The sequence below is a fragment of the Serratia grimesii NBRC 13537 genome (assembly GCF_001590905.1).
Lineage (GTDB): Bacteria > Pseudomonadota > Gammaproteobacteria > Enterobacterales > Enterobacteriaceae > Serratia > Serratia grimesii.
This window is the reverse complement of record NZ_BCTT01000005.1, coordinates 230,687-346,029: the sequence shown is the minus strand read 5'-3', so window position 1 is coordinate 346,029 and position 115,343 is coordinate 230,687. Positions and strand designations below refer to the sequence as shown.

The following is a 115,343-nucleotide window of genomic DNA, read 5'->3' as shown; positions in this document are numbered from 1 at the left end:
ATGCCCGTGAGCACAACCTGGGCAAAATCATTATTGGTCGTCGTAGTGAGCAACGCTGGAAACTGCGCGGCAGCTTTGCCGACCGCCTCGGTCGGCTCGGCCCTGATCTCGACTTGGTGATTGTCGCACTGGAAAACGACAGTTTTCCGCCGCCAGGTAAAGAGCATGATAATCGTAACTTTACCGAAAAGTGGCGAATTCAGTTGCGCGGTTGCGCGGTGGCCGTCGCACTCTGCGCCCTGATCACCCTGCTGTCCCAGTGGCTGCTGCCGGGCTTCGACCAAGCCAACTTGGTGATGGTCTACTTACTTGGTGTTGCCATTGTCGCGCTGTTCTTTGGCCGCTGGCCCTCCGTGCTGGCGGCAGTGATCAACGTCGCCAGCTTTGACCTGTTTTTCGTCCAGCCCGAATGGTCGTTTGCCGTCAGTGATATGCAATATCTGCTGACCTTTGCCGTCATGTTGATTGTTGGCATTACCATCGGCAACCTGACTGCCGGCGTTCGTTATCAGGCCCGCGTCGCACGTTATCGTGAACAACGTGCTCGTCATCTGTATGAGATCTCCCGTGGGCTGAGCCAGGCACTGACAACCGAAGACATCGCCAAAACCAGCCGCCATTTCCTCTCCAGTAGCTTCCAGGCAAAAACCGTGCTGTTGCTGCCACAGGAGGACGGTAAGTTGCAGCAAATGGTCGGGGAAACCGGTGGGTTGTTATCGGTGGATGAAGCTATCGCACGCTGGAGCTTTGATAAGGGCATGCCTGCCGGTGCCGGTACCGACACCCTGCCCGGAGTCCCCTATCAGCTGCTGCCATTAGCCACGTCGAAACAAACCTTTGGCTTATTGGCCATCGAACCCAGCAACCTTCGCCAACTGATGGTGCCGGAACAACAGCGGTTGCTCCAGACCTTTGCAGTCTTAATCGCCAGTGCGTTGGAACGCTTACACTTGGCACGCAGTGCCGAGGAAGCCAAACTGGATGCTGAACGCGAGCAACTGCGCAACTCGCTCTTGGCGGCCCTGTCTCACGATTTACGCACCCCGCTGACGGTGTTGTTCGGTCAGGCGGAAATTCTGACGCTCGACCTAGCGGCAGAAGGCTCCAATCATGCGCCACAAGCGAGTCAAATCCGCCAACAGGTGCTGAGCACCACACGGCTGGTGAACAACCTACTGGACATGGCACGTATTCAATCGGGTGGCTTTAACCTGCGTAAAGAGTGGCAGTCACTGGAAGAGATCGTCGGCGCATCACTGCATATGCTGGAACCGTTGATGACTCAGCATCAGATCAAGGTTGAGCTGCCACCAGAGCAGATATTGGTTAACTGCGATGGCAGTTTGTTGGAGAGGGTTTTCACTAACCTGTTGGAAAATGCCAATAAATATGCCGGCTACGATGCTACTATCGGCATTCGTGCCCATACTCTGCCTGAATGGCTGGAAGTCGAAGTCTGGGACAATGGCCCGGGAATTCCCGAAGGGAAAAAGCAGCTTATTTTTGATAAATTTTCCCGTGGCAATAAAGAATCTGCGATCCCCGGTGTGGGTTTGGGGTTAGCGATTTGCCGTGCCATTATTGAAGTACATGGTGGCCGTATCTGGGCAGAAAACGGTGCCAACGGCGGTGCCAGTTTCCGCTTTGTGCTACCGCTGGAAAAACCACCGGAAATAGACAATGAAGCCTTTGATCTTTAATCAAGCCCCGGGAGTCTTGTGAGCAATACGCCAACCAATATTCTGATTGTCGAAGATGAGAAAGAGATCCGGCGTTTCGTCCGCACCGCGCTCGAAAGTGAAGGTCTGCGGGTGTTTGAAAGTGAAACGTTGCAACGCGGGTTGATTGAAGCCGGTACGCGCAAACCGGATCTGATTATTCTTGATTTAGGGTTGCCGGACGGCGACGGGCTTAACTATATCCGCGATTTACGGCAATGGAGCGCTATTCCGGTGATTGTGCTGTCAGCGCGCAATGCCGAAGAAGACAAAATTGCCGCGCTGGACGCTGGAGCAGACGACTATCTCAGCAAACCCTTTGGTATCGGTGAACTGCTTGCTAGGGTACGGGTTGCCTTACGCCGTCATTCCGGCAGCCTACAGGAAAGTCCGCTGGTGAGCTTCTCCGAAATTACCGTCGATCTGATCAACCGTCGGGTATTGCGCAAGGGTGAAGATCTACATCTAACGCCGATTGAGTTTCGTCTGCTGGCCGAACTGCTGGCGAACTCCGGTAAAGTCATCACCCAGCGTCAGCTACTGAGCCACGTCTGGGGGCCGAATTATGTCGAACATAGCCATTATTTGCGGATTTATATGGGCCATCTACGACAAAAACTCGAAGCCGATCCGGCCCGGCCAAAACATTTACTGACCGAAACCGGCGTCGGTTACCGCTTTATGCCTTGAAGTTAATAGGCGTAGTATTCGATTAAACGGGCGCAGCATGTGGCGCCCCTATTGTTGCGGGCCTTTCTTCAACCCCACCATAAACTCTTTGAACGCTTCGCGCAGCGGTGCAAATACCGGGTGCTTGCGGTTTTCGATCATCACTTCAGAAAACAACTTTAGGCCAACGGCAAAAGCCGCACTGTTGTTCTCGCCAAAGTTCAGATCTTCACGCGCTTTGATGCGCTCGACAATGCCAAGGATGTCGTCGTGGTTCTCCACCTCAAAGCTCAGTGGCGCTTTGTCGACAGGCTCGCCTTTGCGATCGCTCAGGGCCTCAACGGTGATGCGGAAACGGTGGCCTGGCATCAGTCATTCTCCTGTACTGTTGGGGCAATATTCATTTCGCTTTCAATCGCTGCTACGGCGGTCAGTAATGCGGCATTAATGCGTTCAACCTGCTGCGGTGAAAGATCGGCACGCATCACATTACCCCGCAGTAAACTGCGCAGGCGGTTCATAGCGTCAGAGATACCTTCAGCAAGATTACCGTGATGATGATGACCGCGACCAGCACCGGCCAAGCGGGCCAGGATCACGTCGACAGCGGCCTGGTGCTTTTGCAGTTCACGTTGGCCCAATTCGGTAATTTGGTAGCTTTTACGACCGTTACCGCTGGTGATCGGCTCGAGAAAATCTTGCTCTTCCAGCAGTGTCAGCGTTGGATAAATCACGCCAGGGCTTGGCACATACAGACCGGAGGATGCCTCATCAATCGCCTTGATAAGCTCATAACCGTGGCTTGGTTTACGTGCCACCAGCGCCAGCAGCACCAACCGCAGATCGCCATGTTCAAACATACGGTGGCGCCCACCACGTCCGCCGCGCCCACCACGCCCTTGTTCTTCGCCGTGATCACCACCAAAGTGATGACGCCCGCCGCGACGACGATGATCGTGCCCTTCTTCGCTGTCATGGTGACAACCATGACGACGGTGTAAATCTAAACGGTGAAACATAGTTATACCTCTCAATAGATAGTTCGTTGACGAGGTGATTTAGATATATCTAACTCACTTCGATATATCTAATCTAGATCGATATATCTAAATGCGCAAGCGGCGTTTGCAAAAAAGATATATCTAAATTGCAGGCATAAAAAAAGCGCTGTAAAAACAGCGCTTTTTATCAGACAAAAGAGAAATTACTTGGCGGAAGCCAGCACCGCACTCACGATATCGACAGCTTCATGCTCAATCTTTTCGCGATGTTCAGCACCCAGGAAGCTCTCACAGTAAATTTTGTAGGCTTCTTCAGTACCGGAAGGTCGTGCCGCGAACCAGCCATTATCAGTCATCACTTTCAGGCCGCCAATCGGTGCACCATTGCCCGGTGCTGCGGTCAGACGGGCGGTGATCGGATCACCCGCCAGAGTATCTGCCTTAACCATGTCCGGCGACAGTTTGGACAACGCGGCTTTTTGCGCTGACGTTGCGGGTGCCTGGATGCGATTGTAGCTCGGCGCACCAAAGCGCTTGGCCAAATCATCGTAGTGATGCTGTGGGTTTTCGCCAGTCACCGCAGTGATTTCAGCGGCCAACAGACACATGATCATGCCGTCTTTGTCAGTCGACCAAGGTGTGCCGTTGAAACGCAGGAACGATGCACCAGCGCTCTCTTCGCCACCAAAGCCCAGGCTACCGTCAAACAGACCATCAACAAACCATTTGAAGCCCACTGGCACTTCAACCAGCTTGCGACCTAAATCAGCCACTACACGGTCAATCATCGCGCTGGAAACCAGCGTCTTACCCACCGCCACATCAGCGCCCCACTGCGGACGATGCTGGAACAGATAGTTGATAGATACCGCCAGATAATGGTTCGGGTTCATCAGGCCCGCCGGTGTCACAATGCCATGACGGTCATAGTCCGGGTCATTAGCAAACGCCAGATCAAACTTGTCACGCAGCGCAAGCAGGCCACCCATCGCCGGAACTGACGAGCAGTCCATGCGGATCACACCGTCGTGGTCCAGATGCATAAAGCGGAAGGTCTGATCGATAGAATCATTTACCAGCGTCAGATCCAGCTTGTAGTGCTCAGCAATACGTTGCCAATAGGCAATGCCTGACCCTCCGAGAGGATCAACACCCAACTTCAGACCAGCACGTTGAATGGCAGGCATATCGACCACATCCACCAAGCCTGCAACATACGGCTGCACCAGATCCTGCGCGTGCACATGGCCGCTGTTCCAGGCTTTATCCAGTGACTGACGCTGCACGCCTTTCAACTGCAATGACAGCAGTTCATTGGCACGCTTTTCAATCACTGAGGTCAGATTGGTGTCAGCCGGGCCGCCGTTGGTCGGGTTATATTTGATGCCGCCGTCTTCAGGTGGATTATGGGATGGGGTAATAACAATACCGTCAGCCAATGCCCCGCCATTGCGGTTGTGACACAAGATAGCGTGAGATACCGCAGGCGTCGGTGTAAAACCGTTATTTTCCTGCACGATCACATCCACACCGTTGGCGGTCAGCACTTCCAATACAGAAATGAAGGCCGGCTCTGACAGCGCATGAGTATCTTTACCCACGTAGCATGGGCCGGTAACCCCTTGCTGATGGCGTACTTCGGCAATCGCCTGCGCGATAGCGAGAATATGGGCTTCATTGAAGCTGTGGCGTTGAGCGCTGCCACGATGGCCTGAGGTCCCGAACTTCACCGCATGTGCGGCGTTGCCCGCTTCCGGTTGCAGTACGTAGTACTGCGACGTCAGCTGGGCTACGTTGATCAAATCGCTTTGCTGAGCCGGCTGCCCGGCACGTGGGTTATTCGCCATCGACATATCTCCCTAATCCCTGTCCAGCGGCCTGGCAATATGTCGCTCACGGCCACCATGACGGGCTGTTCGCTAAATTAGATAGTGCCGCAAACTTTATCTGTCAGTTCCGTCGGGAACTGCATAGCCTGCATGATGTGCTCCACCATGCTGCGTTTGCGACCGGTATTGGTATTGGTGATCACCCAATAAGGCGTGCCTGGAACATGCTTCGGCTTGGTGTGCGTTCCATTCGCCAACAGGGTTTGTTGATCGCCTGCAAAATAAGTACGGGTACGGCCATGCAACGCTTCAGTTGCGGTGGCAAAACCCGCCGCATCGAGGGTATACAGGGTGGAAAGTACCAGCATAAAACGGTTCACCGCTTTGCTCTGCTCGGCATATTCATCCGACAACAGCAGTTCGCGCACGGCACGCACGCGATCGCGCGGGCGCGGTGCAGCAACAATTTTGTCCTGCTCGGCGCTCTGTGCGCTGGCAGCTGGTGCAGCGCGTAACGGCTGACCGGCGGTAAATTTCAACATACGGCGCAAAATATCAGACGCGCTCTCACCAATATGTTGCGTGTGGCTGGCAATATAGCGGTAAAGCTCTTCGTCGACTTCAATAGTTTTCATCTTTATCCAGTACTGTTTTTTTCTACTTAGAACCTGAAGCCAGATCCTGCATTCAAGCCATGGGATTATAAGGTTAAAAGCGCGGGAGCGAACATAACAATGTGCCCCAACACGGCAAAAGCAGACTATTACCTAGAGTCCGCCCAGCATCCGCGTTGCCAAACCCGCACCTTACCATGAAAAATCCGCGTTATACCCTATGGATTTCAAGCGGCAGCACGGCAACGGGTATATTCATCGTGTGTTTTAATCATGATAACCTAATCTGAATCTCTCTCAGTATGAACTTCACCATGAAATTACATTATCAATTGCTGGCTACTGAGTCCGCAGCGCTGCCGGTCATGCTGATCCACGGGCTATTTGGCAATCTGGACAATCTGGGCGTGCTGGCGCGCGACCTTAACCAGCAGCACAGCGTGATTAAAGTCGACTTGCGTAACCACGGCCTGTCGCCACGTTCAGCGGTAATGACCTATTCGGAAATGGCCCAGGATCTGCTGGCACTGCTGGATGATTTGCACCTGGAGAAGGTCATTGTTATCGGCCATTCAATGGGCGGTAAAGCGGCGATGGCACTGACGGCGATCGCACCAGATCGAGTGGACAAACTGATCATTATTGACGTGGCGCCGGTGGATTATCAGGTTCGCCGCCACGACGAAATTTTTGCCGCGTTACAAGCCGTCAGCGCAGCTGGCATCACTCAGCGCCAGCAAGCTGCGGAATTGATGCGCAGCTATCTGGATGAAGAAGGTGTGATCCAATTCTTGCTGAAGTCATTCCATCAGGGCGAATGGCGCTTCAACCTGCTGGCGCTGATCGATCAATATGAAAATATCACCGGCTGGCAAGAAGTGCCCGCCTGGCCACACCCGACACTGTTCATTCGTGGTGGGCTTTCACCTTATGTCCAAGATAGCTACCGCGCAGATATTGCCCGCCAGTTCCCACAGGCACGTGCGCACGTGGTTGCAGGCACTGGGCACTGGGTTCATGCGGAAAAACCAGAAGCCGTGTTACGTGCCATACACCGTTTTCTCGGCGAAGCCTGAGTCGCACGGCGCCTTGTTAGAGCAGGAATCCAACCTAAAACGGCTATCTGGTGAAAAAACGCGCTAAAGATAACGGCTTAGCGCGTTTTCGGCTCAGTTAAACATTGTCGTCGCTCCATCTGCTGGGGTAATATGGCGCGCTATAATTTTGCCGCCGTGCTAAGCGTGTTTAATAGCGCCAAGCTGGGGGTGAATTTGGGTTAGGGTTTATTGGCCCGAAGTGTGTTAACCGAACCATCCAGAAGCGTTTACGCGCTTTTTGATGCAAACTCCCTTGCAGTACCGCTACCTATGGCAAAAGAACAAACGGATCGCACGACGCTGGATCTGTTCGCAGATGAACGCCGTCCGGGGCGCCCGAAAACCAACCCGCTATCCCGAGATGAACAGCTTAGAATCAATAAGCGTAATCAGCTTCGACGCGATAAAGTCCGTGGCTTACGGCGTGTGGAACTGAAGATCAACGCGGATGCGGTGGACGCCCTGAACAAATTGGCGGAACAGCGTAATATCAGTCGCAGCGAACTTATTGAGCAAATGCTGTTGGCGCAACTGGCAGACGACCAGCCAGAACATTGATCATTGCAGCCGCACATGCGGCGCGGCGTTAAGGATGACGCCCGATCAACATCGTTTTATACCTAGTGTATATTCCACCCGGTATCGCATAAACGTGATAAAACCCCGGGGTAAATTTCTGGCATGATACGCAATTACCGGTAAGGGTTTCCCTTGCCATGGCATCATTTTAATCGGTGTTATCGTAGTCAGCGCTAACATCGTGTAATGCAATTTATTGAATTTAAAGGTTATACGCGATATGGCTAATGTAGGCATTTTCTTTGGCAGCGACACTGGCAATACCGAAAACATTGCCAAGATGATCCAGAAAATTCTTAAGCAACAGTTTGGCGATGATGTTTGCGAAATGCACGACATCGCCAAAAGCAGCAAAGAAGACCTGGAAGGTTTCGATATCCTGTTGCTCGGTATCCCGACTTGGTACTACGGTGAAGCCCAGTGCGACTGGGATGACTTCTTCCCAACGCTGGAAGAGATCGACTTTAACGGCAAGTTGGTTGCGCTGTTTGGCTGTGGCGACCAAGAAGACTACGCAGAATATTTCTGTGATGCGATGGGTACTATCCGCGACATCATTGAACCACGTGGCGCCGCCATTGTAGGCCACTGGCCGACTAAAGGTTACCACTTCGAAGCGTCGAAAGGTTTGGCAAGTGACAGCCATTTCATTGGCCTTGCCATTGACGAAGATCGCCAGCCAGAGCTGACCAATGAACGTGTCGAAGGTTGGGTAAAACAAATCGTCGAAGAGTTGAGCCTGGCCGAGATCGTCGGGTAACGCCAAAGGTTGAACAAAAGCCCTGCAAAGTGCATAGTGTTGCCGGCAGGGCCGTCATCGGCAGTACGGATTACTGCAATAGAAGATACACATTTGTAACTTCTCACATCGTCAAGGTAGACTGAGATATCGGTTTATCCCATCCATCAAGACGTTGCGTGTGCAACATGCAATAGTGCAATTATATCTTTGTTAACAACCGGCGGTTTCTATTTAGGCCAACCGGTTCTATAATGAGACGCAATTAACACTTTGTGCCGACCGATGCCACAGGCGAGAACGCCTCAACTTGATTAGCATAGTAACAGGACTGAATCCGCATGACTGACAACAATACCGCATTGAAGAAGGCCGGCTTAAAAGTCACGCTTCCGCGACTCAAAATCCTGGAAGTACTGCAAAATCCGGAATGCCATCACGTCAGTGCGGAAGATCTGTACAAAAAACTGATAGATATGGGCGAAGAAATTGGCCTGGCTACGGTTTACCGCGTACTGAACCAATTTGATGATGCAGGCATTGTGACTCGTCACAACTTCGAAGGCGGCAAGTCCGTGTTCGAACTGACCCAGCAACATCACCACGATCACCTGATTTGCCTGGACTGCGGCAAAGTGATCGAATTCAGCGATGAATCTATCGAAGTGCGTCAGCGTGATATCGCCAAGCAGCACGGCATCAAGCTCAGCAACCACAGCCTGTATCTGTACGGCCACTGTGAAACTGGCGACTGCCGCGAAGACGAAACTCTGCACGACAAAAAATAATGCCCTAAAACGGTATTGAGAACCGCCTTAACGGCGGTTTTTTTATGCCTGTAGCTCTGCGATGAATAGATAAAAAAATCCCCGGACAGGCCCGGGGAAAGATAATAGCTAAATGACAACAATTGCAGCGGCACTTCTCCACGGTACTTCTCGCTTCCCACTTACACTCACTTCAACGTCAACTCACCCGCCGACACGCGGATGGGTAAACTCGTTACAATGCATATTCAAGAAATAACAGCCGATCAAAAAACAGCGCCTTGGCTTGGTCGAACACACCACGAACACGAAACCCCTTGTTCAAATAAATTTGGCAGGCATCACTGCGTTGCCATACGCACAGCACGATGTTTTTCGCCTGTCGCTGATCCGCTTGCAGCTTAATCAGGGCAAACATTTGATTAAAATATCCCAGCCCACGATATTGGCTCTCAATCGCCAAACTACAGACAAAATAGTCGTCAGCAACACAGTGACTTTTCACAAAGCTGTCATAGGCCTCATCAAGCGGTTTCATTTCATCGCGATAAAGGTAATCCGCGTCTATGCCATACAGTTCACTGACAGTCGCCGCATTGAAAAAACCGATAAATTCCCCGCGCCGATCATAAGCCACAGTAATCAGGTCTAGGTAAGGCTCAATATTTTGCGCCTGCTGCAAAGACACCAGATCCAGACCGGCGCGATTGCCAACAGAACAGTATTCCAGATAACTGGTGCTAAAAATCAGCTTTGCCATGCGGGTCTTATCCGCTTCATCCACCCGCCGTCCCGCCAGGAAATGCAACGATCCTTGCGGTTCAGGCAGCATCGCCTCCCCCACCCCCACGGTAGATCGCCAGTAATTCCCTGCCGCTATCTGCCGTCTGTTATCGGCAATCAAATATTCACCAAAAAGCTGGTTTACCCGATCAAGCCGGCGATCATGAGAAAGCACCGAATAGTAGTGGTAATGGTCGATATCGGACCGAATCTGCGCCGGATAAGCCATGCGAGGTACTTCATCGACGGTAAATATTTCCGCATAGCGTGCCAAATCCAGCGGCTGCTCAAGTTGCCAATCCACCCTTTCCAACCGGCTAACGCATTGCCGGTAGCTCTGCTCCTCTTCTTGCGACAGCGGTAGCCTCTCATTGGTGATCACATCTTCCAGCAGGCGCATACCACGAATACCACAGGTCACCGCCTGCGGGGCAGCGTCATAATGGACACCATAATTCTGACAAAAGCGATCATGACTGAGGAAAGTGCGTTCAATGTGGCGGCTCCACAGCTGATAAAAGGGATCAAACAGTTTCCGTTCATAAACCGAATTCTTTTCCGGGACCTCACGGCGTTCTCCCGCGTAAATTTGATCAAGCCCCGCCAACATCCTGCATGACGACATATCTCCTTTACGACTGATGATCATTCCAGTTTCGTCGAGAAACAGATTCAACCAACTGACGTGATTAACCTCACCTCCGGGGCGAAACTGAAGAAAATCCGGCAGCTCGGGCTTAATCAGAAACAGTGTCGCCGAACGGTGGGGAAGCGTGTCGATATCCATATACACGCCGCCCATCTCGATCAAAATCAAAAAGCGGAAGTAGTCGGAAAGTGTGGCGTAGTAGCGTTTATCATGAAGCTGATGAATAAAGCCCAGACTATTACCGACTTTTCTTTGCGCCAGTTCACTCAACGAATGTACCTGTAGGCGATGGTTACCGGCATCGTACTCTCCCAACTGGCCGCCCAGACTCTCGGGAGAAGCAATGAAATAGGCATCCTTTGCCAGCTGCTGTGTGTCCCAAACCCATAACATGCCGACCCAGTCATGAGCCTCACCACGACTCACTGCCTGCTGCGCATCTCCCCACTGAGAAATAACCTCTCTGGCATCGTCAGGAATGGCACCGCCCAGCCAAATGCGATGCAGCAATTGTTCCTGTGCGGCAAGAGGCCGCGTCGGCACGCAAAATAGTGAAGAACAGCGCACGGCATCAAATAAGTGACCCCGTGCAGACAACCAGTCCCGCAGTTGAGCCACCCCGCGTTGATAACGTGCCTTTATCGCTGGCGTAGACTGACGCTGGTACTTCACGAATTCAAACTTCAGCTCGCTTAATCTCGCCTCATACTCGGCCTGAAACAGATCATCCTGCAGGATCCCCAAGTGCCCTTTGTTAAGCTCCATCGGCTACCATCCTTATTGATGACAGCGGTGCCGGAGGACCATAACCCTGCGGATTTTTGCTCTGCCAAGACCACGCATCACACACCATTTTTTCCAGGCTGCGCTTGGCTTGCCAACCCAGTTTTTCCGCCGCCAATGACGGATCGGACCAACACTCGGCTATATCACCCGCACGCCGGGGATTAAATTGATAGGCGATCTTGAACCCACAGGCGCGTTCGAATGCCTGAATAATTTCCAGTACCGAGTAACCTTTTCCGGTACCCAGGTTATAGACGTTAAAACCTGGCTGCAGGTTATCCAGCGCTTTCAAATGCCCCTCGGCCAGATCCATAACATGAATATAATCACGTACCCCAGTACCATCACTGGTAGGGTAGTCGTTGCCATACACTGGCAACACCGCGAGTTTGCCAATAGCCACCTGTGCCAGATACGCCAGAAGATTATTGGGAATGCCGGCGGGATCCTCACCGATCAAGCCTGACTCATGCGCCCCAGCTGGATTAAAGTAACGTAATGCGGTAATCGCCATCTGCGGCGCAGTGGAAGCGAACTCCGCCAGGATCTGCTCAACAATCAGCTTAGAAGTACCGTAAGGATTCGTGGTCTGCCCGACACGACAGTTTTCCGTCAATGGGGTATATTCCGCAGGTCCATAAACAGTGGCTGAAGAGCTAAAAATAAACTGATTAACGCCCGCATGGCGCATTCTGTCCAACACGATCAGCGAGCCTGAGATATTATTTTGATAATATTTCAGCGGTTCTTCGGTAGATTCCCTGACAGATTTCAAACCTGCAAGATGAATAACAGCATGAATATCATGCTGCCGGAAGATATGGTCCAACAGATGATGCTGTTGAATATCTCCTTGATAGAAAATCACTTTTCTACCCGTTAATCGTTCCACTCTAAATAAAGACTCTGGCGAACTGTTAGAGAGATTGTCCAATACGACAACATTCTCCCCCCTTTCTAACAGTGCCAATACAGTATGCGAGCCGATATAACCGGCGCCGCCCGTCACCAATATAGCCATCATGTATCCTTGTTTGTGTTTAAAAATAAACGACTCACTCAGAAACCACCTAAACTTCCCGGACTTTAAAACCGACAGGTAAAGCAATAAAAAGCAGTAACACGGCTAACAGATAAACGGAGGAATGCGGCCCGTATTCGGTCAGAATCCCTTGTAATATTCCGGCCAGGATCACGCCGGTTGAAATGCTGTTGGTGAACAACGTCGTCGCCATACCGGCCCGTTCCGGCATCAAATCCTGGAAATACAGCATGCCGACGGTGGCGATAATGCCAATAAATATCGCGTTAAATACCTGCAAGGCCAATAGTCCACTGGCCGAGGTAAAACACAGCATTCCAGCATAAAACAACACGCCAGCCACCATTGCACCGGCCATCATCAGGCGCTTGCCAACACGGTTCACATAGCGCCCAGCCAAAATCATGATTGGGATTTCAATGGCCGCAGCGACGCCCATAACCCACCCCGTCAGGCTCTGTGGCAAACCCAGTTCGGCGCTGATATACAGTGGGACATCAATCAGATACATGGCGCTGCAGGTCCACATCAATACCGAGGCAAAAAACAGCAAGCCAACGTCTTTATCAAAGACCGTTTTTTGCTGCATTGCGATGTCGCTGTTGATGGTGATACGAGCCACCTCGGGCAATATCCACCACGCCAACAACGTGACTAACAGAAATATCCCCGCGGCAAAAATAAACATGGCTGTGAAGCCATAATTCACCACCAGCATAAAAGCCAATGGCGGACCAAAGACCCAGGCAAGAGAAAGTTGGGCTCGCATTATCGCGCTGAACATCGCGACGTTTTGCGATGACCGCTCTCCATACTCACGGGCAAGAGCAAATAATTGCGGAATGGCGGTATTGGCGATGGCAGTTAACAGCACGCCCGCTGTTATTAACGTCAAATAATTGCGATTAAATGCAAATAACAGACAGTTCCCTGCCGCCAATAAATAACAGATTAAAATCAGATTGCGCCGGTCACGCTGGCGGTCTGATTTTTTTGCCAGCAAAAAGCTGACAATAATGCCGACGCCAGCGTTAACCGCATAAAAAAAACCAACCCATAATGACGTAACCCGCACCTCCGTGGTGAGGAACAGGCTTAGGGTCGGTATTTGCAGCGCCCCGGCAATCCCGGAAAAAAAAGCAACGACCATAAAGGTCAGCCGTATCGAATTCATCTCTGATTACCGTCGGTCGCTGCAATTAAGGATCAATAACGGCCCGCCTGCGAACAGACGGGCCGTGGTTCAGGATTTACACTTTCTCGGCGCGGCTATAACGCTTACCGTCCGGGCTTATTGCACGAATGTGCACGTCACCGCTGACACTAGGCTTAGTTTTGGCATCGTACCGCTGCCATTGCTTGCCACCATCCGTAGAATACTCAATGCCCAGACCCGGCAACGAGATATTCGCCTCCAGTTTGCCACCTACCACGCGAGCGCCCGGCACTGGCAGCCGATAACTCACGCCACCTTTGTCCAGTTTTGCCAGCTCTCGTTGGCCAAGAAGGTTAGCAAAGCGCAGCCAATCACGATCCAGTTTCTTCGTGTCGACAAAGTGAGTTTCCCCGCCTTTATACTCCCGACCCGCCTGGTAATCTTGCTCCCAACTTGCCCGATGCCATGCACGTTCTGCCACCGACAACGAGCGAGGGAATATCATGTATTCCATTTCTGCGTCGGTGCGTTGGGTTTCACTCCACATCTGGGCAGAGATACCGTAAGCGCCCGGCCAAGGTTTGTCGCTCTTGGCGGTAAAATGATTGCCATCACGGTCAACCGAGGTTTCCGCATTTTGCGGCAAGTTGTTCGGGGCAAAGCTGAACATTTTCTGTTCGTCACTGAAACGGGTGCCCCAGTAATAGCCACGCTCGTCCGGGTTCACCTCATACGGGAAATCCATGTAGACATAATCCGGGTTGGACAGGATCACTTCGTAGCCTTTGTTGGCCCAATCATTGGCACTATCAAAACCGCCCCAATACAAGGTATCCCAGAAATTCACCCCGACACGTTCAGTAGCGAAAGCCTTGGCATTCTTCGCATCTTTCAGGCCATCCTGCCAAGCCTGCATTCTGTCGATGCCATGCGCTTTCACCAATTGGCTAACTTCGACACCAAAGTAGCTTGGCAGGTGTTCCATATCCGCGACTTTACCGTCTTTAATCATCGCCTGGCATACCTGGGACTTCGCCCACGGTTTGTCTTCTTTACTCTGATCAATGATGCCCTTACCCGCCTCTGGCTTGGTACGATCGGTATAACCGGCACCTAAACGAATGTTTTTCGCCTCGTCGCCGCCAAAATGCCAGGTACGCAGCGGTTGGCCTGCCTCTTTGTGCATTTGGGCAATCTCACCAATCACCTTATCGACAAAGCGCTTAGATGAGTCCAGGCATGGGTTAAGGTAACTCTGGCGGTTAAAGTACTGAACCGAGGTCGTATTAGAGGTATCGGTAGGATCCACCAAACGGAATTCGTTGGCCTCTTGCTCTTTACCCGCAGCATGCAGCTTTTTATAACGTGCCTCCATTGAGACCACGGCTGCACGGGCATGCGCTGGCATATCGATTTCTGGGATCACTTCAATCTTGCGCGCCTGAGCGTACTTGATAATGTCGATGTAATCCTGACGAGAGAAGAACCCACCGTAGACGTCAGGCCCATGACCGTACTGTGGTAACAAGCAGGTAGTTTCACTCAAATCATGGCAGCGCTGCCCCCCGACTTCCGTCAACTCCGGTAAGCCGGGGATGGCGATACGCCAACCTTCATCATCACTCAGGTGGAAATGGAATTTATTGAGTTTGTAAGCCGCCATCTGATCGAGTAAGCGCAAAACCGCATCTTTTTGATGGAAGTTACGTGCGACGTCCAGGAAGATGCCGCGATACTGGAAGCGCGGTGCATCTTTAACATCCAGCATGGCAATTTTAGCGCTGCCGTCGGAAGGAATCAGCGACAGGATAGACTGCAGGCCGTAGAAAACTCCGGCCTGATCGAAACCGATGACCTGTGCTCCCTTATTGCCAATGTTCAACTCATAGGCACCGGGCACCGCCAACTCGCCGTTGAATTTTCCTGGCTGGATGTCAGTCTTTATCGGATACCCATTCGCGTTATGGGTTATACCCAATAAGGCAAAGCGTTGGGTTGCCGCATCTGCTGCCGGTTTGGACAGTGCACTTAACTCCAGTGCTACGCCATTACGCAGATCCACATCCTGAGGATGTACTTTCACATCCAGCGGCGTGGGTACGATCTGACCGCGTAGTGACGCTGTCGGCAAGGTTTTCAGCTCGGCATTTTTTGTGAAGCGGGAGGCTGGCGTCATCAAGATGTTGTTGTCATCCTTGATGCGCTTCCACTGGTCACCCGTAAAGGGAGCAACAAACTGACTCAGATCTTCGGTGTCGGTATTGATCAGGATTTTTGGCTTGGCATCACCTGAAGTGGCATACCAGCGCGGCACAAAGTCTGTTTTAAACAACTGCCAGTATTCTGCAATAATAGGAATATCAACCGTTTGCCCCGCAGGGAAACCGGTAAACTTATCGGTGGGCTCCAGTTTATACAGATCACCCGTCAGGTGAGATATTTTGAATTGATCGTTGTCCACCCGCATTGTCTGGCGAGCGCTGTGGAAGTAAATCGCCCAGTCGTGGCCTTTAATCTCCTGATTATCATTGGTCAGGCTGATCAAGACCTTATTGCATGCTGCCCAATCGGCACCCAGCTTCCCACAATCCAGGCCACTGTCTGCGGCCCGGTTATCGACCATTTTCAAATTCAGTTTCAACTGGCTAAGTTGATCCACCAATTGCTGATTGGCCATCGCGTTCCCCACGCTGCCAAATAATCCAACGGTTGCCGTCAATGCAGCAAGCGCACTCAATTTGAATTTGTTCATCTTTAGCATCATCCTTAATTATTGTTATCGTGAATCTCTTTCCAAATTTTGCCGCACTTGGCGTCATAAGCCTGGCCGTTGCCGCTATGAACCGCTTGAATGCAGTTCTGATAATCCATCACCCGCACCGTTTCCTCCTCGGCAAACTGCTGATGTTGTTTCTCTTGTTTCAGCACATTCAGTACTGCCTTACATGGCTGCAACCTTTCTGGCGAACCTTCGGCGGTGTTAATACAGGCACTGTAAGCCTGTTTCAATTTGACATCTTCCGGCGGTGCTGCTGGCTGTACACAAGCACTCAGCGTGACAGTTGCGGCCAACATCAACATGATTTTTTTCATCAAAATTTTCCCGTTAAGTGGCGAAAACACTGTCCCCGGCGTTGCCGCCGGGGAACGCATTAGAAAATGGTGAATGGCGCGATAACCATGAATTTGACGTCTTTCTCGTCCTGGAAAATGTTGCCGTAACCGCCGCCCCAGCTTGGGATGTTGGTGTGGTTGTCATACTGGGTGTAGTGCAGTTTCAGTAAGGTGCCTTTGGCGCGGCCTTCCTGAATGGTGTACATCGCGTCCAGGCTCCAGGCGCTCTCTTTCAGTCGCTGGCTCTGGTCATACATTGGGTTGGTACTCGGTTTTGCATCCCAGGCGTAAACGTAAGAACCGCCCACGGCCATACCCGGCAGGTTCCAGTTGCTCAGGTCGTACATCACACCGGCGTAAACCGCTTTTTCGCCGTTGGCGTTAAAGTCGGAACGGTTATCCCACCACACATCGAGACGACCGTTGGAGGAGGCGTAAGTTGGGGTCATACGTTGCAGGAAGTAACCCTGGTTGCCCTCGGCCTTGACCATGGTTCCTTCCAGGCGCCAGTTAAACTGCCCCGTGGTGTAGCCAAAAGTCAGCGCCTGCAACCAAGCTAACCCGTCATAGATGCTGTTAGGATCATTCTTGTCGCTAATACGGTCTTCCGTACCGTAGAACTGATAGCTGGTCGTCAACGGGTTGCCTACCAGATCGAATTTATAAGATGCTTTGGTGAAGTACTGGTTTACATAGCCCTGGGCCTGACCGAATGCCGCTTCCAGTACAAAGTCGTTTTTAAAGTCATACTTCGCACCAAGGGAGTGAAGGTAGGAGACGCCCGTTTTTTTATCGTTCTGGCGGAAGTCATCCATTTCGATATGCCATGGCGCTTTGTACTTATTGGTCCACATGTAGGAGAAGCTCAATGCCCCTGCGTCGCCATAGTCAAACTTGGCGCCAGCCTCAGCCCCTTGATAGGTGCCCGGCATAAAACTCCAGTGCGGAGCCAGCAGAGTTTGGCCGGTTGGCTGGATATAACCGGCACGTGCCCAGACAGGGCCATACTTGAATTTACCTGCAGCTTTATACAGGCTGATGCCGCCTTTATCGCCGCTGTAATCTTCATCATAGGTACGGTTTTTGGAAGAGAACGCAATTTCGTTCGGATGGCCGCTGGCACTGGACTCGGCCAGCTCAATGGCGGTAAAGGCCCCTACGTCCAGACCGAACATGTCCCAGGCGTAACCCGACGCGAAATCCAGGCTCAGGTTGGCCGTCGAATGTGACAGGTTAGTGGTGTATTTATTGTAATCGTCACTGGTCGGATTGAGATCTTTACGGTCGCGCTCACGCTGCCAGTAATAAACACCGCCGGTCATCGTGGAATCATCGACAAACCCTGCGGCTTTCGCCTCAGGGGCCATGGCAAACCCTGTTCCCAACAGCGCACCCGCGACTGCGAGCGCCAGCGTTTTACGCTGAGCACCGTGCGTACCCATAATGAAATTCCTCTTTGACTTAACTTTAAAAGTTGCAGTCGCCCGTGTTCACCACTGCCCTGCACGACTGCTAATAAAAAACCCAACCGGGTAAAAAATAATGCTGACAGAGCTCAAACCCCACAGCACTTATTGCTACAGCTAGACTATTTTTCGCGACGCGAATTATCAAATGAATTATGAGAGAGATTTGTCAAAGTATGACAAAGAGCACATATCGATGAGATTTTGTTACGTGGCTATGCAAAGAGGCTGTCGAATAAAAAATTCAATAAAATCAGAATAAATAATGATACAAGGTCAACCAGAGACGATTAATGGTTTCAGCTTAATCAAAAAGGTCAGTCAGAAGAAAAAATATGAGAGCGCTCTCTAAATGACATTAATTCGCATCGCGAATATATAAGACAATGTTATATTACTAATGATTTATATCAAGAAATTACTGATGCACCGGGCAGATAAAAATTTAAAAATAGATTGAGAAAATAAAACGTTTAGAAGGGAATAAACAGCGAAGGCGGGCATAAAAAAAGCGCAACTCACGTTGCGCTTTTTCGCGTTAACACCATTTCAGTACTCAGGCGTCAATTTTAGCCCAAGTATCTCGCAGGCCAACCGTGCGGTTGAACACCAGGTGTTCAGCCGAGGAATAGCGGCTGTCAGCACAGAAATAACCTTCACGCTCGAACTGGTAGGCTTTTTCAGGTTGTGCGGCCGCCAGGCTTGGCTCCACGAAGCCATGCTTGATAACCAGTGACTCAGGGTTGATGGTGGTGAGGAAGTCCTCTGCCGCCGCCGGGTTTGGCACGTTGAACAGACGGTCATACACACGAATTTCCGCCGGCAGCGCATGCTCAGCAGACACCCAGTGGATTACGCCTTTTACCTTGCGGCCATCGGCAGGATCCTTGCTCAACGTATCTGGATCGTAGCTGCAGAAAATAGTGGTGATCTCGCCTTCAGCGTCTTTCTCAACGCGCACTGCCTTGATCACATATGCATTACGCAGACGTACTTCTTTACCCAATACCAGACGCTTGTACTGCTTGTTGGCTTCTTCACGGAAGTCAGCGCGGTCGATATAGACTTCACGGCTGAACGGCACTTCACGGCTGCCCATTTCCGGTTTGTTCGGGTGGTTAGGCATGGTCACCATTTCCACGCCGGTGGTCATATTTTCGATGACAACCTTCACCGGATCCAGCACGGCCATCGCACGTGGCGCATTCTCATTCAGCTCTTCACGAATACAAGCCTCAAGCGCCATCATTTCGACGTTGTTATCTTGCTTGGTCACGCCGATACGCTGACAGAACTCGCGGATTGACGCAGCGGTATAACCACGGCGACGCAGACCAGAAACGGTCGGCATACGCGGGTCATCCCAGCCTTCAACGATCTGCTCAGTCACCAACTGGTTCAGCTTGCGCTTCGACATGATCGCGTACTCGAGATTCAGACGCGAGAATTCGTACTGACGCGGATGACAAGGGATAGTGATGTTATCCAGCACCCAGTCATACAGACGGCGGTTGTCCTGGAACTCCAGCGTACACAGCGAATGGGTGATCCCTTCCAGCGCATCGGAAATGCAGTGGGTGAAATCGTACATCGGGTAGATGCACCATTTGTTGCCTGTCTGATGATGCTCAGCAAATTTGATACGGTACAGCACCGGATCGCGCATCACGATAAACGAGGACGCCATATCAATTTTGGCACGCAGACAAGCGGCACCTTCGGCGAACTCACCGTTGCGCATTTTCTCAAACAGCGCCAGGTTCTCTTCTACGCTGCGGCCACGGTATGGGCTGTCTTTGCCCGGCTTGGTCAGGCTACCGCGATATTCACGGATCTGCTCAGGCGACAGTTCGTCGACATAGGCCAAGCCTTTACTGATCAGCTCCACCGCATACTGGTGCAGTTGATCGAAGTAATCTGAGGAGTAACGAACGTTACCGCTCCACTCAAAGCCCAACCACTCCACGTCGTGTTTGATCGACTCAACGAACTCGATGTCTTCTTTTACCGGGTTAGTGTCATCGAAACGCAGGTTGCACTGGCCTTGATAATCTTGGGCAATGCCAAAGTTCAGGCAGATGGATTTAGCATGGCCGATATGCAGATAGCCATTTGGCTCTGGCGGGAAACGGGTATGAACAGACGCATGTTTCCCTGACGCCAGATCTTCATCAATGATCTGACGGATAAAATTGGTTGGGCGGGCTTCTGCCTCACTCATTTCACTATTCCTCAATGCAAAGTGCTACACATAACCGCCTATGATCCAACAAGCCACGCCCGGAAACAACCGTTTGTTTCACGAAAAATGCGGAGCATTGCACCACGATGGATCGCAGCCCCCTTTCAGGGCCCCCTTATCTCTTCATCATCCATAAAAAAGCGGGAAGAGATTACTCTCTTCCCGCCAAAGGTAGGGTGCGTTCCGTCATGACTCGTTAAACACCCTGGGTACTACTCAGGTAAAACAGTTTATTTTTGGATCTCAAACAGTTTGGTCTGGCCAGCCACCACAGAGCCGGTCGCCAGCGCCGTCAGACCCGCGTAATCGTCAGAGTTACTGACCACAACCGGGCTGATCATCGAACGAGCATTGGCGTTCAGGAACTCCAGATCCAATTCAAGGATTGGCTGACCGGCTTTCACCTCAGCACCCTCTTCAACCAGACGTTTGAAGCCTTGGCCGTTCAGCGCTACGGTGTCGATACCCATGTGCACCACAATCTCCGCACCCTTGTCCGTTTCCAGACAGAATGCATGATTGGTATTGAAGATTTTCACAATGGTACCATCAGCAGGTGCAACTACGGTTTTATCGGTCGGGCGAATCGCCAGGCCGTCGCCGACGGCTTTACTGGCAAAGGCTTCATCAGGAACCTGATCCAACGCCACCACATCACCCGTTACCGGAGCCACCAGCGACTCAAAGGCCACTTTAGGTGCATTAGGTACGGCCTGTGATTTTGCGACATTCACGCCAGCAGCCGGTGCGACTTCTGCCGCAGGAACCGGGCCGGTAGCAATGACTGCACGCATACCATCAGCAATAGCTTCAGCTTTAGATCCCACGATAACCTGAACAGTTTGCTTGTTCAGTTTCACCACGCCTGAAGCCCCCAGGCGCTTACAGCTTGCATCGAGTACTTTTGAAGAATCTTTAACAGTCAGACGTAAACGCGTGATACAGGCATCAATGCCGGTCAGGTTGTCAGAACCACCGATGGCACCAATGTAGCTGCGAGACAGTGCACGCAGGCCTTCATCCGTATTGCTGTTAGCTTCAGGTGCGACGACATCATCAGACGCATCTTCACGGCCCGGAGTTTTCAAGTTGAACGCACGGATAATGATAGAGAACAGCACGAAGTACACTGCGAAAGCGACCAGGCCCATCACAACCAGCATCCAGACGTTCTTGCTGGCAGCCGGCAAGTTATACATCAACACATAGTCGATGGCGCCTGCAGAGAAGGAGAAGCCAGCGTGGATGCCCAGCAACGTAGCAACAAACAGACTGATACCGGTCAAGATAGCGTGGACCAGATACAGCAGCGGAGCCAGGAACATGAACAGGAATTCAAGTGGCTCGGTTACACCGGTCAGGAAGGCAGTCAACGCAACAGACAGCAGCATCCCGCCCACCATTGGACGACGTTCTTTTGGTGCTGCGAAATACATGGCCAATGCCGCACCCGGCAGACCAAACATCATGATTGGGAAGAAGCCGGACATGAACATCCCGGCAGTACCGTCACCTGCATAGAAGCGGTTGATGTCACCGTGGAAGATGGTGCCGGCAGCATTGGTAAACTCACCAATCTGGAACCAGGCAATGGTGTTCAGTACCTGGTGTAAACCGGTTGGGATCAGCAGACGGTTAACGAAACCGAAGATGCCGGAACCGATCGCGCCCATGGAAACAATCCATTCACCGCCTGCGTGGATAGCATTCTGTACCGGTGGCCAGATATAACCAAAGACAGCAGCAAGGATTAAACAGAAAAAGCCGGTAGCGATTGGGACGAAACGCTTACCGCCGAAGAATGAGAGGAACTCAGGCAGTTTGATGCCGGACCAGCGGTTATAAACCGCACCGCCCACCAGGCCGGTAATGATACCTGCCAACACACCCATATTGATTGCTGGGTTAATAGTGACCATTGCTTTGGTCAGGATGAAGTAACCCACCGCGCCCGCCAATGCAGCGGAACCGGCATTGTCTTTCGACCAGGTTGCCGCCACACCGATAGCAAAGATTAACGCCAGGTTATCGAAGATTGATCCACCGGCCTGTGCGATGAACGAAATATTGAGTAAATCAGGCTGCCCGAAGCGTAGCAAAAGCGCCGCAACGGGCAGTACTGCGATTGGCAGTTGCAACGACCTGCCCAATCTTTGGAAAAAGCCGAGTATGTTCACCTTAATATTCCCCCTAATGCCCTTTTATGGGCTTTATCATATTTTACGCAAGCGCCATCACACACTGCGATTAACTCTGGACGAGCGACAACAAGTGGAGTGTAAAAAAATTATTTCGTATCGCAAATTAAAACCTCATTTTTTGTGATTTATATCACCAAAAAGCAGTCTTTAGCTGCCACATTGCTAGCCATCACACAAAACTTATTTTATCATTAAAAAAATCATCGAACCTGACGCTTCACGCGAGAATCATAAAGCTGGGTTACGCTTAGGACTCTTGCACAGGCTCGAACCAGTATAGCTTTAGTTTACTTACCCTAAGAGGTGTTAGATGAGACTTATCCCACTGAAAGATACTGCACAAGTCGGCAAATGGGCCGCCCGCCATATCGTCCAGCGCATCAACGCATTCAAGCCTACTGCGGAGCGTCCGTTTGTGCTCGGCCTGCCAACCGGTGGTACTCCACTGGAAGCGTACAAACATCTGATTGCGATGCACAAAGCAGGTGAAGTAAGCTTTAAGCATGTGGTGACTTTCAACATGGATGAATACGTTGGCCTGCCGCAGGAACACCCGGAAAGCTATCATACCTTCATGTACCGTAATTTCTTTGATCACGTTGATATCCCAAGTGAAAATATCAACTTGCTGAATGGTAATGCACCGGACGTTGACGCCGAGTGCCGCCAGTACGAAGCAAAAATCAAATCCTACGGCAAAATCAATCTGTTCATGGGTGGCGTCGGCATTGACGGTCATATCGCGTTTAACGAGCCAGCTTCGTCTCTGGCATCGCGTACTCGCATCAAAACGCTGACTGAAGATACCCGTATCGCCAACTCCCGCTTCTTCGGCGGTGATGTCAGCCTGGTACCGAAGTTTGCACTGACCGTGGGTGTAGGTACGCTGCTCGACGCAGAAGAAGTGATGATTCTGGTGACCGGCCACGCCAAAGCACAAGCTCTGGAAGCCGCAGTGGAAGGCAATATCAACCACATGTGGACTATCAGTTGCCTGCAATTGCATGCCAAAGCTGTTGTGGTGTGCGATGAGCCATCCACCATGGAACTGAAAGTCAAAACCGTTAAATATTTCCGCGAATTAGAAGCGGAAAGCGTTAAGAGTCTTTAATTCTTGCAGGGGGCTACGATGTTCGCTTTAACCCACGGCCGTATTTTCACCGGCCACGACGTACTTGACGACCACGCAGTTATTATCGCTGATGGGCTGATTGAACGAGTCTGCCCGCTGGCTGAGCTGCCGGCCGGCATTGAAACGCGCGATCTGGGTGGCGCTATCCTGGCCCCCGGTTTGATTGACGTGCAGCTTAACGGCTGCGGCGGCGTGCAATTTAACGATTCGCTGGACGCCATTTCGGAAGAGACGCTGGAAATCATGCAGCGTGCCAACGAAAAATCCGGCTGTACCAGCTATCTGCCTACGCTGATCACCAGCAGCGACGAATTTATGAAGCACAGCATCGACGTGATGCGCGCTTATCTGAAAAAACATCCGAATCAGGCGCTTGGCCTGCATCTGGAAGGGCCATACCTTAGCCCGCTGAAGAAAGGCACCCACAACCCAGCGTTTATCCGCAAGCCAACCAGCGAGATGATCGACTACCTGTGCGCCAACGCTGATGTGATCACCAAAGTCACGCTGGCACCGGAAATGGTTGAGCCACACTTTATCAAGCAGTTGACCGCAGCAGGCATCGTAGTGTCCGCCGGTCACTCGAATGCGACTTACGATCAGGCCCGCACAGGCTTTGCTGCCGGCATTACCTTCGCCACTCACCTGTATAACGCGATGCCATATATTACCGGGCGTGAACCTGGGCTGATGGGGGCAATTTTCGATACGCCGGAAGTCTATACCGGCATTATCGCTGACGGTCATCATGTGGCCTGGGCGAGTATCCGTAACGCCAAACGCATGAAAGGTGATAAATTGGTGCTGGTCACTGACGCTACCGCTCCGGCGGGTGCCGATATTGACCAATTTATTTTCGCCGGTAAAACAATATACTATCGCGACGGGCTGTGCGTAGACGAAAACGGCACCCTGAGCGGCTCTGCGCTGACCATGATTGACGCGTTGAAGAACAGCGTTGAGCACGTCGGTATCGCGTTGGACGAAGCACTGCGTATGGCAACGCTGTATCCAGCACGCGCCATCGGCGTGGATCACCGTTTAGGCACGATCGAAGCCGGTAAGGTGGCGAACCTGACCGCATTTACCCGTGATTTTAAGGTCACCAAAACGCTCGTTAACGGTAACGAGGTTTAATTTAATGAACAGCGAGTAAAATTATTGATGAGTACTGGCGGACAGGCACAGATAGGGAACGTTGACTTAGTCAAGCAACTCAACGGCGCGGCGGTTTACCGTCTGATCGACCAACAAGGTCCGATCTCGCGCATTCAAATAGCCGAACTGAGCCAGCTAGCGCCCGCCAGCGTCACTAAAATTACTCGCCAGCTGTTGGAGCGCGGGCTGATCAAAGAAGTCGATCAGCAAGCCTCCACCGGCGGTCGCCGCGCCATTTCCATTGTCTCCGAAACCCGGCATTTCCATACCGTGGCTGTGCGCCTTGGTCGTCATGATGCCACCATCACCCTGTACGACATGAGCGGGAAATCGCTTGGTGAAGAACACTACCCGTTGCCGGAGCGTACCCAGGAGACACTGGAAAATGCGTTGTTCATCGCCATTTCACAGTTTATCGAAAGCTACCAACGCAAGCTGCGCGAGTTAATTGCCATTGCAGTGATCCTGCCTGGCTTGGTTGACCCTGCGCTAGGCGTGGTGCGCTATATGCCGCACATCAGCGTCAACAACTGGGCGCTGGTCGACAACCTGCAACAACGGTTTAATGTCACCAGTTTCGTCGGCCATGACATTCGCAGCCTGGCATTAGCTGAGCATTACTTTGGTGCCACCCGCGACTGTGAAGACTCTATTTTGGTGCGTCTGCACCGTGGTACCGGTGCTGGCATTATCGTCAACGGCCAGATTTTCCTGGGCAACAACGGCAATGTCGGTGAAATTGGTCACATTCAGATCGACCCGCTGGGCGAACGCTGCCACTGTGGTAACTTCGGTTGCCTGGAAACCGTTGCCGCGAACGCCGCAATTGAACACCGCGTACGCCAATTGTTGACCCAAGGTTACCCAAGCAAGCTGACGCTCGACGACTGTAGCATCGCCGCCATTTGCAAAGCCGCTAACCGCGGTGATCTGCTGGCCAGCGAAGTGATTGAGCACGTCGGTCGTTATCTCGGCAAAGCCGTCGCTATTGCCATCAATCTGTTTAATCCACAGAAAGTGGTGATCGCCGGTGAAATCACCGAGGCGGAAAAAGTGCTGTTGCCGGCAATCCAAAGCTGCATTAACACTCAGGTGCTGAAGGACTTCCGCAAGAATCTGCCGGTGGTCACCTCCGAACTCAATCATCGCTCGGCGATCGGCGCTTTCGCCCTGGCCAAGCGGGCGATGCTCAACGGCGTGCTATTGCAGCGATTGCTGGAAAGCTGATCCGCCGCTTCAGGCAGGTGTGCTATCTTCGCGTTTTGCCTGCCGCAAATCATGAGAAACAGCAACAATGACAATCAAAAACGTTATATGTGATATCGACGGCGTGCTGCTGCATGACAACACGCCGGTCCCCGGTGCCGATCTTTTCCTGGCGCGTATTCAGGAACAAGGTATGCCACTGGTCGTTCTGACGAACTATCCGTCACAGACCGCGCAAGATCTGGCGAACCGCTTCTCCGCTGCCGGGCTTGACGTCCCAGAGAGCGCTTTTTATACCTCAGCCATGGCTACCGCCGACTTTCTGCGCCGTCAGGAAGGCAAAAAAGCCTACGTGGTCGGTGAAGGTGCACTGATCCACGAACTGTATAAAGCCGGCTTCACCATTACCGATATCAACCCAGACTTTGTGATCGTCGGTGAAACTCGCTCCTATAACTGGGACATGATGCACAAAGCCGCCTACTTCGTGAATAATGGCGCACGCTTCATTGCCACTAACCCGGATACTCATGGGCATGGCTTCGTACCGGCCTGTGGTGCACTCTGTGCGCCGATTGAGAAAATTACCGGGCGTAAACCATTTTACGTCGGCAAACCAAGTCCGTGGATCATCCGTGCCGCACTAAACAAAATGCAGGGGCACTCGGAAGAAACCGTGATTGTTGGCGACAACCTGCGCACCGATATCCTGGCGGGCTTCCAGGCGGGTCTGGAAACCGTCTTGGTCCTGTCTGGCGTTTCGACGTTGAACGATGTAGAAACCATGCCGTTCCGTCCGAGCTACATCTTCCCTTCCGTTGCCGATATCAATATTTTCTAATGCCTGTGGTGGCCATTACGGCCACCCTTATACCCGTCATACTTGAGGCTGCGTTTATGCGCCCAGCCACACAATTATCTATGTCTCCGTGAACTTACAAATTTGTCTTATCAAGGATATTCCTATTTTTAGGCTATATTCCCCCACGTTGAATTTAATTTATTATTGCCCGCTAAAGGTTTCACTCCATCTTCGTTAAAAATCCGCACTATATATTTACGCCCCGCCAATAATCCCTATTGACGGCAAGTGGAAATAATCTTACCTAAAATAACGAGGTTACCATGAGCACCAATAATATTATTAATGCACAAGTCGCAGATGACGCCACAATCATGCCAGACATGTCCAATAAGAAAATCATGATGGGCTTTTGGCATAACTGGGCCGCAGGCGCCAGTGACGGTTACCAGCAAGGTCAGTTCGCCAATATGAACCTGACAGACATCCCGGCTGAATATAACGTGGTTGCTGTGGCATTTATGAAAGGCGAAGGTATCCCAACTTTCAAGCCTTACAACCTGTCTGATGCCGAGTTCCGCCGTCAGGTCGGCGTACTGAACAGCCAGGGCCGTGCGGTGCTGATTTCATTGGGCGGTGCTGACGCTCACATCGACCTGAAAACCGGCGACGAAGACCGGCTTGCTAATGAAATTATCCGTTTGGTGGAAACCTACGGTTTTGATGGTTTGGACATCGATCTGGAACAAGCCGCCATTGGCGCTGCTAATAATAAGACCGTCTTACCAGCAGCATTGAAAAAAGTAAAAACACATTATGCAGCAGAAGGCAAAAACTTCATTGTCAGCATGGCGCCAGAATTCCCTTATTTACGTACCAACGGCACTTACCTGGATTATATTAATGCACTCGAGGGTTATTACGACTTTATCGCGCCACAATATTATAATCAGGGCGGTGATGGGATCTGGGTCGATGAAGCCAATGGTGGTAAAGGTGCCTGGATCACTCAAAATAATGATGCCATGAAAGAAGATTTTCTGTATTACCTGACGGAAAGTCTGGTTACTGGCACCCGTGGTTACACCAAAATCCCTGCGTCCAAGTTTGTTATCGGCTTGCCAACCAACAATGATGCAGCCGCTACCGGGTATGTGGTCGACAAGCAAGCCGTATATAACGCCTTTGCACGCCTTGATGCCAAAGGGCTGTCTATCAAAGGTCTGATGACCTGGTCGGTTAACTGGGACAATGGCAAGAGCAAAGCCGGTGTGGCCTATAACTGGGAATTCAAAACACGTTATGCCGCACTCATCCAGGGAGGTGTAACACCACCGCCGGGAAAGCCTGATGCGCCAACGGCGTTAAACGCCAGCGCGATAACGTCTACATCCCTTACGCTGAACTGGGCGGCGGCCAACAGCGCCAATCCGGTCAGCCAATATACGGTTTATCGTAACGGCACCGCGATCGGCCAAACCGGTGGTTTGTCACTGCAAGACAGCGGTCTCACACCGGCAACGCAATACAGTTATTTTGTCACCACTACCGATAACAAGGGCAACACCTCATTGCCGAGCAGTGCACTCGCCGTGAAAACGGCTGACGGCAGCACGCCTCCGGATCCTGGTGTCACTGAATGGCAAAACAACCACAGCTACAAAACCGGTGATCTAGTGACCTACAAAGGAAAGAAATACACCTGCCTGCAAGCACACACCTCTAACGCCGGATGGACACCGGATGCAGCCTTCACACTCTGGCAGTTGACTGCCTGATAGTCCGCAATGAGTTGCCGGTAAAATTCTCCGGCAACTCATCTATTCATCAAAAAATTGCATTATCGTTAATTTTAACCATCATTAACCGAACATCCGCTAATATTCACCCTACCCCAAACAACTATTTTCTAGCGCAGCGCTAAAACGCTTGCATCCCCTGTTGGTTTTGACGCATTTTCATAAACACAACGCAGCAAAAGCGCGCCATCATTGATGAGCCGACCATGCTGCCTATAACAGCAAAAACAACATCACAGTCTATAAAAGTCGTTAGGAGAGTCGGTATATGTGTTCTATTTTCGGTGTGCTCGATCTGAAGTCTGATCCCGTTGAACTGCGTAAAAAAGCATTGGAGCTGTCCCGTCTCATGCGCCACCGCGGGCCGGATTGGTCCGGTGTTTACGCCAGCGATAAAGCCATTCTGGTGCATGAGCGCCTATCGATTGTCGACGTCAACAATGGCGCACAACCGCTGTACAACGCGGCACATACCCACGTTCTGGCTGTTAACGGTGAGATTTACAACCACCAGGCGCTGCGCCAACAACTGAGCGATCGCTATGCGTTCCAGACCGGCTCCGACTGTGAAGTGATCCTGGCGCTGTACCAAGAGAAAGGCACCGATTTCCTCGACGATCTACAGGGCATGTTCGCCTTCGCACTCTATGATTCAGAAAAAGACGCTTATCTGATTGGCCGTGATCATCTGGGTATTATCCCGCTGTACATGGGCCATGATGAATTCGGCAACCTGTATGTCGCCTCTGAAATGAAAGCGTTGGTGCCAGTTTGCCGCACCATTAAAGAATTCCCGGCAGGCAGCTATCTGTGGAGTCAGGACGGCGAGATCCGCGAATATTACCAGCGTGACTGGTTCGATTACGACAATGTCAAAGACAACGTCACCGACGCCAATGCCCTGCGCAACGCACTGGAAGACTCGGTGAAAAGTCACCTGATGTCCGACGTGCCCTACGGCGTACTGTTGTCTGGCGGCCTGGACTCTTCCGTAATTTCCGCCATTACCAAAAAATACGCCGCACGCCGCGTGGAAGATCAAGAGCGCAGCGAAGCCTGGTGGCCGCAACTGCATTCATTCGCCGTCGGTTTAGATGGCTCCCCAGACCTGCGTGCCGCGCAGGAAGTAGCAAACCACCTGGGCACCGTGCACCATGAAATTCATTTCACCGTGCAAGAAGGCCTGGATGCCATTCGCGACGTGATTTATCACATCGAAACCTATGACGTGACAACCATTCGCGCCTCGACCCCGATGTACCTGATGTCACGCAAGATCAAAGCGATGGGTATCAAGATGGTGCTGTCTGGCGAGGGAGCAGACGAAGTGTTCGGTGGCTACCTGTACTTCCATAAGGCGCCGGATGCACGCGAATTCCATGACGAAACCGTACGTAAGCTGCTGGCACTACATATGTTTGACTGTGCTCGCGCGAATAAAGCAATGTCTGCCTGGGGTGTAGAAGCACGCGTACCCTTCCTGGATAAAAAATTCCTCGACATAGCGATGCGTATCAACCCGAAAGACAAAATGTGCGGCAATGGCAAAATGGAAAAACATATCCTGCGCGAATGTTTTGAGTCCTATCTGCCTGCCAGCGTGGCCTGGCGCCAGAAAGAGCAGTTCTCCGACGGCGTTGGTTACAGCTGGATCGACACGCTGAAAGAAGTCGCTGCCAAGCAAATCAGCGATCAACAGCTCGAAACCGCACGTTTCCGTTTCCCGTACAACACGCCTGCGTCCAAAGAAGGCTACCTGTATCGCGAAATCTTTGAAGAGTTGTTCCCACTGCCAAGCGCGGCCGAATGCGTACCAGGCGGCCCGTCAGTGGCCTGCTCTTCAGCGAAAGCCATCGAATGGGATGAGTCATTCAAAAAGATGGACGATCCTTCTGGTCGTGCAGTCGGCGTTCACCAAGCCGCCTACAAATAATCGTCCGACGTTTTATTCCTTGGGCGGGCCTTCGGGTCCGCCTTTTTGTTGATGTTTTCAACCATTAATCGCCTGAATTGATGATTTTATCGCCATACTGTTCACAACCCAGACAAACAACACATCAGGTCGCTTTTTTGGGAAAAAACTTGTTGACGCAAAACGGCCATATACGCATAATGCGCCCCGCAACGCCGATGAAGGTTGCGCGAAAAAAGATGGCTACGTAGCTCAGCTGGTTAGAGCACATCACTCATAATGATGGGGTCACAGGTTCAAATCCCGTCGTAGCCACCATCTTTTTTGCGGGAGTGGCGAAATTGGTAGACGCACTAGATTTAGGTTCTAGCGCCGCAAGGTGTGCGAGTTCAAGTCTCGCCTCCCGCACCATTTCATTCATCGAGTTGCAGGCATCTAATGGGGTATCGCCAAGCGGTAAGGCACTGGTTTTTGATACCAGCATACCCTGGTTCGAATCCAGGTACCCCAGCCATTTTTTAAATGGTCGATGCTAAAAAAAAAGTTAAACATGTTGATGGGGTATCGCCAAGCGGTAAGGCACTGGTTTTTGATACCAGCATTCCCTGGTTCGAATCCAGGTACCCCAGCCATCATCACTTTTGACTTTGAAAGTAAAATATCGACAAATGGCTACGTAGCTCAGCTGGTTAGAGCACATCACTCATAATGATGGGGTCACAGGTTCAAATCCCGTCGTAGCCACCATATTTTACTGTCACACCATTGGGGTGTCGCCAAGCGGTAAGGCTCTGGTTTCTGATACCAGCATACCCAGGTTCGAATCCTGGCACCCCAGCCACATTTAGAAAAGCCCGCTTCGGCGGGCTTTTTGCTTTTCTGCGCTTGGTGAAATCGTGTTATGCGGGCGCAACCTACTGCGCCCTACAGGAAAACCTCACTACAGCCCCAACGCGTATTTCAGCGCATGCTCCTTCAGCTTGCCCGCCCGCTGAGCTGCCATCAGTGCAATATTGCGAGCCACGCTGAGCGGCGCCAAGTTATTGCTAAAGGCGGTATAAAAGAGATCCATACCACTTTGCATCAGCAGATTATCGGTACGGCGACGACGCTGATAACGCATTAGCACCGCTTCGCTGCTCCAGTCCTCGCCCTGCTCCCGTGCATCACTCACTACGGCCAACAACGCTTCCACATCGCGATAGCCCAGGTTAACGCCCTGTCCAGCCAGTGGATTAATGGTATGGGCCGCATCACCGAGCAATACCAAACCTGGCAATACATAACGCTGAGCATGTCGACGTGCCAGTGGGAACGAGCCGGCAGCATGTACTTTTACCGCCCCCAGACGTGCAGGAAACGCCTCTGCGATTTCCCGCTCCAACTGCACTGGCGGCATTGCTTGCAGCTGACGGATGCGTTGTGGGCTGTCGTACCACACCAACGAAGCCCATTGATCATATAGCGGCAGGAAAGCACGCGGCCCGGAAGGGAAAAACTGCTGCCAGGTCACATCCTGTTGCGGTGCTCCGGTATCGACGGTGATCAGCATGCAGGACTGGCGATACTGCCAACCGTTAGTGCCAATAGCCACCAAATTGCGTACCTGTGAGTTGGCACCGTCAGCCCCCACCACCAGACGCGCCTCTAGCGTCTCAGAAGAGTCCAATGTCACTTGCCAATGGTTATCGGCACGTTGCAGAGAACGCAGTCTGGCGGGGCAGCAGAGCGTCAGATTTTCGCATTGCTCTAATTGTTGCCACAGGGCCAGTTGCAGAATGCGGTTCTCCACCATAAAACCCAGTTCAGGCAGACCGAGCGAGACGGCATCAAATGCCACCCGTGAAGATGCCCACTCCCAGGTTTCCAGGCGACGATACGGTGCCGTACGCATGGCTTGTACCGCTGGCCAGGCACCAAGTTGTTTGAGTAACCCCACCGATGTGCAGCCAATCGCAGAAATGCGCAGATCCGGTGGACTTTGCGCATCGAACGCTTGCGGCGCCTGATGTTCCAGCAAGGCCACGGACCAACCGGCCTGCGCCAGCCCCAGAGCAGCGGCAGCACCGACCATTCCGCCCCCGACCACCACGGCGTCATACCGTTTTTGAGAAGTGTTCATATTGGCTATATTTTCTTAGTGGATTATCGCCATCCCCACCGGCATGGCGTTTGGCATCAGTGTAACGGATTTTTAATTTGGCTTCAGGTTGCATGCCGTTTTCCCCACGCTGGTCACAACGGCGTCAAATGTTTACAATAGCACCCTGCATGTCGCGTATCGCAACTTTCGCTCCGCACTGAGTAATGGCAAGTCAATGACGAAAAAACTACATATAAAGACCTGGGGCTGCCAGATGAATGAATACGATTCATCAAAAATGGCAGACCTGTTGAACAGCACGCACGGCTTCGAGTGGACCGAAAACGCCGAAGAAGCGGACGTGCTGCTGCTGAACACCTGCTCGATCCGCGAAAAAGCGCAAGAGAAAGTTTTCGCCATGCTGGGGCGCTGGAGATTATTGAAAGAGAAAAACCCGGCGCTGATCATCGGTGTGGGCGGCTGTGTCGCCTCCCAGGAAGGTGAATTGATCCGTACGCGTGCCCCCTGCGTAGACGTGGTGTTCGGTCCGCAGACCCTGCACCGCCTACCGGAAATGATCAACCACGTGCAGGGCACTCGCAGCCCGGTGGTCGACATCAGCTTCCCGGAAATCGAAAAATTCGATCGGCTACCGGAACCACGCGCTGAGGGGCCAACGGCCTTTGTCTCTATCATGGAAGGCTGCAACAAGTACTGTACCTTCTGTGTAGTGCCTTATACCCGCGGCGAAGAAGTCAGCCGCCCAAGCGACGACGTGCTGTTCGAAATCGCACAATTGGCAGCGCAAGGCGTGCGGGAAGTGAACCTGCTTGGCCAGAACGTCAACGCCTACCGCGGTGCCACCTACGACGGCAACATCTGTTCGTTTGCTGAACTGCTGCGTCTGGTGGCGGCCATTGACGGTATTGATCGCATCCGTTTCACCACCAGCCACCCGATCGAGTTCAGTGACGACATCATCGCCGTGTATGAAGATACGCCAGAGCTGGTCAGTTTCCTGCATCTGCCGGTGCAGAGTGGCTCAGATCGCATCCTGACCATGATGAAGCGTGCGCACACTGCACTGGAATACAAAGCGATCATTCGCAAACTGCGCAAGGCGCGTCCAAACATTCAGCTCAGCTCAGACTTCATCATCGGCTTCCCGGGCGAAACCCAGGCCGATTTCGAGCAGACCATGAACCTGATTGCCGAGATCAACTTCGACGCCAGCTTCAGCTTTATTTATTCGTCACGTCCGGGCACCCCGGCGGCCGATATGGTTGATGACGTCAGCGAAGAAGAGAAAAAGCAGCGGTTGTACATTCTGCAAGATCGCATCAATCAGCAGGTCCTGCAGTTCAGTCGTCGCATGCTGGGTACCGTACAGCGCATTTTGGTGGAAGGCACCTCGCGCAAAAGCGTGATGGAATTAGCCGGTCGTACCGAATGCAACCGCATGGTGAATTTTGAAGGCACGCCAGACATGATCGGCCAGTTCGTCGATGTGGAAATCACCGAAGTCTTGACCAACTCACTGCGTGGCGCAGTGGTGCGTACCGAACAGCAGATGGATCTGCGCGTACATGAATCCCCGCAGTCGGTGATCGCCCGTACCCGCAAAGAAAACGCTCTGGGTGTCGGCATCTACCAACCCTAACGCTGTTTTCGCCTGGCGCTAAACGTGGCGGTCGCGCTTCCCGCCGCCACGATAATGTTTATCCTTATTATTTCTCTGTCGGGCCACGCGCCCGGCAATTTTCTTTTTTTATTTTTTTGATTAAAGAGGCGACATAACATGCAACTCCCACACTGCCCGAAGTGCAACTCCGAATACACCTATCAGGACAACGCCATGTTCATCTGTCCTGAATGTGCCCACGAGTGGAGCGACAGCGCCCCAGCAGAAGACAACGATGCACTGATTGTCAAAGATGCCAACGGCAACCTGCTGGCCGACGGCGACGCCGTGACCGTGGTAAAAGATCTGAAGGTCAAAGGTAGCTCTTCAATGCTGAAGATTGGCACCAAGGTGAAGAACATCCGCCTGGTGGAAGGCGACCACAACATCGACTGTAAGATCGATGGGTTTGGTCAAATGAAGCTGAAATCCGAGTTCGTGAAAAAGAACTGATCCGCAGACATTATTCTCACGTTATTACGCGGCTGTTTAGGCCGCGTTTTTCCTCTATCAGCCCTTGAATTTCGCCGTCGGCGCACAGATAGATCATGGGTAAACTTGCGCCAGTGCGTCGCACCATGAATAATTCAAGGTAGAGAACCTCAGGTTTTGCCCTGAATGCGCGTACCGAAAATCAACCAGGCCCGATATGAGCCTTGAGGAATAGTTTGAACGTCGCAACACAAGAAATTTTGTTAGAGCCGGCAGACAATAAGCGATTACTCAGCCTGTGCGGCCCGTTTGATGAGAACATCAAACAACTCGAACGCCGGTTGGGTATTGAGATCAACCGCCGTGACAATCGTTTTAAGCTGATTGGCAAGAACCCGTGCGTGGTTGCCGCCGCCGATATTCTGCGCCACCTGTATGTGGACACCTCCCCTATCCGCGGTGTCATTCCGGATATCGATCCGGAACAGATTCATCTGGCTATCAAAGAAAGTCGGGTGCTGGAACAGGTTGCTGACAGCGTGCCGGATTACGGTAAAGCCGTCACCATTAAAACCAAACGTGGCATGGTGAAACCGCGTACGCCGAACCAGGCACAGTACATCGCCAATATTCTCGATCATGACATTACCTTCGGCATCGGCCCTGCGGGGACCGGTAAGACCTATCTGGCGGTTGCTGCCGCGGTAGATGCACTGGAACGTCAGGACATTCGTCGTATTCTGCTGACTCGTCCTGCCGTCGAGGCCGGTGAAAAACTGGGCTTCCTGCCCGGGGATCTGAGTCAAAAGGTCGATCCTTACCTGCGCCCTTTGTACGACGCCCTGTTTGAAATGCTGGGCTTCGAGCGTGTAGAAAAGCTGATTGAACGCAATGTGATTGAAGTTGCGCCGCTGGCCTATATGCGCGGTCGTACCCTCAACGATGCGTTTATCATCCTTGATGAAAGCCAGAACACCACCATCGAACAGATGAAGATGTTCCTGACGCGTATCGGCTTCAACTCAAAAGCGGTGATTACCGGTGACGTGACGCAGGTAGACCTGCCACGCAACCAAAAATCCGGCCTGCGCCACGCGATGGAAGTGCTGGCGGACGTCGAAGAGCTGAGCTTCAACTTCTTCCACAGCGAAGATGTGGTGCGACATCCGGTCGTTGCCCGCGTGGTGATCGCCTATGAAGCCTGGGAAGCCGCCGAACAGAAACGCAAAGACGCCATTAACGAACAACGTAAGCGCGAGGCGACTATCGCCTCCGAGCAGGAGATACCATGAGTCAGGTGATTTTGGATCTGCAGATTGCCTGTGCAGACAGTAACGGTCTGCCAGACGAGGCCACCTTCCAGCGCTGGCTGGAAGGTGTGCTACCGCAGTTTCAAGAAGAGGCCGAAGTGACCATTCGCCTGGTAGACGAGGCCGAAAGCAACGAATTAAACCTGACTTATCGCGGTAAGGACAAACCCACCAATGTGCTGTCATTCCCGTTCGAAGCCCCACCGGGTATCGAGCTACCGCTGCTTGGCGATTTGATCATCTGTCGTCAGGTCGTTGAACAGGAAGCGGTTGAGCAAGAGAAGGCACTGGAAGCGCACTGGGCGCATATGGTTGTTCACGGCAGCCTTCATCTGCTAGGGTATGACCACATCGAAGACGATGAAGCCGAAGAAATGGAGTCTTTGGAAACCGAAATCATGCACGGCCTGGGCTACCCGGACCCGTACCTGGCGGAAAAAGACCCTCTCTGACGTCAGCTGATTTCCCCACAGCCCCTGTATGGGGCTGTCGCTGACTCCCCTAACTCTGACATGAGTGATGTTAACTAAAACGCCATGAGCGACGACCATTCACAAAGCAATGACAGCCCCAGTCCCAAGAAGGGGTTCTTTACTCTTATCCTTAACCAGCTGTTCCACGGCGAACCCAAAAACCGTGGTGATCTGGTAGAGCTGATCCGTGATTCCGAGCAAAACGACCTGATCGATCCCGATACCCGAGACATGCTGGAAGGCGTGATGGATATCGCCGAGCAGCGCGTGCGCGACATCATGATTCCGCGCTCCCAGATGGTGACGCTCAAGCGCAACCAAACGCTGGAAGAGTGCCTGGACGTGATTATTGAATCCGCCCACTCGCGCTTCCCGGTGATCAGCGAAGATAAAGATCACATCGAAGGCATTTTGATGGCCAAGGATCTGCTGCCGTTTATGCGGGCAGAATCTGAAGCATTTAGCATCGACAAAGTGCTGCGCACCGCAGTGGTGGTGCCGGAAAGTAAGCGAGTTGACCGGATGCTGAAGGAGTTCCGCTCCCAGCGTTATCACATGGCCATTGTCATTGATGAATTCGGCGGCGTATCCGGCCTGGTCACTATCGAAGACATTCTGGAGCTGATTGTCGGCGAAATTGAAGATGAATATGATGACGAAGACGATCTGGATATCCGCCAGCTCAGCCGTCACATGTATACCGTGCGTGCGTTGGCACCGATTGAAGACTTCAATGAAGCCTTCGGCACTCACTTCAGTGATGACGAGGTCGACACCATCGGTGGTCTGGTGATGCAAGCCTTCGGTCATCTGCCTGCGCGGGGGGAAACCATTGAAATCGAAGGTTACCTATTTAAAGTTGCGATGGCCGACAGTCGACGTATCATCCAGGTTCATGTAAAAATTCCGGACGATTCTCCGCAACCGAAACTGGAAGACTAAATTAAACATGGCTAAAGCCTCTTTCCTTGAACGCCAGTGGGTTCGCGCCCTACTGGCGCTGTTGACCGGTGCCAGCGGTACGCTGGCATTTTCTCCTTACGATATCTGGCCTGCGGCCATTGTCTCCTTGTTTGGCCTGCTGGCCGTTACCCTGAATCGCACAACCAAACAGTCCGCTTTACTTGGTTTCTGTTGGGGCTTCGGTCTATTCGGTACGGGCATTAACTGGGTTTACGTCAGCATTGCCGACTTCGGTGGCATGCCCTTCTCCGTTAATATTTTCCTGGTCGCGTTACTGGCCGCCTATTTGTCGCTGTATACCGGGCTGTTTGCCGGGCTGCTGGCACGACTGTGGCCTGCCACCCGTTGGTACCGCCTGGCCATTGCCGCGCCGGTATTGTGGCAAGTGACCGAGTTTCTGCGTGGTTGGGTACTGACCGGTTTCCCTTGGCTACAGTTCGGCTACAGCCAGCTCAACGGGCCGTTAAAAGGCATCGCCCCGCTGATGGGGGTCGATACCATCACCTTTATTCTGATGGCGATCGCCGGGCTGCTGGTGTATGCCGTGAATCAGCGCCGTATCACGCCAGCGGTGGTTGCCATCGCGCTGCTGCTGTTACCGTGGCCACTGCGCCAATTGCACTGGTTTACCCCACAGCCGGACAAAGCAGTCAACGTCGCGATGGTTCAGGGCAACATCGCCCAGTCGATGAAATGGGATCCGAAGGCGCTGGTCAGCACATTACAGACCTATCTGGATGAAACGCGCCCTTATGTGGGCAAAGCGCCGATCATCATCTGGCCGGAATCCGCCATCCCTGACTATGAAGCCAGCCAGAATGGTTTCCTGACCATGATGGATGATCTGATGCGTGCAAAAAACAGCAGCCTGATCACCGGCATTGTTGACGTGCGTGCAACACCGCAGGGGCAGCAAATTTACAACAGCGCCATTGTATTGGGCGAACCCACACCCTATACCTACCCGGCCAAAGACCGCTACAACAAGCACCATTTAGTGCCGTTCGGCGAATTTGTCCCGCTGGAGACGTTGTTACGCCCACTGGCCCCATTCTTTGATCTACCCATGTCTTCCTTCAGCCGTGGCGATTATGTCCAGCCACAGCTCAGTGTGAAGGGATATAACCTGACTGCGGCGATCTGTTATGAAATTGTCTTGGGCCAACAGGTTCGCGATAACTTCCGTCCGGATACCAACTTCCTGTTGACCATATCCAATGACGCCTGGTTCGGCCATTCTATCGGCCCGTGGCAGCACTTCCAGATGGCGCGTATGCGTGCTCTGGAGTTGGGCCGTCCGCTATTGCGCAGTACCAACAATGGTGTCACTGCCGCCGTTGACGCTAACGGCGAGGTGATCGCGGAGATTCCGCAGTTCACCCGTAAGGTACTAGAAGTGAAAATGACACCAACCACCGGCATCACACCTTATGCCCGCTTTGGCGCCACGCCATTGTGGACAATTACTTTACTGCTCGGTGGCCTGGCGCTGATCCTCAAACTGCGTCGTAAATAATCCCGTGGGGCGTTGCCGTTGGCACGCCCCCGCCTCAATGCCCCGCTTTTCCATAACCTCTCATATCGTCACAGTTTGAAACCCGGCTGACATAAACCATTGCTAAATCAACGTTTCTGGCACACTCCTTGCTTTAATTACTCTGTAATTGATGACCGATTTACTTTTACTGACGCTTTGTCGCACTTGTGCACAACTCGAGAGCATGAGCGGCACCATATAGGTGCATTGAGATTTTGTTGCATTAATTTGGTGCGCGTGGCGTCTCAAAAAATGAAACATTTTAGTTTCAATCCGTTCACAATCGGCTATTTTCTAACGGTTATCAGTACTAAGACTATCTTTATAACTTAAGCAATAGACCTCCATTTTGAATCTGATGCTCTTTGAATTTGAGCCACCACAACAGCAAAGGAGTTGGACCATGCAAATGCGTAAATTGGCGTTATCGTTACTGCTGATCGGTATGGCGGGTAGCGTAGCCCATGCGGAAGAACTGACCGGTACGCTGAAGAAAATCAAAGATAACGGCGTGATCGTTGTCGGCCACCGCGAATCATCAGTGCCGTTCTCCTACTACGACAACCAGCAGAAAGTTGTGGGTTACTCCCAGGACTACTCCAACCAAATCGTTGATGCTGTTAAGAAAAAACTGAACCTGCCTAACCTGCAGGTAAAAATGTTGCCAATAACGTCACAGAACCGTATTCCGCTGCTGCAAAACGGGACCTTTGATTTCGAGTGTGGCTCAACCACTAACAACCTTGAGCGCCAAAAACAGGCCGCCTTTTCCGACACCATCTTCGTGGTCGGCACCCGCCTGTTGGTGAAAAAAGGCTCTGACATTAAAGATTTCAAAGATCTGGCAGGTAAACCGGTCGTCGTGACGTCTGGTACCACCTCTGAAGTGCTGCTCAATAAGCTGAACGACAGCAACAAAATGAACATGCGCATCATCAGCGCCAAAGACCACGGTGACTCATTCCGTACCCTGGAAAGCGGCCGTGCCGTGGCCTTTATGATGGATGACGCCCTGCTGGCAGGTGAGCGCGCGAAAGCGAAGAAACCGGACCAATGGGAAATTCTTGGAACGCCGCAATCTCAAGAAGCCTACGGCTGTATGCTGCGTAAAGACGATCCTGAGTTCAAAAAACTGGTCGATGACACTATCGCTCAGGCACAGACTTCAGGTGAAGCAACAAAATGGTTCGATAAGTGGTTCAAACAACCTATCCCACCAAAGAACCTCAACATGAACTTCGAACTGTCAGACGACATGAAGAAATTGTTCAAAGAACCTAACGATAAAGCATTGAACTAATAGAACAAGAGCTGCGGCGGCCACCAGGCCAAACCAGCCCTGTTGATGACTGGGACAGACAGGAATGCGGGAGGCCGTTCCCCTCTCGCATTTTCCCCTATAACGAACCACTGATGCCCGCACACATAAGTCAGCCCGACTGGCCGCGGGGCCATCGGCGTTGAATAGTCATCAATCTTTAGGCGCTCTGCGCCCGCTTAACGGAGTTTGTTATGTCAATAGATTGGAACTGGGGTATCTTTCTGCAGCAGGCCCCGTTTGGGAATACCACTTATCTCGGCTGGATTTGGTCTGGCTTTCAGGTAACGGTAGCCCTCTCCGTCTGTGCGTGGATTATCGCTTTCTTTGTCGGTTCGCTATTCGGTATCTTGCGTACCGTACCCAACCGCTTTCTTTCCACCCTTGGCACCTGTTACGTTGAATTGTTCCGTAATGTGCCGCTGATCGTACAATTCTTTACCTGGTATCTGGTGATCCCGGAACTGCTGCCTACCAACATCGGCATGTGGTTCAAAACTGAACTCGATCCTAACGTGCAGTTCTTTGTTTCTTCAATGCTGTGCCTTGGGCTGTTTACGGCTGCACGTGTGTGCGAGCAGGTTCGTGCCGCCATCCAGTCACTGCCACGCGGCCAGAGAGCTGCCGGGCTGGCTATGGGCCTGACGTTGCCACAAACCTATCGCTACGTGCTGTTACCGAATGCTTACCGGGTGATTGTGCCGCCGATGACCTCGGAAATGCTCAACCTGGTCAAAAACTCCGCCATCGCTTCCACTATCGGATTAGTCGACATGGCTGCCCAAGCGGGCAAATTGCTCGATTACTCAGCGCATGCCTATGAATCCTTTACCGCAATTACGCTGGCCTATATCGGCATCAATGCCGTCATCATGCTGCTTATGCGTTTGGTAGAAAGAAAAGTGCAGTTGCCCGGCAATATGGGGAGTAAATAATGTACGAATTTGACTGGGCATCCATTGTCCCAAGCTTCCCCTATCTCCTGCAGGGTCTGGTCATCACGTTGAAGATCACCGTGACCGCCATCGTTGTTGGTATCCTTTGGGGCACCATTCTCGCCGTCATGCGACTGTCGCCGTTCAAGCCGATCAGTTGGTTCGCTGCCGTGTACGTCAACCTGTTCCGCTCAGTGCCATTGGTTATGGTGTTGCTGTGGTTCTATCTTGTTGTTCCAAGCTTATTACAACAGGTTCTAGGCTTATCACCGAAAACCGATATTCGCCTGATCTCGGCTATGGTAGCCTTTTCCCTGTTTGAAGCGGCCTATTACTCGGAAATTATCCGTGCCGGCATTATCAGTATTTCGCGCGGTCAGTCCTCAGCAGCGCTGGCATTAGGTATGACCCACTGGCAATCCATGAGGCTGGTGATCTTGCCGCAAGCGTTCCGCGCCATGGTGCCGCTGCTGCTGACCCAAGGCATCGTACTCTTCCAGGATACCTCTCTGGTGTATGTACTGAGCCTGGCTGACTTCTTCCGTACCGCTTCCACCATCGGTGAGCGCGACGGTACACAGGTCGAAATGATCCTGTTTGCCGGCTTTGTCTACTTTGTTATCAGTCTCGCCGCCTCGGCGCTGGTAAGCTATTTGAAGAAAAGGACTGTTTGATGATATCCCTGAAAAATGTTTCTAAGTGGTACGGTCACTTTCAGGTTCTGACCGATTGCACCACTGAAGTCAAAAAAGGTGAAGTGGTGGTTGTCTGCGGTCCTTCAGGTTCAGGCAAGTCCACCCTGATCAAAACCGTCAACGGCCTGGAGCCGATCCAACAGGGCGATATCCTGGTGAACGGTACGCCGGTCAACAACAAGAAAACCAACCTGGCGCAATTGCGTTCCAAAGTCGGCATGGTGTTTCAGCACTTTGAGCTGTTCCCTCATCTGTCGATCATCGACAATCTGACGTTGGCACAGGTTAAAGTGCTCAAACGCGACAAAGCCGCCTCACGCGAGAAAGGCCTGAAGTTGCTGGAGCGCGTCGGTCTGACCGCTCATGCCAACAAGTTTCCCGGCCAGCTTTCCGGTGGCCAGCAGCAGCGTGTGGCTATCGCCCGTGCGCTGTGCATGGATCCTATCGCCATGCTGTTCGATGAACCCACCTCTGCGCTCGATCCGGAAATGATCAACGAAGTGCTGGACGTTATGGTTGAATTGGCGAACGAAGGCATGACCATGATGGTGGTAACCCACGAAATGGGCTTTGCCCGCAAAGTGGCCAACCGGGTGATCTTTATGGACGAAGGCAAAATTGTCGAAGACCGCAATAAAGACGACTTCTTCAACAACCCAGAATCGGAACGTGCCAAAGACTTCCTGGCAAAAATCCTGCACTGATTTAACTGATGCGCTCGTGCCCGTTATTAGGGAGAACGCCCCTCGGTGCGCTAGGCCCGGGTATCTCAGGAAAAAAACAACACTTGTCTCAATATGCATGCGCTCCATTCGGGGCGCATCTCTCCCCTCCCGGCACTAAAAGCGCTTGTTTCTCCCTGGTTTTGATCCGATGCTCGGAACACAACTCTACCCTATGGCTTTCAAGTTGCAACTAGGCGACCAGCTCGCTCATCCCCAGGCGCTTACTTGAGTATTGAGTAAGTAACTGGGGTGAGCGAGTGCAGGTAACAACACTGCAGCTTGAAAGACGACGGGTAAAAAGGAGATAAATATGCCTCGCCCTATCATTATCGATTGTGATCCCGGCCTCGACGATGCCATTGCCCTTGCTATGGCGCTGAGTTCTCCGGAACTGGACGTTAAAGCCATCACCACCTCTGCCGGTAACCAGACGCCGGAGAAAACCCTGCATAACGCGCTCGGCCTGCTGACGCTGATGAAACGCGAAGATATTCCTGTCGCCGCCGGTGCTGCGGGCCCACTAATGCGTGAGCTGGTGATTGCCGACTATGTGCATGGCAAAACCGGCATGGGCAATACCCATCTGCCAAAACCCTCCATCAAGCCGGTCACACAAACCGCCGTCGAACTGATCGCCAGCCTGCTGCGCAGCAGCCCAGACCCGATCACACTGGTGGTCACCGGCCCAATGACCAACATCGCCCTGCTGCTGGCTCAATACCCTGAGCTGAAAAGCAACATTGAGCGTATCGTCTTTATGGGCGGCGGCATGAACGCCGGCAACACCACCCCGGTGGCGGAGTTTAATATTTTCGTCGACCCGGAAGCCGCCGAAATGGTCCTGAAATCCGGTGTACCAATGACTATGGCGGGGTTGAATGTGACTCACCAGGCGTTGGTGCTGCCACAGGATATTGAACGTATCCGGAACATCAAAAACCCTGTGGCGCAGGCCGTAGCAGAAATGCTCGACTTCTACCTGCCGCTGTATCTCAGTCACCCGCGCGGGTTACCCGGTGCCGCAATGCACGACCCCTGCACCATCGCCTGGCTACTGGCACCACAGTTGTTTGGCAGTATCGAACGCTGGGTCGGTGTAGAAACCAAAGGGGAGTACACCCAGGGGATGACGGTGGTGGATATCTTCGGGCAAAACGGCAAAGCGGCCAATGTGGAAGTGCTGACCGACATTGACCGCGAAGGGTTTATCAATCTGTTAACCGAACGCGTGGCGCGTTACTGATTGATAGCACCCTCATACATTCAATTTTTTTGATTTAACTCAGCGAATTTTTACGCTATCACTGATCCAGGCTTGCCTCTAAGATGCTATCAAATGCATAGCAGCACTGACACCTTAGACCAAGCCTGGAGAATACCCGATGAGTCGTATACTGGTCCTGAAATCAAGTATCCTGGGTGATTACTCCCAGTCTGGAAAATTAGTCGATTTTTTTGTTCAACAGTGGCGTGAAGCACACCCAAGTGACAGCTTTACCTTCCGCGACCTGGCCAATCCGACCCTGCCGGAGCTGGATGGCGAAGTCATTGGCGGCTTTAGTGCCGGCGATAAGCCTTTAACACCACGTCAGCAAAAGACGCTGGCGCTTTCCGATGAGCTGATTGCCGAACTGAAATCGCACGACACCATTATCATCAGCGCCCCAATGTACAACTTCAATATCCCGACCCAGTTGAAAATCTATTTCGACCTGGTGGCACGTGCTGGCCAAACCTTCCGTTATACCTCAGAGGGTTCAGAAGGCCTGGTCACCGGTAAGAAAGCGATCGTGATCTCCAGCCGCGGCGGTATCCATGCCGATACGCCAACAGATCTGATCACACCTTATCTGAAGCTGTTCTTAGGGTTTATCGGTATTACTGACGTGGAGTTCGTGTTGGCGGAAGGTTTTGCTTACGGGCCGGAAGCAGCAGAAAAAGCGACGCAGGACAGCCGTATTGCAGTAGCTCAGAAAGTGCCTGCTGCGCAGTACATCGCGCCCGTCAGTCAACCTGAAATAGCAACAGCCCCAGCTAGCGGTGGTTTTCTCAGTAACCTGATGAAGAAACTGTTTGGTTAATGGCAATGCTCCTGCCCCGGCTCTTTCTCTGTGGGAGAAGTCCGGGGCGTGGGAATATTAAGGCTCGAAAGGACGACGCTGGAACTGATCGTGACCGCATTTCGGACATAGTGGCAGCACTTCTGGTGTGTAAAATGCCATATGATGATGGCACTGTTCGCACACCAGGTTACCCAGACCGACGACTTCACCGCTGTGGTAAACGCCATGATGGCTGACGTCTTTGAAGACTTCTCGCCATTCCAACTGGGTTTTATCCGTGATATCCGCCAGCTCCTGCCACAAGCTCTCCTTAATCACCCGCATAAAAACGCTATCGGTAAATTCGTCCCGGCTTTCCTGGTAGCTACGCGCAAACTCTTCCAAATCGCGCCGTACTGCCTGAGTAACCTGCTCCACTTCTTCGCGCGTCAGCTCACCGGCTTCATTCAGCCGTTTTTCAGCGCTCGCAACCAGTGAGTCGATATCACGCTCGCCATTTTTCAAACGTTCGGTCAGAGATGCCACCAATTCGCGGTAGTACTGAGCAACCTTGTTCATAATCTCTCCTCGATGAACTTACGTGACAGGGCTTTCCTCCCATACCCTATAGCTTTCAAGTTGCAGCCAGGCGCCTAGCTGCGGCTTGAAAGATGACGGGTATAAAGTAGCTCTTATCATTTTAGCGGTAAATTGCTGATGTCACTTGGCAACGCACGGGATCCTCAAGATGTGAGTCATATCATGGCGGCGATTTTTTAAATACGCGGAGTCGGGCGCTTGGTGTTGTTGCCGAGAGGTCTTATCAGCTATGCTATGCGGATCTATAAGTACTCAACAGAATGCTACGGATGTAGCTGTTTTACACCTACAGGACCACCAGCCGCCATGCAAGAGCAATACCGTCCAGAAGACATAGAATCGAACGTACAGCTTCACTGGGAAGAGAAGCAAACTTTCAAAGTTACCGAAGATGCGAGCAAGGAAAAGTATTACTGCCTATCCATGCTGCCATACCCATCAGGCCGTCTGCACATGGGGCACGTTCGTAACTACACTATCGGCGACGTGATCTCGCGCTATCAGCGCATGCTAGGTAAAAACGTACTACAGCCGATCGGCTGGGATGCGTTCGGTCTGCCGGCGGAAGGTGCTGCGGTCAAAAACAACACCGCACCGGCTCCGTGGACCTACGACAACATCGAATACATGAAGAACCAGCTAAAACTGCTGGGCTTCGGCTATGACTGGGATCGCGAGATCGCCACCTGCGATCCAGATTACTACCGTTGGGAACAGTGGTTCTTCACCAAGCTGTACGAAAAAGGTTTGGTCTATAAAAAGACCTCCGCGGTGAACTGGTGCCCACACGATCTGACCGTGTTGGCCAACGAACAGGTTATCGACGGCTGCTGCTGGCGCTGTGACACCAAGGTTGAGCGTAAAGAGATCCCTCAGTGGTTTATTAAAATCACTGACTACGCCGATCAACTGCTCAACGATTTGGACACGCTTGAAAGCTGGCCAGAGCAGGTAAAAACCATGCAGCGTAACTGGATTGGCCGTTCTGAAGGGGTGGACATCACCTTTGACGTGGCGGGCAGCGATGAGAAACTGACGGTTTATACCACCCGTCCTGACACCTTTATGGGTGCCACTTACGTCGCCGTTGCCGCGGGCCACCCGCTGGCGCAGCAAGGTGCAGTGAACAACCCTGCACTGACTGAATTTATCGAAGAGTGCCGTAACACCAAAGTGGCCGAAGCCGAAATGGCGACGATGGAAAAGAAAGGCATGCCTACTGGCCTGTTCGCCATCCACCCACTGTCTGGCGAGCAAGTGCCAATTTGGGTTGCCAACTTTGTACTGATGGAATACGGCACAGGTGCCGTGATGGCAGTCCCTGCTCACGATCAACGTGACTGGGAGTTCGCGACCAAATACGGTTTGCCGATCAAACCGGTCGTGCTGGCACTCGACGGCAGCCAACCCGATGTGCAAGCCGAAGCGATGACCGAAAAAGGCACGCTGTTCAACTCTGGCGAGTTTGACGGTTTGGATCACCAAGCCGGTTTCAACGCCATTGCCGACAAATTGGTCGCCAAAGGCGTCGGCCAGCGCAAGGTGAACTACCGTCTGCGTGACTGGGGCGTTTCCCGTCAACGTTATTGGGGTGCGCCAATTCCAATGGTGACGCTGGAAGACGGTACCGTGATGCCAACACCGGAAGACCAACTGCCGGTGATCTTGCCTGAAGATGTGGTAATGGACGGCATCACCAGCCCGATCAAGGCCGATCCAGAGTGGGCGAAAACCACCGTAAATGGTCAGCCTGCTTTCCGTGAAACTGACACCTTCGATACCTTCATGGAGTCATCCTGGTACTACGCGCGTTACACCTGCCCGCAGTACGACAAGGGTATGCTGGACCCAGCCGCCGCCAACTACTGGCTGCCGGTTGATCAGTATGTTGGTGGCATCGAACATGCCATCATGCACCTGATGTATTTCCGCTTCTTCCACAAACTGCTGCGTGACGCAGGTCTGGTGGATTCCGATGAGCCGGCAAAACGCCTGCTGTGTCAGGGAATGGTGTTGGCAGACGCCTTCTATTACACCGGCAACAGCGGTGAGCGCGTTTGGGTTTCTCCAGTCGACGCCAACGTTGAACGTGACGACAAAGGCCGCATTATTAAAGCCACCGATCCACAAGGTCGTGAACTGGTCTATGCTGGCATGAGCAAAATGTCGAAGTCGAAAAACAACGGCATTGACCCACAAGTGATGGTTGAGAAATACGGCGCGGATACCGTGCGCCTGTTCATGATGTTCGCTTCACCGGCAGAAATGACGCTGGAATGGCAGGAATCCGGTGTTGAAGGGGCAAACCGCTTCCTGAAACGCGTCTGGAAACTGGCCTACGAACATCTGGAAAAAGGTGCAGTTCAGCCGCTGAACGTTGCGACACTGAACGAAGATCAAAAAGCGCTGCGCCGCGATCTGCATAAAACCATCGCTAAAGTGACCGACGATATCGGCCGTCGTCAGACGTTCAACACCGCGATCGCCGCGGTAATGGAACTGATGAACAAACTGGCCCGTGCGCCGCAAGAAAGCGAGCAAGATCGCGCGCTGTTGCAAGAAGCGCTGCTGTCTGTGGTACGGATGCTGTATCCGTTCACGCCACACGTTTGCTTCTCACTGTGGCAGGCTCTGGGTGGCGAAGGTGATGTGGATACAGCAGCCTGGCCGCAAGCCGATGAGCAAGCTATGGTCGAAGACTCCAAGCTGGTCGTTGTGCAGGTAAACGGCAAGGTTCGCGCTAAAATCACTGTGGCAGCCGATGCAACCGAAGAGCAAGTGCGCGCGCGCGCTGCTGAGGAACATCTGGTCGCTAAATATCTGGACGGGGTTACGGTTCGTAAAGTGATCTATGTTCCGGGCAAATTGCTTAACCTGGTTGTGGGTTAACACAAGGAGGCGTTGTGCGACATCGTATTCTAACGTTGTTGCTGGGGTTGGCGGTGCTGGTCACCGCTGGCTGCGGTTTTCACCTGCGTGGAACCACGCAGGTGCCCTCAGAAATGAAAACGCTACTGCTGGATAGCGCAGACCCTTATGGTCCGCTGACCCGTGCAGTGCGTGAACAGTTGCGTCTAAGCGGCGTAACCATTGTCAAAGATGCGAAACGTAAGGATCTCCCTTCCCTGCGCATCATTGGCGCAACTGAAAGCCAGGATACCGCGTCTATCTTCCAGGACGGTAAAACCGCTGAGTACCAAATGGTGCTAACCGTTCAGGCACAGGTGCTGCTCCCGGGTCATGATCTGTACCCGCTGAGCGTGAAAGTGTTCCGTTCGTTCTTCGATAACCCGCTGACCGCATTGGCTAAAGACTCCGAGCAGGAGATTATTCGCCAGGAAATGCGTGAGCAGGCAGCCCAGCAATTGGTACGCAAACTGCTGACCGTGCATGCGGCAGAAGAAGAAACGCAACAAAAAGCAGCGGCCGCCGGTGAAAAAGCGGCAAGTCTCGCAGCACAATGATTCGTATTTATCCTGAACAACTTGCCGCGCAGCTCCGAGAGGGGCTGCGCGCTTGTTATTTATTAAGTGGTAATGAACCGCTATTGTTGCAGGAAAGCCAGGATCTGATCCGTCAGGCTGCACAGCAACAGCAGTTCACCGAGCACTACAGCATTTCGCTTGACGCCCATACCGATTGGGACGCCATTTTCAGCATCTGTCAGGCCATGAGTCTGTTTGCCAGCCGCCAGACACTGATGCTGATCTTCCCTGAGAACGGGCCAACCGCGCCGATCGGTGAACAGCTCGTCAAGTTGGCAGCCCTGCTGCATGACGATATTTTGCTGATACTGCGTGGGCCACGCCTGACCAAGGCGCAAGAAAACAGCGCCTGGTTCAAGGCACTTACTCCGCATGGTGCTTATGTCAGTTGTCAGACGCCAGAGCAGGCGCAGTTGCCACGCTGGGTAGCACAGCGCGCCAAAACCATGAAGTTGGAATTGGACGACGCAGCCAATCAATTGCTGTGTTATTGCTACGAAGGCAATCTGCTCGCGTTGTCGCAGGCGCTCGAAAGGCTGTCACTACTGCATCCGGACGGTAAACTCACATTGCCGCGCGTTGAACTGGCGGTAAACGACGCCGCGCACTTCACGCCATTCCACTGGCTGGATGCTTTGTTGGCCGGGAAAAGTAAACGTGCCTGGCATATCCTGCAACAGATGCAGCAGGAAGATGTCGAACCGGTGATCCTGCTACGTACCCTACAGCGCGAATTACTGCAATTGCTGAACCTGCAACGACGCATGGCGTCAGTGCCATTGCGCACATTGTTTGATCAATACAAGGTGTGGCAAAACCGTCGTAACCTGGTCACGCAAGCATTACAGCGGCTCTCCGGTGCCCAATTGCGCCAAGCAGTACATCTGCTGGCACAGATTGAAATCACCCTTAAGCAGGATTACGGCCAGTCGGTTTGGTCGGAGCTGGAAACCCTGTCAATGCTGCTGTGCGGCAAACCTCTGGCCACGAGTTTTTCAGATGCCCACTAAAACGCAAGACACCACCGTTCTGCACGCGTTGTTTGGCGGTACCTTTGACCCGATTCACTACGGCCATTTGCGGCCGGTAGAAGCACTCGCGGCAGAGGTTGGCCTGAGCCGAGTCACGCTGTTGCCAAACCATGTTCCCCCGCATCGCCCTCAGCCCGAGGCTAATGCCCAGCAACGGTTGAAAATGGTGGAGTTGGCCATCGCCGATAACCCGTTATTTGCCGTGGACGACCGTGAACTGCACCGCACAACGCCGTCCTATACCATAGAGACGCTGGAAGCCATTCGTAAAGAACGTGGCGCTCAATTGCCACTGGCGTTTATTATTGGCCAGGACTCGCTATTGTCGTTACACAAATGGCACCGCTGGCAATCGCTGCTGGATACCTGTCACCTGCTGGTGCTGGCCCGTCCGGGTTACAATGATCGGATGGACACCCAAGAACTGCAACAGTGGTTGGAACAGCATCAGGTGACCGATGCCACACAGCTTAGCCTAAAGCCTCAAGGCTATATCTATCTGGCAGATACACCACAGTTGGAAATTTCTGCCACTGAAATCCGCCAGCGCCGCCATCAAGGCCTCAACTGTGACGATTTATTACCACGTTCAGTACAACGCTATATCGAGTTACAGGGTTTATATCGCTAGCGAGAGCCGCATGATATACTGCGCCGCTATTTTTCAGGTATTCGCTGAAAACCCCGGAAACCTTAGCTGGCCGGGCAGTCACCAGCTGGCTTTCAGCGGCATCCTGCCGACTTATCATTGATTCAGGCCGCAATACGGGCAGTTGCCCGCCGCAGTCGAATGAACCGAACACACCCGAGGGGGAACCTTTGCAAGGTAAAGCGCTCCAAGATTTCGTCATCGATAAAATTGATGACCTGAAAGGCCAAGACATTATCGCTCTGGATGTACAGGGTAAATCCAGCATCACCGATTGCATGATCATCTGCAGCGGTACCTCGACCCGTCACGTGATGTCGATCGCCAACCACGTTGTGCAAGAAGCGCGCAACGCGGGTATGGAACTGTTCGGCATGAAAGGTCAGGAAGCTTCTGACTGGGTCGTTGTCGATTTAGGCGAAGTGATTGTTCACGTGATGCAAGAAGAAAGCCGTCAGTTGTACGAGCTGGAAAAACTCTGGAGCTAAGCGGTGAAACTGCAACTGGTAGCGGTCGGCACTAAAATGCCAGACTGGGTGCAGACCGGCTTTATGGATTATCTGCACCGCTTTCCGAAAGACATGCCGTTTGAGCTGACCGAAATCCCGGCGGGCAAGCGCGGCAAGAATGCCGATATCAAACGCATTCTGGAAAAGGAAGGTGAGCAGATGCTGGCGGCGGTGGGCAAAGGCAATCGTATTGTCACGCTGGATATCCCCGGTACGCCGTGGGAAACACCGCAGTTGGCGCAACAGCTCGAACGCTGGAAGCAGGATGGCCGCAACGTCAGCCTGTTAATTGGCGGTCCAGAAGGGCTAGCCCCTGCGTGCAAGGCCGCAGCCGAACAAAGTTGGTCGCTCTCGCCGTTGACATTGCCGCATCCTTTAGTGCGCGTTCTGGTGGCTGAAAGCCTCTATCGCGCCTGGAGTATTACAACAAATCATCCTTACCACCGGGAATAACCGGTGGTAACCGTGACAGAGTGAAATAAAGCAGCGGGATGAAAATAGAACGTAACCCTTTTCGCGACTATACGGCTGAATCGGCCCTGTTTGTACGCCGCGCCCTGGTGGCGTTCTTGGTCATCCTGGTGCTGACCGGCATCCTCATCGCCAATCTGTATAATCTGCAAATCGTCCGTTTTGAAGATTACCGCACCCGCTCCAACGAAAACCGCATCAAACTGGTGCCCATCGCCCCCAGTCGCGGCATAATCTACGATCGCAACGGCACTCCGCTGGCGCTCAACCGCACGATTTACCAACTGGAATTGATGCCGGAAAAGATCGACGATCTTAAGGCCACGCTGCAGGCATTGCGGCCAGTGGTTGATCTGACCGATGACGACATCACCAATTTCGAGAAAGAGCGCAAACGCTCGCGCCGTTTTGTCTCTATCCCGGTGAAAACCGCCCTGAACGAAGTGCAGGTGGCGCGTTTCGCGGTTAACCAATTCCGCTTCCCGGGTGTCGAAGTCAAAGGCTATCAACGCCGCTACTACCCTTATGGTTCTGCCCTGACCCATGTGATCGGCTATGTGTCGAAGATCAACGACCGTGACGTTGAACGGCTGGATAAAGACGGCAAACTGGCCAACTACGCCGCGACACATGATATCGGCAAGCTGGGCATTGAACGCTATTACGAAGATACTCTCCATGGTAAAACCGGCTACGAAGAGGTTGAAGTCAACAACCGCGGCCGAGTGATCCGCCAACTGCATGAACAGCCCCCTTCTGCCGGTCAAGACGTTTACCTGACACTGGATCTCAACCTGCAACGCTATATTGAGCAGTTGCTGGTCGGCAGCCGCGCGGCAGTGGTGGTAAGCGATCCACGCACCGGTGGCATTCTGGCGATGGTCTCGAACCCCAGCTATGATCCGAACCTGTTCGTTGATGGCATCTCCAGTAAAGACTATCAGGGGCTGCTGAATGACCCGAACCGGCCACTGATCAACCGTGCCACACAAGGGCTTTATCCACCGGCCTCAACGGTGAAACCATACATTTCCGTCTCGGCGCTCAGCGCCGGGGTGATCACCAAAAATACCACCCTGTTCGATCCCGGCTGGTGGCAATTGCCCGGTTCAGAAAAACGCTTCCGCGACTGGAAAAAATGGGGCCACGGCCGCCTGAACGTCACCAAGGCGTTGGAAGAATCAGCGGATACCTTCTTCTATCAAGTCGCCTACGACATGGGTATCGATCGCCTGTCGACTTGGCTGACCCGATTCGGTTACGGCGAATATACCGGCATCGATCTATCCGAAGAACGTTCCGGCCTGATGCCGACCCGCGAGTGGAAATTCAAACGCTATAAAAAACCCTGGTATCAGGGTGACACCATTCCGGTAGGTATCGGTCAGGGCTACTGGACGGCAACACCGATCCAGATGGCCAAGGCACTGACCACCCTGATTAACGACGGCAACGTCAAAACGCCACACCTGCTGCAAAGCACCAGAATCAATGGTGCCCTGGTTCCCTTCACACAGGAAGAGAGCAAGCAGATCGGCGATATTCATTCTGGCTTCTGGGAAATTGCCAAAGATGGCATGTATGGTGTAGCCAACCGTCCGAACGGGACGGCGCGTAAGTACTTCTCGGATGCACCTTACAAAGCCGCGGCGAAATCGGGTACCGCACAGGTATTCGGCTACGAAACCTACAACGCCCACAAACTGGCGGAACACCTGCGTGACCATAAGTTGATGACCGCCTTTGCACCGTATAACAATCCAACGGTATCGGTCGCCATCATTCTGGAAAACGGCGGCTCCGGTCCGGCGGTCGGGACGATCACTCGTCAGATCCTCGATCACATTTTGCTGGGCGACAACAATACGCAATTACCATCTGAAGCCCCACTGCCACCAGGCGTAGAGGGTGATTAAGGTAGAACATGACTGAAAGCCAACAAAAGGGCTCGATCTGGACCAAAATCCATATCGACCCCACATTCCTGCTCTTAATTCTGGCCTTGCTGGTCTACAGCGCGTTCGTGATGTGGAGCGCCAGCGGCCAGGATATTGGCATGATGGAGCGCAAGATCGGCCAGATTGTCATGGGGCTGATAGTGATGGCCGTCATGGCGCAAATTCCACCGCGGGTCTATGAAAGCTGGGCGCCGTATTTGTATATTTTCTGCGTGATCCTGCTGATACTGGTAGACGCTTTCGGCCAGATCAGTAAAGGCGCGCAGCGCTGGCTTGATCTCGGTTTTGTGCGCTTCCAGCCGTCCGAGATCGCCAAGATTGCCGTGCCGCTGATGGTGGCGCGCTTTATGAACCGCGATGTCTGTCCGCCTTCGCTGAAGAATACCGCCATTGCACTGGTGCTGATTTTCCTGCCAACCCTGTTGGTTGCGGCACAGCCGGATCTGGGGACCTCAATTCTGATTGCCGCCTCCGGTCTGTTTGTACTGTTCCTTTCCGGCATGAGCTGGAAGCTGATCGCCGTGGCCGCGCTACTGCTGGCCGCCTTTATCCCAGTACTGTGGTTCTTCCTGATGCACGGTTATCAGCGTGACCGCGTCATGATGCTGCTCGATCCGGAGACCGACCCACTGGGCGCCGGCTATCATATTATTCAGTCAAAAATCGCCATTGGCTCCGGTGGCCTGTCAGGCAAGGGTTGGCTGCACGGTACCCAGTCGCAATTGGAATTCCTGCCGGAACGCCACACCGACTTTATCTTCGCGGTATTGGCCGAGGAGTTAGGGTTGGTCGGGGTACTGGTGCTTCTGGCGCTGTATCTGCTGGTGATTATCCGCGGGCTGATGATCGCTGCCAAGGCACAAACCACCTTCGGCCGAGTCATGGTCGGTGGCCTGATGCTGATTTTGTTCGTTTATGTGTTTGTTAACATTGGTATGGTCAGTGGCATTTTACCGGTAGTTGGCGTACCTTTGCCTCTGGTCAGCTACGGGGGGTCGGCGCTGATTGTGCTTATGGCCGGGTTCGGCATCATCATGTCGATTCACACGCATCGGAAAATGATGTCTAAAAGTTTATAAGAGGTGAGTAATGCGTAAGGAATGGCTTTGGGTCGGCGTAGTCGCGGTGTTACTTTCCGCCTGTACCGCCCCGACCTCGGAACAGCAAGCGCCACCGCAGCAGCCCTATAACGGGCCCGTGGTGGAAATCGGCGGCGTTGAGCCTCAATATGAACCCTATAACCCTAATAACATGCAGGATTATAAGGTTAATGGCGACACTTACCGCATCGTGAAAGATCCGCAGAACTTCTCGCAAACCGGTCTGGCCAGTTCCTATGGTGAAGAAGCCCGTGGTAACACCACGGCCCTGGGAGAACAGTTCGATCCTAACGGTCTGACCGCCGCACACCCAACGCTGCCGATCCCAAGCTACGTGCGCGTAACTAACCTGGCCAATGGCCGTCAACTGGTGGTTCGGGTTAACGATCGTGGGCCTTACACCAAAGGCCGTATTATCGATCTGTCAAAAGCCGTTGCCGATCGCCTGAACCTGTCCAACAACACCAAGGTCAAGGTTGATTTCATCAATGTTGCCCCGGACGGCACCTTGAGCGGCCCTGGCACCATTGGTACCACCGTTGCCAAACAAAGCTACGCACTGCCCTCTCGTCCGGATCTCGGTTCCAGCAGCATGGGGACTCCCGTACAACAGGATATCCCTGTCGCCAGCGGTGCCGCAGTACGCCCGATTGACAACAGCAGCCTGAATACCGGCGATGACGCCCCAGCAGCAACCACCAGTAATAGTAGCCGCAGCGGTTTCCTGGGTGCACCGAGTGCCGTCCCGGCAGGCGTACTGGAAGGATCCGAACCTGAACCTGCAGTTAACGCTGCCGCCATTGCGGCCCCAGTAGCTGCCACAGCAGCCGTTGGTGCAAGCAGTATGGCTTCTGGCGGAAGCTATGTCGTCCAGGTTGGTGCACTGAGCAGTGCTGAACGTGCACAGACCTGGCAACAAAGCCTGAGCCAAAAATTTGGCGTGCCGGGTAAAGTGGCCGCCAGCGGCAACGTATACCGCGTACAGTTAGGCCCGTTCAGCAGTCGCCAACAAGCGGCTCAACTGCAACAACGCCTGGCTACCGAAGCGCAGCAACAATCTTTTGTCACTGCTGCACCTTAAACAGAGTTCCGGCAGAAATCGCGACTGATAACCATTCCTTTAGCTGAAACATTTTCTTTCAGCTAAAGCCAGTAAAGCGCGATGAGTCAGAGGATTGGCTAATGCCTGCCGGGATCTCATCTGTTATAGTGTGGCTCGTTTTTAACTTTACCCTCATGGATGTTGTAGTCTCGATCATGAAACAAGTAACTTCTTTCCGTTTAATCAAGAGCATAGCGCTCGGCACCGTTATCGCGATGAGTGCAACTACTGTTGCGCATGCCGATGACGTTAATATCAAGACCATGATCCCAGGGGTACCGCAGATCGATGCGGAAGCCTACGTCCTGATTGATTACAACTCCGGTAAAGTTTTGGCCGAAATGAACGCCGATGCGCGTCGCGACCCAGCCAGCCTGACCAAAATGATGACCAGCTACGTCATCGGCCAGGCGCTGAAAGCAGGCAAAATCGGTCAGGAAGACCTGGTTACCGTCGGACAAGATGCCTGGGCAACCGGCAACCCGGTATTCAAGGGCTCTTCGCTGATGTTCCTGAAGCCAGGCGACCGCGTACCGGTTTCCAAGCTGACCCGCGGCATTAACCTGCAGTCCGGCAACGATGCCTGTGTGGCGATGGCCGACTACGTGGCAGGTAGCCAGGATGCGTTCGTTAATCTGATGAATACCTACGTCAGTAAGCTGGGCCTGCAAAACACTCATTTCCAAACCGTACACGGTTTGGATGCACAGGGTCAGTACAGCTCGGCACGCGATATGGCGTTGATCGGCCAAGCGCTGATCCGCGACGTGCCAGATGAATACGCAATTTATAAAGAAAAAGAGTTCACCTTCAACAATATCCGCCAGATGAACCGTAACGGTTTGCTGTGGGATACCAGTCTGAACGTGGACGGCATCAAAACCGGTCATACCGATGCTGCAGGTTATAACCTGGTTGCCTCTGCAACTGAAGGCCAGATGCGCCTGATCTCTGCGGTACTGGGCGGTCGTACTTATAAAGGCCGTGAAACCGAAAGCAAAAAACTGCTGACGTGGGGCTTCCGCTTCTTCGAAACCGTTGCACCACTGAAAGTGGGTAAAGAGTTCGCCTCTGAGCCAGTGTGGTTCGGTGATACGGATCGCGTTGAGTTGGGCGTAGACAAAGACGTTTACCTGACCATTCCACGCGGCCGAATGAAAGATCTCAAAGCCAGCTACGTGTTGAACACACCAGAAATTCATGCCCCTCTGGCTAAAAACCAGGTTGTCGGCAGCATCAACTTCCAGCTCGATGGCAAAACCATTGATCAGCGCCCACTGGTGGTGATGAACGAAGTGAAAGAAGGTGGTTTCTTCAGTCGTATCGTGGATTACATCAAACTGATGTTCCACCACTGGTTCGGTTAACAGTTGAAATGGGCGAAATCGCCCCCATATACTGATTAACTTTAACTCCCGCTCCGGCGGGAGTTATAATTTATAGAATCGCTATATTGATAGCCGCACTCTGGAGCGCACATGAAAACTAAACTGAACGAACTGCTCGAATTCCCTTGCTCATTTACCTACAAAGTAATGGGCTTGGCACAACCCGAGCTGGTAGACCAGGTGGTTGAAGTGGTGCAGCGCCATGCTCCTGGGGATTATAACCCACAGGTTAAACCGAGCAGCAAAGGCAATTACCACTCCGTGTCCATCACCATCAACGCGACTCATATAGACCAGGTGGAAACCTTATATGATGAGTTGGGCAACCTTGAAATTGTCCGCATGGTGCTGTAATTCCAGCACAAACACCTGCTTTTCAACCCGGGACAGAGTATTCTCTGCCCGGGTTGCGCATTTTTGGTCAGCGAAATGCTGGTCGCGGGCCAGAGCGCCCGGTATAATGGCATTACCACTTCTGTAACCTGGCGATGACTCTTTTGCAACCAGACAAGATCATTTTGCGTCAGCTGGGGTTGCAGCCCTACGAGCCTGTATCCCAAGCCATGCACAACTTCACCGATCGCCGAACCGAGACCACGCCCGATGAGCTGTGGTTGGTTCAGCATCAGCCCGTGTTTACCCAAGGCCAAGCCGGTAAAGCCGAGCATCTGTTAATGCCGGGTGACATTCCGGTGATTCAGAGCGATCGTGGCGGCCAGGTGACATACCACGGTCCGGGGCAACAGGTGATGTATGTGATGGTTGATCTGAAACGCAACAAAGTTGGCGTTCGCCAGCTAGTCACGGCTATTGAAGATACCGTTATTAATACCCTTGCCCACTTCAACATCGAGTCACGCGCCCGTCCGGATGCGCCCGGTGTTTACGTGGGGGAGCAAAAAATTTGTTCGTTGGGTTTGAGGATCCGTAAAGGCAGTTCATTCCACGGCTTGGCCTTGAATGTCGCCATGGATCTTACCCCTTTCCAGCGTATCAACCCTTGTGGTTACGCCGGCATGCAGATGGCGCAGGTCAGCGCGCTTGTGCCTGGCGTTGGTATTGAAGACGTACACCCAGTCCTGGTACAGGAATTTGTTCATTTACTCGGCTACCCGAAGGTCGAGCTTCGTAACTGGAACCTGCACGATTATGAGTAAACCAATTCAGATGGAACGCGGCGTAAAATACCGCGATGCAGACAAAATGGCGTTGATCCCGGTTAAAACGGTGGTCACCGAACGGCAGGAGCTGTTGCGTAAACCCGAGTGGATGAAAATCAAACTCCCTGCTGACTCTACGCGCATTCAAGGCATTAAAGCCGCAATGCGTAAAAACGGTCTGCATTCGGTGTGCGAAGAAGCTTCTTGCCCGAACCTGTCTGAGTGCTTCAACCACGGCACAGCCACCTTTATGATCCTGGGCGCTATCTGTACCCGCCGCTGCCCATTCTGCGACGTGGCACACGGTCGCCCAGTCGCCCCGGATGCTAACGAGCCGGAGAAACTGGCTCAAACCATCGCCGATATGGGTCTGCGTTATGTGGTCATTACCTCGGTTGACCGCGACGATCTGCGCGACGGTGGTGCTCAGCACTTTGCCGATTGTATCGCTGCCATCCGCGCTAAAAACCCGACCATCAAGATTGAAACGCTGGTACCAGACTTCCGTGGCCGTATGGATCGCGCATTGGAAATTCTGACCGAAACACCACCGGATGTGTTCAACCACAACCTGGAAAACGTGCCACGTGTCTATCGTCAGGTTCGTCCAGGCGCTAACTACGAGTGGTCACTGAAGTTGCTGGAACGCTTTAAAGAAGCACATCCGCACATCCCAACCAAATCAGGCCTGATGGTCGGTCTGGGTGAGACAAATGCGGAAATCGTTGAAGTCATGCGCGATCTGCGTCGCCATGGCGTCACCATGCTGACTCTGGGCCAGTACTTGCAGCCAAGCCGTCATCACCTGCCAGTACAGCGTTATGTCAGCCCGGCCGAGTTCGATGAAATGAAAGAAGAAGCGATGGCGATGGGCTTCACCCATGCCGCTTGCGGTCCGTTTGTGCGTTCGTCCTACCATGCCGATTTACAGGCAAAAGGGATGGAAGTGAAGTAATCGCAGCAATGAATTGTTACGTTTCCAATCACGGAAACGGCAAAAAACGGATGTCCTTGTGGCATCCGTTTTTTATTACCCAACAAAAAGCGTAATTACTGGTCTTTCTTTTCCACGCTCTGTGGGTTGGACTGGCTTTCAGCCGTGTTTGCTGGTGGCGGTGTCGTATCATCACCGACAGCCTTTTTAAAGCCTTTCAGTGCAGCGCCTAAATCTGCGCCCAGAGAACGCAGTTTGCTGGTACCGAACAGCAAGATGATCAACACCGCAATCACCAGAAGTTTGGTAATACTGAGACCTTCCATACTCACCTTCTTATTCATATAGCGCTGCGGACGCAGCGAAAAAACAAACCTTGCCTGATAATATTTACCTACTTTCCCTGAGCCAAAACAACAGCAACATGTAACAGAGTGAGATCTTGCGCCAAGATGCCATTTTAAATGCCTTGAACATTAATCAGACTATTCTGAGTTTCGTAGCTGCATGGTACGCTGTCCTTCTACTCATTGGGGAGTTGCCGGATGTACACGCCTTCAGTCATTGATACCCGACGTTCCGGCCTCAGCTTTGCCAAACGCACCTATTTGCCTCGTACTGTCGGCCTCGGGGTCGGTTTTATCTGTGTGTTCTCGGTGCTTTATTCGCAGCAAACATCCCCTTGGGTATGGAGCCTGCTGATTTTCCATGGTTTTATCTGGCCACACCTTGCTTATCAATGGGCACGCCGCTCCACCATGCCTTTCAAGGCTGAAATCCGTAACCTGCTGATCGATTCGTTTTTTGGTGGGCTATGGGTCGCGATGATGGCTTTCAATGCCTTACCGTCGGTAGTCATCCTGTCAATGATGGGCATGAACAATATCGCCTCTGCTGGAAAATCACTGTTCCTTAAAGGATTGGCCTTGCAAGTGTTCAGTGCCCTGGCGATCAGTGCACTGCTGGGCTTTCCCTTTCAACCACAAAGCACGCCGCTGCAGATCTATCTGTGCCTGCCGATGATCTACCTCTACCCCACACTCTTGGGGTTGGTGACTTACCGTACCGCCAAGCGACTGGCGGAGAAAAAACAGGAACTGCTGCGTATCAGCATGCGTGACGGCCTGACCGGATTGTACAACCGCCGTCATTGGGAACATTTACTGCATCACCAATTTGACAGTTGCCGGCGCTACCAGCACAGCGCGACGCTGATTTTGATGGATATCGATCGTTTTAAAACCATCAATGACACTTTCGGACATGCGCTGGGTGACGAGGCACTGGCGGTGCTGGCAGAAGAGCTGTTAATTGGATTACGTGCAGTGGATATTGTTGGCCGCTACGGCGGAGATGAGTTTGGTGCCGTGCTGCCAAACACCAGCGCTGAGCAGGCAAGTATTGCGCTGGTACGTATTCAGGAACGACTGAATGATATTATTTTCCGTGAAGCGCCACAGCTACGGCTGAATATCAGCGCCGGTATTGCCGATTACCACAGCGATATGAGCGGCTATCTGGACTGGTTAAAAGCCGCTGACAACGCGCTGTACCGGGCAAAAAACAACGGGCGTAATCGCCTGGAACTGGCCATACCCGCGACTAAACGCGTTAATTAATAGCTTAATAACTTAGCAAAATACTTAGGTACCTCACGAAACCCCTCACGCTGGTAAAACGCATGTGCTCGTTCCCGACGGCTATGACAATGCACTTCAAGGCGGTCACAGCCGCGTTGACGTGCCAGTGCCTCCCCCTCTAACAGCAAACGCTGACCAACCCCTGCGCCACGGGCATTATCGTCAACACAGAAGTAGCTGATGCGGCAAATATCCCCAGCCAATGCCAGTTGGGGCAGAAAATGCAGTGATAACACGCCCTGCACCTCATCGCCTTCTGTCGCCACCAATAATGCCTCGTCAGGATGAGCTAATAGTTGCATCAAACGCGTATCAATAAAGGATTCTGTTCCGGCATAATCCAACGCTTCCATCAATGCCACAATGGCGTCTTTATCTGCCAATACTGCTGCCCTCACTTTCATTTCTGTTGCTCCTGTCACCACCGATACTACAAAATAGGCAGCGCCAGGTGTAATATCCAGCCAGCGCAGTAAAACTGCTACGCTAAACAACGGAGATGACATTCCTCCATAACCGCCTTCACAGGCTGATGATGTCTACGTAACCTCTCAGAGGGGTGCGTAGCATTGTGCCTGGACCTTTCTGAGTTTGACTTCCCATTTAATGAAAGGCAGTTTTGACCATGTTGAGTTCTTTATTGGCAGTTTTTATCGGCGGCGGTGTGGGCAGCGTACTGCGCTGGACCATCAGTATGAAGATGAACCCGCTTAATGCCCATATTCCCTTGGGAACACTGGCGGTGAATTTGCTGGGCGGCTTTATCATCGGCTTGGCTATCGCAATCTTCTCCCGGATGACGCATCTGGATCCCACCTGGAAGCTGCTGATCACTACCGGTTTCTGCGGCGGTTTGACCACCTTTTCCACCTTTTCTCTGGAAGTGGTGTATTTGCTACAGGATGGTCGTTTCGCCTGGGCTCTGGCCAATATGTTGCTCAACCTGGCGGGCTCGCTAGCAATGACCCTGCTGGCATTTATGCTGGTGATTTGGATTAACGGGCAGTGAGCTCAATTTCGTTGCCTTAATGTTTCCTTAATCTGCCCTGCGCATAATCTCATCCAGTATCCCCAACTGGATGAGAACTCAGATGTTTAGCCTGCCAAAAACCGCCACTGAAATTACCGCGACTCTGCTGTGTCTGCTGATTGTTGGCACCTTCATCAAGGTTTATCTGTTCGCCTAACGTTCAGCACCCGACACGACCTTTACAGTTGTGCTATTGCCTATTGCCATAGTTGCATTACAATTGAGAATGAACGTTCACACCCAGAAAGTGAACCCTACTTCTCTTGGCAAAGGATCGGGACATGATATCCACCAGCGACAGCAGGCAGGCTAAAGTACAGGCGCGTCGCGATCAGATTGTTGACGCGGCAAAACTCTGTTTTCGCCAGCACGGTTTTCACGCCGCCAGCATGGCGGAAATCGCGCAAGGTTCCCAACTGAGCGTCGGCCAGATCTATCGCTACTTCGACAACAAAGACGCGATCATCGAAGAGATCGTCAATCGCATCATCGCCAGTAAAATGCGGCGTCTGGAAGATCTCGGTGATCATATCAACCTGATCGCCGGCACTCTGGCAGCACGTACTCTGTTTCAACAACCCGGTGAAAGCGAAACCGATCACATGTTGATGTTGGAGGTCACTGCCGAGGCCACCCGCAACCCAATCGTGGCGAAAATGCTCAGCGATGCAGAAACACGGTTGTTCCACCATGTTTGCCAGAACTTACAGCGGCTCTACCCGCATTTCAGCGAGCAGGAAATCGCTGCCAGGGTGGAATTTATTGCCGTTTTAAGCGAAGGCACCGGTTATCGCATCCTCACCACACAAAAAGCCGATATCAGCTTGCTGAACGGCCTATACCAACAAGCTATCTCTCACCTGTTCAGGAAACCCTAATCCACATGACCAGACAAATAGCCAGACAACGTCTGGTGTACGCGCTCGTGCTTGGCCTGCTTGCCTCACTAGGGCCGCTGTGCATCGACCTCTACTTACCTGCCCTGCCGGAAATGGCAGGTGAGCTAAATACTTCTACCTCCACGGCTCAGCTCAGTCTGACTGCCGGTCTGCTCGGGTTGGGAGTCGGTCAGCTGATTTTTGGCCCCTACAGCGACAAACTTGGCCGCATGCGCCCGCTGCTGCTTTCGCTGGCACTGCTGTTGGTGGCTTCCCTGTGGTGTGCACTGGCACCCAATATCGACCAATTACTGATCGCCCGCCTGTTACAAGGCTTGGCAGGTGCGGGTGGCGCCGTTATTTCCCGTGCCATCGCCCGCGATCTCTATTCCGGACACGAACTGACTCGCTTTTTCGCCCTGCTAATGTTGGTCAACGGCCTGGCCCCCATCATTGCACCCGTGTTGGGTGGCGCGATGTTGCAGTTTATGGACTGGCGCGGGATTTTCGGTGTTCTGGCAGCCATCGCAGTACTGCTGTTTACTCTCGCCAGTTTGAAACTGCATGAATCACTGCCTGCAGAGCGTCGCAGCCAGGGCGGGATCTTGGCGATGTTGCAATCTCTGGGCGGGTTACTCACCCAGCGCCAATTCATGGGCCTGTGCCTCACACAGGGTTTTGTCATGGCAGGCATGTTCGCCTATATCGGCGCCTCGCCTTTCGTGTTGCAGCAGATTTATGGCCTCAGCCCGCAGATGTTCAGCCTGTGTTTCGCCGTCAATGGCGTCGGGTTGATCATTTCTGCGCAGGTCGCCAGCCGTCTAAGCATACATTTTGGTGAAAGGAAGGTACTCAAAGGCGGTTTAACATTAGCGGCGGTCTCATCGCTGCTGTTGCTGCTGGCTGCCGCTTTGCACGCACCACTAGGACTGCTGATGGTACCGCTATTCTTCTCGGTGGCGGTGATCGGGATTGTCGGCCCTACAGCATCATCTTTGGCGATGCAAAGCCAGGGGGACAAGGCAGGGAGCGCATCTGCGCTGATCGGCGTGAGCATGTTTGCGCTTGGGGCATGCAGCGTGCCACTCACCGGATTGGGCGGTACTTCCAGCGTGTCGATGGCACTGACTATTGTGGGCTGTTACGCCATCGCCATCCTGCTGTTTAGCTTACTGGTACGTAAACAACCGGCCTGAGTTACAGCAAAATAATAATAAAAAACCCGCTCAAGGAGCGGGTTTTAAGAATTTCGGCTACTGTAGCTTAGATAGCGATAACGTTAGCAGCAGATGGCCCTTTGGCACCGTTCGTGATTTCAAATTCTACACGCTGGCCTTCAGCAAGAGTTTTGAAACCATTGCTAGCGATAGCAGAGAAGTGAACGAAAACGTCCTTGCTGCCATCTTCCGGAGTAATGAAGCCGAAGCCCTTGGATTCATTAAACCACTTAACGCTACCTTTAATCTTAGACATCAAACTTACCTTTAACGTGAATGTAAGACACAAAACGTGTGTCCAGTACAGTACAGCAATTAGACGGGATTTTGTCCACAACCTGGATCACATAAAACCGATAAAAAGTGAAAAAATCCGTCTCAAACGGTGTAAAGCATGTGTCCTCTTGGACATTGCCGCACTGGGTAGTCCAATCCTCTTAAAACCCTGGCGAACAACGACCGAACGCCTGTTTCACGCCCAGTCAACGCACGTTGCCATCGTGATGCAGACACAATCGCTATGAAATATAACCAGATAGTCTTTTTGCTTCCGGCCGCCCTGCACTAGGGTTAAAGCTTACTAACCACTGTGAGCCAAGACTATGACCTGCCAACTGGCCGAAAAAATCGTCGCCTACCGCCGTGAACTGCATCAGAACCCTGAGCTGTCCAATCACGAGTTTGCTACAACCGCCCGCCTCACCCGCTGGCTGGAAGAGGCCGGTATCCGTATTTTACCGCTGGGGCTGAAAACCGGCGTAGTGGCCGAAATCGGCAGTGGGAAGGGACCGATCATTGCGCTGCGCGGTGATATTGACGCGCTGCCAATCGAAGAAATTTCCGGCGTTCCGTTCAGTTCACAGAACAGCGGCGTAATGCACGCCTGCGGGCATGATTTTCACACCTCGGTCATGCTTGGCGCTGCACATTTGTTAAAAGCACGCGAGGCCACTCTGCCGGGTACAGTACGTGTTTTCTTTCAGCCGGCAGAAGAAACGTTCAATGGCGCCCAGCACCTGATCGACGCCGGTGCGCTGGATAACGTGGCCGCGGTGTTCGGCCTGCACAATGCGCCGGAACTGCCCACTGGCACCTTTGCTACCCGCGCAGGCCCGTTTTACGCCAACGTCGACCGCTTCCAGATCCTGATCACCGGTAAAGGTGCGCACGCCGCCAAACCGGAACAAGGTGTAGACACTATTGTTACCGCCAGCCAAATTGTGAATGCATTGCAAACCCTGCCGAGCCGTAGCTTTAGCTCGCTGGAGTCGCTGGTGGTAAGCGTTACGCGCATTGAGGGCGGCAACACGTGGAACGTCCTGCCGCAGACCGTGGAACTGGAAGGTACCGTGCGTACCCATAGTGACAAGGTACGCCGCCAGGTACCGGATAAAATCCGCCAGGTTATTAACGGTGTAGCAGCGTCCCTTGGGGCAGAAGCTGAACTGCACTGGCAGGCCGGGCCACCGGCGGTTGTGAATGACGCACGCTGGGCAACGTTCAGTAAAACTGTCGCTGTCGAAGCGGGTTATCGGGTAGAAGAGGCCGAATTGCAAATGGGCGGTGAAGACTTCGCCCTCTATCTGCACCATGTCCCTGGCGTTTTTGTCAGTATCGGCTCAGCAAGTGAGTTCGGTCTGCATCATCCACGCTTCAATCCGGATGAGCAGGCGATTTTCCCCGCCTCACAATATTTTGACTTATTGGCAGAACGCACGCTGCAACAATTAGCTACTGCACCAGAAAAAACCACTAGCAAGGTGTAAGACTCACCCAATAATTATTTCGCAGTGCAGGGTATTCTGCGCTGCGATTTATTATTTCTGCGCTGTTATATTTGCTATTTTCAACATTTGAATATGCTGTTTTGTTGTTTTACATCCTGATGTCGCTCATCAATAGTGGAGCTCTACAGATAGCGCCGCATGGGCACTTAACAGGGTGATAGCAATGAGCAACAGTGCGAAGAATCAACGACAATTGCGCCTTGGCGCCATTTTGCATGGTGCATCAGGAAATATGTCGGCCTGGCGGCATCCGGATGCCACTGCCGATGCCAGTATTAATCTCGACTTTAATATTGCCACGGCAAAGAAAGCCGAACAGGGTAAATTGGATTTCGTGTTTGTGGCCGACGGCTTATATATCAATGAAAAATCCATTCCGCATTTTCTTAACCGTTTTGAACCGCTAACCCTGCTTGCCGCCCTCTCTGCCGCCACCAGTAAAATTGGCTTGGTGGGCACTTTATCTACCTCGTACAGCGATCCCTTTACCGTTGCGCGCCAATTCGCCAGCCTTGATCACCTGAGCAAGGGCCGCGCCGGTTGGAATGTGGTGACTTCGCCGCTGGAAGGATCGGCAAAGAACTTCTCACGTACCGAGCACCCAGAGCACAGCCTGCGCTACCGCATTGCCAGCGAATACCTCGACGTGACCAAAGGGCTGTGGGACTCGTGGGAAGCCGACGCCTTTGTGCGTAACAAGTACAGCGGCGAATTCTTCAGTGCCGGGAAACTCCATACCCTGAATCACCAGGGTGAGTTTTTCTCGGTGCAAGGGCCACTGAATATTGGCCGTACACCACAAGGCCGCCCGATCCTGTTCCAGGCGGGCGCATCGGAAGACGGCAAACAGTTAGCGGCCAAACATGCTGACGCGATCTTCACCCACCATGACACCCAGCAACAAGCCCAGACGTTTTATCATGACGTCAAAAAACAGCTGGTAGAACAAGGGCGCGAACCGGATGACCTACGGATCTTCCAAGGTGTCAGCGTGATCGTCGGTGACGACAATGAAGACGTGGAGCGTCAGTATTGGGAAACCGCACGACTGGTCAGCATCGACAACGCGCTCAACTACCTTGGGCGCTACTTTGAGCACTACGACTTCTCCCGCCATCCTCTGGATGAGCCTTTCCCGGATATCGGGGAGCTCGGACAAAACAGTTTCCGTAGCACCACCGATACCATCAAGCGCAATGCTCGCGAACGTAATCTGACACTGCGTGAAGTCGCGCTGGAAGCGGCTTCACCGCGCCCGGTATTCGGCGGAACACCGGAAGCGGTGGCGGACGGTCTGCAAAACTGGTTCGACACGCATGCCGCCGACGGTTTCATCATTAGCGGTGGTACACCGAATTCATTTGGCCACTTTGTCGATCGCGTGGTGCCGATCCTCCAACAGCGTGGTCTGTTCCGCAGCGATTACAGCGGCGATACGCTACGCGAGCACCTTGGCCTCAAGTTGCCACCGAATCAATTTACGCAATAACCCATGTATTTTCAGGAATATCCGTTATGCGAACAACCTTTAGGGTCCGCCCCTTAAAACATAACAGCCTGGGCGATTAGGAGCATACAGATGGCAAATGACGTTTTTATCCAAACGCTGCCGGACGATCCGCTGATCGAACCGGTAATTGCAGGGTTGTTCGGTGAGTACCGCCAACGCTATGGCGACTATTTTGGTGACCAGGAACAGGAATCCTTGAGCCTCTACGCTCCGCCGCAAGGTGCTTTTATCGTGCTACTGCGCGCAGGGGAGCCGATCGCTATGGGGGCGTTCAAACGCTACGATCCGCAAACCGCTGAACTCAAGCGCATTTGGACGCGGACGGATCTGCGCCGTCAGGGCCTGGCACAACGGGTGTTGCAGCAGTTGGAAACACTGGCGTGGGAACAAGGCTATCGCCAACTCTATCTGACCACCGGTTTTCGTCAACCAGAAGCCGTTGGCTTGTATTTAAACAATGGCTATCAACCACAGTTCGATACCACCGTCGACAGTGAAGTCTACAGCCACCCGCCTTATGACGGCCGGTTGCCGTTTCGAAAAAACCTGATAACAGCGGGCGCAGTCTGTTGCGCATCGGAAAGGAAGATTGCCTAGGGGATTGTCCCCTTCCTACCCCTTTTATCTGTTTCAGGAGACCTGCGATGTCCAAACAAGAAGTATTAAAAGTGGTGCCCGCACGCTACCCATTACGGCTAGTGGGCGCGCTGTTTTCGGTCTTTATTCTGGCTGCAATCATCCAGTCAGTGGCAGTTAACGAACGTTGGGAGTGGGGTGTCTTCGCCGAGTGGTTCTTTGCGCCTGCGGTTCTGTCAGGATTGGGGCAAACCCTGTTGTTGACGCTTCTCGGCACACTGTTCAGCATCATTTTCGGCACACTGCTGGCGCTGGCACGACTGTCGCGGTCTTACCTGCTGGCCTCCTTGGCATGGGGTTATATCTGGCTGTTCCGCTCGCTGCCACTGATTCTGGTGCTGATCATCCTGTATAACTTCTCTTACCTGTATGACGCGATTTCACTGGGCATACCCTTTACTTCTGTAGTGTTCGCCAGCTACCCGACCATTGATATTCTCAGCCAATTTTCTGTCGCTGTACTCGGGCTCACGTTGGTCCAATCTGCCTATACCGCAGAAATCATCCGTGGCGGCATTATCGGCGTGGAGTACGGCCAACATGAGGCTGCCGCCGCACTGGGTCTGCCGGGTTATCGCCGCACTTTCCGTATTATTTTGCCACAGGCGCTGCGTTCCATCATCCCCACGGGCTTCAACGAAATTATCAGCCTGGCGAAGGGCACTTCGATTGTCTACGTGCTGGCACTGCCGGAACTGTTTTACACCATCCAGGTTATCTACAACCGCACCCAGCAAGTCATCCCGCTGCTGATGGTCGCCACCATCTGGTACCTGTTCATTACCACGGCGCTGTCAGTCATTCAGTATTACATTGAGCGCTATTTCGCCCGGGGCGCGGTACGCGAACTCCCGCCTACGCCATGGCAGAAACTGGCTGGCTGGTTAAAACGTTAGGAGAATCCCATGTCCGAAGCCATTGATTATTATGCCCTGCGCGAAGCGCCGGTCCGCAACCTCGTGCCAGTTCCCGCACGTGGTCTGATTGAAATCAGTAACGTGAGCAAGTTTTTCGGTAAGCACAAGGCGCTAGATGACGTCAGCCTAACGTTGCAGCCGGGCACCGTCACAGTGATTCTCGGGCCATCCGGTTCGGGGAAATCTACCCTATTACGAGCCATCAACCATCTGGAACGCGTCGATGAAGGTTTCATCCGTATCGACGGTGATTACGTTGGCTACCGACGCAAGGGAGACAAACTGTACGAGCTTAAAGAGAATGCCATTCTCAAGCAGCGCATCAATGTCGGCTATGTGTTCCAGAACTTCAATCTGTTCCCTCACCTGACGGTACTGGAGAACATCACTGAAGCGCCCGTGGTACATAAAATTTACTCGCGAGCACAGGCGAAAGACGTGGCTTATCAATTACTGGATACCGTCGGTCTGCGTCACAAAGCAGACGCCTACCCACGCCATCTGTCCGGTGGCCAACAACAGCGCATCGCTATTGCCCGCGCGCTGGCATTAAACCCAAAAGTCATTCTCTTTGATGAACCCACCTCAGCACTCGATCCAGAGCTGGTTGGGGAAGTTTTGGACGTGATCAAAGGACTGGCGGATCTTGGCGTAACGCTGGTGGTGGTCACCCATGAGATTGGCTTTGCACGCGAGGCCGCAGATCACATTGTGTTTATGGTCGATGGGAAAATTGTCGAACAGGGTGATGCCCGTCGAGTACTGAACCATCCACAACATCATCGCACCATCAATTTTCTCAATAAGGTGCTGTAACCGGTGGGGCGCAAGACGCGCCCCGTATATTCATGCCACCGTAAAACGGCGTTTTTCGGCGGCAAAATCCAGCGGTTTAATACCACGCTGATGACGATCTTGTTCAGTTAACAGTGCCTGCGGAATAAACCAGGTCACTTCAAACAGTAACCCGTCCGGATCGTGACCATAAATACTCTTATGTACACCATGGTCCTCCTCAAGCCCAAGAATACCGCGTTGTGCCAACTGATCACGAATGCGCTCCAGTTCTTCCAGGCTGTCGACTTCCCAGGCCAAATGGTACAACCCGGCTGGCGGCTCGTTTTCCGCCGGTGGTTCACCGTTAGCACGAAATACCCCCGCTCTTTGCTGTCCCAGATTTTTGCTGAACAACGCCAGGTCGTGATCGTTGTCCGAATCAGCGGCTTGGGTAAACACTGCTTTGTCAGGGCTATCGGAGGCTTTGAGCTTAAAACCCAGAACCTGATGATAAAAATCCGCGCTCTGTTGCACGTCACTGACATACAACACCGCATGATTCAGCCGTTTAATTCCCATCGATTTTCCCTTTCAGAAATGAATAACGTCAGGCTGAAAATAGCATGTGGGTAGAAACCCGCTAAATGCCGTTATTGCATTATCAAATGCTGGGCACACAATCTGTCACTGCAAGGCATTCCGCGCTATCATAAGCACTGTATTGAACGACTTTATGAGAATGATGATGAACGGCAAGATAACGACTTTTTTTGAAGACAAAGGCTTCGGCTTTATTACCGATGAGAACGGGGAAAATCGTTATTTTCACGTGATTAAAGTGCAGAATCCGGAGCTGATTAAGAAAAACGCGGCGGTGACTTTCGAGCCGACCAACAACACCAAAGGCCCTTCGGCGTTTGCGGTCAAGGTACTGGCATCGAGCAAGTACATCATCATCGCCAACGAAAGAATCAAAATCACCAGCATTAAATCCTTCAACACCTTCACCAAAGAAGTGCCGGTGAAAGCGGACGTGGATAAAGAAAACACGGTGTTGTCTGTAGGCCTGCTGATGAATCGCATTCGCCCGCAGTCCGAAGATGCGCCGCAGACCATGCAGACGCTGCGTATGCTGACAATCACCACTTTCCAGAACGACACCTATACCTTCTCGGAACACGAGATCGACATGGATGAAACGCTGAAGGTGCTGAAAAGCCTCTAATCACTGTCAACCGCATATGCCTCTGCATGTCACGTTGCAGTTCGCTCATCCTCAGGTCTGGTAAGGGCCTGCATGCGGCACCCGCACTAGTCGGGCGAATATAATCGCCCCCCTACAGTAACTCCGGGACCGCTGTAGCTTGAAGAATGACGGCGATAAAACATTCGAAGCAATTTGATATCACCTGTGTTAGCGTGGGTTTTCACCTGACACAGGCCATTCATTATGTCTGATACCAGTAGTGTTAAAGGCTTTATCAACCGCTCGACTAAAATCGCCTGCCCTAAATGCGCCTACGTCACCACCCAAAAGTGCGCCACACTACGAAAAAATGTCATGCTGATCTGCCCAAACTGCGGCACAGAATTTGAACCTAAACAGAACTAAAAAAACCTACTTGAACATAATGTGGCCAATACTGTTACCACTGACCACATTAAACGACTCAACACGGTTACGTCCCTGCGATTTGGCGCGATAAAGCGCAATGTCTGCCATATTCATGAGCTGTTCCAGCGACTTCACTTCGTTCATCGCCAAACTGGCAACACCGACGCTAATGGTAATGTTCAACGGCGTTTTCCCTCTGGGGTACACATCGGCCTTTTCTACCAATTGCCGCAAATGCTCCCCCAGGGCCAAACCCTGAGCCGCCAGTGCACGCGGTAGCATGATGGCAAACTCTTCCCCGCCCAAGCGACCAAATAGCTGATCGTGACGCAGTTCGCGCCGAACGACATGCGCAAATGAAGCCAATACCTGATCGCCAACCAAATGGCCGTAGGTGTCGTTAATTTGCTTAAAATGGTCGATATCGATCAACAGCAGCGACACCGCCTCTTTCGACTTATGTTTATGATCCAACAACTCGCCTGCCTTGCGTGTCAGTGCGTTACGCGCCAACACCCCGGTAAGAAAGTCGTGATTAGCACTGTGCTCCAGCCGCCGGAGTAGCTTGCGATTAACGGCGATCGAACTCGCCAGGATCAACGGCCCCATCACCAACATGGCGATCCCCAGACGGGCTGACATCAGCGTATCGAGAAACGCATTATGATTGTTCGGCGTTTCATACAGCATCAGGTTGGCGGAAATGCTGCTGATCTCGGTCATGCCCGTCAGCAGTGTTAGCAAGGTCACCGTGAATAGCTGGTAACGCACCGCACACCACAACAATGCCGGGATCGGGAAAGCAATAGCGCCAGGCCCACCGATATAGACACTGAACACCAACGAAAACAACAAGGCCAACAGTGGCATACCGGCACGCAGTTGCCAGTTGATCTGCATTCGCAGCAATTGCTTGAGCCGGGGTGCTGCCAGCAGCACCGGCAACAACAGCAAATTGGTCGAGAATTGCTCGCTGAACCACGCCAGCCAAGCGATCACTGCCGTGTTGTTGTACAAACTTTCGTTACGCAATATCGACAAAGTCGATGCCACTGCGGCCCCGCTCAGGCTGGCGGTAAACATATACAGGATGGCCTGAGGTTTACCCATCCGGCGTTGCGACTTCGGCAGCATCAGCATTACGGCATAACCAGTGCCAATCAGAGACATGTTGCAAGCATTAAGCCACATCGCCAGTGACAGGCTTTCACCGTTAGCCAAATCAGCAGCAATCATCCCAAGATAGGTGATCAGCCACCCCGCAGGAGTGGCATAAGCCGGCTTGCGTAATAACAGGCCAAGCAAAATCGCATTCACCGGCCAAAACAGGGAAAGTGAGCCTATTGGGCGAGTAAAAATACCCAGTAGTGAAAGTAAAAATGCCAGCAGAAAAAGTGTGATCAACTGGATGGTGGCAGGCAAGCCATGTTTGGTGTTTATTCTGGCGTTCATCGCCTTACCCATATATTGATAATAACCAGAGCAATTCTACGCATATTCCCTCGACAAACATGATGAGGAGGACATGACAACCGGACCTTAACGTAAAAAATACAGACAATTCAAAACGAGATTAATGGCCACTCGTCCGACAATAATATCCAGAGATATCTATCAGCATAGCGCAAACCTATGCCAATCAGCATTAACGCAAAAAACCATAAAATTAAAATGGGTATTATTTACTGTTTCGCTGCTCTGCTGCCCAATATTTTCCAGCAAGTTGTCCAGAAGCGCAATTCATAAAAAAAGCCCGCACAGTGCGGGCTCGCTTGAAGAGCAGCTAATCGACAGTTACGACACAGCCATTGCATGTCTGTGCTATTGCTCATTGTATCGCCAGAAGCTTAAGCACACCTTAGCAACAAAAAACCCGGTCTAGGAACCGGGAATATTTGTACGAAATGCAGTGTTAGCCCAAGCAGGCTAATAACATGCACCACTTTACGCTTCAATTGTGTAGAGAAAATGAGCAAGGCATGCGTATAAAAAAGCACAGTACGAGGGCAATAACCCCCTTTCGTTGACGAAAGGGGGAGTAACCATTACGCCAGTTTGGCGGCAAAGCCTGCAACACGCTGGCCGTATAAGCTGGCAGTTTCCAAATCACCAGACAGCATTTCATCCACACTGGCATCGGCCGGTGTTTGCACCAATAGCCCTACTGAGCCACCCAGATTGTTTACATCGGTGCGCTGTGCCGATTTGGTATTAGCCGGCATCAACCCCAAACTGACCCACAGGCCACCGTGCTGCGAAGCCAACGTTTGCAGCGCGATCAGCGTCACCTGCTTATCACCGTTCAGGCTGGCACTGTTAGTAAACCCACCGAAAACCTTGTCTTGCCATTTGCGACTAAACCAAGCCTTTGAACTGGCATCCGCAAATTTCTTAAATTGCCAGGATGGGCCGCCCATGTAGGTCGGTGAACCAAAGATGATGGCATCCGCTTCATCCAGTTTCTGCCAGGCTTCTTCGCTGATATTGCCTTCCTGATCGATAGCGATCAGTTCCGCCTCAGCCCCTTGAGCGACAACTTTTGCCAAACGCTCGGTGTGGCCGTAGCCGGAATGAAAAACAACCACTGTCTTCGCCATAATGGACTCCAGATCATTGTATTAGAGCGCCGACGGCACTCGAGGATAATGTGATCCAATCTAATCAACTGGCTCTGGAGTGAATACCAAATTTATCTGACAGAGTTATTCAAAAAAACCGGACGCTGCTCATGCCCCCGCAACCTTCGAGCCTTGCTGCCGGGCGAAATCAATAAAGGCACGAAGTGGACGGGGCATTTGTCTGTTGGCGGGATAATAAAGGTAAAATCCAGGAAATGGCGGCGTCCAGGTCGTCAATAGCGGTAACAATCGGCCATCACGTACAGCTTCTGCCGCCTGACTCTCAAATAAATAGGCAATTCCCAACCCATCAGCGGCCGCACGCACCAGAACTTGCGGATCATCCACAATTAACGGGCCTTCTACTGCAACATCCAATGTTTCTCCGTCACGCTCAAACTCCCAGCGATAAAGGTTGCCGTTGGTTGGCCAGCGGGTATTCAGGCAGCGATGCTGGCGTAACGCATAGGGGGTTTGTGGCGTTCCATAGCGTGCCAGATAAGTGGGCGATGCGACCACGCACATCCGCTGTTTCTCCCCGAGAGAAACTGCCACCATATCTTTTGGCAGCCGCTCGTGCAGACGTACACCTGCGTCAAAACCGGCAGCCACAATGTCTACCAGCCGATCCTCAACGCTCAGATCCACAATGATGTCAGGATAATGTACATTAAATGGGGCCAGCAACGGAGCCAGATAATGGATAGCCGCCAGACTGGACGCATTGAGCCGTAGCGTGCCCGCGGGTTGCAATCGCAATGCCGCAGTTTGCGTAACAGCCGACTCAATCTCGGCCATGGCCGGCTGCAGCTGGGCCAAGAGCAGCGCCCCCGCCTGCGTCAGTGCCACACTGCGAGTAGTACGGTTCAACAGGCGCACACCCAACCGAGCTTCCAGATTACGCTGCGTTTGACTAAGTGCTGAAGCAGACATACCCAATTGCGCTGCCGCGCGAGCAAAACTGCCATATTCAACAATGGCCGCAAACGCGCGCAGTTCTGCGAAGTCACTCCCCCTCATTATGCTCTCCACGCTTAATAATTCATGAAGATTATAGCGTATTCAATACACTTCCAGCGGAGCCTATCCTTGAGGAAAACCACAGAGGAAACGCCCATGCAAACATCACTTGCCCTGAACCATTACCGCCTTTTGGGCCGTTCTGGCCTTCGCGTCTCGCCACTGGCACTTGGCACCATGACCTTCGGTACCGATTGGGGCTGGGGCGCAGAACAGGCAGAAGCTCGCCGGCTATTCGATGCGTATATCGACCACGGCGGTAATTTTATTGATACCGCCAACCGCTATACCGAGGGCAGCGCCGAGCGCTTTATTGGGGCGTTCTCTACCGGCCGTCGCGATCGCTTAGTGATCGCCACCAAATACACACTGCCAATGCAGCCTGACAACCCAAACTCGGGGGGCAACCACCGTAAAAGCATGGTTCGCTCCGTGGAGGAAAGCCTGCGGCGTCTGAACACCGATTATATTGATCTGCTGTATCTGCACGCGTGGGACTCCACTACGCCCGTTGAAGAGATCATGCGTGCCATGGACGATTTGGTACGCGCTGGCAAGGTGTTGTATCTGGCCGTTTCGGATCTCCCCGCCTGGCAAGCTGCCAGAATGCAGACACTGGCCGATTTGCGCGGATGGTCGCCGTTGATTGGCTTACAGATCGAATACAGCCTGTTGGAACGAACCGTAGAGCGCGAACTGATCCCCATGGCACAGGAACTGGGCCTTGGGGTTATCCCATGGTCGCCGCTGTCCGGGGGCATATTAAGCGGTAAATACAGTCGGCAAGACTTACAGCCGCAGGGGGAAGAGAACGGTACCCGGCGCGCAATGGTACGCAACAAGGGCATGCTAACCGAGCGCAATATTTCAATTGCCGACACCGTGCAGTCATTGGCCGACGAGTCCGGTTTCAGTCCTTCGCAAGTGGCCCTGGCCTGGACGCTGCGCAACCCGGCAGTGACAGCGCCGATCATCGGGGCACGCACGCTGCCACAATTGGAAGATAACCTGGGAGCGCTGGAAGTCAAACTAACGGAAGATCAGTGGCAACGTCTGGAAACAGCCAGTGCTATTGAGCTGGGTTTCCCTCATGATTTTCTGGCGTTGCAGGCCTCGCGCGACATTATGTTTGGAGAGTTAGTCATTTCCCGCAGATAAAAAAAATCCCGCTCAAGGCGGGATAAACTTAACAGGGATGGGTACTACACTACAGGGAATGGATAACACACAACATCATCGGGTAGCTGTTAAACTACCAGCCTTAATGTATAGAACTGTCATCCCTGCGTAAGGTTGATCCGGCAGATGTAACGTCGGATGGAAATGTGACACTTTTGCTTCTGCGCCCTCTGTTCATGGCCGCAAAATTCCCCCATCGCGCTCACAAAAATGATTAATAAACAATCAATGAAGGGCTATTGATAACGCTGAATGGTAAAGTGAGGTTCCCTACATCGACCCGGTGAAAGATATGTCTATCTTTGAAGCCCTTAAGATGTTCAGCGACACCTCAGTAAAAATGACCTGTCCAAAGTGCGCTCACGTTTCTGAACAAAATAGCCGAAAGGTGCGTAAAAACATCACCATAATTTGCCCTAAATGCGGTCACTACTTCCTTCCTGACGAAAAGTGATGTCCCCACCCCTTGCCTTTATTGGGCAACAGGTAGAACAGGTCACTTATTTATACGTTGTAATTGAATCTGATCGGCAAATTTTGCCTGTTCGGCTAATTCAATAAATTGGGCGGGAACATAGAACCCTTCCGGGGATTTAAGACGTTGCATATCGTGGCCTTTATGAATTTGCAGTTCACCTATTAATTTCATTTCAACGCCCGCGACCTTTACCGGCATCGTTAAACGTACAGGTGTGATCTTTTCGAAAGGTACGGGTGTAGGCAGGCGATTTTCACTGAGATCATAGTTGCGATTAAGCACGAGGAATTTGTCTGGCACCCGGCGTTTGCTATTCCACCAGTCACCGTCAACCTCACGAAACTTTCGTTCTGTTTCCTGTTTGCTAACTGCGCCAAGCTGAATAAGTGCCTTAAGCAGGGCCTTTTCCATAGCGGTGTTGTAGTGCTCCACCGTATCGCCATGCCCCTGTAAAAGTACGTTAATCGCGAGCCTTGCGCCTAATAAATTGGAGTAAAGATCTTCAGGCGAGAATGCAGAAATCTCTTCTGAGAACCCCGGTACAGACTGGAAGCCATACCACTGGGCGATTTCATGCCACTGAGCCAGTTGGAACGCTAAATGTCCAGCAAGCCAGGCTGCCAATGTATAGCGCTTCACACTAGACGCTGGCGGTACAAATGAATAGAGCTGAACCCGCCTTAACCCCAGTTCTTCGCTATAAAAAATACGTTGCCGCTGCCCCAGTGACGGATAAATGCGGGTAAAGAGGTAAAAGGTGTTATCCGCAGTGTCCCGCACATGGGCGATATCAATAAACCCTCCACGATGGGTATAGATCAGCCCATTTTTTTCCTCGCTCAATCCAACGATATTTTTCACCGCCTCAAGCGCACTATCGTTGTAATGGTGTTTTCCCAGTGTACTGAGAGTGAGTACATTGCCGATCTGGTAGACAGGGATCGGCATCCCTACGGCACGAACCTGAAGATCATAGCCAAATGCACAGCACGGTCGCAGTGATTCAGGCGCAACAAGATGTTGTGCCACAGGCCAAACCCGTTTAGCCTGCCCAACGGGTAAGATTTCCGCTTTGCCGGGCATGCTGTAATACCCAGAGACCACAAACAGCAAAGTGAGAAGAAGCCCACGCATTAGAAAGCCTCCGCGATTTGAAAATAAAACCCGGCACTCTCTTTTCCAAAACCCAGATCGAGGCGGATATTCATATTCGGTTTGACTTCAAAACGGTAGCCAGCCCCCACTGTTGGCAAGAGCGGATGTTGAGATAAATTCTGCGGGCTGTCTCCCAATGCACCGGCCCCCACCCACAACACATAACCGTGTCGCCAACTAAGCTGCTTACGGTATTCCACCTGCGTGCTGACCACGTCTTTATCGCGATAACGCCCCTTGTAATACCCGCGTAAACGTCTATCGTCGCCCGCCTCAGAAAGCCGATCCCAGGGAACGTCACCTTGTGTAAAACGCCCCCACACATCGAACGCAAGAACATCAGCGTCGTTAAGTGCAAGATAGTAATTATATTGCAGCTGTAGCGCGGTAAACCGGGTATCCGAGCCTAACTCAGGGTCAAAAAGGCTGTATTCTGCGCTGAAAAACTGCCCCTTCCGTGGGCGAGTAATCACGTCTCGCGAATCGTAGTTTAACGCCATCGTAGCCCCTGAACTTACCGAAGAGGTCGGCACGTCATAACGCGAAAAAAGATCACCCGCATGCGGTTGATCTACTGACGCGTGCAAGGACGAAACATCCCAACCAACCCCGGCATACAGATTACCCACCAGCCTATACAGAACCTGAGGGTGGAGACGAAATGAATCCTCGGTGTATTTCTGCTCGCTACCCTGTGCAGCGTCATAGCCTATTCCCCAAAATTTAGTGGGGACTTTCGCCACCGAGCCTTCAACAAAAAGCCGCCATTGATCATCGTGAAAAAACGTATAGTTTGTCAGCCCCAGACCCAACGCACCGCTGGTGGTGATAAGCCCGGTAAGTGATATGGAAGAGTTCTGCGTTTTTTTATCGGTAGGATCAACACGGTAAATCCCTGCCACGGCGATACCCAGCCCCAGTTTGAGCTCCGGTGTATAAAATGGGCCTGGGAGGATGCTCCAGTTAATGCCTCGCGCAGGATCGTATTGATTATCCGCGCCAAGTTTGCCCAAAAAGGTATCAATGGATTCACGCGACACGCTCTCAGCGTTCGCCTGCATCATTATCATACTCAGCAAGATACCGATCGAGATACTGGGCTTATTCATCAGAATCTGTATTCACCCGCCAGGAAGAAACTGTTGCGATCGTTAAAACCTATTTCGGTCAGCACATTAAAGTTTTGCGTGATTTCATATTGCGCCCCAACCAACATATTCCATGGGGAAGTCAGGTGCTGCTTCACATCAAAACGTCCTGAATCATCCCGATTGACCGCCGCTATCAGCGGTTGAAGCTCTGGGGGCATATGCAAGTCCGAAAGCTTTCCTTTGAACTCCTGCTGAACATCCTGGTACATGGCACCAAGCCAAATGCCCAAATGAGATGGCCCAGAAATCCCCTGTAAATTAAAGCGATAGCCCACGCGTGGCGAAATGGTTGTGGCCGATATCTTGCCATCGAGAATATCAAAATCGGTTTGGGTGTAGTTGGTATCCACCAATGTAAACCAATTGCCGTAACCCCCTGCGAGTGTAAAACCAGCGCCGTAGGTGGTGCCTTTAAAGTCGAGTGTGAAATCGATATTTTGCAAATCACCGGTAGTATTGAGACGATGGACCGCCGCAGCGATCACACGATCCAGCCCGGTATAAAGTGAGGGATCTGCATCCACTGAAACGTTAGAAACAGACGATCCCTTGGTGTATCCCACCAGCCCATAAATATTCAGGAAGGGGAAAACCCACATATCGAGGCGAAGGTTTTCGCTTTTGCTGCGCTCGCGCGTATGCGCCACATCGATGTTAAACAAATCAGAGGGAATAGGATGCGCGCCGAGGTTTAACCCGGAAAAGGTAATGCTATCGACATCCACATTCTGCCGTATATTCATATAGCTGAGGTTTGCACCAAACGGCAATGGTATTGAGTAGCCGCGTGCTCGGGCCTCATCTCCCCATATGGGAAACGTACTATCACTTTGCGTTGTTTCAGTGGTGGCCCCAAACGCGCTTCCCGATAAAAACAGCAACGGCAGCGCGACCCGCCAGGCACAAAAATTAACGCTATCCGACTCTCTACGCCTTAGCATCATCATCAAGCTCCCTCAGTTATACAGGGTGTTTAAGGCCAGGTTTCGGGGGGTCTACAACCCGGAACCCACATTGAAATAAACGGCCTGCTCATTGTCACTAAAAGCGACATCAATGCCGGTATGAAGCCCGAATTTGCGGGCGATCAGATAACGGAAGCCACTCCCCCACGCTACCTGTGTTTTTTCAAAAAGATCGCCCCGCTCCCGACTTGCTCCCCGCACCAACGAATCCTTGCAGGATCCAACGTGGGGCAACCTGCCACTCGACTTGTGTCTGTACGGTGCCAACATAATCCCCCTGAAAGCGATAACGGGAGATCCCGCGTAAATCGATATACGGACGTGCCATCGGCGGTAAATGGTTATCGGCGTTTGAAAGCGACTGATAATTTCCGGCAACAACAAGTGTTAAAGATGTGTTCAGCGGGTAAAAATACTGCCCATCGACAGTCAGCAAGTCATAGCGATAATCACCGCCTAAAAAATGGGTGTAAAACTGGTATTCGGCAGTAAGTGACACCCCATTTTGCGGATAGAAAAAGTTGTCTGTGGTGTCGTACTCCACCACCAGCCCCGTGCCTGATGTCGAACTAGACTCACCCAATACACGCTGTAGAGCATGGTTGATTAACGGTTGATCCGCTGAAATATCCATATTGGCGTAAAACTGCGACGCCCCGAGAAATAAAGGACTGTCCCCCACTCTGAACAGCAGCTTTTGTGTCCCGCCATAACCCTTTGTGCGAGTGTTAACCCCCTTACCATCGCCAAAACCCTCTACATCGCCGGTATAAATATTTAGGTTGATATCTGCGTAACCCAGCGCGACAAGATAACGAATGTGATCATCATTCCAGGTATGACGGTGTCCTCCGCCTACGAACCAGGTGCCGTTTTGCGTTGCACCACCGCCGAATAATGTCATGGCTGGGGGAATAAAATGTCCTTCAGGTGAAGGACGATGGGCGGCGGAATCATGTAAAAAAAGACCGAATAAACCGGCACCGTAACCCACTGCAGGTTCGGTAATCACCATAGGGACGGGTAAAAATCCGTAGCGGTTATCGCTCAGATAATCGCCCATATCCAGCATGCCATCGTCAGCATCAATAAACCCGGTAGCACCGGTATTGAACGGTTGCATCACCACTATGCTTATTGCACACAGCCAGATGTGTACCTTGCTCATACCTGCTTATCCGGAGAGATCGCTGGGGCTGCAAACCAGTTTTCACTGGCTACCATTACGGCATTCTCCGGTTGGTTTACAAAATTCGGTGACATGATTTGTACGTTGAATTCGTTAAACACGTCCTGAATGTGGCTATGCAGTCGACTCTTCACCCCTGCCAACGACTCCCCCGGTAATAACCTGACCTGAAGTTCATAGGCGATGTACCAATCCATCAAACTCAATTGACGTACCAGCGGAGGAGACTGATGATCAACACCTTCGGTGCGACTTGCTGCCAGCTCCAGCATGGCATGAACCTGGCGCCAGGGGGTGTCGTAGCCGATAGTGATGCTGGTCGTCAGATTCACACCACCACCAGGGTTCTGCGCGCTGAGATTGGTGATTTTTCCGCTGACGACCACGGCATTAGGGACAGTCACAATATAGTTTTCACGTGTGATTATTTTAGTCGCTAACATACCGACTTCACTCACCTGCCCTTCATTGTCGGCGATACGAATCACATCTCCTTTTCGCAGCGCACGGGAGTAAATCAAGACCAACCCACTCATCGCGTGATTCATTACACCTGCCGAGCCTAAGGTCAGCATCAGCCCAAAGAAAATACTGATCCCTTTAAAAGCCAGTGAGTTAGCACCAGGTAAAAAAGGATAAGCTGCCGACAAAGCAAACAACCAGACCATGACCGAAATCAGCTTACGCGTCGCCCCTACGGTTTCCCTGTGTAATCCGGGAATCTCCAGTTGTCCGTTTTCAACACGTTTTAAAAGTACCTTCAATAACTTAAGGATAAAGGCAGTGATGAGGAAAATAATTAGAACAATCGCGAGCCCTGGAAATGCTGAGATAACTGACAGCGAGATTTTCTGTAAAACATCCACCGACCAGTTACCCAATGATTCCCCCCAAATGCGGGTCCAAGGAAATTGGCGAAACAGCCAGCTTAACCAGAAGTAAAAAGCGGTAATCCCCAACAGAAACATTAATAACGCGTAAAACCTAACTTCGAATGCCCCGAGAAATTCTCGCCAGCTATGCGGTATCCATCCACGCTTAAGCAGCACTTTCTCCGCGTAATATTTTTTGACCCGTTGCCAGGATTTGAATGCGACGTAGTACAGCAAGCCAAGTAAGAATGTTGCTGCCACGGCTTTCAGCGTTGCAATGGCCAGATAGCTCGACGCGTATTGGTCCTTGAGAGATGAACGTTGGGCATCAAACCGTGCCAACACACGTTCCGTGGCTTGGTCGAGTGTAAGATCATCGCCCTCATCCAGATCGCCCTGGGCCAGCAGCATCAGTGGTTTGTCGTTGATGGTCAACAAGCGCCCTTGCTGCCCATATCGCTGAACAGCTATCACTTTAATGGGGTGTTTTATATCCTCTTCCGTTAACGAGCGCAGCGTATTGCGAATACGCAGCACCCGCTCCTCCGGCGTGGTCAGGCCAAATTTCGCCTGTAGCATAACAATGGGCTGGTGAAAAATATAAACGGTGCGGGCTTGTTCTTGAACAGAGGCTAACTGTCGCGGTTCTGCCGCAGCCAATTGAAATGATGAAAATAAAGATGCCCATGCCAGAAGCCATATCAGAGACCTAATCATAAGCATCACCCGAAATTTAGGAATTTTATTTTATTATTCAAGCGCACGCATAAAACGGGCTTGGAAATACTTCCGTTTTGAGCATAGACCAGCCTTAGGCATATTCAAGGTGGGTGTGGACGAAAATAGAGGACAAATGATGAATGGCTGTTGGGGATCTCATTTTTACGTGATAGCCCACTTTAATTGACGGGGTCAAGGGGGGAATCCCCCCCTTTCTTATTTTACGGGACGAACAACGAACAACCGTGACTCGAATCCACCACTTTTAAACGTATTGGTATTAACCCAACCTGGTTGAGAGCGGCCAAAATCCTGATTGAAATCACCACCGCTGACCAACCAAACCCGTCGATGGGTCGCAGAAAGAGACTTGAGATTATCGACGTAGGTTTGTGCCGCCCGATCATGGAAAAAGGTACCAAACCCGTAGGCATTGGGCTTACCGGAAATGCCATTAGGTTTCGGCGGTGTATACAACAGAGCACGATACGTTTTCTTGTTGTAATACACATAGCTCAAGTAATTAAACATATTACTCACAACCACAACATCATCAGGCTGATAATGGCTGTTGATATAATGCACCATTCCCTTAAATTCATCTTTATCTGATGAGTAATCATGACGCAACCCACTGCCAAACAGCAGGCTAAAAAATAGCAACAACGAGACTCCACGAACCTTGCTTTTACTTTCTGAAATCATGACCGCCAAAATAATCGGAATACCTAGTGCCGCAAAAAATAAATAGCGGTCAACAAACAGCGGCGTCCGCCAGGAAATCGTAAAGACCAAAATAACGGGGATAAATACGCCACAGAACACCAACAGCTTAAACTTGCTTGCCACTCCGCGTTGCAACATCAGCAGGCAAGATAACCCGATAAAAAGCGCCGGCAATAACCAGAAAATACCCCAGAAATAGTTTCGGCCATCGTCTCCGATGAAAAAACGCCAAAACATGGCGGGCAGATCACTCAATAATACGTTTGGGATCCAACCTACGTCCCCACCAACTCTCAGCTCGGCAATATGCGCCAACAAATTGAACAGCACTAACAACCACGGGATATAGGCCAACCCTATCGTCAGATTGGTCAACCACCACACCGGTTGTTTGAGATAATTCACCGGCTCGTCACGCCGGAACGACAATACCAGCAAGACGGTCCAATGGCTGAATAAGGCAAAAATAGTGAAGTAGTGAGTATAAAAACTCAGCGTCATCAACAGCGCATAGACGAATAAATAGCGGCGGTTGTCCGGTGTTTTCAGCCACATTACCAACGCCATGGTGGCTGCAATCGTCAACATCCCCATCAGTGCATACATCCGTGCTTCCTGGCTGTAGCGCACCGCCATCGGCATGATTGCCACTAACCAGCCGGCCAGCAGCGCTGCCCGTTTGCCGGCAACCCAGCGGGTCAGTTTGATCGTCAACGCGACCGTAATGACGCCAAACACTAAACTGAGCGAACGGACCGCCAAGATGCTGTCACCAAACAGGGCCATCCAAGCGTGCAGTAACAGATAATAAAGCGGAGGATGAACGTCAAAAGAAGCATGGTACAACAATGCAGCCACGTCATAGCGACTGGTCAGAACGCTGGATGCCTCGTCACACCAAAAATATTTGTCGGTTAAAGAAATAAACCGAATTACGGCTGCGAATATGACGATCAGATACGCATAATATCTATAGCCGATGCCCTTCACCCTATTGCTCGTCATGGGAGTATTTGATATTTGTTGCAGTGACATAGCCGCATTCCGCCGGGTTGTTCCACACAATGTGGAGACGCGGTGTCATCATTGCCGAGAACAGGTAAATGGCGACTCAATCATCGCGAAAAAGTCCGTGAATTTTTGCCGGAAAAACCACATTATTTGACACTCCGCCCATGAACTCCGTGTTCCCCCCACAGATACCCGGTCCAAGACAGAACATACTCACGCATTTTCCTGCCAGCAGCCGTCCCAAAAGCCGTACCACGCTAAACTAAAGAGGCTTGAACACAACATGCTGACAGACAGCCATAAACGCTATTAAAGGGAGTGCCCTCATGCACAGAGAACGACACAGCATAGAGAAGATAGGTTGGCTCAGAGCCGCAGTCCTTGGTGCTAATGATGGGATCGTGTCTACTGCAAGTTTGCTGCTGGGGGTAGCATCGGCCAACGTCACTCACCAAAGTATTTTGCTAACCGGCATTGCCGGTTTGGTCGCGGGAGCGATGTCGATGGCGACCGGCGAATATGTCTCCGTATCTTCTCAGGCCGATACAGAAAAAGCGGCGCTAGCGGAAGAACAAGCAGAGCTGGATGCTGACTACCCAGGTGAACACCGTGAGTTAACAGCAATTTATGTCCATCGAGGCCTGGACGTTACGCTGGCAAAACAAGTGGCTGAAAAACTGATGCGCCATGACGCTTTAGCAGCACATGCGCGTGAAGAGCTAGGCATATCAGAAATCACCACTGCCCGCCCCTTACAGGCGGCTTTGGCCTCTGCTGCGAGTTTCTCGACGGGGGCCATCTTGCCTTTACTGGTCGCCATGATTGTCACTGGCGCGTGGGCGATCCCAGCCATTGCTCTTTCTGCATTGATATCTCTGGCCATCCTGGGTGGTGTTGCCGCTAAAGCAGGGGGTGCCCCGATACGTCCCGGTATGGTTCGCATTACGTTCTGGAGCGCCCTGGCGATGGCGATGTCATCGGGCGTTGGTGCGCTTTTTGGTTCGATGGCCGGTTGAGGTCGGCGCCCCTGTGAGCCCCTATTCTGGTTATAAAATAATGACACACACTACCGGTAATGCATTCAAAATAATTCCCCAGGTAATACTGGAACGTAAAATAGTCTCGGCTGCTATTGCAGGCGCTATTTTATCCGTTAGTCCTTCAGTCTTTAAATAATCAGACAAACGTCCGAGGTTGCCATTAAATTCCTTCATCAGTGACTTTAACGCCTTTGGCAACAATGCCACCAGCGAAGGAATTTCAACGGGTTTAAACCCACACAAGAACTCGACCAATTCGCCGTAGCGAAGACCACTAAAGATATTCTTCAGTAGAGAGTTATCCAACTTCGGGGCCAGCTGGCGTTGAATATCCGATTCAAGCAAACACCAAAATGCCCTTGCTGCGTGACCTTTTCCCATCTCGTTCAAGGTCGCTAAAATATCCTTTACGGGTAATTCCTGAGTGGTCTGCCGTATTGCATTTTGGTTAGCCAACCATACCGGACCACAGCATTTTCCGACGTAGGGTGGATAACCAAGGATATCCTTAACTAATTCAAAGTTATTGCTCAACAACGCCCCCAACTCTTGGCGGCTTGCTGTTTCCATTCTGGCTTTAAATACCATGACACTCTCGGCTCAGTCCCTGTAGGTGCGCAGAACCATATCAATACAAACGTATTGAAAAAAGACACTTTGCCAATATTTACAAAGCTGCATCGTGCTCCATCAGGGCATCTACTAACACCGGATCATCATCATGTCATTTGGATATAACAACTTGGTACGCCAGGCAAAGCTCAGTCGCTAATTTTCGGATACGCGCATCCGGCCCCTAACCATCTAACCGAGCAGGCACGAAAAATTGACGCCATATTAGGCGTGAGCGACGCAAATACGACACAAGAGGGAAATCAAGCAGGATGGGGAATTGCGTAAGCGATTGAATCGAAATGGTACGCCCTACAGGGCTCGAACCTGTGACCTACGGCTTAGAAGTGCGAAGGTTATATGCTTTTAAGCCTCTAAATAATCACCTAAAAATAAATAAATTTCTTTATAAACATGATAATAACTGAAATGTCGTGTTGATGTAAAATGATCGATGTTGATGCTTATAGCTCTAATTTACTTACACCAGCCGTTACATTAGAATTCGGTGTAAGTATTCTTTCAGGAGGCAACAAATGGCGCTTGCCAGACAAAAACTCACCTTTGAACGGTTGCGTAAATTCGAGCTGACTGACGGAAAATCACAAGAGTTTCTTTGGGATTCAGACGTAACAATGCTGGCTTGCCGTGCAACTAAAGGGACAAAAGCATTTATCTTCCAGAGTGTGTTTCTTGGTAAAACTCTGCGTATGACGATTGGCAAGATTAGTGACTGGAAAATTGATGATGCCCGTAGTGAAGCACGGCGACTTCAGACGCTTATAGATACAGGGATAGATCCCAGAATTGCTAAGGCCGAGAAAATTGCTGCCGTAGAATCACAGCAGGCTGAATCACGCAGAGGGAAAGTTATGTTCTCTGCCGCATGGGAAGAATACCTCAAGGAATTGAAAACTGGCATCAGTGCTAAAACTAAACGCCCTTATTCTCCGCGCTACCTCGCAGACCATATCAGGCTTTCAGATCGTGGTGGAAATGCCAGGAAGATAGGTGATGGTTTAACTATTGCCGCGCCGTTAGCATTTTTCCTTGATTTACCACTATCTGAAATATCTCCGGTGCTCATTACTGAGTGGCTAACAAGAGAAAGGCAGACACGCCCAACCGTTACGGCCAATGCTTACCGTGTGCTTCGTACATTCTTAAAGTGGGTAAATGACCATAAGCTGTATCAAGGCATTATTCCCTCCGACATCACACAAGATCGCAATGTCAGAAAAATGGTTCCGGTTTCAGCCAGCAAGGCCGATGACTGTCTTCAAAAGGAACAGCTGGAAGGTTGGTTCGCAGAAGTAAAGCGGCTAAGCAATCCGGTGATCTCAACTTATCTTCAAGTTCTTTTGCTTACAGGTGCAAGGCGTGAGGAAATCGCATCCCTTAGCTGGTCCGATATTGATTTCAAATGGTCCAGTATGCGTATTAAAGATAAGGTCGAAGGTGAACGAACAATTCCACTGACACCATATGTCTCGGCTATTTTGTCTGAACTTGCTAAGTTTTCGAATGTTGACACTAGTACTGACAGCTGGGTTTTCTGTAGTGACAGTAAGAGCGGCAGAATTGTCGAGCCAAGAAAGGCACATAATCGAGCATTAAGTCAGGCGAACCTGCCACATATCAGCCTTCATGGTTTACGTCGTAGCTTCGGTACTCTGGCCGAATGGGTCGAAGTACCAACAGGAATTGTTGCTCAGATAATGGGACATAAACCTAGTGCTTTAGCGGAGAAACACTATCGCCGCCGCCCATTAGATTTATTAAGGAAATGGCATGAAAAAATTGAGAGGTGGATCTTACAGCAAGCAAATATTGCAAAAAAATAACCGTTGATATGTGTTGATTTCATTTAATATCAATAGATTACAGAACTACACCTATTGTTGACATAAGTATATTTTAAGGTTTAAATTCCATCGTCCACTTTTAAATCAGGAGATAAATCATTATGTCTAGTTCTTTGATGTGTTCTGTGCAAACTAGCTCAAAGGCTATCAGAACACGATGGGGTATTCATTCGAGTAAGTCGCAACAAAGCTGTGCTGAGTCCGAATTTCGGGGACAAAAGTTGCACGTGAGGATTCAAGCTGCCCTTGAATACCTCAATGGAAAAGGCTCCTTGTACAAAAAAAATAATCGTAATACGGTACTGGGTAATTTTATTGCACGTATCATTCCGTACAAAAATCAGGCTCCAAACTCGCAGGGTAGTTCTTCAAAATCAGTTAAAAGTACCTCATCAGGTTCAAGTGATGGTAGTGACCCCGATCCTGAAGCTTATTCATTCCTCTTTTCTTCGTATTATGCTTGGTCTTTGTTTTCCCTTTTAATTTCATTCCCCTTTGTATATGCCTGCATCTCAATCATTGGGGTGGTAGCATGAGCATATATGAGCAATCTAAAACACCTCTATCTGAACTTGTTTCCACAAGTGAGTTAGCACATCTACTAAATCTTAAAGCCCAAACAATTAGAAAATGGCTTTGCCAAGACAAACTGCCTAATGGTTTACCGCGCCCAAAGAAAATTAACAGCCGACATTATTGGTTACGCAAAGACATTGATAGATTCCTATTAACCTTCTCAGCATATTGTAACTAACATAGGCCTCAGAGTAATAACTCACCAGCTATTCTAAAGAATAGCTGGCTTAATTAACATAAACAATCCATTAATAGCATAGAATAAATCATCACTGTTTATCACATTTTACATTAACGAAATTCAAGGATACATATGAAAAAACGCATCACTTTCAGCGCAAACAAAAAATCTACTATTGATGCAATTGATGACTATAGCCATGCAAAAGGATACTCCAGATCAGAAGTGATATCATTTTTGTTAAACGCTACTGCCCCAGTATTAAATAAAATAACATCGCAATATCATATAGCTCAAACTTTAGAGTCAACATTAGGCTGTATTTTTGAAGAGAAGGAATCCTTAACATCACGGAGTGAGCCGAAATTAACCTATGAAGAGTTTTTTTACTCTGTATGGAACACTCATATTCGACACAGGAACGAAGTTATCGATCAGGATTTTTATGCACACAAAATACCTCATGATAAGATGGGGAAGAGTGAAAAAAAATTAATTCATGAAAAGCTCTCATGCATTATAAAAAGTTTTCATGTGAAAAAAGCAATTTTTATTTACACAGATCGACGCGTGAATCACAAGCATCTTATTGCAGGAGGGTTATCGAATATCATTCTGATAAAAGAAACAGTTTATGATGATTATTTTTTTGATTTTAGCAGTATTGTGATTATGCCAACCTTTGAACTTATTACATTTGGAGTTGAAGCAGTGTTGAAACGAAATAAAATCCACCCTGAACAATCATGCTATTGCTGGATACCAATTTATTACACAAATGATCTAGCGGTAATGGTTCCGGTCATTGCCGAAGGCGATGCACCTCAAAAGGCGATAAAAGGAAGAGACGCCATCATCATTAACCCCTTTAACGGTGAAGTTAACCATACATTCTGATACCAATATTAAGCATAACCACTTAGTTTGCATACATCTCACCAGTCTGGAGTTGGTGTCCAATAGCTAGAGGAGGACAAAGATGCCTACTAACAATACAAACTCAAAGAAAATGCAGGGAAGACCTGAAGGAAGTAAATATTTCCCTCTAATTCAGAATGAGAAGGCTAAGCATTATTCTCAATCCAAGGTGGCAAGGATCTTAGGAATAAGCATTTCCACGGTAAAAAGACACTGGGATAATGGTATCTTTGGGTGATTATAATTGCAGAGTTACTTTTTAAGTTTTTTACTGCATGGATGTTGGCTTGATAACAAGTTCAATTGTTGGAAAGGTATTATATAGCAATGATTACTATCAACAGTTAATTAACTACAGACATTCATCTGTGTCTTATCATATTACTCTATACGGCTTTAGAAAACCGTAGAGTTAACTACAAGGGTATACATATGGAATTATATCATGGTTCCCATGGTGAGCATGTGCTCGCCTATAGAAAGCATATTGAGCGAGTCGTTAATGATGCTGTCAGTGAATTCCCTAGAACAATGGCATTACGTGTTGATGCCCATTACCCCCCTATTTTAGATAGAGGTGATACGGTTTGCTGCTTTCCTAATCTGGAGCCTGGCGCGATATCACGTTTCCGAAATGCGTTAAATGCCATACTGGAGGCCAATGAGAAAGCTAGAGCAGTCCCCGGTAAAAGAATATATCCAAACCGTGTTCGTCATGTTTGGGTGCGGGAGTTTTCTGATGAGGGTAAATGTCACTTTCATCTTGGTCTTTTTTTTAATAAAGATGCCTATTATCACTTGGGAGATTATGAAACTGAAAGTAATCTACGAATGATGATTGCAAGGGCATGGTACAGTGCACTGGGGTTGGAACTGGATGATTATCCCGGATTAGTTCATTATCCTGAAAATTGTCGTTATATATTAGATGTCAATGATGTCAGCTTTAAAACGGAATACAACAACCTACTGAATCGTTTAGATTATTTAGCCAAGTTTGATACTAAATTATTTGGCGGTGGAGATCGGAACTTCGGTTGTAGCAGAGGGTGATTTATTTTTTTGAGACAATGGCCTTTCTTATACGAGAAAGGCCCCAACCAGATAACGTTAATCTTTCAAATAGTCACTAAGATTTCTAACACCTTTCTTGAATGCACCTCTGATTATCATTTCTATAATATGAGTATTCCAATCATTGATGTATGAAGCGGAGCTGTAGGTTTTTTTGTCATGTTTTGAGCTAATAATGAATTCACCATTACTGCTTGAAACAACAACATCGAACCATCCCACACGAACTCTCTCTGTCGAGCCAAAGAATTTATGTTTTAGCAACGTAACACCAGCATCATCTATGATAAAGCTACCGATGGTAATTTTTTCTCCATCATCGAGATTCTTTAGCATATTGATGATTAATCTTATGCCCACAGCACGCCACAGAGCGTTCTGGAATCCATTAAACACCTTCTCATCTTTAAGTGTAATAACGGCTCCACCTGAATTATTCAGACCATACGCGGAGGACAAGGAGTTGGTAAAACCAATGGTGTAGGTTGTACCCGTTGGCACCCCATTCACCGAGTTACGAACTGCACCCCAGCGCAGAGCGTTGATATCTTCCAATGAATAATGTCGTCCATCCCAGTCAATTCCTGACGGTGAAATAGAAAGTTTATCTTTGAAAACTCGTCCAACTACTGCGCTGAAGGTAATGGATTCATTCCATTCATCATTTTTCTTTTGCTCTTCAACTCGCTCGATATGGAACTCTGCGAGTGCAGCTTCGTCTTCTTTCACTTTCTCAATAAATTGAGGCAGTTCAGAGAATACTTCACGTTCAATTTCTGTCAGGCGCGTAGCTGCATTGAGCATGTCATGCTGATTGTACAATTCGAGTGAGAGGTTACGCAGTGACCAGGCGAGTTGGACGCTTTTCTCGTGATCGATTCCACGTGCTTTAGAGCCAAGCTGGATAGGTCGAGTGAACCTGTCCCAATTTTTAGTCAGTTTTTCCAACGCATTGAGTAACGGTAAAACTGACTCTTCGCCATCCGGGATTTGTTCACGAATCGTCGAGATAACTCGTTGTATATTGGCATCTTCTTTATCAAGTACCGACTGAATTTCTATATCATAAGCATCAAGTAGTTCATTTATCAGCTCTGGCGCAGCCACATGTCCTTCTGCGGTTGCGTAACGGACTGTAATTGCCAGTGTCTCAAGTAAGGTTTCTGACGGCAGACGATTCAGGGCATCTTTAACGACACCATTGTAAATTCGCTTGCGCTCGTAGAACTCTGTCTCAATAAGTTCGCCACTCATGACGCTTGTGAACCCGGACCAGACGCGATCATCATTGATCTGTTCTGTTATCTGTTCCAAATCGCATTCATCGACTTGTGTCGCAAACTCAAGAATAAACTCTGCCAGGTAGTCAGCCGCGTATTCACATGAAACCGCGTCAAAAGCGGCGGCCATCAAATTACAGTGCGCAAGCGAAGGGAGATTTCTTTCTCTCCGAACTGACATAGTATTTACCAGTAAATTGTCCAGTAAACGATTTGCGCGGTCGGGCGAAACGCCAGGTAGCCAGGCCATTTCTGCTGCCACACGATTTTTCGGATTCGTCAGCATGCTTCGGGCTCGTTGGCACTCATCAGCATCATGTAGTAAAGATTGCTGCTCAGCTTGCTCAACAATAGTTCTTCGATCATTTCTCACCGTGACCCCTAACACTGCAAACGGGTTGCTATGCAAGGATGACGTAGTTAAAGACGCCTCATCTGGTGTAAAAGACATTGCAGTTTTTCCTAAATTGACGCCACAAAAGGCGGTTAAAGCCGTTTCATTGTTAGGTATTACGGTGTATTGCCATTGGTTGTATTAGAATCTGGCACGTCCTTCATTTTGATATTCATACTGCCTTTGTTGCACGTCGCGATTGGCATTATCATAATCGTTTTGATGGTAGCGATAGCTCGAACAACGCGCATTGTAGTCGGCAATATATTCATTAAAGAGTTTTGTGTCGGCGTTACTTTGAGGATTGAGTGCCCCCCTGGCCGCATCAAGGCGGATACCCTCCGCAAGGCAGTATCGTATTTGCGCGCGACTTAGGACCAGGTTTGTCCCTACAGGTGGCACCTGGTCAATCGGTGAAGTTTCGGGCTCGGGGGCTGAAGAGTTGCTTGCTGTAGACGAGGTGTCGTTAGCGGGTAAGTAAGTCGAAGAATTGTTGGCTGAAGTAGAAGACGGCGGAGCATCATCCGGGCGGTTTGCCAGCCAATAGACTCCCGCAATAACGGCAAGGCCAATGATCCAGTTTCGGCCTTTGTTGTTAGGCTTTTCTGGCGCCGCAGGCTTTTGATACTGAGGTTGCGGCGAAGATGTACTCGGTGAAACTGGGGTTGTGATGACGGCACTGGTAGCTACAGCCGATTGCGGTTTTGAGGTTATTCCTACATTGCAGATTTCCTGCGTTACTATGTCATCTACATCCGACACCATAGAGGCGAGCCCAGCGAAGCCCATTGGGCGCTTATTGTTGTTTTGTTTATGATAGTCCTGCACCTTGTCCCCTTAAATAAATCCGATCCGGTATTGTGAGTCATCTTTATCACTACGTGATGTCGTGGCGTCCAGTGCCGCTTGTAAATATTCCTGCGATACCCTGGATTTCCCCGACCGGACAGCCAGACGAGCACCTTCTCGCACCACAAAGCTGACATCTGAAAGAGGCCGATACGCCATTGCAGAAGCTAAAGCAACTAAATCCAGATCGTCATCTTTTGGCAATTCCGATAGCAGATTTTCCAGCAATGCTTGAACTTCTGATTCGCTGGCGTAATCCACTTTTATTATATGGTCAAAGCGTCCACGCCTTAAAATGGCTGGGTCGATGATATCTATGCGGTTTGTCATCCCCAGAATGAGCACTTGGTGGTTCTGCACTTGCGGTATGCGACGTAAAAACTCAGCCACTTCTTCCACGCGATGCTGGTCACTTCCCCCTCGTCGGTCGGCAAGAAAAGCATCCATTTCATCAATGACAATTACCGCGGGAGCTTGCTCAATTGCTTTATCAAAGATCTCAGCAATTTTTTTGCTGGTATCATGGATATAGGGGCTCGCGACACTCGAGGCATCTATCTGAAAACACGGCCAATCGAGATATTCTACCAGCCGCTCAACCGCATACGTTTTGCCACAACCAGGCGGCCCATGAAGGACCACTGGGGCCGGAAAGACAATCCCCATCATCGCGTACTGTTCGCTATTGCGATATATATCGATGATATGTTCGTTAAAAAAAGTGCTCAGATCTGGTCGTCCTGCGAGTTCAAAAGGGGCTATGTTGTTAGCACGTTGAGCAGCTTTTATACTTCGCTCTTCGCATGGTTTTTCAAGCCCCCATTGTTCCTCATCGCTTTCGCCATTATTTGGTTTAAAAGCGTTCTGTGAAGCCGTTGAATTAAAGCCAGCGGAGCCAATAACATCAGCCAAATGATTCGAGCTCAGCCAAGTCAGCGCCTGCTTTAATTGATCAGTGGCACGAATGGAAATTCTCATCCCGCCAGTCAGCCATTGCCCAAGAACCACGTCGTCCGTGATAAATGCTTCTGAGCTATAAACGGGAAGCAGTCTGCAAAGCTTCTCTACATACAACGCATCATGCAGAGATGATGATGCATCAATGTTTCGCGTCGCTTTAAAGGCTTGAGCAAAAGCCAGTGCTTCAGCTTTACTGTCAGGCGATTTGCTTAGGTTGACGGGACACAAAGCTGAACGTTGAACATCAGGCATTAGATGGAATTGTTGCGAGCCGTACTCGAAACACTGAAATTGTCCCGCTTCAATGATCCCTGTAGAAAGCCAACGATGTTCGAGTGAGTCGAGTACAATCAGTGCCCGACTTCGCTCAACTGTCTCGATAATCTGCCAGCCTTCCCCTTCGAAAAGTGTAAAACGAAGTGTTCTTCCATCGAGTAAACGGAAGCCAACAGGCAGCCAGGGTACAATCACTTTGCTTATCCCCGCAGAATATTCGCACTAGCCATCAACTCGTCTTCGTCACCAGAAATAATCCTGATGGAGTCCAACTGAACCACAACATCTCTGAGTCTCTCAGCATCATTGTTCGCCAGAGCCTGTTCGCCTGCAACACACAGTTGCGCATGCTCATTAGTATCCGGGAAAAGATATTGGTTTTGTGAAAGCCATTTAAAGCGATCAGAAATAAACCAATCCTGCTGCCAAAGAATGCTGAAGTTTTTGTTGCGCAGTTCATTAAGGAAAGCTTCAAAATCAGGATTTTTAGCATCAATTGCGCGCTGAGCGGTTTTCGCCAAGTTATCAAATGATAATGCTTCAGAAGGTCGAGCATATTGACGCAGCACCTCATCAAAAAGTGATACCACTTTACCTAGCTCTAGTTGCCTGATAGTACTCAGATTGTTTTTTCTCGCAATCGCAAGGAGGCGCTTCACCTCTTGAATATCATCCATCGCCTGTTTGGCAGTCTCAGGATCTGTTTCGCCCATCTGAATAGCCTGCGCTTGCTGCAGTTTTTCACGAGCCTGGATTAGCTTTGGATCATCCACATTCGCCTCCATTTCATCAAGACGCTGTTGAATGCTTGCAGCCTGCTCGGTAATTAATTTAGAAGCACTGGAGTAATCTATTTGAGCATCTTGTTGCGAATAGAAGTTGCGCCCACTATGGAACGAGCTACCGATAGAAGGGATTGACACATCAAGGGCGATATTACCGGAATCACGAATTTCATATTCACAAATAAGCTCGGCACCTGCGCCAATCATATCTTCATCAACATCCGATCCTTTGATTTCAAACATACCAATGAAGCGGTTATCGCTGATAGGGTCAGTAATTTCACCTTCCCAAAGTTTAAATTTTAATGAATTTACGCTGCCCGCTCGCAAAGTTTCTTGTGCTTTAAACGAGACGGTTCCTCTCTTCGGTAATTGGTCACCTTCGCGTACCAGATAAACAGGTACCAATGGGCCGCCAGGCTTATCACGGGCTTCAATACTGATGGAATGAGATGCAGGGATAGCATCAATACTAGCTGCGGTTCGTGCGATGATGATTTTGTCTTCTTTAAGGCCCATAGGGCCACCCAATGCATCAAAAACAAAAATCTTAAAAGTATTATCACCAGGCTTAGGCAGATTGAGCTCCACCTGAGCGCCATTCTTCAGAGCCAAGCGCCCGGATGACCAGCCTGTGTCTAGGCTATCAATCTGGAACTCTGCGCCGTCGATTGCAGCACTGTCGAGTTTTGCCACCACTCTAGCGCGAATGTCTGGTGTTCTTGCGATGTAGTTGAAGGTAAGAGCCAAATCCCCGCCAGTGGTTAATGCTCCACGAGAAGTTTTACGCCCACGGCTTTGCGATGCCCAATCAATTGACTCTGCAAAAACAGCCGCACCTTCAGCGACTGCGCTCATTGGGTTAACGTCTGTTGAAGCATTAATACCTAGCTCAAAGGCAACATTATCACGTAGGGGCTTGTACTGCGTCGGGCCACCCACAAATACAATACGTTCAATATCATGAGAACTGAGCTGGGCTTTTTCGATTGTCTCGCGAGCTGACTGAACAGCTTCCGCCACTTTAGGAGCGATGAGGCTATCAAGCAGTGCACGAGTAAAAGGAATATCCACATAGATCTCTTCGCCGGATTCGTCAGTCACCCCAATTTCAGATTCGTTCAGAATAATGACTGTCTCTTCTTTAGACGAAAGCTCGATTTTGGCTTTCTCCGCTGCCCAAAGACCCATTCTGATTAGCGGTTTGTATTTTTTGTTCGTCGAGAAATCCGAGGGTAAATCGAAAGTACTGACAAGCCAGGGCCTTACTACACTATCCAGAATCGAGCGGTCAAAGTCAGTACCACCGCACATCGCCACACCGCCGTGAGCAAGTAAACTAACACGCGAATTAATACTTTCCGCGATAGCGATATCAAGCGTGCCACCACCGAGGTCAAACACTAAAAAGATCCCGTCAGCGGTACGGTGCTTCATGACACACATTACGGCAGCAACAGGCTCCTGCATTAATGCTACATTACCTAAGCCAGCCATTTCGGCCGCTTTTAATGTGGCATCTTTCTGCATCTGATTGAACGCAGCGGGAACAGTAATCACCGTTCCAGCCACCCCGCCATTACGCATCTCTTCAGGAAGATAACCAAAACAAAGCTTGAGAATTTCAGCTGAACATTCTTCAGGTGTCATTGTGAGATCCACTGCGCTTAGTTTAACTGGCGTACTTGTCCCCATGATCCGCTTGAATTTTGTCGCAGCATTATCGGGGTTTTTCGCTGCACTGTCATAGGCTCGTTTCCCGAGATATTTATTACCACGGCGGTCAATAAATATCGCAGAAGGCGTAACATCATTTTGATCTGGACTTTTATAAATTATTGTTTTTTCACCATTATAAGAACAAATTGCGCTATTCGTAGTACCGAGATCGATGCCGATATAATTCATTGCTGTACCTTCTTGAGCATAACTGTGCCTTGCTTCCGCAGCCCGTTTGTTCCCATAATGATGGGTTCAATCATGTGATCGACAACCAGAACATCATCAGGACCAAAATCCCCAATATTAAGGGCAGATGCTGCCATTCCAGAGTCAAAAACCTGTCCTTCTATATTCACAAGCTTAAGTCCCCCCGCCTCAAGATTCTCTTCTAATTTCTTCTGGAAATAGCGGACTTGATTGATGTAGCGAGCGCTCTCACCTGCATCAACTTTATTGATCAAGCGAGTGAACACACGCGCGAAACGCCAGCCCTCGATAACAATATCGATAAGCGATCCTTCGAGCTTTTCAGGATTATTTGCACTTTCAGAAGTCATGACAGCCTCATCGTTCGGTATTAAATCTAAAATAGCTTATGCAACCAGGATGTCTCGTCTTGCCCAAAACGACCTCATCCCAAGCAAAGCATAGATCATTCCCGTTGGATAAAAATTGAGATAAAAAGGTAGATACCCCAAATTTTATACCTTTCAACAAGCTCACGCATTCGAAAAAATTTCAAGCATATATCATCATCCTGAACGCACCACCATAACGGCGAATCCACAACGGATTCGCCGTTTTTGTTTTCTTTATTTCAGGAGATGCCATGAGAAATCAAGAAGGCCTACAGTCCCTGCAGGACTCACTCAAGGGATTACCAGAATGGGCCTCAGAGCGGCTCATGCAGCAGATTCGTCTGCTCACCAACTATGAGCCGGTCATTGGCATTATGGGCAAAACTGGTGCCGGTAAATCATCGTTATGCAATGCCCTGTTTCAGGGGGAAGTTTCACCCGTCAGCGATGTGACAGCCTGTACCCGTGAGCCCTTGCGCTTCCGGCTGAAGGTCGGTGAGCGGAGCATGTTACTGGTCGACTTACCGGGTGTAGGTGAAAACGAACAGCGCGATACAGAGTACGCGACACTCTACCACCAGCAGTTACCGAAGCTTGACCTGGTGCTGTGGCTGATTAAAGCCGATGACCGTGCACTGGCAGTCGATGAGCAGTTTTACCGTCAGGTCATTGGTGAGCAGTACCGGAGCAGAGTGCTTTTCGTTATCAGTCAGGCTGACAAGATTGAACCTACAGACAGCCTCATTGGCGGAGTGTCAACTGCTCAGAAGCGCAGCATCAGCCGTAAAATCGTTGCCCTTCACGAGCTGTTCCAACCTGTTCATCCGGTCTGTGCGGTATCGGTGCGCACGAAGTGGGGACTCAGGGTTATGGCAGAGCGTATGATCCGCAGCCTGCCGCGTGAGGCCAGCAGTCCGGTGGTGGCGCAACTGCAGCGCCCCTTTCGTACTAAACAGGTAAAGGAGAAAGCGCGCAGTGATTTTGGTGAAACGGTCGGTGCCGCGCTGGATATAGTCTGCAATGTTCCCCTTGTACCCGCCCCGGTACGCACGCTAATACGCGCCGTACGTGACACGGTGGTCTCTGTGGCCCGCGCCGTATGGGATTTTTTCTTCTGAGTTTCCTTCTTTTACTTCCTGTCGTTAATCCAGATATCTGAGGTGTTATATGTCCCGTTTAGCTTCCCGCTTTGGTGCGGCGAACCTCGTTCGTCGTGACCGCCCACTGACTGATGATGAGCTCATGCGCTTTGTGCCCAGCGTGTTCAGTCAGGAAAAACATAAATCACGCAGTGCGCGTTATACCTATATCCCGACGATTACCCTGTTGGACGGCCTTCGCCATGAAGGCTTTCAGCCCTTCTTTGCCTGCCAGACCCGAGTACGTGACCCGGAGCGTCGCGAGCATACCAAACACATGTTGCGCCTGCGTCGTGCCGGGCAAATCACCGGTAAACAGGTGCCGGAAATCATTCTGCTGAATTCGCACGATGGCACCAGCTCGTACCAGATGCTGCCGGGGCTGTTTCGTCAGGTTTGCCAGAACGGGCTGATTTGCGGTGAGACCTTTGGCGAGGTACGGGTTCCGCATAAAGGAGACGTGGTAAGTCAGGTGATAGAAGGGGCGTATGAGGTGCTGGGGATTTTTGACCGGGTGGAGGAAAAGCGCGATGCGATGCAGTCGCTGATGCTGCCACCTCCGGCCCGTCAGGCACTGGCAAAAGCCGCTATCACTTATCGCTTTGGCGAGGACCACCAGCCGGTAACCGAAGCTCAGGTTCTCACTCCCCGCCGTTACGAAGATTACAGCAATGACCTGTGGACCACCTATCAGCGCGTGCAGGAAAACCTGATTAAGGGCGGACTCAGTGGCCGTAATGTTAAAGGCGGGCGGACGCACACTCGTGCCGTACGTGGCATTGACGGGGATGTGAAGCTTAACCGGGCACTGTGGGTGATGGCGGAAACATTGCTTACACAACTGCAGTAGTCATTACCTTTGTTGCCATGTTGTTAATATCGGACACCACCTGTCCGCATTGCAACGTACTGACAGATCTCACTCCCTCGAAGATGACCTGTAACCCCCACCACATCTGACTTTTGCAGAAATGAAAAATAGTTTCTGCAGTGTCCATACCCTGTCCGCACCCCTCTTTAAAGTATTCACATCATTTTCAGTCAGTTAACTTTCACGGAGAACCATTCATGACACAGGCAGAACGCCGCCATGACCGGCTGGCTGTCAGGCTGTCACTGATAATCAGCCGTCTGGTGGCGGGGGAAACGCTGAGCGTACGCAAACTGGCCGCTGAGTTTGGCGTGTCGGTGCGCACACTGCGGCGGGATTTTCGTGAGCGGTTGATGTATCTGGACCTGGAATATCAGTCCGGCTACTGCCGCTTACGTACTGCTGGCAGTGAGATGCAGATGGTGCCAGATGTGCTTATCTTTGCCCACAGGAGCGGGCTGGCCGGGCTTTTCCCTGGCCTTGACCGCCGCCTGGTGAACGCACTGCTGATGTGTGACGAGTCTCCCTGCGTGATATCGCCCGCCAATCCACTCCCTTCACCGTCTGGCTCATTGTCTTTCTGGCGGTTGATTCAGGCTATTACCGGGCACAGGCGGGTGATGCTGATTGCGGATGGACAGCGCTGTGAGCGACTGGCTCCCTGTCGGTTGCTCATCCACCAGCAGGCCTGGTACCTGGTGGGTGAGCACGGCGGACATATCGCCGTATTCACCCTGGATGAAATCCATCTGGTTCAGCCCCTGCAGGAGACGTTCCGCCGTAATGACAGTCTGTGCCGCCTGGCTGAAGACCCGGTGTTCATTCAGGCCTTGCCCCATTTTCGCTTTATACAGCAGTCACTGCTTGCGTTTATTCCGGCTGACAACTCACCGGAATAGCACAGGCTTTGTTATCAACCCGGCAACAGGGAGGAGCCCTATGCCCGTTATTGTCATTATCGCCATTGTTGTCATCGTCATCATTCTCAACAAAACCGGGGTGTCCGACAGCCTCACGGCCCTGACACTTGGCACCGTTGCTGCACTGCTGACGGGCGGTGGCGCAGCCGGTGCCGCCAGTGTTGCGCTGACGCCGTTCATCGGTGTTCCGGTAGGCATTTTCGTGGGGATTTATGTCTTTGCCAAAGTAGTTCGTCTGATTTCAGGAAAAAAATAATGAAACGTAAAACACTCCCTCTGCTGGCACTGGTTGCCACCCCCCTGTTGCTGAGCGCCTGCGATGACAGGAGTGATGACCTGAAAGCCATCAGCAAATTTAAGGACCTCACGCCTCCGCGCTTCAGTGACGTAGTCAGCCGCCAGGATGATGTCAGTGAGGAATGGGCACAGATTGGCTTCTCCACCGGTCTCACCCTGCAGGTCTTACGTACCCGCCAGTCGCCGGAAGGTTGCGAGGGCGGCAGTTACTACTACCTGGTGGATATGGAGGAAAAAACCGTGCAGCCGCTGATGAATGCGCTGTGTATTGCTGACAACATCAAACTGGAATACCACGAGGTCACGGACCCGTATACGAAGGAAAAATACTTCGAATACTCCCATGACGGCAAACTGATGGGACGGCTGCTGACACCGTCAAATCCTGATAATCAGGAATAAAAATAAAGATAAAGGAAACAGGAATGAAAACACATTCACTCAGCCGGTTTGCGCTGGCAGGCGTACTGCTCGCGAGCTTTAATGCTTCTGCGGTTCCCGGACTCTGGCAGCAGGGTTACGGCCAGGGCAATGCGGAATACAGCGTGACGGACGCCAGTGGGAAGATGTTTACCATCAACTGTACGGAAAATCCGGACCAGAACGGTATCTACCAGCACTCGGTTTTTCTTACCCTCGCGGGAGATAAAACGGTCAGTTCGCATGATGACGGTACCGATATCACGGTGGTGATGAACCATCAGCAATACGCCATTCCGTCCAGCCTGGGCTGGCGTAACGGGGATAACGCCTGGTACAGCTTTATCATGGATATTCGCAAGGCCTCGCAGTTCGAGGTCTACGTCAATGACCGGAAAGCGGGTACCTTCAGTGCTGACCTGAAGAATGCCACGAAGGTCCTGCCAACGTTAGCGAACTGCACTAACGACTGATACATTCATTTTCGACATGCAATCCAACCCCGACGGCCACCAGGCTGCTGGGGTTTTCTTTTTTTGTCGCTGAATCTCCATCGCTCTTCGTTCACTTTCACTCATGTTAAAGTTCGGCACTTATCTACGATGGACTAATTTGGGGCATCCTGGAGCGTCCTCTTACAGAAATCCAATAGCGCTTTCAAATTGGGCCGACACCAAGAAAAACAGCTATAACTCATCTCCACCTACTGAAACTAATGTAAGTTTCTGATCCGTCACTTTTTTAAAGCAAAAGGAATGATAAAATATTCGCGTATTATGTTGAGATTGTTTGTTTATTCAGCGGATGAGAAAAATTATGGATAAAATTTGTGAAAAGTGCGGACACATGATGAGTGCATGTATCTGTGGGATTTGTGAGGACTGTGACGAGAAAGAGTCTGACTGTACCTGCAAAAAATGTAACCAGTGCAACAAGCTTGAAGACTTCTGCTCTTGTAGAGTTTGTGAAGAATGTGCTGAAAAAGAAGAAGAGTGCCGCTGTTGATGTGTTAAAAATACTAGCTGCAGGTGCTTCCTGCCTGCAGCTTTGATTGCCGACGTTATACCGGCTACAGCTGTGATACGCCGGATGACGAACCGAATCCCGCATTGTCTATTCCATCGACTTTAAACTTCGCATCGTTGAACTAGCCTCTCAGCCCGACGACAATGTTGCATAGATTGCTCGTGAAAATGGGGTTGCACACAACTTCATCTTTAAGTGGCTACGTCTGTGGCAAAACGAGGGCCGCATATCACGGCGTCTTCCGGCAACCATAGTTCACCCGGCACTGTTACCTTTTGAGATCGTGCCTGAATCTGTATCACCAGATATCAGCTCAGCCCCATGCTCGCTGAATGCCTCTTCCTGTTGCGTAGAGTTCCGCCACGGCAAAATCACTCTGGAAAACCCATTGACAGAGCTACTTGCTGTTCTGCTACTTGAACTCATCGGGAGAAGTCCCGGATGATTAATCTTCCGTCGGGTAACAGCTACGTTGCTGCAATAGTAGATTATATTGCAGCAACTGCTTTATGAGGTGGCAAGCCATCAGCCGCGACTCCCGCGCAATCATGGGCTAATTCCAGTAATTGTCTTTTAATTGTTTTGGCATCTACCGCCATATCTACCGTAGCAAAATGGATCTTATGTCCCTGAGTGACAACATATTCATTGATCATATAGCCAACGGCGGGATGAAGCAGAAGGCCAGCAGCATTGAGCGAAAGTGGGTCCGCCTGGCTCTCTTGTGTTCTTAGGTAGGTATATAACTGATAAATATAGCTATTACGTAGGGATTGTTCCCGATGCCAGCCCTTTGTCAGGATCGCATTAAACTTGGTATCGATAATAATGCGCTGCTGGGCCATCTTGTGTTCAAGAATAATGTCAGACTTCATCGTTGGAAAAATCTCTGCGCTGCCCGCACTTTGCTCGCTCAACGCCCATTTCAGCTCTTTCCCGGCAGAGATCCGCCAGGTTGTTTTGGCGAGGTGTACACGATAAAAGCCCGCAATACCTTTTTCAAATAGCCTTCTCATCCAGTAAAGATTATCTGAGGGCGCGGGCAAAAGATGTTGCCCTTGATCTTCGGTCGGCATCAGCAGTTCAAAAGCTAATTGTGCGGCATCGACCATCGGTTTATCAGCGGCATCATGGCGTCCAAAACGCCGCACCGAGGGCAGTTCGCGGTTGTCAGGATACCCTCCATTTATTCCCTCACGACGAAGTGATATTGCCATAACGTGGCAATCTGCTGCCAGCGATGGCTTCGCTATGATCGGGGTCAGACGTTCTAACGCGCAGCGAACATAGCGGTTTCGTGGGTTGTCGAGGGTCATGTCCTGAAAATGGCAGGCGACCCGACCCCGCTCCAGCAACTGATGACTGGCCGTATACAGTACATCAATGCGTCCTCTCACCCGGTTCAGGGCCGCATGACGGGTTTGGTATCCCATGCTTAAATTGCGATGACGGCGCAGCGCAATCTCATGTAGCAAGATTGTCGCCACCAGGTCGGGTATTTCTGCCGGGTTATCTTCAACCGCAATATGACTGCGTCCCAACTGGCGAAACAGATCTGAAGCGTACAGCATCAGCAGCCAAAGATTTCGCACGGGAATGCGTGACGCTTTATGTTGCTCACTCCCGGTGATTGTCGTCATTCTGCTAATAACACTTTTCTGGCTTCGTCGACTTTGTTCGGGGCATCAAACCAGTATTCGGCTAGCAAAGGGCAGATCTCTGTATCGACGACCTGTTCATACCAGGTCTGAGCTTCGTTGATTTGCTGGCCGGTGGCTGGGGTGACGTAGCTGTGACCGATACAATACTGCGGCCCTAAGGTGACATCTTTTGCCAGCATCTCGTTTAGCGCCGTCAGTCGAGATTCGATGATGGCTAACAGATCTAAATCAATTGCGAATTTATGATTTACCCAGTTTTTCCACGCGTCATTAAACGCTGGCTTTAAATCGATAAATGCAAAACGGCGACGCAGTGCCAGGTCGAGTAGTGCCAGGGAGCGGTCTGCAATATTCATCGTGCCGATGATATACAGATTCTCAGGTATGTAGATTTTTTCATCAGTATTTTCACTGTAGGAGAGCGCCAGCGCCTCGGTCGGTGTGCGTTTATCGGCTTCCATCAACGTGAGTGTTTCACCGAATATTTGCGCCGGATTGCCACGGTTAATCTCTTCAATAATCACCACATATTTCGCGGCAGGATTATTGATCGCAGTTTTGATTGCATTCACAAAAGGTCCATCGATTAGCGTTAATCGCCCCTCTTTTCCTGGACGCCAGCCACGAATAAAGTCTTCGTAAGAGAGGTTCGGGTGAAATTGCACCGCGCTAATACGCTCAGGCGCTTGTTCTCCCATTAAGCAGTACGCCAGGCGGCGCGCCAGCCAGGTTTTCCCTGTTCCTGGTGGCCCTTGTAGGATCAGGTTTTTCTTGTCGACCAGGCGCTGAAGTGTGAGTTGGATCTTCGCTTTTTCCAGGAAACAGCCCTCCTGAATCAGATGACTGATGGCGTAAGGCGCGTGAGTGAGTTTTGTTGGCGGCGCACTCTCTTCGACTGTTTCCTCAGTTATCGTCTGGGATTCGTTTTTTTCAAAATTCAGGTATTCATAATTTCCGGACTCAAGGAATTTTAACTCATCATCATTGCGTAATTTCTGCAGATAAAAGTAGATTGAGCTTGTAACCGTTTTGCTCTCAGGACGTTCCGCCTTGAATACGTCCAGGTAGTTTTCTTTCAACTCCGAAGCAGTGAAATAAGGGCTCTCTTTTTTCAGGCATAACGCCTTAATTTTATTCAGTAGAGACGCTTTCCACGTTCGATTTTCCACTTCATCTTTAGACTGGCTAAGATCGGTATTCCACGCTGACAGAGAGAGTTCCGGGAAGGAATGAACCGGATAGTTGGGTTGTGTAAAGGCCTTGTTTAGCGCCTGCATAATGGTCAGATAGCTTTGTCCACTGCAGCGACCTTTTACCCCGTTTTTAAGGATCTTAATATTTAACACTTTCTGGATGTAATACTGCGACTGGCTATCTAAAGTGGGGTAGAACCTGGGACGGGTCCAGTACAGCCCCATGGTCAGATTCCAGCCGACATTCATCACTGCAGAAGCGATGTCATATGCGGAAGTGAAGTCTGCGGAATTCGTATTCTGGTTATCCGCAAACGTCATTGCCTGGGAGAACATCTCCCACAAGCGTTCAATGTCTTCAGGATCGCGCGACCTTTCATAACCAAAGAACCAGGATTTTTGGTTATTCAGCAGCGGGATACCGGCAAAGGAGTCGGGAACCGGTTCGTTCACGCCCAATAAATTCGCCAGCCTGGCGGCAATAATTTTGCGATTGGTGTCGGTCAGGCTGCGATTGAACAAGCCCATGGTAGTAAACGGACAAATATCTTTTAAAGGAAAGGCCTCACCCTTGGCGGGTTTGTCCTGTAGATGGGACATCCCGTCGACTTCTGCGGCAATCAGGTGAATGCCTTTGACTAATTTGTCTCTCCGGTTCCGCCAGGTCAGTAACGCGCTGGCAAAAGCCTCATAAAAACGAGCCCAAGCAAATTTGACGTCATGTTCTGCTATGTCCACGGTTGCTCCCTTATGCTTGTTGGGCATTGATAACTTATCTGTGTGAATTTTAATATATTATTATCAGACTCGGGAAACTTAAACTACCCGATACAAGGATCGGCATGCGTTTTTCAAAAGATCACACCCCACCAGCTCAACCCGGTTCCCGTCCGGATCTGCATTCACCGCTTCATAAAACCCATCCCCGGTCATGCGTGGTGGGCTTAGAGCGGTCGGAGAGAAGCAAAACATGAATGGTACGCTGTCTACCACCAATCCCGAAAAAGGTCGTGCATGACCGTTTTTGGCACGCAGCAGATAGGCGGGGTGGTCATCAGGTCTGCTATGAGCGATCAACGGACATTGCTAACAACCTTCTGTGTGAATTCTTAGGGAGCAGGTCATGACAACGAATGGGGTTCTTTTGAGATGTTTAGCATGTTATAAATCTGCATAGCATCACGTTGAGGCTGTTACCCCACTTGTTCACACCAACCCTAACTCCACAGGCTGATTCATAAATTAGTAATCAGCATGTTTCACTCTTTTCAAAAATGCTTTCATATTTTCATTAGGTTGCTCAATTTCGAAGTTACTTCCATATAACTCTTGTAATTTTGGCCATAACTTACTTAATGCCCCTCCCCTGCGATAAAATGGATGAATCCAAACAGTAGATAGGTACGGGGAATTTGCATTTGAATTGTTTATTGTGACTAGCCCAACTAAACATTGTCGATAACCACTATTATCCATTGATTGTATTTCGTCGATGAACGGATATGCGATTACATCAATCCAACCATGATCGGTTGTATCCCATTGCATTCCGTCATGACATTCCTTTGACTGATAGCGGCGTAAAGCTACACACGCGAGCTTTTGCCAATCTGGAGAATTAATTGTGATCTCTTCATCGTATGACGCGCCTATTGGAGCGGGTATTGGTCTGATTAATCCAGCATGGCATTCATCATAGAACTTCATGTCTCCCTCAGAAACGTTGCGTACGTTGGTTTGCTCCATGTGTGCGCCATTCAAAAATAGCTCTGATAGTAGTGTATCTACGCTGTAATCTTTATTGATTATTGTCGGCTTAGAGTTTTTCTTATTAAGGCCGCGAGTAACGATTTTTTGATCAATGTTAACAACATGGAATAATCCGTCGGGGAGGCTAGCGAACCACGATGAGGCATCTGACCAGAATAGTATGCCTTTTGTACTTCTTAAGAGTTTAATTAAGTTAATACAAGCTTCTTCACTAGTCTTGCCGTTGATGCGAAGTATGTTAGGATTAAAGTAATATTCATCCATATCGGGGAATGCAGCTTCGCAAAATTCCTGTACATAATTTAGCACCTGGATTCTACAGAAATCATCATAGCTGGTAATAACTAAGGGGGTATCTTCATTACTATTATTATTATCAATAATGCAATCTATAGCGAGACTTACTGCTTTGCGTATCACTTCAGTTGAATCTAACGACTCTAAAAATTTTGTCTTTCGTGTGCGAATATCCATGTATGACCTGCGCTATTAAAATTCATGAATGAACGGTTTGTCATCTGGTTGTAAAATGGTGGTTTTATTCGTTGCTACATTTAAACTGTTGTAGAGCATAATTGCCAGGTTCGATGCATTTTCAATCAGCGTTTCAAGAGCCTGGTCTGTAATCACTACGAGGTTCCCTTCTTTATCCTTTCCACCACGATGCACTAAGTGATTTCGATTGAGGGTTGCCAATTCAATAGCTTCTATCGGACAGTCTTTTTGTACTTTTATATCGAATGTAGCTTCATAGCGGTCGATTACCTTTTTAGTGCTATGCCAGCTTGCACTGATCAAGTGTTCCTTGATTGACCTGATTAGCTCTCCCCTAATTTTCTCGATGGGTTCACCCTTGAAAGGCAACGCAGCAATATCTTTGCTTACTTTAAATTCAGTCTTACCTTTTTCTATACAATTGGCTATGTAAACATCATCTTTCTCTATAGAGTTAATGAATAGTTCAACATAAAGCGTTTCCAAAGCTGTAATAACATTCGTGTAGAGCAAACTAAGTAAGTGGTCTTTTTGCTGTTTTTCAGTTTTGTCTTTTGCAAGTTTCTTTATTTTATCGATATTGTCAATGAATTTTAAATACGGATTACCGGAAGACGTTACAGCGTCGTAGATATCATCATCGTACCAATCATCTATATTATTTGAGTTTCCAGACCAGTCAAAACATTGTGTTTGTAAGTCATCTACTAATTCCTCTATATACTCATATTTAACATATTGATCGAAGATGGATTGTAGTTCTTCGCTCGCATCATACGGCCCGCCATATATGTAAGCATAGCCACCTTCTCTACTTTCATACGGACAAGCATTTGCCGGATCTTCAAAGTTTTCAAAGAACCAGTTTTTCATTACTTCGAGTTGATCTTTTTTGCTTATGTATTTTAAAGATTTTAGTGGGACTTTCTTTCCATTAACCTCGAAAACAATTTTCACGATGTAACGCTCCATTGGTATGAATTGCGCAACTATTGTACCACGGCGGAATACAGAGCATGACCTGCCCCCTTAAACTAACATACCATGAGCCAGCAATGTCCGCTTCAGCACAAAGCGGACGATCATATCCAAGAAGTATCTGTACGGATCAATCTCATAATAGAACTCGATTAATACATTTTTCTAAATAATTACAGATAGATATTATCCCTATGTATTCTCCCGCATCCTCACTGGATTGCGGGGTTTTTTATTTTTAATACTGTGATTGGGTATGAACCACTGGTTCATTACTGGCTTCGTATCCTCATACATTTCGCACTCGTATTGCCACCTGCCTGCTCGAATACACCCATTACGTCTCCGTACCGAATCCAGTGCCACCCTTACTACCATTGATTAAGGAGTTTTGCCATGGAGAAACAACTGACCTTGTTTACGCCAGAACTACCGTTGACCTCACAGCGCACCATTAAACGAGCCCTGAGTCTGCTTGACCACCATCTGCGCGAACCGGGTGTGGCATTCACTTCCACACAGGCCGCTCGCGACTGGCTCAGGCTCAAGATGGGAACCCTTGAGCGCGAGGAATTTATCGTGCTGTATCTCAATAACCAGAACCAGCTGCTTGCCCACGAAACGCTCTTTACCGGCACCATCAGTCACACTGAAGTTCATCCCCGCGAGGTGGTAAAACGCGCCCTGTACTTTAATGCGGCGGCAGTGATATTTGCCCATAACCATCCTTCCGGGGAGGTCGCCCCGAGCCAGGCAGACAAGGCTGTCACTCAGCGACTGGTACAGGCGCTGATGCTGGTGGAGATCCGGGTGCCTGACCACCTGATTGTCGGCGGCAGGCAGATATTCTCTTTCGCCGAACATGGTCTTCTTTAAACAGGAATAAAATTATGAATAAAGACGTTACACAAACCTGGGGTCTTAAACGAGATATCACACCGTGTTTTGGAGCACGGCTGGTGCAGGAAGGTCATCGTCTGCATTTCCTGGCAGACCGGGCAGGATTCAACGGTTCGTTCAGCGAGATGCAGGCCCGAGATCTGGATGAAGCTTTTCCGCATTTTGTCACACATCTGGAGCTGATGCTGCTCTCCTGTGAACTGAATCCCCGGTACGCGCACTGCGTCACGCTGTACCGTAATGGGTTGACCTGTGAAGCCGATACGTTGGGTAGTCATGGGTATGTATATATCGCAATTTATCCCTCAAAACAGGTTAAAGACTGATTTTTAGCTTTATCCCTGCATCGTAATTCTTCAAACCTTTTCCTCCTTTATTAAGAGACTCAACTCATGCAAATCTCAACTGTACCGGCCACGTTGCCGGTTTCGTCACACCTGTCACCTGTGCAGGTCTGGCAGCAACTTTTAACGTATCTACTGGAGCAACATTACGGCCTGACACTCAACGACACGCCATTCCATGAGGACGCGGCCATTCAGGAACATATCGAAGCGGGAATAACATTGGCTGATGCGGTGAATTTCTTGGTTGAACGCTATGAGCTGGTGCGCACTGACCGCAAAAGATTCACTTGGCAGGAGCAAACCCCATTTCTGACCGCTACAGATATTCTCAGAGCAAAGCGGGCTACCGGATTAATGAATACGTAAATTCTTCGAGCCTCATTCCTGATTTTTACCTCTGCACTTTCCTCTCTTTTTATTCATCGCATAATGCGCCTGCCAATTCCGGCAGGCGTGTTTGCTTTAATGGACGGTTAACAATGCAAACAGAACCCGACGTGTTAACAGATCACAACGAACTTATCCTTTCGACCAATATCGAACGTGTGGTCACTGGCCGCGATACCGCACTGAAACAGATAGAACAACTCATTCAGCAGCTTGATGCCATTTCACGGCTAACCTCAGAAATTGGCGGTGGCACAGCGCAAGACTGGGCGATGAAAGCCGGGCACCGTTACGATAGCTGGATGACCGAAAAGGTAGATAAAGCGCTGCCTGCCGTCACCCGCAATATTGACCGTAGTATCTGGCGAGACTTGATGTTGAAGTCTGGCATGATGGCCTTGATGGATGCTCAGGCCCGTGACCAGTGGCATAAGAACCTGGAGGAGGGGGATCTGCCCGCCATCAGCGAGGCAAATATCCTCAGTACTTTTGAGGAGCTACATTGGAACAAAATGGATGTATTTGAGCGCGGCATTATCAATGTCTTTAAAGGGCTGTCGTGGGATTACAAAACCAATAGTCCCTGCAGCTTTGGTAAAAAGATCATCGTCAACAATCTGGTGAGTCACAATCGCTGGGGATTTAGCTTGAACTGGGGTTGGCGTAGGGATCAACTGGCGGATCTGGAGCGAATGCTATTTCTGCTGGATGGTAAACCGATACCCGACAACCGTGGCGATGTTACTACTCGATTGATGGAGCATATTCGGGACAACCCGTCGAAGGATGTTTACGAAGATGAGTTCTTCAGTATTCGTTACTTTTAGAAGGGAACTGCCCATTTGACGTTTAAACGCCTGGATCTGATTGAAAGGATGAATGACATCATTGCTAAGTACTTTCCGGGGATGCTGGCTAGTCCACATTAACGTTGATGGGTGTTGAGAAAATTTACTTACACCAGCCGTTACATAAACTTTTTGGATGTGTGATTTTTAGTGAGGGGGGTTGCGTAACTCATTGAGTTTAAATGGTACGCCCTACAGGGCTCGAACCTGTGACCTACGGCTTAGAAGGCCGTTGCTCTATCCAACTGAGCTAAGGGCGCATTGGGATGCGGCAACCGGAGTTGCGGAGTGCGATTATACGGTCAGGGGTTACTGAGTCAATGCCTTTTCATGACGTTACGGCGGCAGCCGTACTTTATGGCGAATTTTCAGCCATTGCGGTTACCGCGAATTCACTTAACGCCATCATTTACCTTGGTTTACGCTCAACGGCAGGTTGCCGCTACGTTGAGCCAGCCCAGAATCGCTCGGTTCAGGAATACGCTCCGATTGCTGCTGCCCGGCAGGGCGTTGCAGGCAAATGCGCGCCGAGCGTACCATCGCATTGATATTTCCCCAATCAGCATGCTCTGTGGTCAACAGGTTGCAAGCTGCGACTAACTGCTGATTTAAGACGGTGCTGACTGGCGCGGCATTTAACGAAGCCTGGCCTATTGGTATCCATGCCAGCAGCATAAGGCCAATCCCCCCGGTGTTTCTCATACATACAGCTTCCGGCACAGCGCACTCAGCCGTGCTTTCCAGGAAGGTAATGCTTTATGTGTACCGAGTTGGTGCAACGCAATCAGCTGTGCCACATCAGCGGGATGCATCGACGAATCAAACACCGTTTCCCCCACATGCTTGGGCAGATCAGCGGGGTTATCAATCTGGTGATGCAATGGGTGTAGCCGGGTAATGATCATCATGATTGTTGCTCCGTTTGCGCCTACGGCTGACGCGAATACCGCAGTGTGAATAGCAACAGCCTACGCAGTGAGCAGTAAAAAAGGCGTAGAGGATCATTCTGTTGGTATAAAAAAAGCGTAAATCACACCCGACAAACGCAGTCGATCACGATTCAACGCCTGACAGCGCGCTCCGCTTCTGACAAAATAGCCCCATTCCCCGCTTTTCTTAATTGATGGATTTCCTCACTGATGTCAGCAAAGATTATTGATGGTAAAACGATTGCGCAGCAGGTTAGAAACGAAGTGGCTGAGCAAGTTAAACAACGTCTGGCCGCAGGTAAACGTGCTCCGGGCCTGGCGGTAGTGCTGGTTGGCGAAAACCCAGCCTCACAAATTTACGTCGCCAGCAAGCGTCGTGCCTGTGATGAAGTGGGCTTTATCTCCCGCTCCTACGATCTTCCTGCCACCACCAGTGAGGCCGAATTGCTGGCGCTGATCGATCGGCTGAATGCTGACGGCGAGATCGACGGCATTTTAGTGCAGTTGCCGCTGCCCGCTGGCATCGATAACGTCAAAGTGCTGGAACGCATACATCCGGACAAAGACGTCGACGGTTTCCATCCGTACAACGTCGGTCGCCTGTGCCAGCGTTCGCCTAAGCTGCGTCCATGTACACCACGCGGTATCGTCACTTTGCTAGAACGCTATAACATCGATACCTACGGTCTGAATGCCGTGGTCGTTGGCGCATCCAACATTGTTGGTCGCCCAATGAGCATGGAGTTGTTGTTGGCTGGTTGCACGACGACGGTGACCCACCGCTTTACCAAAAATCTGCGCCACCACGTTGAAAATGCCGATCTGCTGATAGTTGCGGTCGGGAAACCAGGCTTTATTCCAGGCGACTGGATTAAACCGGGTGCTATCGTCGTTGATGTCGGCATTAACCGTCTGGAAAGTGGTAAAGTGGTCGGCGACGTAGAATTCGATGCCGCCAGCGAACGCGCGGCCTATATTACTCCGGTTCCGGGTGGCGTTGGCCCAATGACCGTTGCTACACTGATCCAAAATACCTTGCAGGCCTGCGAGGTTTATCACGACGTTCAACCTAAATAAGTAAGGCAGTATGGAAACTTTTAATCTGGATAATCACCCGCACGTCGAACTGTGCGACCTGCTCAAGTTCCAGGGCTGGTGTGAAAGTGGCGGTGCCGCCAAAGAAGTCATCGCCGATGGGCAGGTGAAAGTGAACGGTAAAGTTGAAACGCGTAAGCGCTGCAAAATCGTTGCCGATCAGGTCGTGGAGTTTAACGGCGGCAAGGTTGTTGTTAAGCCGTAAACCGTGCTCCATAGAAAAAGGCGCTGAATGTTAATTCAGCGCCTTTTTTGTTTGTCGGTGGTCTATACCCGAAATAATTGGAATTGCATCACGGCAGCCAGAGCATTCATCCCCAGGAGCTTACTCAAGTAAGTGACTGGGGTGGATACTCGCAGCTCACACAGATGCAGCTTCAAGTATGAGGGTATGTGGATTACTTACGGCGCCAGGTGGTCCCCTGCGGGCCATCTTCCAGCACAATGTTCATCTCGTTCAAGCGATCACGCGCAGCGTCCGCCAGCGCCCAATCTTTGGCTTTACGGGCGTCGTTACGCTGTTTGATCAAGGCTTCGATCTCTGTCACTTCAGCATCGTCAGCTTGTGCGCCACTCTGCAGGAACAATTCAGGTTCTTGCTGCAACAGGCCCAGCACCTTCGCCAGCTTGCGTAATTCCGCTGCCAACCCATTTGCTGCATTCAGGTCTTCAGCCTTCAGACGGTTAACCTCACGCGCCAAATCAAACAGGGCTGAGTAGGCTTCCGGCGTATTGAAATCGTCGTCCATGGCTTCGCGGAAACGGGTTTCAAAGACTTCACCGCCGGCCGGTTGAGCGTTGGCATCGGTACCGCGCAGCGCGGTGTACAAACGTTCCAGTGCAGTACGCGCCTGTTTCAGGTTCTCTTCGCTGTAGTTCAGTTGGCTGCGATAGTGGCCGGACATCAGGAAGTAACGCACGGTTTCAGCGTCGTAGTAACCCAACACGTCGCGGATGGTGAAGAAATTATCCAATGACTTGGACATTTTCTCTTTGTCGATCATCACCATACCGGAGTGCATCCAGTAGTTCACGTACGGGCCGTCATGCGCACAGCTTGACTGAGCAATCTCGTTCTCGTGGTGCGGGAACATCAGATCAGAACCACCACCGTGGATATCAAAATGGGTGCCCAACTGCTTGCCGTTCATGGCAGAACATTCAATGTGCCAGCCCGGACGCCCTGCACCCCACGGAGATTCCCAGCTCGGTTCGCCCGGCTTGGACATCTTCCACAGCACGAAATCCATCGGGTTGCGCTTCACGTCGTCGATTTCTACGCGTGCACCGGCCTGTAGCTGATCCAGATCCTGGCGTGACAACAGGCCGTATTGCGGATCGCTGTCAATAGAGAACATCACGTCGCCATTACTGGCTACGTATGCGTGATCACGGTCGATCAGACGCTGTGTGATCTCAATAATCTCAGCAATATGCTGTGTAGCTCGTGGCTCGATGTCCGGACGCTCGATCAACAAGGAATCAAAGTCGGCGTGCATCTCCGCCAGCATGCGCGTGGTCAGTTGATCACAGCTTTCGCCATTCTCTGTCGCGCGGCGGATAATTTTATCATCAACGTCGGTGACGTTACGCACGTAGTTCAGCGAATAGCCGAGATAACGCAAATAACGCGCCACAACGTCGAAAGCAACAAAGGTACGCCCATGGCCGATATGACACAGGTCATAGATGGTTACCCCGCACACGTACATGCCAACTTTACCGGCATGAATGGGTTTAAATTCCTCTTTTTGACGACTCAGGGTATTAAAAATCTTTAGCATCGGGACATTCCGTGGTGTGCGTGATAACAAAAATGGTAATTAGGCGATTCACCCAGCAGTGTATTGAAACCCGAAGCCTGAGCTAATGCAAGGTTAAGGCCGCGCTTTGCTGAGCTCAATGGTGGAAAACAGTGATAAATCAGCGATCGCCACTAACGTTATAATATAACAAAATCACTTTTACCACAGACTGTGCGCGGTTTAGCCGCTGCTGACTCATTAAAGGAGATATGTTATAACGGCGGTCTGATTGTTCACTCGCTTTACGTGACATCTCACTTCATCTTGTTAGGACTAAAACTATGGTTACTTTCCACACTAATCACGGCGACATCGTTATCAACACCTTTGCTGACAAAGCGCCGGTTACCGTTGAAAACTTCCTGAACTACTGCCGTGAAGGTTTCTACGATAACACCATTTTCCACCGTGTTATCAATGGCTTTATGGTTCAGGGCGGCGGTTTCGAGCCTGGCATGAACCAGAAAGACACCAAGGCTACCATCAAGAACGAAGCCAACAACGGTCTGAAAAACACCATCGGTACCCTGGCAATGGCGCGTACCAACGATCCACACTCCGCGACCGCACAGTTCTTCATCAACGTAGCTGACAACGACTTCCTGAACTTCCGCGGCGAAAACGCGCAAGGCTGGGGCTACTGTGTATTTGCTGAAGTGGTTGAAGGCATGGACGTGGTCAACAAGATCAAAGCCGTGAAAACTGGCCGCAGCGGCATGCACCAGGACGTACCGGTAGAAGACGTGATCATCACTAGCGTTACCGTCAGCGAGTAATCGCGGCTGCATGAACACGCTGTTCATCGCAGATCTGCATTTAAGCGCACAGGAACCGGCAATCACTGCCGGTTTTCTGCGTTTTTTGCAGCAAGATGCCATCCACGCCGACGCCCTGTACATTCTTGGCGACCTGTTCGAAGCCTGGATCGGTGATGACGATCCCGAGCCGCTGCACGGTGAGATCGCCACTGCGTTGAAGACGCTGCAACAGGCTGGTGTGCCCTGCTATTTTATCCACGG

General features: G+C 50.9%; 109 protein-coding genes, 7 tRNA genes, 4 pseudogenes and 1 riboswitch (2 of these 121 running past the window's edge). Of the genes and pseudogenes, 78 read left to right on the top strand and 42 right to left on the bottom strand.

The genetic code is table 11. From position 1 onward, the window contains the following. Together kdpD and kdpE are read left to right on the top strand one after the other, a co-directional pair. Window positions 1-1,700: the 3' portion of a two-component system sensor histidine kinase KdpD gene (kdpD, locus tag SGR01S_RS06435; RefSeq protein WP_037418099.1), read on the top strand. Its footprint begins 994 nt before the window's first position; 1,700 of the gene's 2,694 nt are visible here — the last part of the coding sequence; its start codon lies off the left edge, out of view; it ends in the stop codon at window positions 1,698-1,700. An 18-nt stretch (window positions 1,701-1,718) separates the two neighbouring features. Next, entirely contained in the window at window positions 1,719-2,408 is a 690-nt protein-coding gene (kdpE, locus tag SGR01S_RS06430) for a two-component system response regulator KdpE (RefSeq protein ID WP_037418096.1), read from the top strand. Between the two features lie 48 nt (window positions 2,409-2,456). On the opposite strand, the gene SGR01S_RS06425 is transcribed toward kdpE, so the two are convergent. From SGR01S_RS06425 to seqA, 4 genes are all read right to left on the bottom strand, one after another. Then, on the bottom strand, window positions 2,457-2,756 hold the full coding sequence (locus SGR01S_RS06425) for a DUF3861 domain-containing protein (protein ID WP_037418095.1): 300 nt from the start codon (window positions 2,754-2,756) through the stop codon (window positions 2,457-2,459). After that, window positions 2,756-3,406 (bottom strand): PadR family transcriptional regulator, encoded by a 651-nt coding sequence (locus tag SGR01S_RS06420; RefSeq protein ID WP_037418091.1) that lies wholly within the window; start codon window positions 3,404-3,406, stop codon window positions 2,756-2,758. Before SGR01S_RS06420 ends, SGR01S_RS06425 begins: the two co-directional genes overlap by 1 nt. A gap of 185 nt (window positions 3,407-3,591) precedes the next feature. Beyond that, window positions 3,592-5,235: a phosphoglucomutase (alpha-D-glucose-1,6-bisphosphate-dependent) gene (gene pgm, locus SGR01S_RS06415; RefSeq protein ID WP_061806882.1), complete on the bottom strand. Its 1,644-nt coding sequence runs from the start codon at window positions 5,233-5,235 to the stop codon at window positions 3,592-3,594. Window positions 5,236-5,312: 77 nt separating this feature from the next. Further along, window positions 5,313-5,852, bottom strand: coding sequence for a replication initiation negative regulator SeqA (gene seqA / locus SGR01S_RS06410; protein WP_037418084.1), 540 nt, complete (start codon window positions 5,850-5,852; stop codon window positions 5,313-5,315). Window positions 5,853-6,133: 281 nt separating this feature from the next. On the opposite strand from seqA, the gene ybfF reads away from it, so the two are divergent. From ybfF to fur, 4 genes are all read left to right on the top strand, one after another. Further along, complete coding sequence (gene ybfF, locus SGR01S_RS06405) at window positions 6,134-6,907, top strand: esterase (RefSeq protein WP_082797607.1); 774 nt, start codon at window positions 6,134-6,136, stop codon at window positions 6,905-6,907. 291 nt (window positions 6,908-7,198) lie between these two features. After that, window positions 7,199-7,486 (top strand): LexA regulated protein, encoded by a 288-nt coding sequence (gene ybfE, locus SGR01S_RS06400; RefSeq protein ID WP_012005675.1) that lies wholly within the window; start codon window positions 7,199-7,201, stop codon window positions 7,484-7,486. 241 nt (window positions 7,487-7,727) lie between these two features. Then, window positions 7,728-8,267 carry a flavodoxin FldA gene (gene fldA / locus SGR01S_RS06395; protein WP_037418081.1) on the top strand — a complete coding sequence of 180 codons (540 nt, stop codon included), beginning with the start codon at window positions 7,728-7,730 and terminating at the stop codon, window positions 8,265-8,267. 320 nt (window positions 8,268-8,587) lie between these two features. Then, window positions 8,588-9,034, top strand: coding sequence for a ferric iron uptake transcriptional regulator (gene fur, locus SGR01S_RS06390; protein ID WP_037418079.1), 447 nt, complete (start codon window positions 8,588-8,590; stop codon window positions 9,032-9,034). Between the two features lie 214 nt (window positions 9,035-9,248). Here the strand turns inward: fur and SGR01S_RS06385 are convergent, their stop codons facing one another. The 8 genes from SGR01S_RS06385 to nagE all read right to left on the bottom strand — a co-directional run bounded on the left by SGR01S_RS06385 (window position 9,249) and on the right by nagE (window position 22,428). Then, on the bottom strand, window positions 9,249-11,210 hold the full coding sequence (locus tag SGR01S_RS06385; protein WP_061806880.1) for a TcdA/TcdB catalytic glycosyltransferase domain-containing protein: 1,962 nt from the start codon (window positions 11,208-11,210) through the stop codon (window positions 9,249-9,251). Beyond that, window positions 11,200-12,252 (bottom strand): UDP-glucose 4-epimerase GalE, encoded by a 1,053-nt coding sequence (gene galE / locus SGR01S_RS06380; RefSeq protein WP_061806879.1) that lies wholly within the window; start codon window positions 12,250-12,252, stop codon window positions 11,200-11,202. Before galE ends, SGR01S_RS06385 begins: the two co-directional genes overlap by 11 nt. A gap of 49 nt (window positions 12,253-12,301) precedes the next feature. After that, complete coding sequence (locus SGR01S_RS06375) at window positions 12,302-13,447, bottom strand: MFS transporter (protein ID WP_061806878.1); 1,146 nt, start codon at window positions 13,445-13,447, stop codon at window positions 12,302-12,304. 76 nt (window positions 13,448-13,523) lie between these two features. Then, the gene (locus SGR01S_RS06370) at window positions 13,524-16,181 is read right to left on the bottom strand and encodes a beta-N-acetylhexosaminidase (protein ID WP_061806877.1); all 2,658 of its coding nucleotides are present in this window, start codon (window positions 16,179-16,181) and stop codon (window positions 13,524-13,526) included. 14 nt (window positions 16,182-16,195) lie between these two features. Then, complete coding sequence (gene chiQ, locus SGR01S_RS06365) at window positions 16,196-16,522, bottom strand: ChiQ/YbfN family lipoprotein (protein WP_061806876.1); 327 nt, start codon at window positions 16,520-16,522, stop codon at window positions 16,196-16,198. Between the two features lie 59 nt (window positions 16,523-16,581). After that, complete coding sequence (gene chiP / locus SGR01S_RS06360; protein ID WP_037418064.1) at window positions 16,582-17,985, bottom strand: chitoporin ChiP; 1,404 nt, start codon at window positions 17,983-17,985, stop codon at window positions 16,582-16,584. A 580-nt stretch (window positions 17,986-18,565) separates the two neighbouring features. Next, the gene (glnS, locus tag SGR01S_RS06355) at window positions 18,566-20,230 is read right to left on the bottom strand and encodes a glutamine--tRNA ligase (RefSeq protein ID WP_061806875.1); all 1,665 of its coding nucleotides are present in this window, start codon (window positions 20,228-20,230) and stop codon (window positions 18,566-18,568) included. Window positions 20,231-20,481: 251 nt separating this feature from the next. Further along, window positions 20,482-22,428 carry a PTS N-acetyl glucosamine transporter subunit IIABC gene (gene nagE, locus SGR01S_RS06350; protein WP_037418058.1) on the bottom strand — a complete coding sequence of 649 codons (1,947 nt, stop codon included), beginning with the start codon at window positions 22,426-22,428 and terminating at the stop codon, window positions 20,482-20,484. 334 nt (window positions 22,429-22,762) lie between these two features. Between nagE and nagB the strand changes: the two genes are divergently transcribed. From nagB to SGR01S_RS06290, 12 genes are all read left to right on the top strand, one after another. Then, window positions 22,763-23,563 (top strand): glucosamine-6-phosphate deaminase, encoded by an 801-nt coding sequence (gene nagB, locus SGR01S_RS06345; RefSeq protein ID WP_012005664.1) that lies wholly within the window; start codon window positions 22,763-22,765, stop codon window positions 23,561-23,563. 18 nt (window positions 23,564-23,581) lie between these two features. Continuing rightward, complete coding sequence (gene nagA, locus SGR01S_RS06340; RefSeq protein ID WP_061806874.1) at window positions 23,582-24,721, top strand: N-acetylglucosamine-6-phosphate deacetylase; 1,140 nt, start codon at window positions 23,582-23,584, stop codon at window positions 24,719-24,721. Window positions 24,722-24,748: 27 nt separating this feature from the next. Next, complete coding sequence (gene nagC, locus SGR01S_RS06335; RefSeq protein ID WP_037418052.1) at window positions 24,749-25,969, top strand: DNA-binding transcriptional regulator NagC; 1,221 nt, start codon at window positions 24,749-24,751, stop codon at window positions 25,967-25,969. Window positions 25,970-26,036: 67 nt separating this feature from the next. Further along, a complete protein-coding gene (locus SGR01S_RS06330) occupies window positions 26,037-26,789 on the top strand; it encodes an HAD-IIA family hydrolase (RefSeq protein ID WP_037418050.1) in 753 nt (250 codons plus the stop codon). Between the two features lie 284 nt (window positions 26,790-27,073). After that, window positions 27,074-28,528: a chitinase ChiC gene (gene chiC, locus SGR01S_RS06325; RefSeq protein ID WP_037418047.1), complete on the top strand. Its 1,455-nt coding sequence runs from the start codon at window positions 27,074-27,076 to the stop codon at window positions 28,526-28,528. A gap of 289 nt (window positions 28,529-28,817) precedes the next feature. Then, window positions 28,818-30,482: an asparagine synthase B gene (gene asnB / locus SGR01S_RS06320; protein ID WP_061806873.1), complete on the top strand. Its 1,665-nt coding sequence runs from the start codon at window positions 28,818-28,820 to the stop codon at window positions 30,480-30,482. 220 nt (window positions 30,483-30,702) lie between these two features. Next, window positions 30,703-30,779 (top strand) — tRNA-Met (locus SGR01S_RS06315). A gap of 8 nt (window positions 30,780-30,787) precedes the next feature. Then, window positions 30,788-30,872, top strand: a tRNA-Leu gene (locus SGR01S_RS06310). Window positions 30,873-30,900: 28 nt separating this feature from the next. Next, window positions 30,901-30,975 (top strand) — tRNA-Gln (locus SGR01S_RS06305). Between the two features lie 43 nt (window positions 30,976-31,018). Continuing rightward, window positions 31,019-31,093: transfer RNA gene (locus tag SGR01S_RS06300), tRNA-Gln, on the top strand. A gap of 38 nt (window positions 31,094-31,131) precedes the next feature. Continuing rightward, window positions 31,132-31,208: transfer RNA gene (locus SGR01S_RS06295), tRNA-Met, on the top strand. A 19-nt stretch (window positions 31,209-31,227) separates the two neighbouring features. Further along, window positions 31,228-31,302, top strand: a tRNA-Gln gene (locus SGR01S_RS06290). A gap of 99 nt (window positions 31,303-31,401) precedes the next feature. On the opposite strand, the gene ubiF is transcribed toward SGR01S_RS06290, so the two are convergent. Next, window positions 31,402-32,583 (bottom strand): 3-demethoxyubiquinol 3-hydroxylase, encoded by a 1,182-nt coding sequence (gene ubiF / locus SGR01S_RS06285; RefSeq protein ID WP_061806872.1) that lies wholly within the window; start codon window positions 32,581-32,583, stop codon window positions 31,402-31,404. 196 nt (window positions 32,584-32,779) lie between these two features. On the opposite strand from ubiF, the gene miaB reads away from it, so the two are divergent. From miaB to SGR01S_RS06225, 12 genes are all read left to right on the top strand, one after another. After that, window positions 32,780-34,204, top strand: coding sequence for a tRNA (N6-isopentenyl adenosine(37)-C2)-methylthiotransferase MiaB (gene miaB / locus SGR01S_RS06280; RefSeq protein WP_037418039.1), 1,425 nt, complete (start codon window positions 32,780-32,782; stop codon window positions 34,202-34,204). Window positions 34,205-34,342: 138 nt separating this feature from the next. Continuing rightward, window positions 34,343-34,678, top strand: coding sequence for a zinc ribbon domain-containing protein YjdM (locus tag SGR01S_RS06275; protein WP_037418037.1), 336 nt, complete (start codon window positions 34,343-34,345; stop codon window positions 34,676-34,678). A gap of 215 nt (window positions 34,679-34,893) precedes the next feature. Beyond that, on the top strand, window positions 34,894-35,949 hold the full coding sequence (locus tag SGR01S_RS06270; RefSeq protein WP_037418034.1) for a PhoH family protein: 1,056 nt from the start codon (window positions 34,894-34,896) through the stop codon (window positions 35,947-35,949). Then, on the top strand, window positions 35,946-36,419 hold the full coding sequence (gene ybeY, locus SGR01S_RS06265) for an rRNA maturation RNase YbeY (RefSeq protein WP_020825630.1): 474 nt from the start codon (window positions 35,946-35,948) through the stop codon (window positions 36,417-36,419). Before SGR01S_RS06270 ends, ybeY begins: the two co-directional genes overlap by 4 nt. Before the next feature lie 84 nt (window positions 36,420-36,503). After that, on the top strand, window positions 36,504-37,382 hold the full coding sequence (gene corC / locus SGR01S_RS06260) for a CNNM family magnesium/cobalt transport protein CorC (RefSeq protein ID WP_037418030.1): 879 nt from the start codon (window positions 36,504-36,506) through the stop codon (window positions 37,380-37,382). A gap of 7 nt (window positions 37,383-37,389) precedes the next feature. Continuing rightward, window positions 37,390-38,919, top strand: coding sequence for an apolipoprotein N-acyltransferase (lnt, locus tag SGR01S_RS06255; protein ID WP_061806871.1), 1,530 nt, complete (start codon window positions 37,390-37,392; stop codon window positions 38,917-38,919). 424 nt (window positions 38,920-39,343) lie between these two features. Next, the gene (locus tag SGR01S_RS06250; RefSeq protein ID WP_037418024.1) at window positions 39,344-40,240 is read left to right on the top strand and encodes an amino acid ABC transporter substrate-binding protein; all 897 of its coding nucleotides are present in this window, start codon (window positions 39,344-39,346) and stop codon (window positions 40,238-40,240) included. Between the two features lie 212 nt (window positions 40,241-40,452). Continuing rightward, window positions 40,453-41,193, top strand: a complete 741-nt coding sequence (locus SGR01S_RS06245) for an amino acid ABC transporter permease (protein WP_037418020.1) — start codon at window positions 40,453-40,455, stop codon at window positions 41,191-41,193. After that, window positions 41,193-41,867: a glutamate/aspartate ABC transporter permease GltK gene (gltK, locus tag SGR01S_RS06240; RefSeq protein WP_037418016.1), complete on the top strand. Its 675-nt coding sequence runs from the start codon at window positions 41,193-41,195 to the stop codon at window positions 41,865-41,867. The genes SGR01S_RS06245 and gltK overlap by 1 nt, the downstream gene beginning before the upstream one ends. Continuing rightward, on the top strand, window positions 41,867-42,592 hold the full coding sequence (locus SGR01S_RS06235) for an amino acid ABC transporter ATP-binding protein (protein WP_012005648.1): 726 nt from the start codon (window positions 41,867-41,869) through the stop codon (window positions 42,590-42,592). Before gltK ends, SGR01S_RS06235 begins: the two co-directional genes overlap by 1 nt. A 331-nt stretch (window positions 42,593-42,923) precedes the next feature. Next, window positions 42,924-43,856 (top strand): pyrimidine-specific ribonucleoside hydrolase RihA, encoded by a 933-nt coding sequence (gene rihA / locus SGR01S_RS06230; protein WP_061806870.1) that lies wholly within the window; start codon window positions 42,924-42,926, stop codon window positions 43,854-43,856. 139 nt (window positions 43,857-43,995) lie between these two features. After that, on the top strand, window positions 43,996-44,694 hold the full coding sequence (locus tag SGR01S_RS06225) for an FMN-dependent NADH-azoreductase (RefSeq protein ID WP_061806869.1): 699 nt from the start codon (window positions 43,996-43,998) through the stop codon (window positions 44,692-44,694). Between the two features lie 57 nt (window positions 44,695-44,751). On the opposite strand, the gene SGR01S_RS06220 is transcribed toward SGR01S_RS06225, so the two are convergent. After that, window positions 44,752-45,234: a zinc ribbon-containing protein gene (locus SGR01S_RS06220; protein WP_037418010.1), complete on the bottom strand. Its 483-nt coding sequence runs from the start codon at window positions 45,232-45,234 to the stop codon at window positions 44,752-44,754. Between the two features lie 327 nt (window positions 45,235-45,561). On the opposite strand from SGR01S_RS06220, the gene leuS reads away from it, so the two are divergent. The 13 genes from leuS to lipA all read left to right on the top strand — a co-directional run bounded on the left by leuS (window position 45,562) and on the right by lipA (window position 59,063). Continuing rightward, the gene (gene leuS, locus SGR01S_RS06215; protein WP_061806868.1) at window positions 45,562-48,144 is read left to right on the top strand and encodes a leucine--tRNA ligase; all 2,583 of its coding nucleotides are present in this window, start codon (window positions 45,562-45,564) and stop codon (window positions 48,142-48,144) included. A gap of 14 nt (window positions 48,145-48,158) precedes the next feature. After that, window positions 48,159-48,719 (top strand): LPS assembly lipoprotein LptE, encoded by a 561-nt coding sequence (gene lptE, locus SGR01S_RS06210; RefSeq protein WP_037418006.1) that lies wholly within the window; start codon window positions 48,159-48,161, stop codon window positions 48,717-48,719. Continuing rightward, on the top strand, window positions 48,716-49,750 hold the full coding sequence (holA, locus tag SGR01S_RS06205) for a DNA polymerase III subunit delta (RefSeq protein WP_061806867.1): 1,035 nt from the start codon (window positions 48,716-48,718) through the stop codon (window positions 49,748-49,750). Before lptE ends, holA begins: the two co-directional genes overlap by 4 nt. After that, complete coding sequence (gene nadD, locus SGR01S_RS06200; RefSeq protein WP_061806866.1) at window positions 49,740-50,402, top strand: nicotinate-nucleotide adenylyltransferase; 663 nt, start codon at window positions 49,740-49,742, stop codon at window positions 50,400-50,402. The genes holA and nadD overlap by 11 nt, the downstream gene beginning before the upstream one ends. Window positions 50,403-50,590: 188 nt before the next feature. After that, window positions 50,591-50,908 (top strand): ribosome silencing factor, encoded by a 318-nt coding sequence (gene rsfS, locus SGR01S_RS06195; RefSeq protein WP_037417998.1) that lies wholly within the window; start codon window positions 50,591-50,593, stop codon window positions 50,906-50,908. A 3-nt stretch (window positions 50,909-50,911) separates the two neighbouring features. Continuing rightward, window positions 50,912-51,382, top strand: coding sequence for a 23S rRNA (pseudouridine(1915)-N(3))-methyltransferase RlmH (rlmH, locus tag SGR01S_RS06190; RefSeq protein WP_004949595.1), 471 nt, complete (start codon window positions 50,912-50,914; stop codon window positions 51,380-51,382). Window positions 51,383-51,420: 38 nt separating this feature from the next. Then, on the top strand, window positions 51,421-53,316 hold the full coding sequence (mrdA, locus tag SGR01S_RS06185; protein WP_061806865.1) for a peptidoglycan DD-transpeptidase MrdA: 1,896 nt from the start codon (window positions 51,421-51,423) through the stop codon (window positions 53,314-53,316). Window positions 53,317-53,324: 8 nt separating this feature from the next. Beyond that, complete coding sequence (gene mrdB, locus SGR01S_RS06180; RefSeq protein ID WP_037417991.1) at window positions 53,325-54,437, top strand: peptidoglycan glycosyltransferase MrdB; 1,113 nt, start codon at window positions 53,325-53,327, stop codon at window positions 54,435-54,437. Between the two features lie 10 nt (window positions 54,438-54,447). Beyond that, window positions 54,448-55,539, top strand: a complete 1,092-nt coding sequence (rlpA, locus tag SGR01S_RS06175; protein ID WP_037417988.1) for an endolytic peptidoglycan transglycosylase RlpA — start codon at window positions 54,448-54,450, stop codon at window positions 55,537-55,539. A gap of 176 nt (window positions 55,540-55,715) precedes the next feature. Further along, on the top strand, window positions 55,716-56,927 hold the full coding sequence (dacA, locus tag SGR01S_RS06170; protein ID WP_037417985.1) for a D-alanyl-D-alanine carboxypeptidase DacA: 1,212 nt from the start codon (window positions 55,716-55,718) through the stop codon (window positions 56,925-56,927). Window positions 56,928-57,038: 111 nt separating this feature from the next. After that, window positions 57,039-57,302, top strand: a complete 264-nt coding sequence (gene ybeD / locus SGR01S_RS06165; RefSeq protein WP_020825613.1) for a DUF493 family protein YbeD — start codon at window positions 57,039-57,041, stop codon at window positions 57,300-57,302. A gap of 134 nt (window positions 57,303-57,436) precedes the next feature. Next, a complete protein-coding gene (lipB, locus tag SGR01S_RS06160) occupies window positions 57,437-58,105 on the top strand; it encodes a lipoyl(octanoyl) transferase LipB (protein ID WP_037417981.1) in 669 nt (222 codons plus the stop codon). Beyond that, window positions 58,098-59,063: a lipoyl synthase gene (gene lipA / locus SGR01S_RS06155; RefSeq protein WP_012005634.1), complete on the top strand. Its 966-nt coding sequence runs from the start codon at window positions 58,098-58,100 to the stop codon at window positions 59,061-59,063. Before lipB ends, lipA begins: the two co-directional genes overlap by 8 nt. Window positions 59,064-59,158: 95 nt before the next feature. Here lipA and tatA read toward each other — a convergent pair whose 3' ends face one another. Continuing rightward, window positions 59,159-59,368 (bottom strand): Sec-independent protein translocase subunit TatA, encoded by a 210-nt coding sequence (tatA, locus tag SGR01S_RS06150; protein WP_037417979.1) that lies wholly within the window; start codon window positions 59,366-59,368, stop codon window positions 59,159-59,161. A 219-nt stretch (window positions 59,369-59,587) separates the two neighbouring features. On the opposite strand from tatA, the gene SGR01S_RS06145 reads away from it, so the two are divergent. Next, window positions 59,588-60,661, top strand: a complete 1,074-nt coding sequence (locus SGR01S_RS06145) for a diguanylate cyclase (protein ID WP_037417977.1) — start codon at window positions 59,588-59,590, stop codon at window positions 60,659-60,661. Here SGR01S_RS06145 and SGR01S_RS06140 read toward each other — a convergent pair. After that, a complete protein-coding gene (locus SGR01S_RS06140) occupies window positions 60,658-61,086 on the bottom strand; it encodes a GNAT family N-acetyltransferase (protein WP_037417974.1) in 429 nt (142 codons plus the stop codon). The two genes, SGR01S_RS06145 and SGR01S_RS06140, sit on opposite strands and share 4 nt — an antisense overlap. An 82-nt stretch (window positions 61,087-61,168) precedes the next feature. Then, window positions 61,169-61,231, top strand: a riboswitch (Fluoride riboswitch). A 76-nt stretch (window positions 61,232-61,307) separates the two neighbouring features. Between SGR01S_RS06140 and crcB the strand changes: the two genes are divergently transcribed. The 3 genes from crcB to SGR01S_RS06125 all read left to right on the top strand — a co-directional run bounded on the left by crcB (window position 61,308) and on the right by SGR01S_RS06125 (window position 63,786). Continuing rightward, window positions 61,308-61,691: a fluoride efflux transporter CrcB gene (gene crcB / locus SGR01S_RS06135; RefSeq protein WP_037417973.1), complete on the top strand. Its 384-nt coding sequence runs from the start codon at window positions 61,308-61,310 to the stop codon at window positions 61,689-61,691. Between the two features lie 302 nt (window positions 61,692-61,993). Continuing rightward, entirely contained in the window at window positions 61,994-62,590 is a 597-nt protein-coding gene (locus SGR01S_RS06130) for a TetR/AcrR family transcriptional regulator (protein ID WP_061806864.1), read from the top strand. A 5-nt stretch (window positions 62,591-62,595) separates the two neighbouring features. Further along, a complete protein-coding gene (locus SGR01S_RS06125; protein WP_061806863.1) occupies window positions 62,596-63,786 on the top strand; it encodes a multidrug effflux MFS transporter in 1,191 nt (396 codons plus the stop codon). Between the two features lie 67 nt (window positions 63,787-63,853). Here SGR01S_RS06125 and cspE read toward each other — a convergent pair whose 3' ends face one another. Then, complete coding sequence (gene cspE / locus SGR01S_RS06120; protein ID WP_002210315.1) at window positions 63,854-64,063, bottom strand: transcription antiterminator/RNA stability regulator CspE; 210 nt, start codon at window positions 64,061-64,063, stop codon at window positions 63,854-63,856. A 346-nt stretch (window positions 64,064-64,409) separates the two neighbouring features. Between cspE and SGR01S_RS06115 the strand changes: the two genes are divergently transcribed. The 5 genes from SGR01S_RS06115 (at window position 64,410) to SGR01S_RS06095 (ending at window position 69,473) form a co-directional block, all read left to right on the top strand. Next, on the top strand, window positions 64,410-65,573 hold the full coding sequence (locus tag SGR01S_RS06115) for a M20 peptidase aminoacylase family protein (protein ID WP_061806862.1): 1,164 nt from the start codon (window positions 64,410-64,412) through the stop codon (window positions 65,571-65,573). A gap of 184 nt (window positions 65,574-65,757) precedes the next feature. Then, complete coding sequence (locus tag SGR01S_RS06110; RefSeq protein WP_061806861.1) at window positions 65,758-67,083, top strand: LLM class flavin-dependent oxidoreductase; 1,326 nt, start codon at window positions 65,758-65,760, stop codon at window positions 67,081-67,083. Between the two features lie 90 nt (window positions 67,084-67,173). Further along, window positions 67,174-67,701, top strand: coding sequence for a GNAT family N-acetyltransferase (locus SGR01S_RS06105; protein ID WP_061806860.1), 528 nt, complete (start codon window positions 67,174-67,176; stop codon window positions 67,699-67,701). A 47-nt stretch (window positions 67,702-67,748) separates the two neighbouring features. Beyond that, a complete protein-coding gene (locus tag SGR01S_RS06100; RefSeq protein WP_037417955.1) occupies window positions 67,749-68,636 on the top strand; it encodes an amino acid ABC transporter permease in 888 nt (295 codons plus the stop codon). Between the two features lie 9 nt (window positions 68,637-68,645). After that, on the top strand, window positions 68,646-69,473 hold the full coding sequence (locus SGR01S_RS06095) for an amino acid ABC transporter ATP-binding protein (protein WP_061806859.1): 828 nt from the start codon (window positions 68,646-68,648) through the stop codon (window positions 69,471-69,473). A gap of 30 nt (window positions 69,474-69,503) precedes the next feature. On the opposite strand, the gene SGR01S_RS06090 is transcribed toward SGR01S_RS06095, so the two are convergent. Beyond that, entirely contained in the window at window positions 69,504-70,013 is a 510-nt protein-coding gene (locus tag SGR01S_RS06090) for a VOC family protein (RefSeq protein WP_037417947.1), read from the bottom strand. A gap of 166 nt (window positions 70,014-70,179) precedes the next feature. On the opposite strand from SGR01S_RS06090, the gene SGR01S_RS06085 reads away from it, so the two are divergent. Continuing rightward, window positions 70,180-70,659, top strand: coding sequence for a cold-shock protein (locus tag SGR01S_RS06085; protein ID WP_037417943.1), 480 nt, complete (start codon window positions 70,180-70,182; stop codon window positions 70,657-70,659). 225 nt (window positions 70,660-70,884) lie between these two features. Further along, on the top strand, window positions 70,885-71,046 hold the full coding sequence (locus SGR01S_RS24450) for a YnfU family zinc-binding protein (RefSeq protein WP_218000717.1): 162 nt from the start codon (window positions 70,885-70,887) through the stop codon (window positions 71,044-71,046). 6 nt (window positions 71,047-71,052) lie between these two features. On the opposite strand, the gene SGR01S_RS06080 is transcribed toward SGR01S_RS24450, so the two are convergent. From SGR01S_RS06080 to SGR01S_RS06070, 3 genes are all read right to left on the bottom strand, one after another. After that, entirely contained in the window at window positions 71,053-72,501 is a 1,449-nt protein-coding gene (locus SGR01S_RS06080) for a GGDEF domain-containing protein (RefSeq protein WP_037418180.1), read from the bottom strand. Between the two features lie 593 nt (window positions 72,502-73,094). Next, entirely contained in the window at window positions 73,095-73,646 is a 552-nt protein-coding gene (locus SGR01S_RS06075; protein ID WP_037417940.1) for a flavodoxin family protein, read from the bottom strand. Window positions 73,647-73,775: 129 nt separating this feature from the next. Continuing rightward, window positions 73,776-74,687 carry a LysR family transcriptional regulator gene (locus tag SGR01S_RS06070; RefSeq protein WP_061806858.1) on the bottom strand — a complete coding sequence of 304 codons (912 nt, stop codon included), beginning with the start codon at window positions 74,685-74,687 and terminating at the stop codon, window positions 73,776-73,778. Between the two features lie 96 nt (window positions 74,688-74,783). Between SGR01S_RS06070 and SGR01S_RS06065 the strand changes: the two genes are divergently transcribed. Both SGR01S_RS06065 and SGR01S_RS24445 read left to right on the top strand, forming a co-directional pair. Continuing rightward, complete coding sequence (locus tag SGR01S_RS06065; protein ID WP_061806857.1) at window positions 74,784-75,845, top strand: aldo/keto reductase; 1,062 nt, start codon at window positions 74,784-74,786, stop codon at window positions 75,843-75,845. A gap of 313 nt (window positions 75,846-76,158) precedes the next feature. Then, a complete protein-coding gene (locus SGR01S_RS24445) occupies window positions 76,159-76,320 on the top strand; it encodes a YnfU family zinc-binding protein (protein WP_218000716.1) in 162 nt (53 codons plus the stop codon). A gap of 42 nt (window positions 76,321-76,362) precedes the next feature. On the opposite strand, the gene SGR01S_RS06060 is transcribed toward SGR01S_RS24445, so the two are convergent. The 6 genes from SGR01S_RS06060 to SGR01S_RS06035 all read right to left on the bottom strand — a co-directional run bounded on the left by SGR01S_RS06060 (window position 76,363) and on the right by SGR01S_RS06035 (window position 84,157). Continuing rightward, a complete protein-coding gene (locus tag SGR01S_RS06060) occupies window positions 76,363-77,478 on the bottom strand; it encodes a DUF4056 domain-containing protein (RefSeq protein ID WP_061806856.1) in 1,116 nt (371 codons plus the stop codon). Then, window positions 77,478-78,608, bottom strand: a complete 1,131-nt coding sequence (locus tag SGR01S_RS06055) for a BamA/TamA family outer membrane protein (RefSeq protein ID WP_061806855.1) — start codon at window positions 78,606-78,608, stop codon at window positions 77,478-77,480. The genes SGR01S_RS06060 and SGR01S_RS06055 overlap by 1 nt, the downstream gene beginning before the upstream one ends. Next, the gene (locus SGR01S_RS06050; protein WP_370452806.1) at window positions 78,608-79,594 is read right to left on the bottom strand and encodes a putative outer membrane beta-barrel protein; all 987 of its coding nucleotides are present in this window, start codon (window positions 79,592-79,594) and stop codon (window positions 78,608-78,610) included. The genes SGR01S_RS06055 and SGR01S_RS06050 overlap by 1 nt, the downstream gene beginning before the upstream one ends. Window positions 79,595-79,778: 184 nt before the next feature. Continuing rightward, window positions 79,779-80,783 (bottom strand): BamA/TamA family outer membrane protein, encoded by a 1,005-nt coding sequence (locus tag SGR01S_RS06045; protein ID WP_255212217.1) that lies wholly within the window; start codon window positions 80,781-80,783, stop codon window positions 79,779-79,781. Continuing rightward, window positions 80,780-82,393, bottom strand: a complete 1,614-nt coding sequence (locus SGR01S_RS06040; protein WP_115185146.1) for a mechanosensitive ion channel family protein — start codon at window positions 82,391-82,393, stop codon at window positions 80,780-80,782. Before SGR01S_RS06040 ends, SGR01S_RS06045 begins: the two co-directional genes overlap by 4 nt. A gap of 219 nt (window positions 82,394-82,612) precedes the next feature. After that, entirely contained in the window at window positions 82,613-84,157 is a 1,545-nt protein-coding gene (locus SGR01S_RS06035; protein WP_061806854.1) for a glycosyltransferase family 39 protein, read from the bottom strand. Window positions 84,158-84,459: 302 nt separating this feature from the next. Here SGR01S_RS06035 and SGR01S_RS06030 point away from each other — a divergent pair, with 302 nt between their 5' ends. Next, window positions 84,460-85,149, top strand: a complete 690-nt coding sequence (locus SGR01S_RS06030) for a VIT1/CCC1 transporter family protein (protein WP_037417926.1) — start codon at window positions 84,460-84,462, stop codon at window positions 85,147-85,149. A 30-nt stretch (window positions 85,150-85,179) separates the two neighbouring features. Here SGR01S_RS06030 and SGR01S_RS06025 read toward each other — a convergent pair whose 3' ends face one another. Next, window positions 85,180-85,761: a hypothetical protein gene (locus SGR01S_RS06025; RefSeq protein WP_061806853.1), complete on the bottom strand. Its 582-nt coding sequence runs from the start codon at window positions 85,759-85,761 to the stop codon at window positions 85,180-85,182. Between the two features lie 192 nt (window positions 85,762-85,953). On the opposite strand from SGR01S_RS06025, the pseudogene SGR01S_RS24640 reads away from it, so the two are divergent. The 6 genes and pseudogenes from SGR01S_RS24640 to SGR01S_RS23635 form a co-directional block, all read left to right on the top strand. Further along, window positions 85,954-86,073: pseudogene (locus tag SGR01S_RS24640) on the top strand (integrase); the annotation flags it as partial. A gap of 248 nt (window positions 86,074-86,321) precedes the next feature. Beyond that, window positions 86,322-87,629 (top strand): tyrosine-type recombinase/integrase, encoded by a 1,308-nt coding sequence (locus tag SGR01S_RS06020; RefSeq protein ID WP_061806852.1) that lies wholly within the window; start codon window positions 86,322-86,324, stop codon window positions 87,627-87,629. A 122-nt stretch (window positions 87,630-87,751) separates the two neighbouring features. Then, window positions 87,752-88,186 (top strand): hypothetical protein, encoded by a 435-nt coding sequence (locus SGR01S_RS24145; protein ID WP_147284269.1) that lies wholly within the window; start codon window positions 87,752-87,754, stop codon window positions 88,184-88,186. After that, window positions 88,183-88,404 carry a helix-turn-helix transcriptional regulator gene (locus SGR01S_RS23640; RefSeq protein WP_073963414.1) on the top strand — a complete coding sequence of 74 codons (222 nt, stop codon included), beginning with the start codon at window positions 88,183-88,185 and terminating at the stop codon, window positions 88,402-88,404. Before SGR01S_RS24145 ends, SGR01S_RS23640 begins: the two co-directional genes overlap by 4 nt. A 135-nt stretch (window positions 88,405-88,539) precedes the next feature. Beyond that, window positions 88,540-89,304, top strand: coding sequence for a YagM family protein (locus tag SGR01S_RS06015; RefSeq protein WP_061806851.1), 765 nt, complete (start codon window positions 88,540-88,542; stop codon window positions 89,302-89,304). A gap of 453 nt (window positions 89,305-89,757) precedes the next feature. Further along, on the top strand, window positions 89,758-90,378 hold the full coding sequence (locus tag SGR01S_RS23635) for an inovirus Gp2 family protein (protein ID WP_073963413.1): 621 nt from the start codon (window positions 89,758-89,760) through the stop codon (window positions 90,376-90,378). A gap of 57 nt (window positions 90,379-90,435) precedes the next feature. On the opposite strand, the gene SGR01S_RS06005 is transcribed toward SGR01S_RS23635, so the two are convergent. The 5 genes from SGR01S_RS06005 to SGR01S_RS05985 form a co-directional block, all read right to left on the bottom strand. Beyond that, complete coding sequence (locus SGR01S_RS06005; RefSeq protein ID WP_073963412.1) at window positions 90,436-92,130, bottom strand: hypothetical protein; 1,695 nt, start codon at window positions 92,128-92,130, stop codon at window positions 90,436-90,438. An 84-nt stretch (window positions 92,131-92,214) separates the two neighbouring features. Further along, on the bottom strand, window positions 92,215-92,901 hold the full coding sequence (locus SGR01S_RS06000) for a hypothetical protein (RefSeq protein ID WP_061806848.1): 687 nt from the start codon (window positions 92,899-92,901) through the stop codon (window positions 92,215-92,217). A 9-nt stretch (window positions 92,902-92,910) separates the two neighbouring features. After that, on the bottom strand, window positions 92,911-94,353 hold the full coding sequence (locus SGR01S_RS05995; protein ID WP_082797605.1) for an ATP-binding protein: 1,443 nt from the start codon (window positions 94,351-94,353) through the stop codon (window positions 92,911-92,913). A gap of 5 nt (window positions 94,354-94,358) precedes the next feature. Further along, window positions 94,359-96,851 carry an Hsp70 family protein gene (locus tag SGR01S_RS05990; protein ID WP_061806846.1) on the bottom strand — a complete coding sequence of 831 codons (2,493 nt, stop codon included), beginning with the start codon at window positions 96,849-96,851 and terminating at the stop codon, window positions 94,359-94,361. Beyond that, a complete protein-coding gene (locus tag SGR01S_RS05985) occupies window positions 96,848-97,222 on the bottom strand; it encodes a hypothetical protein (protein WP_061806845.1) in 375 nt (124 codons plus the stop codon). The genes SGR01S_RS05990 and SGR01S_RS05985 overlap by 4 nt, the downstream gene beginning before the upstream one ends. 272 nt (window positions 97,223-97,494) lie before the next feature. On the opposite strand from SGR01S_RS05985, the gene SGR01S_RS05980 reads away from it, so the two are divergent. The 7 genes and pseudogenes from SGR01S_RS05980 (at window position 97,495) to SGR01S_RS24485 (ending at window position 102,361) form a co-directional block, all read left to right on the top strand. Continuing rightward, a complete protein-coding gene (locus SGR01S_RS05980) occupies window positions 97,495-98,361 on the top strand; it encodes a GTPase family protein (protein WP_061806844.1) in 867 nt (288 codons plus the stop codon). Window positions 98,362-98,410: 49 nt separating this feature from the next. Beyond that, window positions 98,411-99,232, top strand: a complete 822-nt coding sequence (locus SGR01S_RS05975; protein ID WP_061806843.1) for a DUF932 domain-containing protein — start codon at window positions 98,411-98,413, stop codon at window positions 99,230-99,232. A 218-nt stretch (window positions 99,233-99,450) separates the two neighbouring features. Then, entirely contained in the window at window positions 99,451-100,152 is a 702-nt protein-coding gene (locus tag SGR01S_RS05970) for a DeoR family transcriptional regulator (RefSeq protein ID WP_061806842.1), read from the top strand. A gap of 40 nt (window positions 100,153-100,192) precedes the next feature. Beyond that, entirely contained in the window at window positions 100,193-100,429 is a 237-nt protein-coding gene (locus tag SGR01S_RS05965) for a hypothetical protein (protein ID WP_061806841.1), read from the top strand. Then, complete coding sequence (locus SGR01S_RS05960) at window positions 100,429-100,872, top strand: YfjS/YafY family lipoprotein (protein ID WP_061806840.1); 444 nt, start codon at window positions 100,429-100,431, stop codon at window positions 100,870-100,872. The genes SGR01S_RS05965 and SGR01S_RS05960 overlap by 1 nt, the downstream gene beginning before the upstream one ends. A 23-nt stretch (window positions 100,873-100,895) precedes the next feature. After that, the gene (locus SGR01S_RS05955) at window positions 100,896-101,363 is read left to right on the top strand and encodes a YfjT/YkfB family phage-associated protein (RefSeq protein WP_061806839.1); all 468 of its coding nucleotides are present in this window, start codon (window positions 100,896-100,898) and stop codon (window positions 101,361-101,363) included. Between the two features lie 635 nt (window positions 101,364-101,998). Continuing rightward, window positions 101,999-102,361, top strand: a pseudogene (locus SGR01S_RS24485) (transposase). Between the two features lie 43 nt (window positions 102,362-102,404). On the opposite strand, the gene mcrC reads toward SGR01S_RS24485, so the two are convergent. The 5 genes and pseudogenes from mcrC to SGR01S_RS05935 form a co-directional block, all read right to left on the bottom strand. Beyond that, on the bottom strand, window positions 102,405-103,556 hold the full coding sequence (mcrC, locus tag SGR01S_RS05950) for a 5-methylcytosine-specific restriction endonuclease system specificity protein McrC (RefSeq protein WP_061806838.1): 1,152 nt from the start codon (window positions 103,554-103,556) through the stop codon (window positions 102,405-102,407). Further along, window positions 103,553-105,508 (bottom strand): AAA family ATPase, encoded by a 1,956-nt coding sequence (locus SGR01S_RS05945; RefSeq protein WP_061806837.1) that lies wholly within the window; start codon window positions 105,506-105,508, stop codon window positions 103,553-103,555. The genes mcrC and SGR01S_RS05945 overlap by 4 nt, the downstream gene beginning before the upstream one ends. A 78-nt stretch (window positions 105,509-105,586) precedes the next feature. Next, window positions 105,587-105,718 (bottom strand): annotated as a pseudogene (locus SGR01S_RS24480) (hypothetical protein); the annotation flags it as partial. A gap of 294 nt (window positions 105,719-106,012) precedes the next feature. Beyond that, window positions 106,013-107,014, bottom strand: coding sequence for a hypothetical protein (locus SGR01S_RS05940; protein WP_061806836.1), 1,002 nt, complete (start codon window positions 107,012-107,014; stop codon window positions 106,013-106,015). A gap of 15 nt (window positions 107,015-107,029) precedes the next feature. Further along, window positions 107,030-107,992, bottom strand: coding sequence for a hypothetical protein (locus SGR01S_RS05935; protein WP_061806835.1), 963 nt, complete (start codon window positions 107,990-107,992; stop codon window positions 107,030-107,032). A gap of 417 nt (window positions 107,993-108,409) precedes the next feature. Between SGR01S_RS05935 and radC the strand changes: the two genes are divergently transcribed. The 4 genes and pseudogenes from radC to SGR01S_RS05915 all read left to right on the top strand — a co-directional run bounded on the left by radC (window position 108,410) and on the right by SGR01S_RS05915 (window position 110,576). Beyond that, the gene (gene radC, locus SGR01S_RS05930; protein WP_061806834.1) at window positions 108,410-108,889 is read left to right on the top strand and encodes a RadC family protein; all 480 of its coding nucleotides are present in this window, start codon (window positions 108,410-108,412) and stop codon (window positions 108,887-108,889) included. Window positions 108,890-108,903: 14 nt separating this feature from the next. Continuing rightward, window positions 108,904-109,239 (top strand): type IV toxin-antitoxin system YeeU family antitoxin, encoded by a 336-nt coding sequence (locus SGR01S_RS05925; protein ID WP_061806833.1) that lies wholly within the window; start codon window positions 108,904-108,906, stop codon window positions 109,237-109,239. 66 nt (window positions 109,240-109,305) lie between these two features. Then, the gene (locus SGR01S_RS05920) at window positions 109,306-109,626 is read left to right on the top strand and encodes a TA system toxin CbtA family protein (RefSeq protein ID WP_061806832.1); all 321 of its coding nucleotides are present in this window, start codon (window positions 109,306-109,308) and stop codon (window positions 109,624-109,626) included. Window positions 109,627-109,739: 113 nt separating this feature from the next. Next, window positions 109,740-110,576 (top strand): annotated as a pseudogene (locus SGR01S_RS05915) (DUF4942 domain-containing protein). Between the two features lie 102 nt (window positions 110,577-110,678). Here the strand turns inward: SGR01S_RS05915 and SGR01S_RS05910 are convergent. The 3 genes from SGR01S_RS05910 to SGR01S_RS05900 form a co-directional block, all read right to left on the bottom strand. Then, window positions 110,679-110,755, bottom strand: a tRNA-Arg gene (locus tag SGR01S_RS05910). Window positions 110,756-110,900: 145 nt separating this feature from the next. Further along, on the bottom strand, window positions 110,901-111,197 hold the full coding sequence (locus SGR01S_RS05905; RefSeq protein ID WP_061806831.1) for a hypothetical protein: 297 nt from the start codon (window positions 111,195-111,197) through the stop codon (window positions 110,901-110,903). Next, complete coding sequence (locus SGR01S_RS05900) at window positions 111,194-111,403, bottom strand: hypothetical protein (RefSeq protein ID WP_037417919.1); 210 nt, start codon at window positions 111,401-111,403, stop codon at window positions 111,194-111,196. Before SGR01S_RS05900 ends, SGR01S_RS05905 begins: the two co-directional genes overlap by 4 nt. A gap of 231 nt (window positions 111,404-111,634) precedes the next feature. Between SGR01S_RS05900 and folD the strand changes: the two genes are divergently transcribed. Both folD and ybcJ read left to right on the top strand, forming a co-directional pair. Continuing rightward, window positions 111,635-112,501, top strand: coding sequence for a bifunctional methylenetetrahydrofolate dehydrogenase/methenyltetrahydrofolate cyclohydrolase FolD (gene folD, locus SGR01S_RS05895; RefSeq protein WP_061806830.1), 867 nt, complete (start codon window positions 111,635-111,637; stop codon window positions 112,499-112,501). A 10-nt stretch (window positions 112,502-112,511) separates the two neighbouring features. Further along, window positions 112,512-112,724: a ribosome-associated protein YbcJ gene (gene ybcJ, locus SGR01S_RS05890; protein ID WP_012005606.1), complete on the top strand. Its 213-nt coding sequence runs from the start codon at window positions 112,512-112,514 to the stop codon at window positions 112,722-112,724. Between the two features lie 193 nt (window positions 112,725-112,917). Here the strand turns inward: ybcJ and cysS are convergent, their stop codons facing one another. Then, window positions 112,918-114,303: a cysteine--tRNA ligase gene (cysS, locus tag SGR01S_RS05885; protein ID WP_061806829.1), complete on the bottom strand. Its 1,386-nt coding sequence runs from the start codon at window positions 114,301-114,303 to the stop codon at window positions 112,918-112,920. Window positions 114,304-114,605: 302 nt separating this feature from the next. Here cysS and ppiB point away from each other — a divergent pair, with 302 nt between their 5' ends. Further along, window positions 114,606-115,100 (top strand): peptidylprolyl isomerase B, encoded by a 495-nt coding sequence (gene ppiB / locus SGR01S_RS05880; RefSeq protein ID WP_037417904.1) that lies wholly within the window; start codon window positions 114,606-114,608, stop codon window positions 115,098-115,100. Window positions 115,101-115,110: 10 nt separating this feature from the next. Continuing rightward, on the top strand, window positions 115,111-115,343 hold the 5' end (the start) of the coding sequence (locus SGR01S_RS05875) for a UDP-2,3-diacylglucosamine diphosphatase (protein WP_037417901.1). Its footprint extends 490 nt past the window's final position; only the first 233 of its 723 coding nucleotides appear in the window; the start codon lies at window positions 115,111-115,113; its stop codon lies off the right edge, out of view.

Bases quoted from the DNA above. Each gene is read 5' to 3' on its own strand.
- SGR01S_RS06425 (WP_037418095.1), bottom strand. From the start codon at position 2,756: ATGCCAGGCCACCGTTTCCGCATCACCGTTGAGGCCCTGAGCGATCGC.
- SGR01S_RS06420 (WP_037418091.1), bottom strand. From the start codon at position 3,406: ATGTTTCACCGTTTAGATTTACACCGTCGTCATGGTTGTCACCATGAC.
- pgm (WP_061806882.1), bottom strand. From the start codon at position 5,235: ATGGCGAATAACCCACGTGCCGGGCAGCCGGCTCAGCAAAGCGATTTG.
- seqA (WP_037418084.1), bottom strand. From the start codon at position 5,852: ATGAAAACTATTGAAGTCGACGAAGAGCTTTACCGCTATATTGCCAGC.
- ybfF (WP_082797607.1), top strand. From the start codon at position 6,134: ATGAACTTCACCATGAAATTACATTATCAATTGCTGGCTACTGAGTCC.
- ybfE (WP_012005675.1), top strand. From the start codon at position 7,199: ATGGCAAAAGAACAAACGGATCGCACGACGCTGGATCTGTTCGCAGAT.
- fldA (WP_037418081.1), top strand. From the start codon at position 7,728: ATGGCTAATGTAGGCATTTTCTTTGGCAGCGACACTGGCAATACCGAA.
- fur (WP_037418079.1), top strand. From the start codon at position 8,588: ATGACTGACAACAATACCGCATTGAAGAAGGCCGGCTTAAAAGTCACG.
- SGR01S_RS06385 (WP_061806880.1), bottom strand. From the start codon at position 11,210: ATGGAGCTTAACAAAGGGCACTTGGGGATCCTGCAGGATGATCTGTTT.
- galE (WP_061806879.1), bottom strand. From the start codon at position 12,252: ATGGCTATATTGGTGACGGGCGGCGCCGGTTATATCGGCTCGCATACT.
- SGR01S_RS06375 (WP_061806878.1), bottom strand. From the start codon at position 13,447: ATGAATTCGATACGGCTGACCTTTATGGTCGTTGCTTTTTTTTCCGGG.
- SGR01S_RS06370 (WP_061806877.1), bottom strand. From the start codon at position 16,181: ATGAACAAATTCAAATTGAGTGCGCTTGCTGCATTGACGGCAACCGTT.
- chiQ (WP_061806876.1), bottom strand. From the start codon at position 16,522: ATGAAAAAAATCATGTTGATGTTGGCCGCAACTGTCACGCTGAGTGCT.
- chiP (WP_037418064.1), bottom strand. From the start codon at position 17,985: ATGGGTACGCACGGTGCTCAGCGTAAAACGCTGGCGCTCGCAGTCGCG.
- glnS (WP_061806875.1), bottom strand. From the start codon at position 20,230: ATGAGTGAGGCAGAAGCCCGCCCAACCAATTTTATCCGTCAGATCATT.
- nagB (WP_012005664.1), top strand. From the start codon at position 22,763: ATGAGACTTATCCCACTGAAAGATACTGCACAAGTCGGCAAATGGGCC.
- nagA (WP_061806874.1), top strand. From the start codon at position 23,582: ATGTTCGCTTTAACCCACGGCCGTATTTTCACCGGCCACGACGTACTT.
- nagC (WP_037418052.1), top strand. From the start codon at position 24,749: ATGAGTACTGGCGGACAGGCACAGATAGGGAACGTTGACTTAGTCAAG.
- SGR01S_RS06330 (WP_037418050.1), top strand. From the start codon at position 26,037: ATGACAATCAAAAACGTTATATGTGATATCGACGGCGTGCTGCTGCAT.
- chiC (WP_037418047.1), top strand. From the start codon at position 27,074: ATGAGCACCAATAATATTATTAATGCACAAGTCGCAGATGACGCCACA.
- asnB (WP_061806873.1), top strand. From the start codon at position 28,818: ATGTGTTCTATTTTCGGTGTGCTCGATCTGAAGTCTGATCCCGTTGAA.
- ubiF (WP_061806872.1), bottom strand. From the start codon at position 32,583: ATGAACACTTCTCAAAAACGGTATGACGCCGTGGTGGTCGGGGGCGGA.
- miaB (WP_037418039.1), top strand. From the start codon at position 32,780: ATGACGAAAAAACTACATATAAAGACCTGGGGCTGCCAGATGAATGAA.
- SGR01S_RS06275 (WP_037418037.1), top strand. From the start codon at position 34,343: ATGCAACTCCCACACTGCCCGAAGTGCAACTCCGAATACACCTATCAG.
- ybeY (WP_020825630.1), top strand. From the start codon at position 35,946: ATGAGTCAGGTGATTTTGGATCTGCAGATTGCCTGTGCAGACAGTAAC.
- corC (WP_037418030.1), top strand. From the start codon at position 36,504: ATGAGCGACGACCATTCACAAAGCAATGACAGCCCCAGTCCCAAGAAG.
- lnt (WP_061806871.1), top strand. From the start codon at position 37,390: ATGGCTAAAGCCTCTTTCCTTGAACGCCAGTGGGTTCGCGCCCTACTG.
- SGR01S_RS06250 (WP_037418024.1), top strand. From the start codon at position 39,344: ATGCAAATGCGTAAATTGGCGTTATCGTTACTGCTGATCGGTATGGCG.
- SGR01S_RS06245 (WP_037418020.1), top strand. From the start codon at position 40,453: ATGTCAATAGATTGGAACTGGGGTATCTTTCTGCAGCAGGCCCCGTTT.
- gltK (WP_037418016.1), top strand. From the start codon at position 41,193: ATGTACGAATTTGACTGGGCATCCATTGTCCCAAGCTTCCCCTATCTC.
- SGR01S_RS06235 (WP_012005648.1), top strand. From the start codon at position 41,867: ATGATATCCCTGAAAAATGTTTCTAAGTGGTACGGTCACTTTCAGGTT.
- rihA (WP_061806870.1), top strand. From the start codon at position 42,924: ATGCCTCGCCCTATCATTATCGATTGTGATCCCGGCCTCGACGATGCC.
- SGR01S_RS06225 (WP_061806869.1), top strand. From the start codon at position 43,996: ATGAGTCGTATACTGGTCCTGAAATCAAGTATCCTGGGTGATTACTCC.
- SGR01S_RS06220 (WP_037418010.1), bottom strand. From the start codon at position 45,234: ATGAACAAGGTTGCTCAGTACTACCGCGAATTGGTGGCATCTCTGACC.
- leuS (WP_061806868.1), top strand. From the start codon at position 45,562: ATGCAAGAGCAATACCGTCCAGAAGACATAGAATCGAACGTACAGCTT.
- holA (WP_061806867.1), top strand. From the start codon at position 48,716: ATGATTCGTATTTATCCTGAACAACTTGCCGCGCAGCTCCGAGAGGGG.
- nadD (WP_061806866.1), top strand. From the start codon at position 49,740: ATGCCCACTAAAACGCAAGACACCACCGTTCTGCACGCGTTGTTTGGC.
- mrdA (WP_061806865.1), top strand. From the start codon at position 51,421: ATGAAAATAGAACGTAACCCTTTTCGCGACTATACGGCTGAATCGGCC.
- mrdB (WP_037417991.1), top strand. From the start codon at position 53,325: ATGACTGAAAGCCAACAAAAGGGCTCGATCTGGACCAAAATCCATATC.
- rlpA (WP_037417988.1), top strand. From the start codon at position 54,448: ATGCGTAAGGAATGGCTTTGGGTCGGCGTAGTCGCGGTGTTACTTTCC.
- dacA (WP_037417985.1), top strand. From the start codon at position 55,716: ATGAAACAAGTAACTTCTTTCCGTTTAATCAAGAGCATAGCGCTCGGC.
- ybeD (WP_020825613.1), top strand. From the start codon at position 57,039: ATGAAAACTAAACTGAACGAACTGCTCGAATTCCCTTGCTCATTTACC.
- lipB (WP_037417981.1), top strand. From the start codon at position 57,437: ATGACTCTTTTGCAACCAGACAAGATCATTTTGCGTCAGCTGGGGTTG.
- lipA (WP_012005634.1), top strand. From the start codon at position 58,098: ATGAGTAAACCAATTCAGATGGAACGCGGCGTAAAATACCGCGATGCA.
- tatA (WP_037417979.1), bottom strand. From the start codon at position 59,368: ATGGAAGGTCTCAGTATTACCAAACTTCTGGTGATTGCGGTGTTGATC.
- SGR01S_RS06145 (WP_037417977.1), top strand. From the start codon at position 59,588: ATGTACACGCCTTCAGTCATTGATACCCGACGTTCCGGCCTCAGCTTT.
- SGR01S_RS06140 (WP_037417974.1), bottom strand. From the start codon at position 61,086: ATGAAAGTGAGGGCAGCAGTATTGGCAGATAAAGACGCCATTGTGGCA.
- crcB (WP_037417973.1), top strand. From the start codon at position 61,308: ATGTTGAGTTCTTTATTGGCAGTTTTTATCGGCGGCGGTGTGGGCAGC.
- SGR01S_RS06130 (WP_061806864.1), top strand. From the start codon at position 61,994: ATGATATCCACCAGCGACAGCAGGCAGGCTAAAGTACAGGCGCGTCGC.
- SGR01S_RS06125 (WP_061806863.1), top strand. From the start codon at position 62,596: ATGACCAGACAAATAGCCAGACAACGTCTGGTGTACGCGCTCGTGCTT.
- cspE (WP_002210315.1), bottom strand. From the start codon at position 64,063: ATGTCTAAGATTAAAGGTAGCGTTAAGTGGTTTAATGAATCCAAGGGC.
- SGR01S_RS06115 (WP_061806862.1), top strand. From the start codon at position 64,410: ATGACCTGCCAACTGGCCGAAAAAATCGTCGCCTACCGCCGTGAACTG.
- SGR01S_RS06110 (WP_061806861.1), top strand. From the start codon at position 65,758: ATGAGCAACAGTGCGAAGAATCAACGACAATTGCGCCTTGGCGCCATT.
- SGR01S_RS06105 (WP_061806860.1), top strand. From the start codon at position 67,174: ATGGCAAATGACGTTTTTATCCAAACGCTGCCGGACGATCCGCTGATC.
- SGR01S_RS06100 (WP_037417955.1), top strand. From the start codon at position 67,749: ATGTCCAAACAAGAAGTATTAAAAGTGGTGCCCGCACGCTACCCATTA.
- SGR01S_RS06095 (WP_061806859.1), top strand. From the start codon at position 68,646: ATGTCCGAAGCCATTGATTATTATGCCCTGCGCGAAGCGCCGGTCCGC.
- SGR01S_RS06090 (WP_037417947.1), bottom strand. From the start codon at position 70,013: ATGGGAATTAAACGGCTGAATCATGCGGTGTTGTATGTCAGTGACGTG.
- SGR01S_RS06085 (WP_037417943.1), top strand. From the start codon at position 70,180: ATGAACGGCAAGATAACGACTTTTTTTGAAGACAAAGGCTTCGGCTTT.
- SGR01S_RS24450 (WP_218000717.1), top strand. From the start codon at position 70,885: ATGTCTGATACCAGTAGTGTTAAAGGCTTTATCAACCGCTCGACTAAA.
- SGR01S_RS06080 (WP_037418180.1), bottom strand. From the start codon at position 72,501: ATGAACGCCAGAATAAACACCAAACATGGCTTGCCTGCCACCATCCAG.
- SGR01S_RS06075 (WP_037417940.1), bottom strand. From the start codon at position 73,646: ATGGCGAAGACAGTGGTTGTTTTTCATTCCGGCTACGGCCACACCGAG.
- SGR01S_RS06070 (WP_061806858.1), bottom strand. From the start codon at position 74,687: ATGAGGGGGAGTGACTTCGCAGAACTGCGCGCGTTTGCGGCCATTGTT.
- SGR01S_RS06065 (WP_061806857.1), top strand. From the start codon at position 74,784: ATGCAAACATCACTTGCCCTGAACCATTACCGCCTTTTGGGCCGTTCT.
- SGR01S_RS24445 (WP_218000716.1), top strand. From the start codon at position 76,159: ATGTCTATCTTTGAAGCCCTTAAGATGTTCAGCGACACCTCAGTAAAA.
- SGR01S_RS06060 (WP_061806856.1), bottom strand. From the start codon at position 77,478: ATGCGTGGGCTTCTTCTCACTTTGCTGTTTGTGGTCTCTGGGTATTAC.
- SGR01S_RS06055 (WP_061806855.1), bottom strand. From the start codon at position 78,608: ATGAATAAGCCCAGTATCTCGATCGGTATCTTGCTGAGTATGATAATG.
- SGR01S_RS06050 (WP_370452806.1), bottom strand. From the start codon at position 79,594: ATGATGCTAAGGCGTAGAGAGTCGGATAGCGTTAATTTTTGTGCCTGG.
- SGR01S_RS06045 (WP_255212217.1), bottom strand. From the start codon at position 80,783: ATGAGCAAGGTACACATCTGGCTGTGTGCAATAAGCATAGTGGTGATG.
- SGR01S_RS06040 (WP_115185146.1), bottom strand. From the start codon at position 82,393: ATGATTAGGTCTCTGATATGGCTTCTGGCATGGGCATCTTTATTTTCA.
- SGR01S_RS06035 (WP_061806854.1), bottom strand. From the start codon at position 84,157: ATGTCACTGCAACAAATATCAAATACTCCCATGACGAGCAATAGGGTG.
- SGR01S_RS06030 (WP_037417926.1), top strand. From the start codon at position 84,460: ATGCACAGAGAACGACACAGCATAGAGAAGATAGGTTGGCTCAGAGCC.
- SGR01S_RS06025 (WP_061806853.1), bottom strand. From the start codon at position 85,761: ATGGTATTTAAAGCCAGAATGGAAACAGCAAGCCGCCAAGAGTTGGGG.
- SGR01S_RS06020 (WP_061806852.1), top strand. From the start codon at position 86,322: ATGGCGCTTGCCAGACAAAAACTCACCTTTGAACGGTTGCGTAAATTC.
- SGR01S_RS24145 (WP_147284269.1), top strand. From the start codon at position 87,752: ATGTCTAGTTCTTTGATGTGTTCTGTGCAAACTAGCTCAAAGGCTATC.
- SGR01S_RS23640 (WP_073963414.1), top strand. From the start codon at position 88,183: ATGAGCATATATGAGCAATCTAAAACACCTCTATCTGAACTTGTTTCC.
- SGR01S_RS06015 (WP_061806851.1), top strand. From the start codon at position 88,540: ATGAAAAAACGCATCACTTTCAGCGCAAACAAAAAATCTACTATTGAT.
- SGR01S_RS23635 (WP_073963413.1), top strand. From the start codon at position 89,758: ATGGAATTATATCATGGTTCCCATGGTGAGCATGTGCTCGCCTATAGA.
- SGR01S_RS06005 (WP_073963412.1), bottom strand. From the start codon at position 92,130: ATGTCTTTTACACCAGATGAGGCGTCTTTAACTACGTCATCCTTGCAT.
- SGR01S_RS05990 (WP_061806846.1), bottom strand. From the start codon at position 96,851: ATGAATTATATCGGCATCGATCTCGGTACTACGAATAGCGCAATTTGT.
- SGR01S_RS05985 (WP_061806845.1), bottom strand. From the start codon at position 97,222: ATGACTTCTGAAAGTGCAAATAATCCTGAAAAGCTCGAAGGATCGCTT.
- SGR01S_RS05980 (WP_061806844.1), top strand. From the start codon at position 97,495: ATGAGAAATCAAGAAGGCCTACAGTCCCTGCAGGACTCACTCAAGGGA.
- SGR01S_RS05975 (WP_061806843.1), top strand. From the start codon at position 98,411: ATGTCCCGTTTAGCTTCCCGCTTTGGTGCGGCGAACCTCGTTCGTCGT.
- SGR01S_RS05970 (WP_061806842.1), top strand. From the start codon at position 99,451: ATGACACAGGCAGAACGCCGCCATGACCGGCTGGCTGTCAGGCTGTCA.
- SGR01S_RS05965 (WP_061806841.1), top strand. From the start codon at position 100,193: ATGCCCGTTATTGTCATTATCGCCATTGTTGTCATCGTCATCATTCTC.
- SGR01S_RS05960 (WP_061806840.1), top strand. From the start codon at position 100,429: ATGAAACGTAAAACACTCCCTCTGCTGGCACTGGTTGCCACCCCCCTG.
- SGR01S_RS05955 (WP_061806839.1), top strand. From the start codon at position 100,896: ATGAAAACACATTCACTCAGCCGGTTTGCGCTGGCAGGCGTACTGCTC.
- mcrC (WP_061806838.1), bottom strand. From the start codon at position 103,556: ATGACGACAATCACCGGGAGTGAGCAACATAAAGCGTCACGCATTCCC.
- SGR01S_RS05940 (WP_061806836.1), bottom strand. From the start codon at position 107,014: ATGGATATTCGCACACGAAAGACAAAATTTTTAGAGTCGTTAGATTCA.
- radC (WP_061806834.1), top strand. From the start codon at position 108,410: ATGGAGAAACAACTGACCTTGTTTACGCCAGAACTACCGTTGACCTCA.
- SGR01S_RS05925 (WP_061806833.1), top strand. From the start codon at position 108,904: ATGAATAAAGACGTTACACAAACCTGGGGTCTTAAACGAGATATCACA.
- SGR01S_RS05920 (WP_061806832.1), top strand. From the start codon at position 109,306: ATGCAAATCTCAACTGTACCGGCCACGTTGCCGGTTTCGTCACACCTG.
- SGR01S_RS05905 (WP_061806831.1), bottom strand. From the start codon at position 111,197: ATGAGAAACACCGGGGGGATTGGCCTTATGCTGCTGGCATGGATACCA.
- SGR01S_RS05900 (WP_037417919.1), bottom strand. From the start codon at position 111,403: ATGATGATCATTACCCGGCTACACCCATTGCATCACCAGATTGATAAC.
- folD (WP_061806830.1), top strand. From the start codon at position 111,635: ATGTCAGCAAAGATTATTGATGGTAAAACGATTGCGCAGCAGGTTAGA.
- ybcJ (WP_012005606.1), top strand. From the start codon at position 112,512: ATGGAAACTTTTAATCTGGATAATCACCCGCACGTCGAACTGTGCGAC.
- cysS (WP_061806829.1), bottom strand. From the start codon at position 114,303: ATGCTAAAGATTTTTAATACCCTGAGTCGTCAAAAAGAGGAATTTAAA.
- ppiB (WP_037417904.1), top strand. From the start codon at position 114,606: ATGGTTACTTTCCACACTAATCACGGCGACATCGTTATCAACACCTTT.